100 protein-coding genes, 7 tRNA genes, 1 pseudogene and 1 riboswitch (2 of these 109 running past the window's edge) are annotated in these 115,027 nt (G+C 66.2%); of the genes and pseudogenes, 45 read left to right on the forward strand and 63 right to left on the reverse strand.

Annotated features, from left to right (window positions below):
* Positions 1-23 carry the end of a VOC family protein gene (locus AC5RW2_RS23230; protein WP_493961979.1) on the forward strand. Its footprint begins 811 nt before the window's first position, so only the last 23 of its 834 coding nucleotides appear in the window; the start codon falls outside the window, past its left edge; it ends in the stop codon at positions 21-23.
* Between the two features lie 9 nt (positions 24-32).
* Here AC5RW2_RS23230 and coaE read toward each other — a convergent pair whose 3' ends face one another.
* Positions 33-1,244 (reverse strand): dephospho-CoA kinase, encoded by a 1,212-nt coding sequence (gene coaE, locus AC5RW2_RS23235; RefSeq protein ID WP_493961978.1) that lies wholly within the window; start codon positions 1,242-1,244, stop codon positions 33-35.
* Between the two features lie 91 nt (positions 1,245-1,335).
* Positions 1,336-1,566, reverse strand: coding sequence for a DUF6480 family protein (locus tag AC5RW2_RS23240; RefSeq protein WP_493961977.1), 231 nt, complete (start codon positions 1,564-1,566; stop codon positions 1,336-1,338).
* A gap of 153 nt (positions 1,567-1,719) precedes the next feature.
* Here AC5RW2_RS23240 and AC5RW2_RS23245 point away from each other — a divergent pair, with 153 nt between their 5' ends.
* Positions 1,720-2,400 (forward strand): IMPACT family protein, encoded by a 681-nt coding sequence (locus AC5RW2_RS23245; protein WP_493961976.1) that lies wholly within the window; start codon positions 1,720-1,722, stop codon positions 2,398-2,400.
* Positions 2,393-3,559, forward strand: a complete 1,167-nt coding sequence (locus AC5RW2_RS23250; protein WP_493961975.1) for a class I SAM-dependent methyltransferase — start codon at positions 2,393-2,395, stop codon at positions 3,557-3,559. The genes AC5RW2_RS23245 and AC5RW2_RS23250 overlap by 8 nt, the downstream gene beginning before the upstream one ends.
* Before the next feature lie 7 nt (positions 3,560-3,566).
* On the opposite strand, the gene AC5RW2_RS23255 is transcribed toward AC5RW2_RS23250, so the two are convergent.
* Complete coding sequence (locus AC5RW2_RS23255; RefSeq protein ID WP_493961974.1) at positions 3,567-3,881, reverse strand: PRC-barrel domain-containing protein; 315 nt, start codon at positions 3,879-3,881, stop codon at positions 3,567-3,569.
* 318 nt (positions 3,882-4,199) lie between these two features.
* On the opposite strand from AC5RW2_RS23255, the gene sbnA reads away from it, so the two are divergent.
* The 6 genes from sbnA to AC5RW2_RS23285 are packed head-to-tail and all read left to right on the forward strand — an operon-like array spanning position 4,200 to position 14,266.
* Positions 4,200-5,273 carry a 2,3-diaminopropionate biosynthesis protein SbnA gene (gene sbnA, locus AC5RW2_RS23260; RefSeq protein WP_493961973.1) on the forward strand — a complete coding sequence of 358 codons (1,074 nt, stop codon included), beginning with the start codon at positions 4,200-4,202 and terminating at the stop codon, positions 5,271-5,273.
* Positions 5,270-8,398 (forward strand): Pls/PosA family non-ribosomal peptide synthetase, encoded by a 3,129-nt coding sequence (locus tag AC5RW2_RS23265; protein WP_493961972.1) that lies wholly within the window; start codon positions 5,270-5,272, stop codon positions 8,396-8,398. The genes sbnA and AC5RW2_RS23265 overlap by 4 nt, the downstream gene beginning before the upstream one ends.
* Complete coding sequence (locus AC5RW2_RS23270) at positions 8,395-11,001, forward strand: non-ribosomal peptide synthetase (protein ID WP_493961971.1); 2,607 nt, start codon at positions 8,395-8,397, stop codon at positions 10,999-11,001. The genes AC5RW2_RS23265 and AC5RW2_RS23270 overlap by 4 nt, the downstream gene beginning before the upstream one ends.
* Positions 11,001-12,008: a TauD/TfdA family dioxygenase gene (locus AC5RW2_RS23275; protein WP_493950370.1), complete on the forward strand. Its 1,008-nt coding sequence runs from the start codon at positions 11,001-11,003 to the stop codon at positions 12,006-12,008. The genes AC5RW2_RS23270 and AC5RW2_RS23275 overlap by 1 nt, the downstream gene beginning before the upstream one ends.
* On the forward strand, positions 12,005-13,072 hold the full coding sequence (sbnB, locus tag AC5RW2_RS23280; RefSeq protein WP_493950369.1) for a 2,3-diaminopropionate biosynthesis protein SbnB: 1,068 nt from the start codon (positions 12,005-12,007) through the stop codon (positions 13,070-13,072). The genes AC5RW2_RS23275 and sbnB overlap by 4 nt, the downstream gene beginning before the upstream one ends.
* 51 nt (positions 13,073-13,123) lie before the next feature.
* Positions 13,124-14,266 (forward strand): LuxE/PaaK family acyltransferase, encoded by a 1,143-nt coding sequence (locus tag AC5RW2_RS23285; RefSeq protein WP_493961970.1) that lies wholly within the window; start codon positions 13,124-13,126, stop codon positions 14,264-14,266.
* A gap of 12 nt (positions 14,267-14,278) precedes the next feature.
* Here the strand turns inward: AC5RW2_RS23285 and AC5RW2_RS23290 are convergent, their stop codons facing one another.
* A complete protein-coding gene (locus AC5RW2_RS23290) occupies positions 14,279-15,376 on the reverse strand; it encodes a M20/M25/M40 family metallo-hydrolase (RefSeq protein WP_493961969.1) in 1,098 nt (365 codons plus the stop codon).
* A 467-nt stretch (positions 15,377-15,843) separates the two neighbouring features.
* On the opposite strand from AC5RW2_RS23290, the pseudogene AC5RW2_RS23295 reads away from it, so the two are divergent.
* Positions 15,844-16,407: pseudogene (locus AC5RW2_RS23295) on the forward strand (dihydrofolate reductase family protein).
* Positions 16,408-16,607: 200 nt separating this feature from the next.
* Here the strand turns inward: AC5RW2_RS23295 and AC5RW2_RS23300 are convergent.
* From AC5RW2_RS23300 to AC5RW2_RS23310, 3 genes are all read right to left on the reverse strand, one after another.
* Positions 16,608-17,030, reverse strand: coding sequence for a YncE family protein (locus tag AC5RW2_RS23300; RefSeq protein ID WP_493961968.1), 423 nt, complete (start codon positions 17,028-17,030; stop codon positions 16,608-16,610).
* Between the two features lie 12 nt (positions 17,031-17,042).
* Complete coding sequence (locus AC5RW2_RS23305; protein WP_493961967.1) at positions 17,043-17,561, reverse strand: YncE family protein; 519 nt, start codon at positions 17,559-17,561, stop codon at positions 17,043-17,045.
* 368 nt (positions 17,562-17,929) lie between these two features.
* Positions 17,930-20,686, reverse strand: coding sequence for a Pls/PosA family non-ribosomal peptide synthetase (locus tag AC5RW2_RS23310; RefSeq protein ID WP_494074687.1), 2,757 nt, complete (start codon positions 20,684-20,686; stop codon positions 17,930-17,932).
* Positions 20,687-21,628: 942 nt separating this feature from the next.
* On the opposite strand from AC5RW2_RS23310, the gene AC5RW2_RS23315 reads away from it, so the two are divergent.
* Both AC5RW2_RS23315 and AC5RW2_RS23320 read left to right on the forward strand, forming a co-directional pair.
* Complete coding sequence (locus AC5RW2_RS23315; protein ID WP_493950363.1) at positions 21,629-22,024, forward strand: DUF4386 domain-containing protein; 396 nt, start codon at positions 21,629-21,631, stop codon at positions 22,022-22,024.
* A 627-nt stretch (positions 22,025-22,651) separates the two neighbouring features.
* Positions 22,652-23,257 (forward strand): hypothetical protein, encoded by a 606-nt coding sequence (locus AC5RW2_RS23320; protein WP_493961965.1) that lies wholly within the window; start codon positions 22,652-22,654, stop codon positions 23,255-23,257.
* Between the two features lie 488 nt (positions 23,258-23,745).
* On the opposite strand, the gene AC5RW2_RS23325 is transcribed toward AC5RW2_RS23320, so the two are convergent.
* Positions 23,746-24,723, reverse strand: coding sequence for a LysR family transcriptional regulator (locus AC5RW2_RS23325; RefSeq protein ID WP_493962284.1), 978 nt, complete (start codon positions 24,721-24,723; stop codon positions 23,746-23,748).
* Between the two features lie 74 nt (positions 24,724-24,797).
* Between AC5RW2_RS23325 and AC5RW2_RS23330 the strand changes: the two genes are divergently transcribed.
* Positions 24,798-26,546 (forward strand): FAD-binding protein, encoded by a 1,749-nt coding sequence (locus AC5RW2_RS23330; RefSeq protein ID WP_493961964.1) that lies wholly within the window; start codon positions 24,798-24,800, stop codon positions 26,544-26,546.
* Between the two features lie 351 nt (positions 26,547-26,897).
* Positions 26,898-27,164 (forward strand): hypothetical protein, encoded by a 267-nt coding sequence (locus tag AC5RW2_RS23335; RefSeq protein WP_493950360.1) that lies wholly within the window; start codon positions 26,898-26,900, stop codon positions 27,162-27,164.
* Positions 27,165-27,302: 138 nt separating this feature from the next.
* Here AC5RW2_RS23335 and rpsA read toward each other — a convergent pair whose 3' ends face one another.
* The 3 genes from rpsA to polA all read right to left on the reverse strand — a co-directional run bounded on the left by rpsA (position 27,303) and on the right by polA (position 33,401).
* On the reverse strand, positions 27,303-28,775 hold the full coding sequence (rpsA, locus tag AC5RW2_RS23340) for a 30S ribosomal protein S1 (protein WP_493939644.1): 1,473 nt from the start codon (positions 28,773-28,775) through the stop codon (positions 27,303-27,305).
* Positions 28,776-29,068: 293 nt separating this feature from the next.
* A complete protein-coding gene (locus AC5RW2_RS23345) occupies positions 29,069-30,379 on the reverse strand; it encodes a GNAT family N-acetyltransferase (RefSeq protein WP_493961963.1) in 1,311 nt (436 codons plus the stop codon).
* Between the two features lie 247 nt (positions 30,380-30,626).
* Positions 30,627-33,401, reverse strand: coding sequence for a DNA polymerase I (gene polA, locus AC5RW2_RS23350; RefSeq protein WP_493961962.1), 2,775 nt, complete (start codon positions 33,399-33,401; stop codon positions 30,627-30,629).
* On the opposite strand from polA, the gene AC5RW2_RS23355 reads away from it, so the two are divergent.
* Positions 33,400-33,897, forward strand: a complete 498-nt coding sequence (locus tag AC5RW2_RS23355; protein ID WP_493961961.1) for a hotdog fold thioesterase — start codon at positions 33,400-33,402, stop codon at positions 33,895-33,897. The two genes, polA and AC5RW2_RS23355, sit on opposite strands and share 2 nt — an antisense overlap.
* A 106-nt stretch (positions 33,898-34,003) precedes the next feature.
* Here the strand turns inward: AC5RW2_RS23355 and AC5RW2_RS23360 are convergent, their stop codons facing one another.
* From AC5RW2_RS23360 to AC5RW2_RS23375, 4 genes are all read right to left on the reverse strand, one after another.
* On the reverse strand, positions 34,004-34,993 hold the full coding sequence (locus tag AC5RW2_RS23360; RefSeq protein ID WP_493961960.1) for an alkaline phosphatase family protein: 990 nt from the start codon (positions 34,991-34,993) through the stop codon (positions 34,004-34,006).
* A gap of 98 nt (positions 34,994-35,091) precedes the next feature.
* Entirely contained in the window at positions 35,092-35,643 is a 552-nt protein-coding gene (locus AC5RW2_RS23365) for a dihydrofolate reductase family protein (RefSeq protein ID WP_493961959.1), read from the reverse strand.
* Between the two features lie 27 nt (positions 35,644-35,670).
* Positions 35,671-35,895, reverse strand: a complete 225-nt coding sequence (locus AC5RW2_RS23370; protein WP_493961958.1) for a hypothetical protein — start codon at positions 35,893-35,895, stop codon at positions 35,671-35,673.
* The gene (locus AC5RW2_RS23375; RefSeq protein ID WP_493961957.1) at positions 35,892-37,166 is read right to left on the reverse strand and encodes an inorganic phosphate transporter; all 1,275 of its coding nucleotides are present in this window, start codon (positions 37,164-37,166) and stop codon (positions 35,892-35,894) included. Before AC5RW2_RS23375 ends, AC5RW2_RS23370 begins: the two co-directional genes overlap by 4 nt.
* A 304-nt stretch (positions 37,167-37,470) precedes the next feature.
* Between AC5RW2_RS23375 and AC5RW2_RS23380 the strand changes: the two genes are divergently transcribed.
* Both AC5RW2_RS23380 and AC5RW2_RS23385 read left to right on the forward strand, forming a co-directional pair.
* Complete coding sequence (locus AC5RW2_RS23380; protein WP_493961956.1) at positions 37,471-37,830, forward strand: nuclear transport factor 2 family protein; 360 nt, start codon at positions 37,471-37,473, stop codon at positions 37,828-37,830.
* Between the two features lie 112 nt (positions 37,831-37,942).
* Positions 37,943-38,563 (forward strand): L-threonylcarbamoyladenylate synthase, encoded by a 621-nt coding sequence (locus AC5RW2_RS23385; RefSeq protein WP_493961955.1) that lies wholly within the window; start codon positions 37,943-37,945, stop codon positions 38,561-38,563.
* 17 nt (positions 38,564-38,580) lie between these two features.
* Here the strand turns inward: AC5RW2_RS23385 and ligD (AC5RW2_RS23390) are convergent, their stop codons facing one another.
* Entirely contained in the window at positions 38,581-39,603 is a 1,023-nt protein-coding gene (gene ligD / locus AC5RW2_RS23390; RefSeq protein WP_493961954.1) for a non-homologous end-joining DNA ligase, read from the reverse strand.
* A 51-nt stretch (positions 39,604-39,654) separates the two neighbouring features.
* Here ligD (AC5RW2_RS23390) and AC5RW2_RS23395 point away from each other — a divergent pair, with 51 nt between their 5' ends.
* Positions 39,655-40,320 carry an alpha/beta hydrolase family protein gene (locus AC5RW2_RS23395; protein ID WP_493961953.1) on the forward strand — a complete coding sequence of 222 codons (666 nt, stop codon included), beginning with the start codon at positions 39,655-39,657 and terminating at the stop codon, positions 40,318-40,320.
* A 26-nt stretch (positions 40,321-40,346) separates the two neighbouring features.
* Here AC5RW2_RS23395 and AC5RW2_RS23400 read toward each other — a convergent pair whose 3' ends face one another.
* Positions 40,347-40,787 carry a nuclear transport factor 2 family protein gene (locus AC5RW2_RS23400; RefSeq protein WP_493961952.1) on the reverse strand — a complete coding sequence of 147 codons (441 nt, stop codon included), beginning with the start codon at positions 40,785-40,787 and terminating at the stop codon, positions 40,347-40,349.
* Positions 40,788-40,981: 194 nt separating this feature from the next.
* Between AC5RW2_RS23400 and AC5RW2_RS23405 the strand changes: the two genes are divergently transcribed.
* Positions 40,982-41,434 (forward strand): SRPBCC family protein, encoded by a 453-nt coding sequence (locus AC5RW2_RS23405; RefSeq protein ID WP_493961951.1) that lies wholly within the window; start codon positions 40,982-40,984, stop codon positions 41,432-41,434.
* A 20-nt stretch (positions 41,435-41,454) separates the two neighbouring features.
* Here the strand turns inward: AC5RW2_RS23405 and AC5RW2_RS23410 are convergent, their stop codons facing one another.
* The 3 genes from AC5RW2_RS23410 to AC5RW2_RS23420 form a co-directional block, all read right to left on the reverse strand.
* Entirely contained in the window at positions 41,455-43,623 is a 2,169-nt protein-coding gene (locus tag AC5RW2_RS23410; RefSeq protein WP_493961950.1) for an elongation factor G-like protein EF-G2, read from the reverse strand.
* 170 nt (positions 43,624-43,793) lie between these two features.
* Positions 43,794-45,773: an acetate--CoA ligase gene (acs, locus tag AC5RW2_RS23415; protein WP_493961949.1), complete on the reverse strand. Its 1,980-nt coding sequence runs from the start codon at positions 45,771-45,773 to the stop codon at positions 43,794-43,796.
* A gap of 6 nt (positions 45,774-45,779) precedes the next feature.
* Entirely contained in the window at positions 45,780-46,295 is a 516-nt protein-coding gene (locus tag AC5RW2_RS23420) for an acetate uptake transporter (protein WP_493961948.1), read from the reverse strand.
* A 20-nt stretch (positions 46,296-46,315) separates the two neighbouring features.
* On the opposite strand from AC5RW2_RS23420, the gene AC5RW2_RS23425 reads away from it, so the two are divergent.
* The gene (locus AC5RW2_RS23425) at positions 46,316-46,660 is read left to right on the forward strand and encodes a hypothetical protein (RefSeq protein ID WP_493961947.1); all 345 of its coding nucleotides are present in this window, start codon (positions 46,316-46,318) and stop codon (positions 46,658-46,660) included.
* On the opposite strand, the gene AC5RW2_RS23430 is transcribed toward AC5RW2_RS23425, so the two are convergent.
* The 3 genes from AC5RW2_RS23430 to AC5RW2_RS23440 all read right to left on the reverse strand — a co-directional run bounded on the left by AC5RW2_RS23430 (position 46,661) and on the right by AC5RW2_RS23440 (position 50,716).
* Positions 46,661-47,125 carry a DUF8821 family protein gene (locus tag AC5RW2_RS23430; protein WP_493961946.1) on the reverse strand — a complete coding sequence of 155 codons (465 nt, stop codon included), beginning with the start codon at positions 47,123-47,125 and terminating at the stop codon, positions 46,661-46,663.
* A gap of 88 nt (positions 47,126-47,213) precedes the next feature.
* Positions 47,214-48,593, reverse strand: a complete 1,380-nt coding sequence (gene gad / locus AC5RW2_RS23435; protein ID WP_493961945.1) for a glutamate decarboxylase — start codon at positions 48,591-48,593, stop codon at positions 47,214-47,216.
* A gap of 44 nt (positions 48,594-48,637) precedes the next feature.
* Positions 48,638-50,716, reverse strand: coding sequence for a chloride channel protein (locus tag AC5RW2_RS23440; RefSeq protein WP_493961944.1), 2,079 nt, complete (start codon positions 50,714-50,716; stop codon positions 48,638-48,640).
* A 530-nt stretch (positions 50,717-51,246) separates the two neighbouring features.
* Between AC5RW2_RS23440 and ligD (AC5RW2_RS23445) the strand changes: the two genes are divergently transcribed.
* A complete protein-coding gene (gene ligD / locus AC5RW2_RS23445) occupies positions 51,247-52,491 on the forward strand; it encodes a non-homologous end-joining DNA ligase (protein WP_493950340.1) in 1,245 nt (414 codons plus the stop codon).
* Between the two features lie 269 nt (positions 52,492-52,760).
* On the opposite strand, the gene AC5RW2_RS23450 is transcribed toward ligD (AC5RW2_RS23445), so the two are convergent.
* Positions 52,761-52,841 (reverse strand) — tRNA-Leu (locus tag AC5RW2_RS23450).
* 139 nt (positions 52,842-52,980) lie between these two features.
* Here AC5RW2_RS23450 and AC5RW2_RS23455 point away from each other — a divergent pair.
* Positions 52,981-53,574, forward strand: coding sequence for an ANTAR domain-containing response regulator (locus AC5RW2_RS23455; protein ID WP_493950339.1), 594 nt, complete (start codon positions 52,981-52,983; stop codon positions 53,572-53,574).
* Between the two features lie 137 nt (positions 53,575-53,711).
* Here the strand turns inward: AC5RW2_RS23455 and pyk are convergent, their stop codons facing one another.
* The 11 genes from pyk to hisI form a co-directional block, all read right to left on the reverse strand.
* Complete coding sequence (gene pyk, locus AC5RW2_RS23460; protein WP_493950338.1) at positions 53,712-55,196, reverse strand: pyruvate kinase; 1,485 nt, start codon at positions 55,194-55,196, stop codon at positions 53,712-53,714.
* Positions 55,197-55,242: 46 nt separating this feature from the next.
* The gene (locus AC5RW2_RS23465) at positions 55,243-56,703 is read right to left on the reverse strand and encodes a glutamate synthase subunit beta (RefSeq protein WP_493961943.1); all 1,461 of its coding nucleotides are present in this window, start codon (positions 56,701-56,703) and stop codon (positions 55,243-55,245) included.
* Complete coding sequence (gltB, locus tag AC5RW2_RS23470; RefSeq protein ID WP_493961942.1) at positions 56,696-61,327, reverse strand: glutamate synthase large subunit; 4,632 nt, start codon at positions 61,325-61,327, stop codon at positions 56,696-56,698. Before gltB ends, AC5RW2_RS23465 begins: the two co-directional genes overlap by 8 nt.
* A gap of 509 nt (positions 61,328-61,836) precedes the next feature.
* A complete protein-coding gene (gene lgt, locus AC5RW2_RS23475; protein ID WP_493962283.1) occupies positions 61,837-63,051 on the reverse strand; it encodes a prolipoprotein diacylglyceryl transferase in 1,215 nt (404 codons plus the stop codon).
* A gap of 91 nt (positions 63,052-63,142) precedes the next feature.
* The gene (gene trpA, locus AC5RW2_RS23480) at positions 63,143-63,946 is read right to left on the reverse strand and encodes a tryptophan synthase subunit alpha (protein WP_493950335.1); all 804 of its coding nucleotides are present in this window, start codon (positions 63,944-63,946) and stop codon (positions 63,143-63,145) included.
* Complete coding sequence (gene trpB, locus AC5RW2_RS23485) at positions 63,943-65,271, reverse strand: tryptophan synthase subunit beta (RefSeq protein WP_493950334.1); 1,329 nt, start codon at positions 65,269-65,271, stop codon at positions 63,943-63,945. Before trpB ends, trpA begins: the two co-directional genes overlap by 4 nt.
* A gap of 93 nt (positions 65,272-65,364) precedes the next feature.
* A complete protein-coding gene (gene trpC / locus AC5RW2_RS23490; RefSeq protein ID WP_493961941.1) occupies positions 65,365-66,183 on the reverse strand; it encodes an indole-3-glycerol phosphate synthase TrpC in 819 nt (272 codons plus the stop codon).
* A 2-nt stretch (positions 66,184-66,185) separates the two neighbouring features.
* Positions 66,186-66,467, reverse strand: a complete 282-nt coding sequence (locus AC5RW2_RS23495) for an HGxxPAAW family protein (protein WP_493939620.1) — start codon at positions 66,465-66,467, stop codon at positions 66,186-66,188.
* 119 nt (positions 66,468-66,586) lie between these two features.
* Positions 66,587-67,231, reverse strand: coding sequence for a Trp biosynthesis-associated membrane protein (locus tag AC5RW2_RS23500; RefSeq protein ID WP_493961940.1), 645 nt, complete (start codon positions 67,229-67,231; stop codon positions 66,587-66,589).
* Positions 67,231-68,799, reverse strand: a complete 1,569-nt coding sequence (locus AC5RW2_RS23505) for an anthranilate synthase component I (protein ID WP_493961939.1) — start codon at positions 68,797-68,799, stop codon at positions 67,231-67,233. The genes AC5RW2_RS23500 and AC5RW2_RS23505 overlap by 1 nt, the downstream gene beginning before the upstream one ends.
* 68 nt (positions 68,800-68,867) lie before the next feature.
* Complete coding sequence (gene hisI / locus AC5RW2_RS23510) at positions 68,868-69,305, reverse strand: phosphoribosyl-AMP cyclohydrolase (protein WP_493950330.1); 438 nt, start codon at positions 69,303-69,305, stop codon at positions 68,868-68,870.
* Between the two features lie 110 nt (positions 69,306-69,415).
* Here hisI and AC5RW2_RS23515 point away from each other — a divergent pair, with 110 nt between their 5' ends.
* Positions 69,416-70,060 carry a TIGR03085 family metal-binding protein gene (locus AC5RW2_RS23515; RefSeq protein WP_493950693.1) on the forward strand — a complete coding sequence of 215 codons (645 nt, stop codon included), beginning with the start codon at positions 69,416-69,418 and terminating at the stop codon, positions 70,058-70,060.
* Between the two features lie 45 nt (positions 70,061-70,105).
* Here the strand turns inward: AC5RW2_RS23515 and hisF are convergent, their stop codons facing one another.
* From hisF to AC5RW2_RS23590, 15 genes are all read right to left on the reverse strand, one after another.
* Complete coding sequence (gene hisF / locus AC5RW2_RS23520) at positions 70,106-70,876, reverse strand: imidazole glycerol phosphate synthase subunit HisF (protein WP_493950329.1); 771 nt, start codon at positions 70,874-70,876, stop codon at positions 70,106-70,108.
* 17 nt (positions 70,877-70,893) lie between these two features.
* On the reverse strand, positions 70,894-71,739 hold the full coding sequence (gene hisG, locus AC5RW2_RS23525) for an ATP phosphoribosyltransferase (RefSeq protein WP_493961938.1): 846 nt from the start codon (positions 71,737-71,739) through the stop codon (positions 70,894-70,896).
* A gap of 96 nt (positions 71,740-71,835) precedes the next feature.
* Positions 71,836-72,099: a phosphoribosyl-ATP diphosphatase gene (locus AC5RW2_RS23530; protein WP_127514683.1), complete on the reverse strand. Its 264-nt coding sequence runs from the start codon at positions 72,097-72,099 to the stop codon at positions 71,836-71,838.
* Between the two features lie 88 nt (positions 72,100-72,187).
* The gene (gene ribH / locus AC5RW2_RS23535; RefSeq protein WP_493950327.1) at positions 72,188-72,673 is read right to left on the reverse strand and encodes a 6,7-dimethyl-8-ribityllumazine synthase; all 486 of its coding nucleotides are present in this window, start codon (positions 72,671-72,673) and stop codon (positions 72,188-72,190) included.
* 69 nt (positions 72,674-72,742) lie between these two features.
* The gene (gene ribA, locus AC5RW2_RS23540) at positions 72,743-73,393 is read right to left on the reverse strand and encodes a GTP cyclohydrolase II (protein WP_493961937.1); all 651 of its coding nucleotides are present in this window, start codon (positions 73,391-73,393) and stop codon (positions 72,743-72,745) included.
* Entirely contained in the window at positions 73,383-74,057 is a 675-nt protein-coding gene (gene ribB, locus AC5RW2_RS23545) for a 3,4-dihydroxy-2-butanone-4-phosphate synthase (RefSeq protein WP_493961936.1), read from the reverse strand. The genes ribA and ribB overlap by 11 nt, the downstream gene beginning before the upstream one ends.
* Positions 74,054-74,680 carry a riboflavin synthase gene (locus AC5RW2_RS23550; RefSeq protein ID WP_493950324.1) on the reverse strand — a complete coding sequence of 209 codons (627 nt, stop codon included), beginning with the start codon at positions 74,678-74,680 and terminating at the stop codon, positions 74,054-74,056. Before AC5RW2_RS23550 ends, ribB begins: the two co-directional genes overlap by 4 nt.
* The gene (gene ribD, locus AC5RW2_RS23555; RefSeq protein WP_493961935.1) at positions 74,681-75,769 is read right to left on the reverse strand and encodes a bifunctional diaminohydroxyphosphoribosylaminopyrimidine deaminase/5-amino-6-(5-phosphoribosylamino)uracil reductase RibD; all 1,089 of its coding nucleotides are present in this window, start codon (positions 75,767-75,769) and stop codon (positions 74,681-74,683) included.
* The gene (gene pnuC, locus AC5RW2_RS23560; protein WP_493961934.1) at positions 75,766-76,494 is read right to left on the reverse strand and encodes a nicotinamide riboside transporter PnuC; all 729 of its coding nucleotides are present in this window, start codon (positions 76,492-76,494) and stop codon (positions 75,766-75,768) included. The genes ribD and pnuC overlap by 4 nt, the downstream gene beginning before the upstream one ends.
* Positions 76,495-76,602: 108 nt before the next feature.
* Positions 76,603-76,747, reverse strand: a riboswitch (FMN riboswitch).
* 70 nt (positions 76,748-76,817) lie between these two features.
* Complete coding sequence (rpe, locus tag AC5RW2_RS23565) at positions 76,818-77,477, reverse strand: ribulose-phosphate 3-epimerase (RefSeq protein WP_493961933.1); 660 nt, start codon at positions 77,475-77,477, stop codon at positions 76,818-76,820.
* A 67-nt stretch (positions 77,478-77,544) separates the two neighbouring features.
* A complete protein-coding gene (locus AC5RW2_RS23570) occupies positions 77,545-79,137 on the reverse strand; it encodes an RsmB/NOP family class I SAM-dependent RNA methyltransferase (RefSeq protein ID WP_493961932.1) in 1,593 nt (530 codons plus the stop codon).
* Complete coding sequence (fmt, locus tag AC5RW2_RS23575; protein WP_493962282.1) at positions 79,134-80,063, reverse strand: methionyl-tRNA formyltransferase; 930 nt, start codon at positions 80,061-80,063, stop codon at positions 79,134-79,136. Before fmt ends, AC5RW2_RS23570 begins: the two co-directional genes overlap by 4 nt.
* A 17-nt stretch (positions 80,064-80,080) precedes the next feature.
* Positions 80,081-80,677 (reverse strand): peptide deformylase, encoded by a 597-nt coding sequence (gene def / locus AC5RW2_RS23580; protein ID WP_493961931.1) that lies wholly within the window; start codon positions 80,675-80,677, stop codon positions 80,081-80,083.
* 63 nt (positions 80,678-80,740) lie between these two features.
* Positions 80,741-81,610, reverse strand: a complete 870-nt coding sequence (locus tag AC5RW2_RS23585) for a cytochrome (RefSeq protein WP_493961930.1) — start codon at positions 81,608-81,610, stop codon at positions 80,741-80,743.
* Between the two features lie 144 nt (positions 81,611-81,754).
* A tRNA-Val gene (locus AC5RW2_RS23590) sits at positions 81,755-81,829 on the reverse strand.
* 324 nt (positions 81,830-82,153) lie between these two features.
* Here AC5RW2_RS23590 and AC5RW2_RS23595 point away from each other — a divergent pair.
* The 6 genes from AC5RW2_RS23595 (at position 82,154) to AC5RW2_RS23620 (ending at position 83,067) form a co-directional block, all read left to right on the forward strand.
* Positions 82,154-82,227: transfer RNA gene (locus tag AC5RW2_RS23595), tRNA-Gly, on the forward strand.
* A 61-nt stretch (positions 82,228-82,288) separates the two neighbouring features.
* Positions 82,289-82,359: transfer RNA gene (locus AC5RW2_RS23600), tRNA-Cys, on the forward strand.
* Positions 82,360-82,403: 44 nt separating this feature from the next.
* Positions 82,404-82,475: transfer RNA gene (locus AC5RW2_RS23605), tRNA-Val, on the forward strand.
* A 35-nt stretch (positions 82,476-82,510) separates the two neighbouring features.
* Positions 82,511-82,587 (forward strand) — tRNA-Gly (locus tag AC5RW2_RS23610).
* A gap of 39 nt (positions 82,588-82,626) precedes the next feature.
* Positions 82,627-82,701, forward strand: a tRNA-Val gene (locus tag AC5RW2_RS23615).
* A 117-nt stretch (positions 82,702-82,818) separates the two neighbouring features.
* Positions 82,819-83,067: an antitoxin gene (locus AC5RW2_RS23620; protein WP_493950316.1), complete on the forward strand. Its 249-nt coding sequence runs from the start codon at positions 82,819-82,821 to the stop codon at positions 83,065-83,067.
* 118 nt (positions 83,068-83,185) lie between these two features.
* Here the strand turns inward: AC5RW2_RS23620 and zapE are convergent, their stop codons facing one another.
* Positions 83,186-84,223 carry a cell division protein ZapE gene (gene zapE, locus AC5RW2_RS23625; RefSeq protein ID WP_493961929.1) on the reverse strand — a complete coding sequence of 346 codons (1,038 nt, stop codon included), beginning with the start codon at positions 84,221-84,223 and terminating at the stop codon, positions 83,186-83,188.
* Positions 84,224-84,483: 260 nt separating this feature from the next.
* Between zapE and AC5RW2_RS23630 the strand changes: the two genes are divergently transcribed.
* The 3 genes from AC5RW2_RS23630 (at position 84,484) to ybaK (ending at position 86,417) form a co-directional block, all read left to right on the forward strand.
* Positions 84,484-85,389, forward strand: a complete 906-nt coding sequence (locus AC5RW2_RS23630; RefSeq protein WP_493950314.1) for a sulfurtransferase — start codon at positions 84,484-84,486, stop codon at positions 85,387-85,389.
* 66 nt (positions 85,390-85,455) lie between these two features.
* A complete protein-coding gene (locus tag AC5RW2_RS23635; protein ID WP_493961928.1) occupies positions 85,456-85,923 on the forward strand; it encodes a SufE family protein in 468 nt (155 codons plus the stop codon).
* A gap of 2 nt (positions 85,924-85,925) precedes the next feature.
* Positions 85,926-86,417 (forward strand): Cys-tRNA(Pro) deacylase, encoded by a 492-nt coding sequence (gene ybaK, locus AC5RW2_RS23640; protein ID WP_493961927.1) that lies wholly within the window; start codon positions 85,926-85,928, stop codon positions 86,415-86,417.
* Here the strand turns inward: ybaK and AC5RW2_RS23645 are convergent, their stop codons facing one another.
* Positions 86,418-87,692, reverse strand: coding sequence for an alpha/beta hydrolase family protein (locus AC5RW2_RS23645; protein WP_493961926.1), 1,275 nt, complete (start codon positions 87,690-87,692; stop codon positions 86,418-86,420).
* A gap of 98 nt (positions 87,693-87,790) precedes the next feature.
* Here AC5RW2_RS23645 and AC5RW2_RS23650 point away from each other — a divergent pair, with 98 nt between their 5' ends.
* From AC5RW2_RS23650 to AC5RW2_RS23680, 7 genes are all read left to right on the forward strand, one after another.
* Positions 87,791-88,294: a hypothetical protein gene (locus tag AC5RW2_RS23650; protein WP_493961925.1), complete on the forward strand. Its 504-nt coding sequence runs from the start codon at positions 87,791-87,793 to the stop codon at positions 88,292-88,294.
* A gap of 14 nt (positions 88,295-88,308) precedes the next feature.
* Positions 88,309-88,740, forward strand: a complete 432-nt coding sequence (msrB, locus tag AC5RW2_RS23655; protein ID WP_493950309.1) for a peptide-methionine (R)-S-oxide reductase MsrB — start codon at positions 88,309-88,311, stop codon at positions 88,738-88,740.
* A 227-nt stretch (positions 88,741-88,967) separates the two neighbouring features.
* On the forward strand, positions 88,968-90,347 hold the full coding sequence (locus tag AC5RW2_RS23660; protein ID WP_493961924.1) for a DUF6421 family protein: 1,380 nt from the start codon (positions 88,968-88,970) through the stop codon (positions 90,345-90,347).
* A 1-nt stretch (position 90,348) separates the two neighbouring features.
* A complete protein-coding gene (locus AC5RW2_RS23665) occupies positions 90,349-91,152 on the forward strand; it encodes an SDR family NAD(P)-dependent oxidoreductase (protein ID WP_493961923.1) in 804 nt (267 codons plus the stop codon).
* 48 nt (positions 91,153-91,200) lie between these two features.
* The gene (locus AC5RW2_RS23670) at positions 91,201-92,268 is read left to right on the forward strand and encodes a threonine aldolase family protein (RefSeq protein WP_493961922.1); all 1,068 of its coding nucleotides are present in this window, start codon (positions 91,201-91,203) and stop codon (positions 92,266-92,268) included.
* Between the two features lie 82 nt (positions 92,269-92,350).
* A complete protein-coding gene (locus tag AC5RW2_RS23675; RefSeq protein WP_493961921.1) occupies positions 92,351-92,980 on the forward strand; it encodes a DUF3000 domain-containing protein in 630 nt (209 codons plus the stop codon).
* Between the two features lie 118 nt (positions 92,981-93,098).
* Positions 93,099-94,586 carry an HRDC domain-containing protein gene (locus tag AC5RW2_RS23680; RefSeq protein WP_493961920.1) on the forward strand — a complete coding sequence of 496 codons (1,488 nt, stop codon included), beginning with the start codon at positions 93,099-93,101 and terminating at the stop codon, positions 94,584-94,586.
* Positions 94,587-94,639: 53 nt separating this feature from the next.
* Here AC5RW2_RS23680 and AC5RW2_RS23685 read toward each other — a convergent pair whose 3' ends face one another.
* From AC5RW2_RS23685 to AC5RW2_RS23705, 5 genes are all read right to left on the reverse strand, one after another.
* Positions 94,640-95,851: a mechanosensitive ion channel family protein gene (locus AC5RW2_RS23685; protein WP_493961919.1), complete on the reverse strand. Its 1,212-nt coding sequence runs from the start codon at positions 95,849-95,851 to the stop codon at positions 94,640-94,642.
* 548 nt (positions 95,852-96,399) lie between these two features.
* Positions 96,400-96,918: a DUF2867 domain-containing protein gene (locus AC5RW2_RS23690; protein WP_493961918.1), complete on the reverse strand. Its 519-nt coding sequence runs from the start codon at positions 96,916-96,918 to the stop codon at positions 96,400-96,402.
* Positions 96,919-97,126: 208 nt separating this feature from the next.
* Positions 97,127-97,522: a hypothetical protein gene (locus AC5RW2_RS23695; protein WP_493950302.1), complete on the reverse strand. Its 396-nt coding sequence runs from the start codon at positions 97,520-97,522 to the stop codon at positions 97,127-97,129.
* A 339-nt stretch (positions 97,523-97,861) separates the two neighbouring features.
* Positions 97,862-98,299 (reverse strand): TetR/AcrR family transcriptional regulator C-terminal domain-containing protein, encoded by a 438-nt coding sequence (locus tag AC5RW2_RS23700; protein WP_494074690.1) that lies wholly within the window; start codon positions 98,297-98,299, stop codon positions 97,862-97,864.
* Positions 98,300-98,457: 158 nt separating this feature from the next.
* Entirely contained in the window at positions 98,458-99,450 is a 993-nt protein-coding gene (locus AC5RW2_RS23705) for a DMT family transporter (protein ID WP_493961917.1), read from the reverse strand.
* 136 nt (positions 99,451-99,586) lie between these two features.
* On the opposite strand from AC5RW2_RS23705, the gene AC5RW2_RS23710 reads away from it, so the two are divergent.
* A complete protein-coding gene (locus tag AC5RW2_RS23710) occupies positions 99,587-100,858 on the forward strand; it encodes a thiolase family protein (protein WP_493961916.1) in 1,272 nt (423 codons plus the stop codon).
* The gene (locus tag AC5RW2_RS23715; protein WP_493961915.1) at positions 100,855-102,981 is read left to right on the forward strand and encodes a 3-hydroxyacyl-CoA dehydrogenase NAD-binding domain-containing protein; all 2,127 of its coding nucleotides are present in this window, start codon (positions 100,855-100,857) and stop codon (positions 102,979-102,981) included. Before AC5RW2_RS23710 ends, AC5RW2_RS23715 begins: the two co-directional genes overlap by 4 nt.
* Before the next feature lie 121 nt (positions 102,982-103,102).
* Here the strand turns inward: AC5RW2_RS23715 and AC5RW2_RS23720 are convergent, their stop codons facing one another.
* The 3 genes from AC5RW2_RS23720 to AC5RW2_RS23730 form a co-directional block, all read right to left on the reverse strand.
* Positions 103,103-104,287, reverse strand: coding sequence for an MFS transporter (locus AC5RW2_RS23720; RefSeq protein WP_493961914.1), 1,185 nt, complete (start codon positions 104,285-104,287; stop codon positions 103,103-103,105).
* Between the two features lie 96 nt (positions 104,288-104,383).
* A complete protein-coding gene (locus AC5RW2_RS23725; protein ID WP_493961913.1) occupies positions 104,384-106,075 on the reverse strand; it encodes an amidohydrolase in 1,692 nt (563 codons plus the stop codon).
* 261 nt (positions 106,076-106,336) lie between these two features.
* The gene (locus AC5RW2_RS23730) at positions 106,337-107,440 is read right to left on the reverse strand and encodes an oxidoreductase (protein WP_493961912.1); all 1,104 of its coding nucleotides are present in this window, start codon (positions 107,438-107,440) and stop codon (positions 106,337-106,339) included.
* A gap of 779 nt (positions 107,441-108,219) precedes the next feature.
* Between AC5RW2_RS23730 and AC5RW2_RS23735 the strand changes: the two genes are divergently transcribed.
* Entirely contained in the window at positions 108,220-108,510 is a 291-nt protein-coding gene (locus AC5RW2_RS23735) for a QcrA and Rieske domain-containing protein (RefSeq protein WP_493961911.1), read from the forward strand.
* Positions 108,511-108,739: 229 nt separating this feature from the next.
* Complete coding sequence (locus tag AC5RW2_RS23740; protein WP_494014794.1) at positions 108,740-109,024, forward strand: QcrA and Rieske domain-containing protein; 285 nt, start codon at positions 108,740-108,742, stop codon at positions 109,022-109,024.
* Positions 109,025-109,053: 29 nt separating this feature from the next.
* On the opposite strand, the gene AC5RW2_RS23745 is transcribed toward AC5RW2_RS23740, so the two are convergent.
* From AC5RW2_RS23745 to AC5RW2_RS23755, 3 genes are all read right to left on the reverse strand, one after another.
* Complete coding sequence (locus AC5RW2_RS23745) at positions 109,054-110,733, reverse strand: thiamine pyrophosphate-binding protein (protein WP_493961910.1); 1,680 nt, start codon at positions 110,731-110,733, stop codon at positions 109,054-109,056.
* Positions 110,734-110,807: 74 nt separating this feature from the next.
* A complete protein-coding gene (locus AC5RW2_RS23750; protein WP_493961909.1) occupies positions 110,808-111,581 on the reverse strand; it encodes a cyclase family protein in 774 nt (257 codons plus the stop codon).
* A 76-nt stretch (positions 111,582-111,657) separates the two neighbouring features.
* Complete coding sequence (locus tag AC5RW2_RS23755) at positions 111,658-112,632, reverse strand: aldo/keto reductase (RefSeq protein WP_493961908.1); 975 nt, start codon at positions 112,630-112,632, stop codon at positions 111,658-111,660.
* 144 nt (positions 112,633-112,776) lie between these two features.
* Between AC5RW2_RS23755 and argG the strand changes: the two genes are divergently transcribed.
* Together argG and AC5RW2_RS23765 are read left to right on the forward strand one after the other, a co-directional pair.
* Complete coding sequence (gene argG / locus AC5RW2_RS23760; protein WP_493961907.1) at positions 112,777-114,204, forward strand: argininosuccinate synthase; 1,428 nt, start codon at positions 112,777-112,779, stop codon at positions 114,202-114,204.
* 714 nt (positions 114,205-114,918) lie between these two features.
* Positions 114,919-115,027: the 5' portion of a hypothetical protein gene (locus AC5RW2_RS23765; protein WP_494074688.1), read on the forward strand. It continues 320 nt past the right edge of the window; only the first 109 of its 429 coding nucleotides appear in the window; its start codon is at positions 114,919-114,921; the stop codon falls past the right edge of the window.

Below are 115,027 nucleotides of genomic sequence, written 5' to 3' on the forward strand. Positions count from 1 at the left end.
AGTTCACCCCGCCATCCGGCTGAGAGGCAGCGCTAGCCGCCGAGGGCGGGCGGTTCCCACCCGGTGTCCAGCGCCCACCGGTTCATCTGCGGGTCCGCCGCCTGGCTGAACCAGTCTTCCTTGGCCCGCGCGTAGCGACCCGGAGACGCGTCGGAAGCATGCAGGCCGGCCAGCCGCCGCTTCTCGGCCAAGTACGCTTCGGCCGCGCCGGGATCGGCCCGCAACCAGTCACGGAACAGCAAGGCAAAGCGCCACCCCGGCGAGCCCGCTGCGCGGACGTGCACGTTGACGGCCCGGCCGGGGTCGGCGTTGCCGTGCAGTCGCTTGGCCCAGTCGCCCGGCTCCGGGTGCTGCGGTTTCGCTGTGTCGCGCCAGCTGCCGGGCCACCGCGGGAAGCCGGCCGCTGCCAGGGCCTCGGCGGCGGAATCGGCGTCCGCCATGCTGGCCACCGTAACCTGCAGGTCCAGCACGTCCTTGGCCGGCAGGCCCGGAACGGCCGTTGACCCGATGTGATCGACCGCCAGAATCCGCGGGTCGGTGCGCCTGATGCGCTCGGCGAGCAGGGCTGCCTGAGCGGGCCACTGCGGCTGCGGGTCCAGCAGGACCGGCGGCCCAGGGCGAGGAGCCAGCCTGCCGGCCAGCAGGTTCTGGTTGAAGGGCATTAGCCGCTCCTCCCAGAGGGCGTCCAGGGCATCCAGCAACTGCTCCCGGGTGCCGGTGTTCTCCAGCACGACGTCGGCGGCGGCCCTACGATCTGCCGGGGAGGCCTGGGCAGCCATCCGGGAACGGGCATCCGCTTCGGTCATGCCACGGTCTTCAACCATGCGCCGCAGCCGCTCTGCTTCGGGCGCGTCGATGACCACGACCAAGTGGAAGGAGGGACTCTGCCCGGTTTCCACCAGCAGCGGGATGTCCTGGACAAGGATTCCGCCCTCGCCTGCGGCTGCTGCCAGCTCGGCGGCCCGCGCGCGGACCAGCGGGTGCACAATCGCATTCAGGCGTTCGCGTTGGGCTGGATCGTTGAAAACCAAGGCACCCAGCGCCGGGCGGTTCAGGCGCCCCTCGGCGTCCAGGATTCCCGGGCCGAAGGCTTGGACGACGGCGGACAGGCCGTCGGTGCCCGGCTCTACTACCTCGCGGGCGATGGCGTCGGCGTCGACCAAAGTGGCGCCGAGCTCCGCCAGCCGCCGGGCAGCGAGCGATTTTCCGGCGGCAATTCCACCTGTCAGTCCGATTCTCAACACGGCCTCAGTCTAGCCAGCACGCCGACGTGGACCGTGGCATGCCGGTATCACGTGCCGGGGTGGCGGGCCGATACCGGAATGGCGGGCCGGGTTATTCCTCGTGTCCCTGGTCTGCGCTCATCTGGTCCTCGGCCGGCGGGGTTTCGCCGGGCGGAACGCCGCCGCCGGGTTCCAGCCCGGTGATGTTCTGGTCTTGAGGATCGGGATTGGCCGAGTCCCCCTGATCGGCCGACACCCGTTCCGCGTCCGTCTTGTCCGTACCCGGGCTATGTTCCTGCTCGTCCTGGATGCGCCGATCGAATTCGGGCTGGTTCTTCGCCATGGCTCCACCGTTCGTTACGGGAAGGCCGCACCGGTTTAGGGCGACCATGTACCGACACACTAAGCACGGTCCGGCCGCCGGACAAGGGCGTGGACATCGATCGGCAGGGTTGGAACGTGAGGCTCCGGTGCCTTCGGAAAGGCGATTAGGCTGGTGGATGTGCCCCATCCGTCCAACGCCAGCTGCTACACCACCCTTGCCGGCGAACACCGTCATGAGATCGAGATTAAGCGGTCCCGCTTCATCACTGTGCTGCGCCGTGCAGAGACCGAGGATGAGGCCCGCAGCCTGGTGTCGGAACTGCGCCGCGAGTTCCATGACGCCCGGCACCACTGCAGCGCCTTCGTTCTTGGGCCAGACCGCGCGGTCCAGCGTTCCAATGACGACGGTGAGCCCTCCGGCACGGCCGGCATCCCCATGCTGGAAGCCCTGCTCAAACGCGAGACCGCACCAGGGGTGACGGACCTGAGCGACGTAGCTGCCGTCGTCGTGCGTTACTTCGGCGGGATTCTGCTGGGCGCGGGCGGGCTGGTGCGGGCCTATTCAGAATCGGTGTCACAGGCCGTTGGCACCGCTGAAATGGTCCAGCGGCGCAGGATGCGGCTGTTCGCGGCCCCGTCCATGCACGCGGACGCTGGCCGATTGGAAAATGACCTGCGGGCAGCGGGAACCGTGGTGCTGGGCAGCGACTATGGCGCCGCCGAGGTGCGGATCCGGCTGGCCCTGGAAGACACTCCGGAAGTGATCGAGCGTTTCAAAGATCAACTGGCAGCACTGACATCGGGAGGCCCCGCGCCCATTGAGTTGGGGACGGAGTGGGTGGACCTTGGCTGAACACCGCGACGACGTCAACGGCCCCGGGACCCTCCACCCCGCCTTCGACTTCGGCACGCTCCGGCGATGGCCCGACGTGGAAGCGGACAACCTGTTCGCCTACGACGCGGCTGACAAGCTCCTGCTGGACACAGCCGAGCCGTTGATCGCCGGTCTGGAAGGAAGCCGGATCGCCGTGGTCAACGACCACCACGGCGCGCTCACGCTGGCCCTGATTGCCGCCGGTCAGCAGGGAGTCCGCGTGGTGCAGGACGCTTTGAGCTCGGAGCGCGCCCTGGACAATAACGCCTCCCGGCTGGGGCTGGCTGGGTACAGCCACCGCTCGCTGGATCCCGCCGCATTTAACGGTGTCCGGCTAGTGCTTCTTCAGCTGCCGCGCTCGCTTGATGCGCTGGCGGAGATGGCGGACTGCATTGCCGCTGCCGCTTCCACCGATGTCGTGGTGCTGGCCGGCGGCCGGGTCAAACACATGAGCACCGCGATGAACTCCGTGCTGGCCACATCGTTCTCCTCCGTGACGGCAGGCCTGGCGCGGCAGAAAGCGCGGATCCTGACGGCCACCGGTCCGCTGCCGCCTGTGGGTGCGCGCTTCCCTCGCGCCGAAGAGCACGACGTCGGCCTCCCCGTTCCGCTGCGGTTGGTCGCCTTCGGAGGCACGTTTGGCGGCCCCAAGGTGGACCCGGGCACCCGGTTCCTGCTCCCGCTGCTCGCCGGTGCCCGGGAAGCCGCCCGGGCGGTAGACCTAGGATGCGGCAACGGTACGATCGCCGCGTATCTGGCTCTGACCCGCGGAGCCATCCGGGTGCTGGCCACGGACCAGTCGGCTTCAGCGGTCAGATCAGCCCGCGCCACCGCCGAGGCGAACGCGGTTGCGGACCGGGTGGAGGTGCGGCGGGATGATGCCTTGTCCTCGCTGCCCACCGCTTCCGAGCAGCTGGTAGTGCTCAATCCGCCGTTCCATATCGGGAACACCGTGCACGCCGGCATTGGGCTGAAGCTCTTCGCCGAAGCCGGCCGCGTCCTCGCTCCCGGCGGAGAACTATGGACAGTGTGGAACAGCCATCTGGCCTACAAGCCGGCATTGAACCGATTGGTGGGGCCGACCCGCCAGGTGGCACGGAACCCAAAGTTTACGGTCACGGTCAGCACCCGGAGCTGACGGAACCTCAGAACTCGGTACCGTAGTAGCGGCGCAGCTCGGCTTCTTCCTCCGGGGTCAGGCCCTCGGAGGCCGCCGGCGAGGGCGAGTCCTTAATGGTGTCCTGGCTGTAGGCGACGAACACATCGTGTTTATCTATCCGCGCCCCGGCAATCGGCACGAACTTCTCACGGCTATCCGCCAAGCCCAGGCCCACCGTGATCCAGGTGATGGTTCCGGTGACCGGATCTTGGTGCACCTGGCCCACCACTCCTAGCTTCCGGTCGGCGCTGTCCCACACGGTGGCTTGCTGCAGGGCGTGGACGTCCACTTCTTCCGGCATACTCTCTCCCTTTCGACCCAAGGCCTGCCTAGGTGCGCTTTTCCCACACCCTAGCCTAGTGACCCCGCCCTGTTTGGCGAGCCCACCCCGTGCAAAGTCAGCCCGGGGGCAGAGTTTTCGCACCCGCAGGAGGTGCCGGTTGCCGTGCCGATAACGGCCCAATAACGGCGCGATAACGGGGGCCCGAGTTCACTGTAAGGGCATTGCAACTGAAGCTTTATGGGGTTCTGGGGGAGAAAAAGCAATGCGCACCGATTCCACCCGTCATTCCCTGGCGACCCTTGTGACCAAGCTCATGGCAGGAGAACGAGGGAGACCATGCCTATTATCAGGGAGCCGCACCTGTTCAACGAGCAGAGCTTGTTCGTCGACTTGGAAGGGTTGCTGGGCCGCCGCCTCTACCTGAAAATCGAGGGGTTTAACTTCGCCGGCTCGATCAAGCTCAAGCCCGCGCGGGAGATGGTCGAGCACGCCGAGCGAGAGGGCCTGATCGGCCCCGGCTCGATTCTGGTGGAGTCTTCCTCGGGGAACCTCGGCGTAGCGCTCAGCATGATCGCCGCCAGCAAGGGATACCGCTTCGTGTGCGTCATCGATCCGCGCTGCAACCCGGCTACCCGGCAACTCATGGAGTCGCTCGGGGCACAGGTAGATCTGGTCACCGAACCGGATCCCGTCGACGGTTTCCTCGGGGCCCGTCTCAACCACGTCCGGGATCTGTGCGCGTCCGACGAGCGGTATCTCTGGCTCAACCAGTACACCAATCCCGGCAACTGGGGAGCGCACTACCGCTGGACCGCCCCCGAGATCTCCGATCAGTTCCCCGAACTGGACGTGCTGTTCGTCGGAGCCGGGACAACGGGAACCCTGATGGGTTGCGCGAGGTACTTCCGCGAGCACCGGCCCGATGTCCGGATTGTCGCGGTCGACGCCGCAGGATCGGTCTCGTTCGGCGGCCAGCCGGCCACCCGCCTGATCCCGGGGCTCGGCATGAGTGTGCGGCCGCCGCAGCTCGACGAATCATTCATCGATGACGTGGTGATGGTCGAGGAACTGGACACGGTGCGCGCCTGCCACCGCCTCGCGGCGGGCGGGTTCATGCTCGGTGGCTCCACCGGGACCGTGGTTCACGGCGCCGTGTCTTGGCTCGCCGACCACGACGCCCAGGACGTCACGGCGGTGGCCATCTCGCCGGATCTAGGCCGCCCCTACCTGGACACCGTCTACGACCCCGACTGGGTGCACGACCACCTGGGCGCCGAAGCACTCGCCACCGCCGACTTGGCGGTGGCTCCGGGCCAATGGTCCGACCCGGCGCTGGGGCCATGGAACAGGGCACCCGCATCCGTGGCCGATTCCGTCGCCACCGCCTCGCTAAGGAGTTTCCGGCAGTGAAGATCCGCGTCGACGACCCGCAGGGTGCTCCGCGTTCCACACCTCCGACAAATTCCACGACTCCTGCGGAACCTGCGGCTCCGGCCGGGAACGGCTCTCCAGCCACGCCGGCCACCGGTGCGGCTGCAGCCCTGGAGCGCCGGCTGGCGGATCTTCTCGCAGTGGTGGTGAAAAAGGATGACGTCCCCGTGGGCTCCAACTTTTTCTACGAATTGGGTGCGGACTCGCTGGTGATGGCGCAGTTCTGCGCCCGCGTGCGCAAGCAGCCAGACCTGCCTGCCGTGTCGATCAAGGACATCTACCAGCACCCATCGATCTCGGCGCTGGCCGCGGCCCTGGCACCGGCGGAAGAGTCGTCGGCGACAGCGCTGATGCAGGAACGGTTAGCGGAGGTGCTGTCCGGCGTGATGGGCGTCGAGCACGTGCCGGCGGGCGCCGACTTCTTCCATGACCTGGGCGCGGACTCGCTGGTCATGGCGAAGTTCTGCGCCAGGGTGCGCAAGCAGCCGGAACTGCCAGCGGTGTCAATCAAGGACATCTACCAGCACCCAACGATCTCGGCGCTTGCCGCGGCCCTTGCACCGGCGGAAGAGGCCCCGGCGCAGGTGCAGGTGCAGGACCAACTGGCCGAGGTGCTCGCCGGCGTGCTCGGCGTAGAGCAGGTCGCGATGGGCGATGACTTCTTCCATGACCTGGGCGCTGACTCGCTGGTGATGGCTAAGTTCTGCGCCAGAGTGCGCAAGGAGCCGAACCTGCCCCAGATATCCATGAAGGAGATCTACAGCAACCCGAATATCTCCGCACTGGCAGCGGCCCTGCAGGTCCCCCCGACGCAGCAGGACAAGGAGGCAGAGCCCTCGCCGGCCGTTTCCTCCGTGCCCGAGACGCCGCCGCCCATGGACGCGCGGACCTGGGAGTATGTCGCCTGCGGCGCCCTGCAGGTGCTCGTCTACATCGGCTACTGCCTGTTCGCCGGTTTCATCATGGTCGTGGGGTACCAATGGTTGTTTCCGGCAGCGACGCCGGGCAACCACCACTGGTTGGGGCACGGGACGGACTTCTGGGAGCTTTACCTGCGGTCGATCGCCTACACCGCGGCGACGTTCGTGGTGCTGTGCATTCTGCCGGTGGCCGCGAAATGGATTTTCATTGGGCGCTTCCGGCCCAAGGAGATCCGCATTTGGAGTCTGGCCTACTTCCGGTTCTGGCTGGTCAAGGCGTTGATGCGCACTTCTCCCCTCTCGCTGATGGCCGGTTCGCCGCTGACGACCTTCTACTTGCGAGCGATGGGCGCGAAGGTCGGCCGCAACGTGATGATCATGACCAATCGGCTGCCGATCTGCACCGACCTGCTGACCATCGGGGAGGGGACGGTGATCCGCAAGGACGTCATGCTCAACGGGTACCGTGCCCACGGCGGCGTCATCCAGGTGGGTGGGGTCACGCTGGGCAGGGACGTGACCATCAGCGAGGGCAGTGTGCTGGACATCAACACGTCGATGGGTGACCGCTCCCAGCTGGGCCACCGGTCCACTCTCTACACCGGTCAAGCCGTGCCCGAGGGCGAACGGTGGCACGGATCGCCGGGCAGGCCAGGGGATGCGGACTACGCCACGGTCGAGCCGACGCCCTACCGGCCGTGGCGCCGGGGATGGTTCGCCGTTTCCCAGCTCCTGAGCACGGTTGGGTTGGGCCGCTCTATGTGGGGACTGGCGATCGCGCTGATCATCCTGGCGAACCCGAGCGTCGCGGCCCTTCTGGAGCCACAGGAGTTGGCGTTCACCAACTGGGTCTTCTACGCCGACGCCGCCGTCTACGCCGGCGTGTCCGTCTTGGGTGGAACGGTCCTAGCATTGTTCCTCATCACGACCCTGCCGCCGCTGCTCCAACTCGCGGTGAAGCCGGACAAGGTGTATCCGCTGTTCGGGCTGCGTGATGCGGCGGCACGGGCGGTGGCCAAGATGACCAACAGTCCCATGCTCGGGGCGCTGTTCGGCGACAGCTCCTACGTGGTGAACTACGTGCGGGCCATCGGGTACCGCCAACCGCAGGTCCAACAGACCGGTTCGAATTTCGGCACGGGGTTCAAGCACGACAACCCGTTCCTTTCGACCATCGGCACCGGCACGATGATCGCCGACGGGGTGTCTTTCATGAACGCGGACTACTCGGCGACGTCATTCAAGGTCAGCGGGGTGGCGATCGGTGCCCACAACTATCTGGGCAACGCCGTGCTGTACCCCGCCGAATCCAGGGCCGGGGACAACTGTCTGCTCGCGACCAAGGTCATGGTCCCCGTCGACGGGCCGCTGCGCCAAGACGTGGGCCTGCTCGGATCGCCGGCGTTTGAGATCCCCCGCTCCGTACTGCGGGACACCCTCCCCGGGGAGCAGAGGAGCCCCGCCGACCTCCGCCGGGATCTGGCGGCGAAAAACGGCCACAACCTGCGCACGATGGCCCTCTTGATGCTGGCGCGGTGGTTTAACGCCACGGTGGCTCTGCTGACAATGTTCGCCGGCCTCGAACTGTCCGACCAATTAGGTTTCCTTGCGCTCAGCGCGTCGTTCGTCGTCATGCTCGTGCTCGGCGTGCTGGTCCCGGTAGGCATCCAGCACCTCGCAACAGGGTTCCGCCGGCTCCGGCCCCAGCTGTGCTCCATTTACAACCCCTACTTCTGGTGGCACGAGCGGTACTGGAAGTTGATGGCCCAGAGCCGGTACCTGGCTCTCTTCAACGGAACACCGTTCAAGCCGCTGATCTGGCGCTTGCTGGGCGTGCGGATGGGCTCCCGGGTTTTCGACGACGGCTGCGCGTTCATCGAGCGGACCCTGGTGACGGTCGGCTCCCGGTGCACGCTTAACAACGGCACCACGGTCCAGTCCCATTCCCAAGAGGACGGGATGTTTAAGTCCGATTACAACGTCGTCGGGAACGACGTCACGCTCGGCGTCGCCGCCTTTGTCCACTACGGCGTGAGCATTGAAGACGGTGCCGTTGTCGCCGCCGACTCCTTCGTGATGAAGGGGACGACCCTCCCTCGGGGCACCCTGTGGGGTGGCAACCCGGCCGAAGAGGCCCGAGACACCGCCACCTCCCCCGTCGCACTGGAAAGGCCCGTGTCATGACCACCACCTCTGCGCTGACCTGCCGCACCGCCGCCGACCACTCGTCGGGTCCGGGCAATGACCTGACCGCCCCCACGGGTGCCGCGCCGACGTCGATCCCCCGATGGACACAGGACGGCCAGCCGGGTCAGGGGCGGGTCGAGGTGGCGGTTCCGGAGGACCTGCGCCAGGCCGTGCGGACACTGTCCCTCACGCTGGACGCGACGCCTGCATCGATCTGGCTGGCGGCTCACGCAAGGGTGCTACAAGCGCTGTCCGGCGAAACAGAGGTCACCATCGGATACAGGGACGCGTCAGGGACGTGGACCTGGGAACTCGATCTTGGACAAGGGTCATGGCGGGCGCTGGTCTCCGCGGCGCGCATGCGACAGGTGCAGGCCCACGCCGACCGAGCAGGGGTGCCGCAGGCGCCGGCTTCTGCGGGGTACGAGGTGCTGCTCAGCATCGACCACGACGACGATCCCGAGCTCGTGGAGGGCCTGGTCTTGCGCGTGTCCCTCGGCGATGCCGCAGGTGGCGAAGCGATGCGCCTGCGCTACCGGCGCGACCTCCTCGACGAGTCCGCAGCCCTCCGGATCGCCGGCTATCACCTGAGCGCACTCCGCCATCTGGTCGCAGACCCCGAGGCGGATCATGCTGACGCCGACCTCGTCGCCGCCGATGAGCGGCGCTTCCAGCTCAAGCAACTCGCCGGGCCCGAGCGGCCCCGACCCCAACACCGCTTCCACGAGCTGTTCGAGGAGCGGGTGCGCCAGCATCCCGAACGCATCGCCGCCGTCCAGGACTCGCGCGAGTGGACCTACGCGGAGCTGAACGCCCGCGCCAACCGGCTCGCCCGCGCCCTGCTCGCGCGGGGGCTGCAGGCGGAGGACATCGTGGCCGTCGTCGCCGAGCGGGACCTGGAATGGATGGCCGCCGTTATCGGCATCTTCAAGGCCGGAGGCGCGTACCTGCCGATCGAACCGCACTTCCCCGCCGACAGGATTGCCAGAACGCTCACCCGGTCCGGATGCCGGATGGTGCTGACCGAGAAAGGCAGCACCGCCACGCTCGACGAAGCACTCGACGGAATGACCGCGGTCGCGAAGCTCCTCTTCGAAGACGTCGAGGCCGGCGGGCACGCCGCCGACGACCTCGGCCTGGAGGTTCGTCCCGATCAGCTTGCCTACGTCTACTTCACCTCCGGGTCCACCGGCGAGCCGAAAGGCGCGATGTGCGAACACGACGGGATGGTTAACCACCTGTACGCCAAGATCGAGGACCTGGGGATCGGCCCCGGCGACGTCGTCGCCCAGAGCGCACCCCAGTGCTTCGACATCTCGCTGTGGCAGCTGGTATCGGCCCTGCTTGTCGGCGGCCGCACACTCATCGTTGCGCAGGACCGGATCCTCGACGTCGAGCGGTTCATCGATGCGGTGGAACGCGGCGGCGTCGCAGTCTTCCAGGTCGTCCCGTCCTACCTCGACGCGCTGGTGGCATACCTGGACGGTAAACCACGCGCGCTGCCGCACCTTCGCTGTGTCTCGGCGACCGGGGAGGCCCTGAAACAGGAACTGGTCCGCCACTGGTTCAACGTGATGCCGAATGTCAAGCTGGTCAACGCCTACGGATTGACGGAGACCTCAGACGACACTAACCACGAGGTGATGGCTGCCGTGCCCACCGGCGGCTCTGTGCCACTGGGCTGGCCGATCCCCAACGTCCGGATCCACATCCTCGACGAGCGTCAACGGCTTGTGCCGCTCGGGGCGCCGGGCGAGATCGCCTTCTCCGGAGTGTGTGTGGGCCGCGGCTACATCAACGATCCGGAGCGCACGGCGCAGGCGTACTCCACCGACCCCTATGTGGACGGCGCGCGGCTCTACCGTGCGGGCGACTACGGCCGCTGGTCCCCGGACGGCAAGCTGGAGTATCTGGGCCGGCAGGACAACCAGGTCAAGATCTCCGGATTCCGCATCGAGATTGGCGACATCGAGAACGCGCTGTTGCGGGTTCCCGGAGTCCGCGACGGCGCCGTCGTCGTCGGCGAAGGTGCTGGGCAGTCCAAGTTCCTGGTGGCGTTCTACTCAGGCAACCGGTCGCTCGAGGTCGACGTCATCCGCGGCGAGATGGCCGCGCGGGTACCGGCCTACATGGTTCCGTCTGCGTACAGGTGGCAGGAGAGCCTGCCCCTGACCGACAACGGGAAGATCGACCGGAAGGCCTTGACCCGCATGGCGCGGGAGGTCGTTCCCGAGACCGGCACCGCCACGGACGTGCTTTTGGCCAGCGAGCGGCGGCTCGCCGAGGCCTGGGCGACGGTGCTCGGCCTCCCGGCGGGCCGGATCGGCAAGCAGGACTCGTTCTTCGAGCTGGGCGGGACCTCGCTGTCCGCGGTGAAGCTCGCCGTCCTGCTCAAGCGCGCGGTTTCGATCAAGGACATCATGCAGTCGCCCGTCCTGGCGGACCTAGCGAAGCTGCTCGAGGCCTCGTCCCTGGCGGACGCTGCCGTCCCGCCCGCCCCGCGGTCGGCTGGAGCCGCCGCACCACCCGATTCCATGGCCCCGGCTGGAGGACCGGTTGGCCACTCCCATCCGCTACCCGTAAAGCAAAAGGACCTCTGATGTCGTCTCAATCACCCAGGATCCAGTTCGACGTTGAACGCCAACCCGGTCGGGCGCCGATGCTCACCGTCGAGGACGGCCACGACCCAGTGCGGTGGGCCGAACAGAACGGTGAGGCGCTGCGTGCAGCGGTGGATGAACACGGCGCCGTCCTGGTCCGCGGCCTGGGCCTGCGTGATCCGGCTCAGGTGGCCGATACCTTCAAGCGGCTGGTTCCAGGCGGCCTCATGCCGGACCGGGAAGCCTTCGCGACCAGGCAGCCCTACTTGGACGGCGTGTACTCATCCCTCACGTGGCCCGCGAACCAGCCCATGTGCATGCACCACGAGCTCAGCTACGCGCTCGAGTTCCCCGGCCTGATGCTCTTCGCCTGCCTCCAGGCGCCCCGCGTCGGTGGGGTGACCGGTGTGGCGGATGCCCGCGCCGTGCTCGACGCCATCCCTTCGGACATCGTGCGTAGGTTCGAGAGCGAGGGGTGGCTGCTCGCCCGCAGCTACAACGAGGACATCGGCGCCTCCTACGAGGAGGCGTTCGGGGTCTCCGGCCGCGCCGACGTCGAGAGTTACTGCAAGGCGCACGAGATCGAGTTCGAGTGGCAGCCCGACGGCGAGCTGCGCACCCGGCAACGGCGTCCTGCCGTGGTCCGGCACCCGGCGACCGGCGAACGCAGTTGGTTTAACCAAGTCGCGTTCCTGAGCGAATGGACGATCGCGTCCGAGGTGCGGGAGTACCTGGTGGACGTTTACGGTCCCGACGGGCTGCCGTTCAACACCCGCTTCGGCAATGGCGAGCCGATCGGCGAGGACATCGTCGCCCTCCTGAACGAGGTCTACGAGGCCCACACCCTGCGAACCCCTTGGGAGACAGGTGACCTCATGCTGGTCGACAACATCCGTATGGCCCACAGCCGCGAGGCGTATGAAGGACCTCGGGAGATCCTCGTCGGCATGGCCGAGCCGCGCAACGTGTTCGATCTCGATACCCACACCCAGGACGGTGCACGATGACAGAATTCGCCACTTCCCCAGCCGCAGGGGCTGTAGACCCGAAGACGGTTCCATCGTTCGCGGTCATTGCAGGGGCCCAGGTGCAGCAGGTGCTCCAGGGGCAGGAAAAGCAAGTCGTCGAGCTGGTCGAACAGACCTACCGGGTGCACGCAGCCGGAGACTCGGTGAATCCCCCGTCCTACTTCCTGCGCTTCCCGGACCGGCCCAGCTCGCGCATCATCGCCCTGCCCGCCTCGGTCGGCGGACAGGTGGAGGTTGACGGCATCAAGTGGGTCTCCAGCTTCCCGGACAATGTGTCGTCGGGGATTCCGCGCGCCTCAGCGGTGTTGATCCTCAACGACCGGGCTACGGGCTATCCCTTCGCGTGCATGGAGAGCTCAATTATCAGCGCCTCTCGGACGGCCGCATCGGCCGCCGCGGCTGCGGACTGGCTCAGTCGGGGACGTGGGCGTCCCAGACGCATCGGGTTCTTCGGCGTTGGCCTCATTGCCCGCTACATCCACACCTTCCTGAACGCGACGGACTGGTCCTTCGACGAGATCGGGGTGTTCGACCTCTCGGGCGAGAGCGCGGAGGGATTCAAGGGTTATCTCGAACGCAGCGGCACCCAGGCCCGGGTGACCGTGCACGACGGCCCCGAGCAGCTGATCAGAAGCAGCGACCTCGTCGTGTTCGCCACGGTGGCGGGCGAACCGCACGTGCATGACACGACGTGGTTCGAGCACAACCCGCTGGTACTGCACGTGTCCCTGCGCGACCTGTCCCCGGAGATCCTGTTGGCGTCGACCAACATCCTCGACGACGTCGACCACTGCTTGAAAGCCGGGACGTCGGCCCACCTCGTGGAGCAGATGGTCGGCCACCGGGACTTTGTGGACGGCACCTTGGCCGACGTTATGGAAGGAAGGGTTTCGCCGGCGGACGACCGTCCCGTGGTGTTCTCGCCGTTCGGCCTGGGCGTGCTGGACCTGGCGGTGGGCAAGTACGTCTACGACGAACTTGCCAGCAGCGGGCAACTCCGGGTTGTCGAGGACTTCTTTTCCGAGCTTCGTCGGTACGGCTGACCCGGCGGCCCGACCACGTTAATCGATTCGCACCCACCGAGGAGTGACACAATGCTCTTGTTATCGCAGATGCTGGGGAATGTGTCCAAGGCACACGCGCAGTCCCCTGAGGACTGGGCACGGTCGGTCACTGACGTCCTGCGGGACGCCGCGATCTACCATCAGGCCGGAAACGGCTTCTACCGAGCCCAGTGTGACGCGTTGGGAGTCGATCCCGCCGCGATCAACGACATCAACGACCTGCAAAATCTGCCCCTGTTGTCGGTCGGCATGTTTAAGCGTCCCGACGCCCAAGTGCTGCTTACCTGCTCGCTGGCCGACGTCGAGACCGAGACCCGCTCCAGCGGAACCCGGGGTGTTCCGTCCGTCGCCCGCCGCAACAGCGAGACAGTGACCCGGGCGCTGGTTGGTCTGATCGGGACCTACCGGGAGTTCTTCAACCTGTCCGGGGGCGCGGGCCTTTTCTTGAACCCGTCGGACGCCGAAGCCTCGGAGATGGGCCTGCTCAAGGACTTTAACATCCTGAACAGCGTCTTCGATCACCACGCATACCTCATTGCCGAGCAGGCGTTCGACGCCCGGGAGGCCCTGGAGCACCTGCGTCGGTGGAAGGGTCACATGACCCGGCACATCGTCGGTCCGCCGTTCCTCATCGGCCGGCTCCTCCGGTTCCTCGAGCAGGAGAAGATGAATGTGCGCTTGGACCCGTACAGCATGATCATCACTCTGGGCGGTTGGAAGCGGCACACGGCCGAGGCCATCCCTGACGAAGGCTTCCGGGAGCGGTGCCACGACCTGCTCGCGGTGCGCCCCGGAAACGTGCGCGACATGTACGGGATGATCGAGTCGAACATGCTGGCCGTCGAATGCCACCTGCATCGCAAGCATGTCCCGCCGTGGTGCTACATCTCCATCCGGGACCCCGGCCAGATCAGCAAGGAGCTGGCTCCGGGGGGCACCGGCATCATCGCCGTACTGGACGCCCTCAACACCAGCTACCCCGGTTTCCTCCTCACTGACGACGTGGGCGACGTCGAGACCGGCACCTGCGGGTGCGGGAGAACCGGCCAGGTCGTCAACTTCCGCCGTCGGGGACAGGGCGGCGGGCTTGGCTACTGTCCCGTCAGCATCGAGCGTTACCTCGCCTCTCGCACCATCGCCAACGACGAGGCGCCGGCTCTCATGCAGGTTTGAGTTCGCGGCGCCTCAGCCGGCGCCCTGCCCCGTTGCCGGGTCTGTCGCGCCCTTGGCAAGGCCGCCCTTGACGCCGGCGAGCGAGACCGTCGCGCTCATCAGCGTTTCGGTCATCTGCTCCAGTACGGCCATGTCAACGTTCTCGATCGTGTCGCAGGCCCGGTGGTAACACTCGTCGTACTGCTCCCCGGCCTGCCCGCCGAACGTCCTCGCCTCGGCCTCGTTTTTGGTCCCCGCGTCCCCGGTGAACAGACCCCCGGCCGGGATGCCGGCCTTCACGAACGCGTCGTAGTCCGAATCCTCGATGAACCCAAACGGCAGCGCCTCGACCCCTTCGGTCTGCAGGATGTCCACGAGTACCTGTTCGACGGCGCCCGACCCCTCGGGCCCGGCCTCCTCGCTGTCCGACCCGTCGCCGTCGTAGACGTACGCCACCGCATTCGGCGAGCCCACCACGTCGACGTTCAGGTACGCCACGTGCGCGGTGGCCTCAGCGCCGGAGAGCTCCTCGACATAATGTTCCGAGCCGTGCAGTCCGTCCTCCTCGCCACCCCAGAACGCGAACCGGATCCGATCCCGCGCCACGGCGCCCTGCGCCGCGAGCCGCTGCGCGACCTCGAGCACCGCGGCGACCCCGCTGCCGTTGTCGTTGAGCCCGGGCCCGTCCTCCACCGAATCCAGGTGCGCCCCGAGCACCAGAATGCTCCCGGAATCGCCGCCCGTGTCGGCCAAAATGTTGAACGCTTCCACTGGGTTGCGTCGGCCGTAACTGAACTCCTGCCGCCGCGGTTCGTAGCCCGCCGCACGCAGTTGCTTCTCGACGTACGCCGCGGACGCCTCGTATCCCCCGGTGCCGTCGGCCCGGTTCCCGCCGTTCGCGTCTGCCGCCGCCTGCAGCGCCTCCAGGTGCCGGGTCAGCGCACTGGGCTCCACCACCTCCCGCACCACAGACGGGTCCGGCGGGGCTTCCACCCTCACGGGCGGCCGCGGCTCGTCCGAACAGGCGACAACGCTGCCGACCAGTGCCGCGCACATCACAACGGAGTACAGCCGGGTGCGGCGACGAGGATGCTTCTGGACACGCTGCGGAACGGCTTCTGCACCTGGCACGTAAACTCCCCCCAGTCTGCGTCCTTGGGACGCTGGTAGGCACATGCTACGCCCCGGCGGTCCGCGCGGGAAGAACTAGTTGACCACGGTAACAGACGGATATTTCAGGTGCTGTTTGACGCCTCACTAAAACCCTGGCCGGCGCGGACAAGGCTGGCGCTGACATCGCCAGCCTTGTCCGCCCGGTCTCGTCAGCGGCGAGCGTGCGGCCTTGGCCCAACGTCTCCATCAGGTCAGGTTCATCCAGCTGTCCAGCGCAGTGAAGAACGGCAGGCCGCCGCCCGCCAAGACCGGATAGGTGGCCTGTGCGTACACGTGCACTGGCGGAGCAGCACGGTGATCCCGCGGTCGCTGGCCGAGTTCTGCTCCGTGCTTGTTGAAGCTGACGCGACTTGCCACCCATCCAAACGGCAACAGGCCGTCTGTACCATTTGGACGCCGAATACCGACCCGCGGGAAGCAACACCATGCGGAAACTGACCTATGGCATGAACGTGAGCGTGGACGGCTACATCGCCGGGCCCGGAGACGACCTCGGCTGGAGCGTGCCGTGCGAAGAGCTGTTCCAATAATGGCCCGACCGCGTGGGGGCGACGGGCCTGGCGCTGTACGGGCGCAAACTGTGGGAGACGATGAGCGCCCATTGGCCGACCGCCGACCAACAGCCTGGCGCCACACCGTCGGAAATCAAGTTCGCCCGCCGCTGGCGCGACATGCCGAAGGTGGTGTTCTCCTCGGCGACCAGCGCGGTCGACTGGAACGCCCGCCTCGTCACCGGTGACGCGGTCACCACGATCACCCAGCTCAAGACTGAGGATGGCGGTCCCATGGACGTCGGCGGCGCCACCCTCGCTGCAGCGGCCATGCGGGCCGGGCTGATCGACGAGTACGCGATCGTCACCCACCCGGTCCTTGTGGGCGGCGGTACGCCGTTCTTCACGGCCCTGGACAACTGGGCGAACCTGAACCTGGTGGAGACCCGGACGTTTCCCGACGGCGTACTCCTGACCAGGTACGAGATGAGGCGCTGAATACCCAGCCTCGGATCGGCGCGGGCTCGGGCCACTCCGGGTCTCGTATCCGTTAGGGGAACTTTCCCGTTTCTGGCGCCCATCGAACTCGACGTAGCTTGAAGTCGCAGGACCGACACTAAGCGCGTTCGCGCTCCTGGCCGGCTATGTCCTCATGCTGGCGTGGATCATTTGGCTTGCCACCGGTGCCCCGCGGGGACTCATGGTGGCGGTGCCATGATGCGCAGGACCGGATGCCCGTTGACGTCCTGGAGCGGGAAGTAGACCCGGTGGGTCGCTTGGTCGACGGCCGCGGTGTGGGCATGGTTGGCGAGCCTGCCCGATGCAATGGGCCGCAGGGACCTGTCTTTTTCGTCGAAAATGCTGACCACCCCGCTTTCGGAGGCGACGTAGAGGCGGTGCAGGCCTTGGTCGAAGGCGAGCACGTCCGGGCCGTCCCGGGTGCCGAACCGCTCCGTGGCCCTGCCGGTTCGCAGGTCCGCCACGAGTAGCGTGGCATTGTCCTCGCAGGCGATGAAAGCAAGCCGGGCCGAGCCGTCGACGGCAAGGCCGTGGTTGCCGTGGCAGCCGTCGAGCCGGATGCGGCCCGTGACGGCGTTCGTGGCCGGATTGATCGTCAGCAATTCGTTCCGGGCCTAGGCGTTGACGAGGATGTTTCCGTCGGCCGGGTCGAAGACCGTGTTGCCGGCTTCTCCGCCGATGTCGATCGAACCGACGGCCGTGCCTGCCCCGACGTCGATAACGGTTTCGGCGCTGCCGCCTTGGTTGGAGACGTAGGCCTTGCCGCGGCCCGGGTCGTAGGCGATCCCGTCCGGGCCCTCGCCTGTGCGGACCCGACCGGTGACGGCGAGGGTCCGGGTATCGATGAGGACGGCCTCGTTGCTGCCCGAAGCAGCAGCGGCGGCGACGCCACGCACGGATTCCATGCCGGTGACCGTGCCCGCCACGGTGTTGCTGGCAAGGTCGACGGCGTGCACCGTGCCGTCACCCAGGTGGGCGATATACAGCCGGTGCCCGGAAGAGTCGACAGCCTGGTAATCGAACCGGGTTGCTTCGCCGGGCAACTCCACGTCCCGGACCAGGTTCAGCGGCAGCGACTCGGCCCGAGCAGCAGTAAGGGGGGCAGGCAGACCAGCAGTGACGCTCGGCGGCATCTGGAGTCCATGATCCCGCCTCCTTACCTTCCCTGCGGCCATCAAGGGTCCGGGTAATAGCACAGGAAGGCCGCCATCCCCTGGCGAAAGGCCCTGTGCCGGCCGGGCCGACGCCCGTGCGCCCGCACCTTCTCTCATTATTCGCGCAGGACTGGGTCAGCGAAAACCCTTCCCGCATAGTGCCTGGACCGTGTCCGTCGCACCGTGCCTGTCCCTGTCCCTGGTCATCTTTGGCGTCGTCGCCCGGAATGAGACCCGCATCCGGTTGATGGTGTTGTCCCGGGTCGGCGAGAGTGCCCAGGGGTGCACCTTCAGCCGCCCCGGAGCTTTACTTCGCCGGCGTTTGTGCAGTGAGCTGCTTAAAGAACCTATGAAAGAGGCCTTTCCAGAGCGGCGGTGGTGGTCGCGGTGGCGGAACGGGCCTCTTGAGCCGGGTTGCCACCCCACAGGGATCCCTGGGTGAGCGTTGACCCCTTCATCACGAAGGAGTCGGCGGCGACGATGACGCGGTCTTCGATGGTTACGCCGTAGTGGACCAGTGCGCCGACCCCGAGCGTGACGTCGTCGCCGAGGACGTCATAGTCGGATTTGAACATCCCGTCCTCTTGGGAGTGGGACTGAATCAGGGTGCCGCCATTCAATGTGCAGCGGGAGCCGATCGTCACCAGGGTCCGCTCGGGGATTGCACAGCCGTCGTCGAACACTCGGGAGCCAATCCGCACGCCCAGCAGACGCCATACCAGCGGCTTGAAGGGGGTCCCGTTAAGGATCGACATGTATCGACTATTGGCCTGCAGCTTCCAGTACCGCTCGTGCCACCAGAAGTAGGGGTGATAGATGGAGCAGAGCTGAGGCTTCAGCCGCACGGTCCCGAGCACGAGGTGCTGGATGCCGACGGGGGCCAGCAAGCCAACAACGAGCATGACGACGAACGATCCGCTGATGGCCAGGAAACCAAATTGGTCCGACAGTTCGAGGCCGGCAAATGACACCAATATTGCAAGCGACGCGAGGACCCAGCGGACAAGCATCAAGAGGGCCATCGAACGCAGATTGTGCCTGTTCTTGGCGCCGAGGTCCCGGCGGAATGTGGCGCGGTCCGCATGCTCCTCGGGAACGGCGTCGCGCAGGACCGAGCGTGGGATCTCGAACGGCGGTGAACCGAGCAAGCCCACGTCGTGCCGGACCGGCCCGTCGATGGGAACCATGACCTTGGTCGCCAGCAGGCAGTTGTCCCCGGTCTTGGCTTCGGCCGGGTAGAGCACAAAGTTGCCCAGGAAGTTGCGCGGGCCGATCGACGTCCGGCTGAGCTTGAACGAAGTCGCCGAATAGTCGGAGTTCATGAACGACACCCCATCGGCGATCATGCTTCCGGTGCCGATCTCCGACAGGAACGGATTGTCGTGCTTGAACAGCGTGCCCAGGTTCGAACCGGTCTGCTGAACCTCGCCCTGCTTGTAGCCGAGGGCCCGCACGTAGTTCACAACGTATGAGCTATCGCCGAACAACGATGGAAACATGCGGCTGTTGGTCATCCTCGCCACCGCCCGCTCGGCGGCATGCCTCAGCCCGAACATCGGATACACCGTTTCCGGCTTCAATGCGAGCTGGAACACCCGCGGCACGGTCGTGATCAGGAGCAGCCCCACGATCGTTCCGCCGAAGACGGTCAAGCCGGCGTAGAAAAGAGCGTCGCCGTAGAAGACCCAGCTGGTGAACGCCAGCGCCTGCGTCTCCAGGAGCGCCGCCACATTCGGATCCGCCAGAACGAACAGGATGACCGCCTGCCCTACCAGTATGCGACCCAGACCGAGCGCGGCGATGAGCTGGGCCGTGGCAAACAATCCCCGGCGCAACGGACGGTAGGGTGTCCGTTCGACCCTGCTGAAATCCACGTCCGTGAGCCTGCCCGGGGAACCGTGCCAATGCTCGCCCGCAGACACGGCTTGACCGGTGTACAAGGAGGAGCGGTGACCCAACTGCGAGCCGTCTCCCATTGACGTGTCGATGTCCAGGACACTGCCCTCGCTGATGGTGACATCGCGGCCGAGCGTCACCGCACCGAGCTGGATGACGCCGCCGTGGGCGCGGTAGCCGTTGGCGAGCACGTCCTTGCGGATCACCGTCCCCTCCCCGATAGTGAGCAAGTCGGTGCAGACCGGCAGCCGGTTGGTCAGGATCGTGACGTTGCGGCCTACCTTCGCGCCCATGGCCCGCAGGTAAAAGGTCGTCAGCGGGGTACCGGTTATCAGCGCGAGGGGCGAAATGCGCATCAAGGTCTTCACAAGCCAGAAGCGGAAGTAGGCGAGGCTCCAAATACGGATCTCCTGGGGACGGAAGCGCCCGACGATGATCCACTTCGCCGCAATGGGCAGGATGCACAGGGCCACGAATAGCACCGCTGCGTAAGCCGTCGACCGCAGGTAGATTCCCAGGAAGCTCATGCCTTGCTCCAACCATTGGTGGTTGCCAGGCCCTGCGGCCGGGAACACCCACTGGTACCACACGACCGCCACAAGGCCGGCAGCCAAGCAGTAGCCGAGATAGACGAGCGTCTGCAAAGCGCCACACGTGATGTACTCCCAGGTCCGCGCGTCCATCGGCGGCGTTGTCTCGGGCACGGACGCCACGGCTGGCGAAGGCTCCTCCTGCTTGTCCTGCTGCTGGGGAACCTGCAGGGCCGCGGCGAGTGCCGAGATATTCGGATTGCCGTAGATCTCCTTCATGGACACCTTCGGCAGGTCCGGCTGCTTGCGCACACGGGCGCAGAACTGCGCCATCACCAGCGAGTCCGCACCGAGATCCTGGAAGAAGTGACTATCTACCGGAACCGGCTTGCCGCCGAGCACACCGGACAGCACCTCGGCGAGCCGGACTTGCAGCTGCATCTGCGGCGCCGGCGCCTCTTGCGCCGGCGCCAGGGCAGCGGCCAACGCCGAGATAGTGGCGTGCTGGTAGATGTCCTTGATCGACACCGACGGCAGGTCCGGCTGCTTGCGCACACGGGCGCAGAACTGCGCCATCACCAGCGAGTCCGCACCCAGGTCCTGGAAAAAGTTGGCGGCAACAGGAACGTCGTCCTTATTCACCACCGATGCGAGAATGCCCGACAGCCGGCCCTCCAAGTCAGCGACCACATCCGTGACCGGCATGCCTGGCGAGCCGTTCCCCGCCGGAGCCCCGGGCGCAGCGGGAACCGGATCATTCGTCGCAGTTGTGGAACGGGGAGCTACATGCCGGTCGTCGACGAGCTTTTTCACTGCACAAACTCCTTGATGAGGCCAGATTAGTGAGCAACGCTTTTCTCCTCATGAACACATGAAGCGGTGACTTTGGGTGCGGATCGTGAGGATCGGGGCGGACAGCAGGACGACGAGGATCATCTAGGACCGGCGGTCGGCCCTAGCGTCTGCGGTTCATCCATAGGGGTTGTGGCAAGGAATAAGTTGGGGAAGGCTCGGCCGACCCGGCGCCGCGGATTGCGCGGGCGGGGTCCGGCTGCCAGAGTTGCTGCCTCACGATGATGGGGACGGTGGGCTCTTCTAAGTTTACTCGCCATAGCTTCACGGTCGACTGTGGAGAAACTGTGAATGTGCTGTGGAGGCACGCTCGTTTTTAGCCCAGCTCCCTTCGTCCCAACGTCCACGGTCATCATCGTCGTTGACCTGGCGGGAACCGTCATGGTCCTCGTACCTCTCGTTGTCCTGTTCTTAGCCGAACTAATCTGTCGCTTCACCTCGGACTTTGCGCCATTGCGTTCCTACTCCGCTTCAAACCGGAGCAGGACTCTCCCGGAGCGGGAGACCGGTTCCGAGCGTCGGCGGACCCAGCCCAGCCACAGATTCGCAGGAAGCACGCCAGTACATTCTCATGACTGGCAGGAGCACATGCCCCCGCACTCGCCACCCGTTCTGCTGGAGTGGAACTGGCTAATGGACCTGTCCAGCCCATAGATTTGCCCGCTAAAGGTGCGTTTACCGCTCGTCCAAGGAAACGCGGAGAAGTCTTGCGTCACTCGGCGATCAGAGTGAGTAGCGGTAGACGGTGCGCGGCTGGCCCCAATGATCTTGGGCTTTGTCGATCCCTTCCTGCATGTCGCCGGTGACGCGGACGCCACATCCGCGAAGGTGCTGGCGAACGAGTCGCTCATGCGCGTGGGAGTCGTCGCCCACCTCATGGCTGCCGTGTTCTTCCTGCTCACGGCCGTGACGCTCTACCTGTTGCTCAAGCACGTTGGCAAGCACGCGGCCCGTCTCATGGTGGTGCCAGTATTTATCGCCGCCGGCATCATCTCCATCAGCGCCGTCTTCACGTTCGCGGCGATGCTGGTCGCGAAGGACAGCTCCTATGAGACCGCGTTCCGGCCCGTAGGGTCGAGCGCGCTCGTGTTGCTCTGCTCGAAATCCAGCACTTCACCGTCCTTGCCGCCCAGGTCACCTTCGGCCCGTGGCTTGCCCCGTTGAGGTATATCGCCTATAAGCGCGGCCTGTTCCCAAAGCCTTGGCTACCATGCTGATCCTGGCCACGGTCAGTTACCTGGTTCACGCAGTCTTGGCGTTCCTGCTCCCCGGGCTAGCCACCCAGATCCGGGCTACCTGGGTATTGTGCCTGCTATCGGGGAGATCTGGATGGTCCTGTACCTGCTCATTGTGGGCGTACGCTCCTCACGCCCCGCAGACCGGGCGCCTGCCGTGAAAGTGGTGCCGTCCTAGTCTCGAGTCAAAGCGCCATGACCTGGCCGTCGGCCGGACTTTAGTCCCACCGACGTGCGAGAGAACAATGTTGGGCTGGTGTCTCAACCCGGGAGCAAGTTAGGCGCCGGAACAGAGTCCCCTCCCCTCTTCACCAGCCGCCCCTTCGAGCGATGCGTACGCTCCTTGACTGCTAAGCATGCTGTCTATTAGGTTGGCGTGAGCTACGTCATAAGAGCATTTTTGGTGCGACTAGGAGTTAGGAGACCTCAGTTGGAGGTCAGGGCGGAAGCGACTGTTCCTGCAGCTCCGCCCTTCCCTCGTCCGATCCCGACGCAGCTCGGCCCGGTATTCTCCCGGGCGTGAGCGGTGATCCGCTAATCAGCCAGGAGAAGAACCATGTCAGGAAATCTCATCTCGCGCTCAATACACGATCTGACCGCCGGAGCTTGGTTCGGCGGTTCCCTCATGGGTGCCATCGGCCTGAACGGGGCGGCGGCTGAAGCCAAAAGCCCCGCCGAACGGACCCGCCTGTCCAGCCTTGGATGGAAGAAATGGGCACCTGTGCAGACGGCAGCCTTCGCCGCCCACCTGGCGGCCGGTGTCCCCCTCGCCTTGGGCAACAAGGACCGGCTTGCCGGACAGCACGGTGTCATGCGCCTGACCGTTTACAAGACCATTGTCACCGTTGCCGGGGCCGCAGTGACCTTGTACGCCGGCTTGGTCGGCCGGAAGGTCGACAAACTTTCACATGAAGGGGCTGAGGGCGCCACGGAACCTGGACCGGGATCCTCTGAAGAACTTGCAGCGGCTCAAAAGCAGCTAAAGATGCTGCAGTGGCTTATCCCGGTCTTCGCCGGGTGGGTCATGGTCCTCGGCGCCAAGCAGGGCGAGATGCAGCGTGTGGAGAACGTCGCCAAAGGCCTGAAAAAGCAACGCGCAGCCAGCGGCTTGTTGAACACGGCGGGACTGAAGGAGATGTGGACACGCGCCGCCTGCCGCTAACGCAGGAGCCGATCCCGGACCTACCGGAAGCCGGACGATTGCGGGCAGACACGGCACTCGCCCAGATCATGCCCGCAGCAGCGAGGCCTCCGTCTGGGTTGGCCCGGCGGCAACGTACCGGTATCCCTCGGCGGAAGGATGGAAACCGTCCGTAGCGAAAAAACCGGCGGGCCTCTCGCGGAGGCCGGTCGAGGTCACCCAAGTGCGTCGTTGTGAGTTATGACTCCGCAACCGGCGGCGGTCGACTCACCAAGCACGGCAAGGCGCAGTGGCAGTCCCGCCGCCTCCCTGCAGCACGCATTGCTGCCGGGCCGTTCGCATACAGCAACAGCAGAAGAACGGCGGCGGGCCCCCGAGTTACTTCTGCAGCGCGGCGTCGTAAAACTGGCGGCCGATGGCAGGCCGGTTCCGTGGAGTTGAACATGTTAGTGCTGGTTCCGTTATGCAGCGACGGCGATTACTGACGCCTTATTCCGGCTCGGGGGCCCTTACCGGTTTCGCGGTGCGGCTGTAACCAGGCGTGCGAGGTCCGTGCCGGGGGCGGTGAGCCAGTCCACGGTGTCGAAGACAAACTGTTGCATGGCCGAGGCCGCAGCTGAGGGTTCGACATCGGTGCGCCGGGCAAGATTGACGGTTCGGGTCAGTTGGGGGTTTACCAGGCGCGTGCTATGCAGCCCGGGACGGTTGATGACTACCATCGCCGGGACCACGGCCACTCCCAGTCCCCGTTCAGCAAATCGGAGCACGGCGTCCATCTCGGCGCCCTCGACGGCGATCGTCGGGGTGAGTCCGCTGGCGGAGAACGCGGCGTCTGTGGCCAGGCGCAGGTCGTAGCTGCGGTTGAACGCGACCTGCGGGATCTGCGCCAGCTCCGCCAGTGTAATCTCGGCTGGTGTCAGGCTTTCGCCACGTTGCTGCCGCAGGTGTCCTGGCAGGGGTGAGCCTGCGGCTGAGATCACCACCAGTTCCTCGGAAAGCAGGGGGACCAGTTCGGTGCCCGGTACGGATGGGTCCGTACCACGGGTGACCATCAGGGCCAGGTCCAGTGCGTTTTCGTTCAGCGCGTCGACCAGGGAGCGTGAGCCGGCCTCGGTGATGTGCAGGTCCACTCCGGGGTGTGCGGTCCGGAAGGCTGCGAGTACGTCGGCGACCAGGGAGACGCAGAGGGTCGGTGGTGCACCTAGCCGGACACGGCCGCGGCGCAGTCCGGCCAGTTCGTCCATCTGCTCGCGGGCTGAGCGCGCGTCGCCGAGCATCCGCCGGGCGATGGGCAACAGAGTTTCGCCTGCGTCGGTCAGCGTCACACCGGCCGGTCCACGACGGAACAGTTTTGCACCCAGATCGGCCTCCAGCGCGGCGATTTGCCGGCTCAGCGAGGGTTGGGCGAGGAAGAGCTCCTCCGCCGCCCGGGTGAAGTGACCTATCCGGGCCACGGCCTCGAAGGAAGATAATTGGTCGAGTTTCATCATAGCCTAATCGCATCAACGTGAGCAGAACAATGCATTGGACTCATCATACTCGGGTTCCTAGCATTGTCGTTATGAGCACCCATCACCCCTCTGAACGACTGATGTCCACCTCCGTCCTCGTCATCGGCACCGGTGGTGCCGGCCTGCGGGCTTCGATCGAACTGGCCCAGCGCGGAGTCCAGGTGTTGGCGGTGGGCAAGCGGCGCAAGCACGATGCTCACACCACCCTGGCGGCCGGCGGCATCAACGCCGCCCTGGGCACGATGGATCCCGAGGACAGCTGGCAGCAGCACGCCGCAGACACGCTGCGCGAGTCTTACTTTCTTGCCGACCCGGCGATCGTCGAGACGGTAGCTCGTAACGCCGCCGACGGTATCGGGGACCTGGAAAAATGGGGCATGCCCTTCGCACGGGAAAAGGACGGGCGGATTTCCCAGCGCTTCTTCGGCGCCCACAAGTACCGCCGCACCGCCTACGCCGGAGACTACACCGGATTGGAAATTCAGCGCACACTGATGCGCCGCGCGGCCGAACTGGACGTGCAGATCATCGACAGCATCTACATCACCCGCCTCCTGGTGACCGACGGTACAGTCTTCGGCGCCTATGGATTCGACATTGTGGACGGCACGCCCGTGCAGATCCATGCCGATGCGGTGATCCTGGCCGCCGGCGGGCACACCCGCATATGGCGCCACACCTCCTCCAGGCGCGACGAAAACACCGGAGATTCCTTCCGTCTGGCCGCCCTGGCTGGCGCCCGGATCCGGGACGCCGAGCTGGTCCAGTTCCACCCCTCCGGGCTGCTGGAGCCCGACGACGCCGCCGGCACCCTTGTCTCCGAGGCAGCGCGCGGCGAAGGCGGCATCCTCACCAACGCGCTGGGTGAGCGCTATATGGATCGCTATGACCCCGAGCGCATGGAGCTTTCCACCCGTGACCGGGTGGCCCTGGCCGGGTACACCGAGATCGCCGAGGGTCGGGGGTCCGAGAAGGGCGGCGTTTACCTGGATGTCTCCCACCTGCCCCGGGAGGTCATCCTGCAGAAGCTGCCGCGGGTCTACCGCACCTTGATCGACCTGCAGATGCTGGACATCACCACGACAAAGATGGAGATCGCTCCGACCGCCCACTACTCCATGGGCGGGGTTTGGGTAGCCCCGGAAGACCACGGCACGGGCGTGGACGGGCTCTACGCAATCGGTGAAGCTTCCTCCGGACTTCACGGTGCCAACCGCTTGGGTGGGAACTCGTTGATAGAGCTGCTCGTCTACGGACGCATCACTGGCGAGCACGCCGCCGAGTACGTCACCTCCCGCACCACTGTCCACCGGGACCCCTCCGCCGTCGGGCTGGCCCGCACCGAAATGCAGTCACTGCTCAGTGAACGCGGAACCGAGTCAGCCCGGCGGCTGCAGCGCGAAGTGCGAAACCTCATGACCGACCACGCCGGCGTCGTGCGCACCGAACAGGGACTGCAGGAAGGCCTGCGCAAACTGGCCGACCTAGAAGAGCGCGCCCAGCACGTGACCGCGCACCCTGACATCGCGGGGTTCGACGACCTGGCCCACGCCTACGACCTGCTGGGCTCGCTCCTCGCGGCCCGCGCAACGCTCGAATGCGCGCTGGAGCGCCGTGAGACCCGCGGGTGCCACAACCGTGCGGACTTCCCCCAAATGGATCCGGGCTTGCGAGGCAACTTCGTCTGGTCGCCGGCAGATGGAGTCAGCTTCGAGGCTCTGGCCCCCGCGTCGGACTCCTTCCGCTCACTGGCCGAGGTCGACGCCGACGACTCGGTAGCCGGCAAGCTCGTGGAGTAGGACTAACCGGCCATCAAGCCGCCGACTTGAGATTATTAACAAACGCCCCCAGCCATCCGTCCGCAGAAACAACGAGACTTCGCTCGGCCGGGCGTCTCACCAAAATGCAGGTCGCAGGCCTCGTCATATTCCGGATCAGGAAACAGATAGGGGCTGCAGACCGAACAGGAACAGGGCGCTGGCCACAGCTGTAACCAGACCTTAGTCCTGCGCACGACCCCTCCGAGCAGTAACGCGCCCATAACACGGAGTCTGGTACTAAGGACGGACATTTCGTACCAGGGGGAGGCACGTCATGTCTAAAGGCGCGGGGCTCGGCATCGCCGTCCGGAATAAGCCATGTTAGGGGAAGTGGCGGCCCTGCCCGTCTGGGTCTGGTTCGGCGCGGCCTTCGCCCTGTGCATCTGCTTCGCAATGTGGCGCGCGCGCCGACGCGCGCGGGCAGGAGTGGTGGTCGAATCCGACCCAGCCGACGACGGTTGGTCGACGATTGACAACATGGCCATAGGAGGGGCAGCACTGAGCCTCCTCCTGCTGTTTCTCGGCCTCATCTTCGATCTGGCCGACATCGACCTCGGACAGATCCTCAAGCTCGGCCAGATCGGCAGGGCCAGGTGAGCAGACGGGGCTTCCTAGCTGTCGCCGGGCTAGCGCCGGCGAACCCGGTCCCACAACACGGAACCCCCGCACCTGAAAGGTACGGGGGTTCCAGGAGCTACGCGGCGACGGATGCTTCCGACGCCGTTGGCGCAGTTGTTACTGGCCGGTCAGCTTCTCACGCAGTGCAGCCAGAGCTTCGTCGGAAGCCAGGGTGCCGCCGCTGGAGGCCGGAGCCGCCGGGGCGTCGGAGGAGTAGCTGGTCGGTGCCGCCTCGGATTCGCCCGGAGCCTGGGCTTCCTCGGCCATGGAAGCAGCAACCTGCTTCTTGTGGGCTTCCCAGCGAGCCTGGGCGTCAGCGTACTGCTGCTCCCATGCTGCGCGCTGTGCTTCGTAGCCTTCGAGCCATTCGTTGGTCTCCGGGTCGAAGCCCTCCGGGTACTTGTAGTTGCCCTGCTCGTCGTACTCGGCAGCCATGCCGTACAGCGCCGGATCGAACTCGGTACCCTCGGGGTCGACACCCTCGTTGGCCTGCTTCAGCGACAGCGAGATGCGGCGGCGCTCCAGGTCGATGTCGATGACCTTGACGAAGACCTCATCGTTGACGGAGACAACCTGCTCGGCCAGCTCCACGTGACGCACGGCCAGCTCGGAGATGTGGACCAGGCCCTCGATGCCGTCTTCGACGCGGACGAACGCACCGAACGGTACCAGCTTGGTGACCTTGCCCGGGACGATCTGGCCCAGGGCATGGGTGCGGGCGAAGGTCTGCCACGGATCTTCCTGGGTGGCCTTCAGAGACAGGGACACGCGCTCGCGGTCCAAGTCCACCTCGAGCACCTCGACGGTGACTTCCTGGCCAACCTCGACGACCTCGGAGGGGTGGTCGATGTGCTTCCAGGACAGCTCAGAGACGTGCACCAGGCCGTCGACGCCGCCCAGATCCACGAAGGCACCGAAGTTGACGATCGAGGAGACAACGCCCGGACGGACCTGGCCCTTCTCCAGCTTGTTGAGGAAGGTGGAGCGGACCTCGGACTGAGTCTGCTCGAGCCATGCACGGCGGGACAGCACAACGTTGTTGCGGTTCTTGTCCAGCTCGATGATCTTCGCTTCGATCTGCTGGCCGATGTACGGAGCCAGATCGCGCACGCGGCGCATTTCGACCAGGGAGGCGGGCAGGAAGCCGCGCAGGCCGATGTCGAGGATCAGGCCACCCTTGACAACCTCGATGACGGTGCCGGTAACGACGCCGTCCTCTTCCTTGACCTTCTCGATGTCGCCCCAGGCGCGCTCGTACTGAGCACGCTTCTTGGACAGGATCAGGCGGCCTTCCTTGTCTTCCTTGGTCAGCACCAGGGCTTCGACCTCGTCACCGACGGCGACAACTTCGCCCGGATCGACGTCGTGCTTGATGGAAAGCTCGCGGGAGGGGATGACACCTTCGGTCTTGTAACCGATGTCGAGCAGGACTTCGTCGCGGTCAACCTTGACGACAGTGCCTTCGACCAGATCGCCATCGTTGAAGTACTTGATGGTTGCGTCGACGGCTGCGAGGAAGTCTTCAGCGGTACCAATGTCGTTGATGGCGACCTGCGGGGTACCGGGCTTCTCGGTGGAGGTGATGGTCATGTAGTAGGGGCTCCGATGTGGATAGTTTTCTGAGTTCCGTTGCTGCCCTGCCTCCCGGCACGCAACAGCACTCAACCGCTGCTGCCCATGGGATGCATTGCCGTTTACGGAAACGGACTGATGTATTTTGGTGAAGCTCATGGAGCCTGCCCTCCGTAGGAAGGGGCTCTCCATACGCATTACGCGCCCAATAAGTCTAGCCGGTCAGCTCAATTCGGGCAAAGCGCGCCGCCTCGTGGCGCGGCGGTCCGGCGCCGCGGCTGTGTCGGATCGCCCGTCGGCACGTCGCCGGGTCAGAAATGCGTGATGCAGTAGGGCGCGGTGTCGGTGGCGAACAGGCGGTCCAGCCGGGAAACAGCGTCCTCGGACGCCCCGGAGAAATGCCCGGCCGCGGCCAGCGTCCGGGCCCGGACCCCGCCCAGAAAGAGGGAGCCAAGCGTATCCACCGGCACGACGGCGTCGACGTCGGCGTCCGCAGCCAGCCGGTCGACTGTTCCGCGGCCGTCCCTCACGGTGAGCCGGTAAGCGCCGCCGCAGATGTCCAACGGATCGGTGATCCGCAGCGTGCAGGTGTCGTCGTGAAGGTACGGCCGGGTCTGCAGCACCGTCACCGGGTCCAGCACGCGCAGCCACAACACGTCCTCCACCGACTTCACCTCATAACCGCGGCTGTCCGTCAGTCCCCAGGCCAGCGGATCCTGCTCCGGGCCGAGCGGGAACTGGATCCGCTCCACCAGGTCCAGTGATCCGAGATAGCGCCACAGCTCCAAGTAGGCATCCGCTCCGGCGGCGACCAGATCCATCACCTTCACGGTGTACGGCTTGTTTTCCCAGCCGGCGAAGCGATAGCTGACGTAGCCGTCCGGGTGGCCGTCGCCGTCGTAATGAACTGCCGTGCGCAGAGCCTTGTCCTCCGACACACTGTCCTGGCTCCAGCGGCCGGAGACGCGCAGGGCGTAGCTGGCTTGGCGCCCGATGGAGCCAGCCACGCGGGCGTGGAACCGCCTGAACAGCTCCGGCGCCAGCGCCTGGAGCGAGGCCGGGTCGGCCAGCTCCATCGTTCCGGTCGCCGGGGCGCGCAATCCGAACCGCTCCCGGACATCGATTTCCACTTCGCGGGTGAACGTCGCGGCGCCGAAACCGAACCGGCCGTAGATGGTGGCCTCGGAAGCCGTCAGTGCCGCCATCGCCAGCCCCTGCTCGGCTGCCTTTTTAAGGTCGTCGGTCATCATCCGCCGCAGCAGGCCGCGGCGACGGTGGGTTGGCCGGACGGTCACCGCGGTAATGAGGTGCGTGTCCATCAGCCGCCCGCCGCCCACATTAAGGGTGTTGACCATGGTGGCGTAGGTGGCGACGGGAATCAGGGCGTCCCACGCACCAGGGCGCGGCGCCTCATCGTAGGCGCCCCAGAGGATCCGGCGGTCGGCCTCGTAGGCCTTGGTGTACGCGGCAACGTCGGTGGGATCCGGCTTTTTGTCGTGGAAGCCGAGACCGACCGCTTCGAACCAGCCGAGAGTCCTGGCATCGGGTTTTTCTCCGTCGAGTCCGGCGGCAAACCGGTCGATGCGGAGGTCCTGGCGGGTGTCCTGCGTGTGGGTGGTCACGGTTTGTGAGCCTAGCCGCACCTCCCCCCGGTCCGCCAGAGCAGGTCCCGGCCAGGCAACGCCGCGTGCCCAGGTGCGAGACTGGGCGGGTGCCGGATCATTCAACGCTACTAGTTACGTGAACGAGGCCGATGGATGAGCAGCGGACCCGGCCACTGATCATCGAGTGGAGAAAAGTTGCAGCGCGCCTTGGCGTGTCGCTGCAACTTCCCGCCAGTCGATGGTCAACAAAGACGCCGGCGACCCGCTAGTGGCCGGCTTCCTGCCAGTTGGCGCCCACGCCCACCGAAACATCCAGCGGCACGGACAAGTCTGCTGCACCGCCCATCTGGGCCCGCACCAACTGCTCCACCTGCTCGCGCTCCCCCGGTGCTACTTCCAGTACTAGTTCGTCGTGGACCTGCAGCAGCATCCGGGACTTCAGCCCCTGGCTGAGCAGTTCCTCGGAGACGCCGAGCATCGCCTTCTTGATAATGTCCGCGGCGGACCCCTGGATCGGCGCGTTCAGGGCCATGCGCTCCGCCATTTCCCGCAATTGCCGGTTGTCGCTGGCCAGATCCGGCAGGTACCGGCGCCGGCCTTCGATAGTGGATGTGAACCCGTCAACCCTGGCCTGGTCCACGACGCCGCGGAGGTAGTCGCGGACGGCGCCGAACCGGGCGAAGTAATCCTTCATCAGCGTCCGCGCCTCGTCCACGGAGATGTTCAGCTGCTTGGACAGCCCGAACGAACTCAGCCCGTACACCAGCCCGTAGGACATCGCCTTGACCTTGGCGCGCATCTCGCTGGTCACGTCCTCCGGCGCAACCCCGAAGATGTGCGCACCGACAAACCGGTGCAGGTCCTCGCCGGAGCGGAATGCCTCGATCAGGCCTTCGTCTCCGGACAGGTGCGCCATGATCCGCATTTCGATCTGCGAGTAGTCTGCGGTCAGCAGCGTTTCGTAGCCCTCGCCGACGACGAACGCTTCCCGGATGCGTCGGCCCGCTTCCGAACGGACCGGGATGTTCTGCAGGTTGGGGTTGATCGAGGAGAGCCGCCCGGTGGCGGCCACCGTCTGGGCATAGGTGGTGTGGATGCGCCCATCGTCCGCCACGGTTTTGCGCAGGCCTTCCACCGTCTGCCGGAGCTTGGTGGCATCGCGGTAGGCCAGCAGTTGCACCAGGAACTCGTTGCCGGTCTTGGCGAACAGGTCGTTGAGCGCGTCGGCGTCGGTCGAATAGCCGGTCTTGATCTTCTTGGTCTTCGGCAGGCCCAGGTCCTCGAACAGCACGGCCTGCAGTTGCTTGGGCGAGCCCAGATTGATTTCCTTGCCGATGATATCGAAGGCTGCCGAACTGGCGGCGTCGATGGTGACCGTGAAGTCGTCCATCAGCCGGTCCAGTGCGTCGGTGTCCATGGCAATGCCGGCCAGTTCCATTCGTGCCAGCACCAGCGACAGCGGCAGGTCAAGCCCGCCCATCAGCTGGTTGGCGCCGCGCTCGACCAGCTGCCCGGCGAAATGCTCGCTCAATTGCAGCGCCGCGAACGCCTGGACCACGGCGGGGCCGGCCTTGTCATCCTCACTCAAGCCAAGCTCAAGCTGTCCGCTCGCGGCTGTTTCGGGGGCCGCCACGGACATCTTCAAGTGGTACTGGGCCAGGTCAGCGAGTTCGTAGCTGCGGCGGTCGGGCTGGATCAGATAGGCCGAAATGGCAGTGTCGTCCACCACCCCCAGCAGCTCGAATCCGCGCCGCGAGAGAATCTTGTAGGCGTACTTGAAGTCATGGATGATCTTGGGCGCGTCCAGATCGGACAGCCAATGCGCCAGCAGCTGCTCGGCCTCGGCGTCCAGCGATGCCAGCGGCACATAAGCCGCCCGTGCGTGCGCCACCAAAGCCAGCCCGACGGCGTCGTCCCCGCCTTCCGCAGTTTCCACCACCAACTGCAAGGCGACGTTCAGCTGGTTGCTCTCCGCCAGCCACTCCTTGAGCGCAGCTGCGTCGGAAACCACCTGATGCGCGGGGGCGTTGACCTCCGTCTCGCGCACGGCGTCTTCCTCGCCGAAGAGGTCGAAGAGGCGCTTGCGCAGGGTGTTGAACTGCAGCGCGTCGAAGAGTTCCTCGATGGCGGCGCGATCCGGGTGCTGCAGCACCATGTTCTCCAGCTCCACCGGCAGTTCCAGATCCCGCAGCAAGTGGTTGAGCCGCCGGTTGCGCTTGACCGAGTCGACGTTGGCGCGCAGGGATTCGCCGACCTTGCCGCCGATGGAATCCAAATTCTCCAGGATGCCGTCCACCCCGCCGTACAGATTGATCCACTTGGCCGCGGTTTTGGGGCCCACGCCCGGAACGCCCGGCAGGTTATCAGCCGTTTCACCGACCAGGGCGGCCAGGTCGGAATACCGCTCCGGCCGGACGAAGTACTTGGACTCCACCGCGGCGCTGTCCATCGGCGGAATGTCGCTGATGCCCTTCTTTGGGTACAGCACGGTGACCTTGTCCGTGATCAGCTGGAAGGCGTCGCGGTCGCCGGAAACCACCATCACTTCCCAGCCAGCTTCTTCAGCCTGGGTGCTGAGCGTGGCGATGATGTCATCGGCTTCGTAACCGTCGAGGGTGACGGTGGGAATCTGCATCGCCTCCATCACCTTGACGATCAGGTCCACTTGGCCGTGGAATTCCTCCGGTGTCTTGTTCCGGCCGCCCTTGTACTCGGCGTACTCCTGCGTCCGGAACGTGGGGGTGTCCAGATCGAAGGCCACCGCAACGTGGGTGGGTTCGCGCTGCTCGATCATCTTGATCAGCATGGAAGTGAATCCGTAAACCGCGTTCGTGTGCTGGCCGGTATCCGTGGAGAAGTTTTCCACGGGCAGGGCGTAGAAGGCGCGGAACGCCATGGAATGGCCATCGATCAGCAGCAGGCGGTGAGGGCCGGAAGATTCGCCCTCCACGCCGGTCAGCGGAGCCCCGCCGGCGTCCAAAGTGGCTGTCGCTGCGTCCGGTTTGTTAGTTTCACTCACACCTGCCAGCCTAGTTCCCATGAGCGACAAATTCACACCCGACGGCGGTGTGCCCGAACACGTGCAGCCTTCCGCGGCGGCGACGATCGCAGAACTTGTCGACGCAGGTGTTCCGGAGCACCTGCACCGGTGGCTCGTGCATACCGGCGTTGGCTCGCTGGTGGTCAAGATGGGCATTGTTTTCAGCGAAATGACCCCGCAGCGCATCGTCGCCAGCATGCCGGTGGAGGGAAATACCCAAGTGGCGGGCATCCTGCACGGCGGCGCCCACGTTGTGCTGGCCGAAACGCTGGGATCCTTCGCCGCAGCGCTGCACGCGGGACCGGGCCGCCACGCCGTCGGGATTGAGGTTGGCGCCAGCCATCACCGCTCTGTCTCCTCCGGGCGGGTGACCGGAACAGCGACGGCGATCCAACTGGGCCGATCGCTCACAGTGCACGAAGTGGTGATGATCGACGACGAGGGACGACGCCTCTCCACGGCGCGGATCACCAACTTGATTCGCGACAACCGCTGACGCTGCACCTTTCGCAGCGGCCTGGACCGTGCGGCATTCAACGTACGCGAGTCGAAGGACCACCCAGCACTTCGTAAATGACCTCGTCGAGTCGCGGCGGCACGCCCTACCGCAGCAGTTCGTTCATGACCGGGGCGTTCCTGTCGTTCTCGGTGAGCGGCTGCAGGTTCCACGCGTCTTCGATGGTGTGCAGCAAGGAATAGTGGCTGTACTCAGCATTCGACCGGTAGGACCTCTTGGCTGCGGATCCTGCGAAGATCGCCGCGACGTTGTTGCGGCTGCCGCGGCCTTCGTCCCAGGTAATCACCAGCAGAGAATGCTGTTGCGTGAAGGCCGGGGAGGAAAGGATCTTCGGCACCTGCCGGGACAGCCACGCATCCCCGGTTTCGATGGCGCAGTTGTGCATATCGTGGCAGAGGTTGGGGCTGATGAAGACGTAGTCCGGCAACGTGGAGGCCGTCGTTAGGTCGCGCGCCAACTCGGTGAAGGGGACAATGTGTGCGGCGCAGTCGGCTGCATCAGCGGTGAGGCCGGGGTAGTACATGAAGGGGTTGTGCTTCACGGCGTAGAGCCCCGAATTTTCCGCGCTACAGGGGCCGGGCATGCCTTCGGCATATACTTTCCAGGTACGTCCCGACTGCCCGATCTCCCCGACAATACTGTCACCGCGGGCCAGGCAGCTGCCCTGCGCCGGAAGACAGTCGTTGGTGATGCCAGCGGTAGTGCCGCCCGTCAGCGCCAAGTAATTGGGCAGGCTCGGGTGCGCCACTGCCGCATAGTCGGTCGCCAGCGCGTAGTCCGCCGCCAACTGGTTGATGAAGGGTGCGGAAGCGCTGCCCAGCACATCGGCTGCGGGCTTGTTTTCCTCCACAATGATCACCACATGGTCCAGTCCCCCGCGGCGACTAGGCGCCGGTTCGGTTTGCCGCGCATGCTGGCTGTGGCTGGTCGCCGGTTGCGGCGCCTCCGGGCTCGGGCCCGGTCGCGGCGGCCCCAGGCCACAGGCCCCGATGGCCAGCACAGCCAGCAGCACGGCCACCAGGGCTGGGGAGGGCCTGGTCTTGCTAGGCGGAAACTGCGGCTGGCGAACGGTCATGTTTGGATCCTGCGCTGATGTCCCCCGTGGATGGCGGATCGGCGCGAGAAGACCGTCATGTTCAGCCGGGTTCGGCGATCAAACCTCATTCTGTCGCGTCACTGGAGCGTTATCGGTGTGAGGTCGTAGTGCATCTCCACCAGGTCGCCCAAGGCGCGGGTGGCACGAAGCCGGGCCGGCGCCGTCGTGCTGGAGACGGGTAACAGCGGCTGGCCGCCGCCCAGCGCGACCGGAACCAGGGTAAGAATCAGTTCATCCAAGAGCCCGGCGGACGCGTACTGCGCAGCAAGCTGGCCGCCGCCCATCAGCCACACATCTCTCTCCCCGGCGTCGGCGCAGATGCTCGGATGGAAGATAGTGACGTCGCCGCGCACAAACGTGATGTCCGCCCCCGGGATGCCAGGCAGTTCGTGGTGTGTGAAAACCCAGGTGGGTGTTGAGCCGTAAGCCCACGAACCGGGCCCCTCGGCCAACAGGAACTTGTAGGTCTCGGAGCCCATCACGATGGCGCCGACGCGCTGCATGAACGTCTCGATGCTGTCCTGGACGCCGGTCGCGTCGTTGAACTGCATCAGCCAGTCAAGCTTGTTGCTGCGGTCGGCGATGTACCCGTCCACCGAGCTGCCGACATAGTAGATAGTCCGGGCCATGGGGCCCATGCTAGCCAGCGGGAAGGACTAGTGGAAGGCGGGCACGATCAGGTAGATACCGTAGCCCACAGCCACAGCCGCTACCGCGAAGCTCAGGTAGGCCAGGCCGCGGTAGGCCGGGCGGCGAGACTCAGTCGCATCCGTGGCGACGGCCAGTAGGCGGACGCCGAGGCCGTAGGATCCGACGACGAGGAGAGCCGATACGAGAGTCGCGACGGCGACGATCAGGAATGCCATCCAGTCAATGTTCATCGTGCCTCTCCTTCATCGGTGCCGTCTTGGTAGTTGGTGGCCCCGGTCTTGGCGGCGACCGGTGCAGTGGGCGCCGCCGCTTGCCGGGCGCGTTTCTTGGCTGTGGCTTTGCGTTTCTTCTTGCGTTTGATCCTGACGATTTCACCGGCTTGGTCCACGTCGCTGATGGCGTTGTCATGACCGATCTTGTTGCGCTTGGAGATGAAGTACATCAGGCCGATCACCGCCGCACCGGCCACGGCGTCGATCACCACGCCGACGATGCCCAGATGGGCGATGAACGCGGCCAGGGCGCCAATGCCGCCGGCCGCGGGCAGGGTCAGCAGCCAGCCGATGCCAATGCGCCCGGCAGTGTCCCAGCGCACCCTTGCTCCCTTGCGGCCCAGCCCGGACCCGATGACCGAACCGGAGGCAACCTGGGTGGTTGACAGCGCGAAGCCCAGGTGGGACGAGGCCAGGATGGCCGACGCCGTGGAGGACTCCGCGGCGAAGCCTTGGGCCGGCTTGACCTCGGTCAGGCCGGACCCCATGGTGCGGATGATCCGCCAACCGCCGGAGTAGGTGCCGATGGCGATGGCCAGCGCACAGGACAGGATGACCCAGAACTCCGGACCGGTGCCCGCCGCTTGGAAACCGCCCGCGATCAGCACCAGCGTGATGACGCCCATGGTCTTCTGCGCGTCGTTGGTGCCGTGCGCCAGGGCCACCAGCGAGGAGGAGAAGATTTGGCCGTAGCGGAATCCGCCGCGTTTGGGGCTGGAGGCGCTCTCGTCCCGTTTGGTGATCCAGTAGGCCAGTTTTGTCGCCAAATACGCCACCGTTCCGGCAATCAAGGGGGCCAGGATGGCCGGCAGCAGCACCTTGGACATGACCACGCCGTAGTCCACCGCTTGGAAGCCGGCGCCGACGATGGCGGCACCGATCAGCCCGCCGAAGAGGGCATGCGAGGAACTGGACGGCAGGCCCAGCAGCCACGTGATCATGTTCCACACGATCGCACCGATCAGTCCGGCAAAAATCATCAGCGGTGTGATCTGGATGCCACCCTCGCCCTCGCGGATGAGTCCGCCCGAAACGGTCTTGGCCACTTCGGTGGAGAGGAAGGCACCCACGAGGTTCAACACGGCTGCCAGTGCCACGGCGGTCTTGGGTTTGATGGCCCCGGTGGCAATCGGCGTCGCCATCGCATTCGCTGTGTCGTGGAAGCCGTTGGTGAAATCGAAGAACAGCGCCAGCACGACGACGAGCGCGACTATGAAGGTGAGATCCACCTAGTTACCCAATCTTGTTGGAAGAATTCATCGTGAGTTCGCCGGGCCGGGGTTGTGAAAGCATCCTTTCGGCAAACTGCCTTCCGATTGTAGAGTGCCGCCGGGTCCGCGCAAACCGGGCCGGGTCCGACGCGTGCGCCCCCGCGGGTAAGCTGGCCTGCGCGCCGCGGGAAAGCGGGCCACGCGCCGCGGGAAAGTCGGCCACGTGCCGCGGAAAAGCTGGGCTTGCGCCGCGGAAAGGCTGGGCTTGCGCCGCGGAAAAGCTGGGCTTGCCCGCCTCGGAGCGCCGCTGTACAACGGTGGGATGGATGCGAAAACTGCGGCGTGGATCACAGGCTACCGGCAGGCGTGGGAGACCAATGATCCGGACCAGATCGGTGCCTTGTTCACCAGGGACGCCGAGTACCGGCCCGATCCGTGGACAGCGCCGTGGCGCGGCCGGGACAACATTGTCCGGGAGTGGCTGGCACGCAAGGATGAACCCGCCGCCGCGACGTTCGAGTGGCGCGAAGTCGCGGTGGCTGACGGCGTTTCCGTGGTGGAGGGAACGACGGTGTATAGGGACGGGCCTACGTACAGCAATTTGTGGGTGATCCGCCTCGACGGCGAAGGCCAAGCGACGCATTTCACGGAGTGGTGGATGGACCAGTCGAACGCTTCCTGAGAGCGGGTGCGGCCGAGCCCGCCACGCGTGGGCCACCCGGATCAGCGGCTCGTGGATCGGCTCATGGATCGGCTCGTGGATCAACCAACGCCCATCGTCGTAAGCTCAGGGGATGGCGAGATACTTCGACGTCCACCCCCAGAACCCCCAGCCGCGGTCGATCGGCCAGATTGTGGACCTTGTCCGGTCCGACGCCTTGATCGTGTACCCCACCGATTCCTGTTATGCGTTCGGCGCGCAGTTGGGTAACCGGGACGCCTTGGACCGGATCCGGACCATCCGCCAACTCGATGGCAAGCACCACTTCACCCTGGTCTGCAAGGACTTTGCCCAACTGGGCCAGTTCGTGCTCATCGACAACACGGTTTTCCGCAGCATCAAGGCCGCCACTCCGGGCAGCTACACCTTCATCCTGCCGGCCACCAAGGAAGTTCCGCGCCGGTTGCTGCACCCGAAGAAAAAGACGGTCGGTGTCCGGATTCCTGCCAACAACGTCGTCCAGGCGATCCTGACGGAACTGGGCGAACCGCTGCTTTCCAGCACGCTGCTGCTGCCGGACGAGGACGAACCGATGACCGAAGGCTGGGAGATCAAGGAGCGCCTGGACCACGTGGTGGATGCCGTCGTGGACGCCGGCGACTGCGGTTCCGAACCGTCCACCGTGGTCGACTTTTCCTCCGGCACCGCCGAGGTAGTCCGCCACGGCGCCGGCGACCCGTCCCCGTTCGAGTAGGCCGGCCGGTAGGCCAGTCAGTCCTTCTTGCGCGCCCTGCTGGGCTGGACCCGCGGCGGCTCGCCCGGCATCTTCGGATAGTCCGGCGGGAACGGCATCTCGCCCAGGCCGGAGGCGAGGTCGCGCTCCCACCACTGCAGCAGGACATCGATTTTGCCCGGGTTATCGTGCATTGTCGCCCACGGGTCGCCGGTTGACTTCAACCGGTCCGGAACCGTGGCAATGGTGAAGTTCTTCGGGTCCGCCGTCTCCAGTTCGTCCCAGCCGATCGGGCAGGAGACCGAGGCGTGCGGCAGCGCTCGCGGGCTGTAGGCACCGGCCATGGTCCGGTCGCGGTTGGCCTGGTTGAAGTCCACGAAGATCCGCTCCCCCCGCTCTTCCTTCCACCAGGAGGTCGTTACCTGCTTTGGCATCCGCCGCTCGATTTCCCGCGCCGCGGCAATGACGGCGTGGCGAACGTCCAGGAATTCGTGCGTCGGTTCGATCGGAGCGAACATATGCAGCCCGCGGTTTCCGGACGTTTTGATGAACGCTTCAAGCCCGGCCTCGGCCAGCACGGACCTCAACTCGATGGCCACCGGGATGGCATCGTCGAAGGAGGTCCCGGGCTGTGGATCGAGGTCGATGCGCAGCTGGTCGGGATTGTCGGAGTCCTCCGCCCGGGAAGGCCACGGATGGAACACCACGGTGTTCATCTGGACCGCCCAGACGGCTGCGGCAGGCTCATCAAGCACCAATTGCGGGTGCGAGCGCGCGCTCGGATAGACCACCATCACCGAACGCACAAAGTCGGGGGCGCCCTTGGGCGGATTCTTCGAGAAGAACTGCTCGCCGTCGATTCCGTTTGAGAACCGCTGCAGGGAGACCGGGCGGTCGCCGTTGGCGCGGATGAACGCCTCCCCCACCTCCGCGATGTAGCGCGCCAGATCCAGTTTGGTGATGCCGAGCTCGGGCCACATCACCCGGCTCGGACTGGAGATCCGTACGTCGCGTTCACCGTGCGGTCCATCGACCGTCAGCGTTGTTTGTTCGCTGGCCATGGGAACACCTAAACATACACACCTCGCTTCTGGCGAGGGCATGATAGGAGCATGAAAGTCAGCGAGGCACATGTGTCTATCGACGTGGGCGAGGCCACCGTCTCCGGCGTCTACGCACGGCCGGATGCTCCGGTTGCAACAGTGGTGGTGGCCCACGGCGCCGGTGCCGGCATGGACCATCCGTTCCTGTCGGGCTTCACCCGCGCCTTGAACGACGACGGCGTGGCCACCTTGCGCTTTAACTTCCCCTACCGGGAGGCCGGCAAGAAATTCCCTGACCGCCCGCCGGTTGCCATCGAGGCTTGGCGTGCTGCCATGCAGGAGGCGGCTGCCCGTTCCGAGGGCGAACCGCTGTGGGCTGCCGGGAAGTCCTTCGGCGGGCGCATGGCGTCGATGGCCGTGGCCGAGGGCATGCCGGCAGCCGGCCTGGTCTACCTGGGCTATCCGCTGCACCCGCCGGGGAAGGCGGAAAAGCTCCGCGACGAGCACCTGTATGGCCTCACGCTGCCGATGCTCTTCCTGCAGGGCACCCGGGACACCTTCGCCACCCGCGAGCTGCTCGAATCCGTGGTGGAGCGGATCGGGCCGAACGCAGCTCTCAACTGGCAGGAAGGCGGCGACCACTCCTTCAGCGTGAAGGGCCTCAAGCGTTCTGCGGACGACGTCGGCGCCTCCTTGGCAGCGCCCGTGGCGGAATTCCTACGCTCACACCGCTGAGCTGCAACAACAACCGCACCGTTCGGCTAGGACTCGTCCCGGTCGACGATGGTGTCGATGGTCCGCGGGGAGGTGATGGGATCGGCATGACGGTGGGCTACTTTCCACTGGCCGTCCTCCAGCCGGAAGACCGTCGTGACCCGCAGTGATACCGGCAGTGCCTCCTCGGAGCCGTCGACCTTCGCTCGGGTCCGCTCGATTTCCACCATGTAGGCCAAGTCTGTACCGGCGTACGCGGACACGCGTTCGAACCGGTTAGGCTCGCCCTCCCGCAGCAAGGCAGCCGCCCGGTCCATGGTCTGCTCAACCCGGTCCGTGCCGCGGCCAGGCGGGCCCAGCGGATTCGCGAGCGTCACGTCATCGCGTTTTGAGAACAGCTCCTTCTGGAGATCAGGGTTTCCACGGACAAACTCATCCAGGGCGTGATGGTACCGCTCGACGATGGGATCCAGACCGGACGAAGACATGATTCCTCCTGCTGCCGCCGCGGCCGCAAGCCGTCGGCGCTGGTGGGCCGTCGGTACAGCCATGGTCCCACCGGGCGGCTAGGGGCGTCCATCAAGCCTCCCTAGCCGGGCCCTTGTCCCGGGACTAGGCTGGGCAGGCAGAGGGCGCGATGCCCTCGGTCCCCTCGCGCAGCATTCCCCTGAGGAAGGATCCGATGACGGAGCGAAGCAGCGGACACACGCTGGAGTTGGAAACCCTTCTGGAAGCACCCTGCGAGCGCGTCTTCCGCATGCTGACCGAACCGGCCGAGCTGGCTGAATGGTGGGGCCCCGAAGGCTTCAGCACGCCCGAGGCCACGCTCGACCCGCAACCAGGCGGCAGGTACCGGCTGACCATGCAGCCGCCCGACGGCGAACCGTTCCACCTTGCCGGTGTGTTCCTCGAGATCGACCCTCCCCGCCGCCTCGTCTACTCCTTCCGGTGGGAGGAACCCACACCCGATGACCGTGAAACCATCGTCACGCTTTCGCTCGCGCCCCAGGGCGACCTCACCTGGATGGCGCTTTCCCACGGCGAATTCGCAACCGAAGAACGGCTTGCCCTGCATCGGGCCGGTTGGACGGACGCCCTCGGGAAGCTCGCGCAGGTAATTCGCTCGGGAACCTGACGAACCGCTGCGCCAGCACCCTAGCGTTGCGCCTTCTCGCCTACCCCGCTTGATGGCACCGGATCGTGCCTCAGGTAGGCGCGCCGGAAACGCCCGGTGCCGCCGGTCAGCGCCCGAAGCTCGATGGCGTAGCGGAGCAATTCCTGTTCAGGAACCTCGGCGCTGATTTCGGTGCCCTCCCCGTCCGCTGAGTCCGAGCCGGTGAGCCGGGCCCGGCGGGCGGACAGGTCGCTCATGACCGTCCCCACGTAGTCGTCGGGCACCGTGATCGTCACGGCGGAGACCGGCTCTAGCAACTGGATGCGCGCCGCCGCAGCGGCCTCGCGCAAGGCGAGAGCGCCGGCTGACTGGAAGGCAGCGTCGGACGAATCGACGCTGTGGGTCTTGCCGCCCACCAGCGTCACCCGGATGTCGACGACGGGGAACCCGGCGGCGACGCCCTTTTCCATCTGCGACCGGACACCTTTCTCGACGGCCGCGATATACGGGCCGGGGATCACTCCCCCGACAATCTTGTCCACGAACTCGAACCCTGCGCCCTGCTGGAGCGGTTCGACCTCGATGTCGCAGATGGCGAACTGGCCGTGACCGCCGGATTGCTTGACGTAGCGTCCGTGCCCGGGGGCAGCTGCCGCGAAGGTTTCCCGCAGCGGGGTGACCACGTCTACTGTCTGGACATTCACGCCCTGCCCGCGCAGCCGGTCCAGCACCACCTCGGCGTGGGATTCGCCCATGCACCACAGGATGAGCTGGTGCGTCTCCGCATTGCGTTCCACCCGCAGCGTCGGATCACCCGCAGCCACCTTGGCCAGGCTTTTGGCCAACGCGGCCTCATCATTGCGCGACGTAGGCTCCACTGCCACCGGCAACAGGGGTTCAGGCATCTCCCACGGTTGGATGAGCATCGGGTGCTCGCGCCCGGATACGGTGTCCCCGGTCTCGGCGGCGCCGATCTTCGTCAGCGCGCAGATGTCGCCGGCGATGCAGGAGGACACCGACCGCAACGTCGAGGCGACCGGGGCGTGCAGATGGGTGACTCGTTCATCACTGTCATGGTCCGCGTGGCCTCGGTCGGCGAGCCCATGCCCGGAGACGTGAATCGCCGAATCATCCCGCAAGGTTCCTGAGAATACCCGTACCAGGGATACCCGGCCCAGGAAGGGGTCTGTGCTTGTGCGGACGATTTCGCCGGCGAGCGGGCCGTTGGGATCACAGCGCAGCGGGAGGCTGGGTGAACCGTAAAGGCCCGTCACCTGCGGCGCCGGACGTTCCAGCGGGGACGGAAAGGCCCGCTGGAGCATCTCCAACAACTCTGCGATGCCAAGCCCCGTTTCCGAGGAGGTGGCCAGCACCGGGTAGAACGAACCGCGTGCGACGGCGGTCTCCAGGTCGGACAGGAGAACGTCAAGCCCAATGTCTTCGCCGCCGAGATAGCGGTCCATCAGCGACTCGTCCTCGCTCTCCGCGATGATGCCCTCGATCAGCGCGCTGCGGGCGCCCTCGGCAGCCGCCAGTTCCCCGGCCTCCGCGGGGCGAAAGGCGGGTTGACGTTCCCCGGCTGGGTACTCCGACACGGTCCCGGAGAGCAGCCCGTGCAATCCGGTCACGTCCGCGCCGCTCCGCACCGGCAGGTACAGCGGTTGCACCGACTCGCCGAATGCACGGCGGCAGTTGGCCAGCGCGGCTTCGAAGTTGGCCCGCGGGTGGTCCAGCCGGCTGACGGTCACCGCCCTCGGCATCCCCACCTTGGCGCATTCATCCCACAGCGCGGTGGTTGCCGCATCGATGCCTTCGACGGCGGACACCACAAACAGGGCCGCATCAGCAGCGCGGAGACCGGCACGCAGTTCGCCCGTGAAGTCGGAGAAGCCCGGCGTGTCGAGGAGGTTGACCTTGACGTCGTCGTACATGAACGGGAGAACGGACAGCACCACGGAACGCTGCTGGCGGATCTCCGAAGGATCCGAATCGCTGACGGTGGTCCCCTCCAGGATGGAGCCCATGCGGTTGGTGGCGCCGGTCGCCAGGAGCATGGCCTCTGCGAGCATCGTCTTGCCGGCCCCGGAGTGCCCTACCAGCACCACGTTGCGGATTTGCTCGGGCCGGGAGACCGTTGCAGAAGCCTCCTCCCGCCGCTGATCAGCGCTCCGTCCCGATCCCTTGGCCCCGTTGGCGGATTTCCCCGACATGAGCGCCTCCTGGCGTCGTAGGCAGCCTCGTCCCTGCACTCTTGTGCTGTTAACAGATTCGACACCAAGAAGGGGCACAGCGGCAAGGGTTGGAGCGCATCGCTGTGCAAACAGGTGGCCCCGGGCGCCGCTTTCGAGGCTTCCGTGACCGCCGGCTAGTGCATCCCGTGCTAGTGCATCCCGCCGGCACCGCCCGGCATGCCGGCTTTGATCAACTCCATCACGGAGGAGTCCGCCAAGGTGGTGACATCCCCGATCGGCCTGTCCTGCGCCACGTCTTTGAGGAGCCGGCGCATGATCTTGCCGGAACGGGTCTTCGGCAGCTCGGCTACCACCATGACCTGCCGGGGCCGGGCAATCTTGCCGATTTCCTTGGCCACATGGTCCCGCAGCTCCTGCACAACCTCAGGTCCGCCGTCGCCCGCCTCGCTGCGCAGGATGACGAAGGCAACGATGGCTTGCCCGGTGGTCTCGTCAAGGGCGCCGACGACGGCGGCTTCGGCGACTTTAGGGTGGGCGACCAGCGCCGATTCGATTTCGGTGGTTGAAAGCCGGTGTCCTGCCACGTTCATCACGTCGTCGACGCGGCCAAGGAGCCAGATGTCGCCGTCCTCGTCCTTCTTTGCACCGTCCCCGGCAAAGTAGAGCCCCGGGAACCGTGTCCAGTATGTCTCCACGTACCGGTCGTTGTCGCCCCAGATAGTGCGCAACATGGAGGGCCAAGGTTCCTTCAGGACCAGATAGCCGCCGGAGCCGTTGCCAACCGGTGTGCCCACGTCATTGACCACGTCGGCCACCACCCCGGGCAGTGGCTTCATGGCGGCGCCGGGCTTGCCTGCTGTTACCCCCGGGAGCGGGCTGATCATGATGGCCCCGGTCTCGGTCTGCCACCACGTGTCCACCACCGGCGTCTGGTTGTGCCCGATGTTCTCCCGGTACCAGATATAGGCAGCCGGGTTGATCGGTTCGCCCACGGTGCCGATCACCCGCAGGCTGTTGAGGCTGTACTTGGCCGGTATGTCGGCACCCCACTTCATGAACGTACGGATGGCGGTCGGAGCGCAGTAAAGAATCGAGACCTTGTACTTGTCGATGATTTCCCACCAGCGGCCCTGGTGCGGCGTGTCCGGTGTGCCCTCGTAGAGCACCGACGTTGCACCGTTAGCCAGCGGCCCATACACGATGTAGCTGTGGCCGGTAACCCAGCCAATGTCCGCGGCTGTCCAGAAGATGTCGGACTCGGCCTTGAGGTCGAACACCGCCCAGTGCGTGTAGGCGCACGCCGTGAGGTAGCCGCCGGTGGTGTGCAGGATGCCCTTGGGCTTGCCGGTGGTGCCCGAGGTGTACATCACGTACAGCGGATGCTCGGCGTCGAACGCCTCGGCGCGGTGCTCGGCGGAAGCCAGCTCCACCGATTCGTGCCACCACATGTCGCGGCCCGGTGTCCAGTCGACCTCCTGGCCGGTGCGCCGGACCACCAGGACATTGCGCACGTCCGGGCAGTCCAACAGAGCCTCGTCGACGGCTGACTTCAACCCGTTGGCCTTGCCGCGGCGGTAGGCGCCGTCGGAGGTGATGACAATCCGCGCATCGCAGTCGTGGATCCGCGTCCGGAGGGCGTCCGCGGAGAACCCGCCGAACACCACGGTGTGCGGTGCACCAATCCGCGCGCAGGCCAACATCGCCACGACGGTCTCCGGGATCATGGGCATGTAGATGGCCACCCGGTCCCCGGATTGGACGCCCAAATCGGTCAGCGTGTTCGCTGCCTGGCACACCATGCCGGTGAGCTGGGCATACGTGATCGTGCGGCTGTCCCCCGCTTCGCCTTCAAAATAGTAGGCCACCTTGTCCCCGCGGCCTGCTGTTACATGCCGGTCCAGGCAGTTGTAGGCGGCGTTGAGTTTGCCGCCGACGAACCATTTGGCGAACGGCGGATTTGTCCAGTCCAGAACCTCGTGCCAGGTTTGGGCCCAGTCGAGCCGTCCCGCCTGCCGCGCCCAAAAGGCCAACCTGTCGTCGTCGGCTTCTTCATAATCCGACGACGTGGCGTTGGCTTGGGCGGAAAAGCCCGCTTCTGGAGGAAAGCGCCGCTGTTCGTGCAAGAGGTTTGCGAGGGTCTCATCCGATTCTGTTGGGTCTGCGGCCATGGCCTCTCACCGTCGTCCCACCGGAAGCACAGCCCGCTTGAAGGTGGAGTTCGCGACCACCGCGCAGGAGCAGTACCAGGCGATGAGCGCCGTCACGATGCCCAGCCAGCCGCCCAACGCCGTTAGCCCGTCTGCCCCGGAGAAAGCGCCCAGGAACAGCGCGATGAAGGTCAGCGTCAGGAAGACGAAGACGGCAAAGACGCCCATGCTGACCCGCCACGCGGAGATGGTCATGTAGGCGGTAAAGATTGCCCATGCCAGAAGGTACAGGCCGACGGCTTTGCCGGCCTCTGCCGGCGGAAGGCTGCCAGCGCTGAACTGGCTCAGGAACCAGAAGGACATCCAGAAGGCTCCGAATGAGCAAAAGGCTGTGGCGCCGAAGACGTTGCGGTTGGCAAATTCCCAGATTCCCGCGGCAAACTGTGCCAGACCGCCGTAGAACAATGCCAGTCCCAGGACCACCGGCTCGTCCGCTCTGGGGATCATGCCGGCATTGATAACGCTCAAGACAAACGTGGTCATTGCGAAAGCGCCCAGACCCAATGCTGCCGGGTCTGCAAAAAGTGGGCCTGCGTTCGCTTGAGGTGACGCAACATTGCCTTGCGCTGGTAGGGGATTTTCAGCCCTGCGACCACTTCCAGTCGGGGCGGTTCCCGCCGCGGAGCTTGATTCGATACTCATGGTTCGACTCCTTGGTCAGCACTACCTTGGTGCTTATATCAGGCTACACCCAAACATGCAAGCTCAATATCGAGCAAGTTGTGGTTCACCTCACAGGAGATAGTGATGAAAGCCACAATCAAGGGCTCCATGCCGGTTCGTGGGATCCTCGCGCCCGCCGTCGCATCGCCGTCGCCATCGTCGTCGAGAACGCGAACGTCAGCTAATCAGTATTCGCCCTTGATCACAAAGTAGGAGCCGCGGATGACGCCTGCCAGCTTGGATTTCTGCCGGGCGAACTTGAAACGTGCTGCCAGTTCCTCTGGAATCTCCATGCCTTCCGCCAGCTTGAATCCGACGGCGCGCTTTCCGCCTTCCTCGATGCTGTACATGACGTTGATCGACAGCCCCGACTCGTAGAACACGTAATCCATCCGCAAACCGTCGACTTCGAAGGCTGTTGCTTCGAGGGCGCGGGAGGCGATGGCGATGTCGCGCTCCTCCTTGAGGATGCGGCTGACCCGGTCAATCACCTCCGGGGCTTCGTCTGCAGGGCTGACGGTGAAGACGTGGTCGTACTTGTTGCGGTAGTAGCGGGCCTCGTTGGCACGTAATCCTGCAAGCGCCTCGGCGACTGGAGACGATTCCAGGCCGACAGTAGAAACGTCCTTGAAGTCGACAATGTACGGCACGGCTCCCCCTGAGAGATGTGTCGGACCAACGAACGTCCGGCGGTTGATCCACACTACTCCAAGGGCCGGGTGCCACGCCTGCGCTGGGTCAATGGCCAGGTCCGATGACGATCTTGTTGCGTTCGGCTTCGTGCGCGCCGCCCTTCTCCGCCAGGGTGGAGCACGCCTCTTCAATGTCGCGGGCTAGCGTGTCGACATGCTCGCGGCTCAGCGTTTCCTTGACCAGTGCCCGCATGATCGTCACGTCTTGGGCGTTTGGCGGCATGGTGTACGCCGGCACCATCCAGCCGCGCTCGGCCGCGAGCTGCCAGGCAATATCGAACTCGTCGTACCCGGTGTCTTCGGCTAGCCGAAACGCGACCAGCGGCAGTTGCTCCGCGTCGCGCCCGATGATTTCGAACCGGCCCATGGCGTCCAACTTCTCGGCCAGGACCCGGGCGTTGGCCTGCATGTTCCGCATGATGTAGGTGTAACCGGCGCGACCGTAGCGTACGAAGTTGTAGTACTGGGCAAGAACCATCGACGAGCCGGTGGAGAAGTTCAGGGTGAAGGTCGAGTCCGTCTTGCCGAGGTAGTTCTCCTCGAAGACGAGGTCTTTCGCCAGATCGGCCTTCTCCCGGAAGATCAGCCAGCCGATGCCAGGATAAACCAGTCCGAACTTGTGCCCGGAGACATTGATCGAGCGGACCTGCTCAAGCCGGAAGTCCCACTCGGAATCCGGATAGAGGAAGGGCCAGACGAATCCCCCGCTGGCACCGTCCACGTGCAGCGGCACATCAAGGCCCCGCTCCTGCTTGATCCGTAACAGCAGGTCGTTGATGCCGACGATATCGTCCTTGTGCCCCGTGAACGTCGTACCCAGCACGGCTGCGACACCGATGGTGTTCTCATCGACGTGGGCCTCCACGTCGTCCGGACCAATCGTGTACTTCCCCCGCTGCAGCGGCACGATCCGCGGCTCAACGTCGAAGTAGCGGCAGAACTTCTCCCACACGACGTGCACGTCTCCGCCGAACACCAAATTCGGGCTCGACGTCGACGCGCTTGCGGCCTCCCGTCGCTTGCGCCAGTTCCACTTCAGGGACAAACCGCCGAGCATAATCGCCTCCGACGATCCCTGGGTGCGGGCTCCCGTCGTCTCCCCCGGCGCGTGGAAGAGGTCGGCGAGCATCCGGATGCAGCGCTGCTCAATCTCTGCAGTGCGAGGATATTCGGCGTGGTCGATGAAATTGCGGTGCAGGTTCTCGGCGATGATCTGCTGGGCCTGCGGTTCCATCCATGTCGTAACGAAGGTCGCCAGGTTCCGGGCCGGATCACCCTCCAGCGCCAGGTCCTCCGCAACAAGCCGCAAGGCGTCCTGTGCAGGAATGCCGGTTTCCGGGAACTCTCGGCTCGGAACCTCCTGAGTAACGAATCGATTGCCGAACAGCGACGCGTCGGCATCCGTGGGCTCGTAGTTGTTTGACATCACTTCTCCTTTAGAGATGTTGAATAGAGATGTTGAAAATGGAGTTACGGACGAGTCCCCCGGTCTGCGGGAACCGAAGCGTCGCTGGATTCCGGATTTAGCATCAGAATCGCGCCGCTGAGGAAGCATAGGGCTCCCACGAGTGTGCCGAGGTTAGACAGCTCGGCGTTCCAGAGATCGCCGCTCGACGGTATGACGTACGCCGCGGCCGCCGAGATGCCGAACGCAACGGAGCCGGCCAGGTTGATCACGCCGATTTTCCAGGCCCGGGGTCTGGGCCCTCCTGCGAGCGCGCCGCGACTGGCATCCCGCAAGGCCACGCCGCTTGCCACGAGGAAGGCGGCTGAACCCAGTGCGTCGGGTCGCCACACCCGTTGGTCGGTCAGCTCCGCACTGAGGTTGACCCACAGGGCGTTTCCCGTACTCCAGTTGAACCACAGCGTGCCTGCGAGTTGAACCACGGCGGCGAGCCAGCCGAGATTCCGCGGCGCCCATACCCACAATGAACGGCGCCGTTTGGCGCCCACAGCCGGGAGCCCTGCAACGGCTGAGCGGTACTGCAGGAACGCGGCGCAGGTGAAGAACACCGAACCGACGAAGAACGTGGCTGCGCCCACGTGCAATCCCACGGCCGAAGCGTATGCCGGCACCGCTCCCAAGGTGAACAGGCTCGAGCCAATGATGAACAACCAGGCAATCCACCGGTCCGGGACGGTCGAACGGCCCGCGTTTAAGGTCCCGGACGCGTGGTTGGCCGTCGAAGAAGCTCGGTCGTGGACGCTAGCGACAGCGTCAGGGGCAAGCGGCACCACCTCAACCGGACCCGGAGCCGGGAGCACATTGGTGATCACGAAGGCCACCGCCACAGCCACCACCACCTGGGGTGTTACGGCCACACCGTCCACTCCCAGCAGCAGCGTGGCCAGCAGCGTCGATGTCAACGGCAGTCGTAGCATGGCAGCGCAGGTGGCTCCGATGCCCATGCCGATTCCTGCCGCCAGATTCATTCCGGGCAACCCGCTGGCGGCAATGCCAAGCGCCGCACCGATGAACATCGAGGGGAACACCGGCCCGCCGCGAAACGCGCTCAGCGAGAGCGCGTAGACCAAAGTCTTACTAACGATCAACAGGATCAGCACAGCAAGGGAGTAGTCCGCGGCGTGCTCAACCAGCCCTGGAAGTGCGCTCTGCCCCGAGAACAACACCTGTGTGAAGCTTTGCCCGGAGATCAACTGGTAAGCCATCGCGGTCAGGCCGATCAGCAAGCCGAGCGCAGACGTCACCAACACCCGGTTCAGATGCACGACCGGACGAAGCGACAGCGCGACCCAGCGGATCAACCATCCCAACAGCGCGCCGAATCCGCCCATGACCACCGCCCAGCCCAACGTCGCCAAGGTAGGCGGCACCGCGGGCGGCACCACGGGCAGCGCCAGCGAGAAGCTGCCCAACCCGGTCCAGCCGTTTAAGCCGACGAACACCAGTGCCCCGACACCAGAGGCGAGAAGTCCGGGCAGTGCCACCAGACTCAGCGTCATTCCCCCGATCCCGGCGATCTCCATGATCAGAAAGGCACCGAGCACCGGAGACCCGAGCAGGGTACTGATCGCTGCGAAGCTGCCAGCCGAGGCCATAATCGTCGGGGCCATCGGCGGAGCGTCCTTCTTCACCAGATGCACCGCCAACGCCCCGAGGCCGCCACCGATCGCAATCAACGGCGCCTCGGGCCCGAGAACCGCACCCAGGCTGAGCGTGGTCAGCGCTGCTAGAACGATGCCCACGAGCTCCCGACCGCTGGCTGGGCCGCCGCCCGTTGTGAATCCGAAGGCCGGCGAGTGGCCTCCGGTTCCCGGCAGATGCCGGATGGTCAAGGCCGTCAACAGCCCACACGACACCAGCCACGGAACCGGCCACCATGCAGGAGCCGGCCCCCCGAAGACCTGATTCGGCAGCCCGGCAAAGAGGAACCGCTGGATTGCCGCGACCACAGCGAGAAAACCGTACGCAATGATCGAGATGGGAACGCCCAGCACCGCTGCCAGCACGAGCGCAGCAATATACGGCCTGGAACGAATCACGACCATCGGGTCCAGACCGGGCGGCGACGCGGCAGGCTCGCTCATGCCCGACATCCCGGCGCGTCAGGGACGATCCGGATCACCCTGAGCGTCCTCCCTCGGGATCGGGGCGAATCGCAAACAGGAGCGCGCAAGACTGAGGGATCGGTTTCAATGTTCCGGCAGGAACAGTTGGGCATCACTTCTCCTTCCGCTGGCCGTCAGCCAAACCACAGGAGCCGTTCGTCAGATCTCACGCACGACAGAGGCCGGTCGGTCGCATATTCGCCAAGCTAGCGCTTCCGGTTGGGGCTGCCTTCACCCAATGTGGGTGAAATCGACTGGAAAAGCATCGAGGGCCTGCGCGGACGTCGAACTGAATTAACTCAAGCATTGCCGCACGGGCGTCAATGACGAAGCTGGAGGACGGACCTTACAGGCCTGCGGTACTTAGGCTGTGGCTTGCGGGCTCATCGCGGAGCATTCGGCCGCGGCCACCACAGCTGGTCAAGCTAGGCTTGAACACTTACCGGATCAATTTCAGCTGCCGCGCAGCTGGTCTGGTTGGGACATCCGATCGTTGCTAGCGTGGCGGAATGAACCCGTCGAAGGCCCCAGCCGAGATCCTCAACATTGCCGGCAGCGAGGTTCGCATCTCGAGTCCGGACAAGGTGGTGTTCCCCCAACCCGGGCTGACAAAGCTCGACCTGGTTCGCTACTACCTTGCCGTCGCGGATGGTGCGCTGCGCGGCGCCGGCGGCCGCCCAATGGTGCTCAAGCGCTTTCCGAAGGGCATCGACGCTGAGCCGTTCTTTCAGAAGCGCGTGCCTGAAAACCACCCTGACTTCATCTACACGACAACGCTGCACTACGCGTCGGGGACATCAGCCGAAGAGGCCGTCATCCGGGATGCTGCGGGCCTGGCGTGGGTCGTGAATCTTGGATGCCTGGACCTCAACCCGCACCCCGTGCGCGCCGAGGACCTCGAGCACCCCGACGAGCTCCGGGTCGACCTTGATCCGATGCCGGGAGTCGACTGGTCGCAGATCGTCGACGTCGCCTTCGTCGCGCGGGAAGTGCTCAACGACGTGGGACTGGTGGGGTGGCCGAAGACGAGTGGGTCGCGGGGACTCCACATCCTTGTGCGCATCGCGCCTCAATGGTCGTACCGCGACGTGCGACTCGCCGCCGAGAGCCTCGCTCGCGAGGTCGAGAACCGCGCTCCTGGCCTCGCCACCGCGCGGTGGTGGAAGGAGGAGCGCGGCGAGAGTGTGTTCGTCGACTTCAACCAGAACGCCAAAGACCGCACCGTGGCTTCCGCGTACTCGATCCGGCCCCTGCCCGACGCCCGGGTCTCGACGCCGCTCACATGGGACGAGGTCACCTCCGCCCGGCCGGAACAGTTCACTGTGCGCTCAGTGCTTGAGCGCTTCGCCGACGTGGGCGACCCTCACGCCGCCATCGATGACGCGGTCGGCACCCTCGACGGGCTCCTCGCCTTGGCGGCCGAGCTCGGCCCCGCCGAGAAGCCGCCGGGCGGCGGCGACGGCTCCGGCCGCCGAAAGTCGATGATGCCGCTCATCGAGGTGGCCCGAACCAAGACCAAGCCCGAGGCTTACGCGGCGCTCGATGAGTGGAAGACTCGGCATGCGGACGTCGTCCCGGCCCTGCACCCGGCCGATGTGCTCGTCGACGGAATGCGCGGATCAAGCTCGCTCTGGTACAGGGTGCGAGTCAACCTGCAGCACGTCCCCGTAACGAAGCGGCCGCCGCAGGAGGAGCTCATCGGCGACTACGACCCATGGGCCGGCAAGGACTGGCCGGGGCGCCCTGGGTCCTAACCCACTGACCAAAAACCGGAAGCGTGCAAAGCCAACGGAACAACCCGGGTCTGCAAGGTGCAGCTTCTCCCCCCAGCCACTGTCACGTCTTGCGGTCCGGACGCGGAACAGCTCCCCGCCATGAACAATCTGCAGCGCCACTGCTGCCAAAACCAAGCGAGGAGCCGGCTGCCGCGGCAACGGCCGCCAAAAAAGACCCCCGAAGGGGCCCACGAGTCAACATTTGTCCACAACCGGAGGCCTACAAGCCTCCGCATAGAGAAAATACGTGCCCGAGGTGGGATTCGAACCCACACGAGTTTCCCCGCCGCATTTTGAGTGCGGTGCGTCTGCCGTTCCGCCACTCGGGCCGGCACCGATTGCAAAGCCGTCTTCCAAACTGTGAAAACCGTCATGCTGCTTGGTGCGCGAATCTACTCTACATGCCGATAGGCTGTTTCACGGAACCGACGCCATGGTGAATGGCAACGAAACAGTCTAGGAGCACCAGTGCCTGAACAAACCGAGTCTGCCCCCGCTCGCCGCGTCGTCGTTGCGGAAGACGAGACACTGATCCGCTTGGATATCGTCGAGATCCTCCGAGGCGAGGGATACGACGTCGTTGCCGAGGCCGACAACGGCGAAAGGGCAGTCGAACTGGCCCAGGAACTGAAGCCGGACTTGGTCCTGATGGATGTGAAGATGCCGGTGATGGACGGGATCACGGCCGCAGAGCAGATCGTCAAGGCGCGTATTGCTCCGGTGGTGTTGCTGACCGCGTTCAGCCAGAAGGAACTGGTGGAGCGGGCCCGCGACGCCGGCGCCATGGCGTACGTGGTCAAGCCCTTCACACCGGCGGATCTGATACCGGCCATCGAGATCGCGCTGTCCCGCCACGACGAAATTATGGCGTTGGAATCCGAGGTGTCCGACCTGCAGGAGCAGTTCGAAACGCGGAAGCTGGTCGAGCGTGCCAAGAGCCTGCTGATCACCAAGATGGGCCTGACCGAGCCGGAGGCGTTCCGGTGGATCCAGAAGACGTCGATGGACCGCCGGCTGAGCATGCGCGAAGTGGCCGAGACGATTATCAATCAGGTGAACTAGCCGGGTCTCCACGCGGCCGCGAGCGGCCTTGGTCGACCACCGGAGGCGGGTCTCCATGCGCCCGCGGGCGGCGTTGGTCGACCACCGGTACAAAGGACGGGCTCCGGATTTTTTGGAGCCCGTCCTTTCATTTGCTGCTACGTCAACGGCCAGGGGCCGACCTTTTCGGGGCGCGGGTGCGAGTGCCCGTTGAGCACTTCGCCGGCATCGGCCAAGTCTCCCACCCGGTGGACCTTGAGCGAGTTCGTGGAACCGGCCTTGCCCGGAGGCGAACCGGCGGCGATGACCACCAGGTCATCGATCTCCACCAAGCCACGCTCATAGAGGATCCGGTCCACCTGGGCGGTCATTTGATCGGTGTGCTCCACGAACTCGACGACGAGCGGCTGGATCCCCCACGTCAGCGAGAGCACGTTCAGGGTGGACTGCAGCGGTGTGAAGGCGTAGACCGGCCGGCCCGGACGCAGCCGGCTTAGCCGTCGGGCCGAGTCGCCGGACTGGGTGAAGGTACAGATGTACTTGGCATCAAGCTGGTCGGCAATCTGCACGGCCGCCCGGGTGATGGCGCCGCCGCGGGTCTTCGGCTGGCTACCCAGCGGCGGAACCCGGTCCAGGCCATGCTGCTCGGTGGACTCGATGATCCGCGCCATGGTCTGGACCGTTTCCAGCGGGTACTTGCCCACGCTGGTTTCGCCGGAGAGCATGACGGCGTCGGCCCCGTCGAGTACCGCGTTGGCGCAGTCCGAGGCTTCCGCCCGCGTGGGCCTGGGGTTGTCGATCATCGATTCGAGCACCTGGGTGGCAACAATCACCGGCTTGGCCCAGCGGCGGGCAAGTTCAATCGCGCGTTTCTGCACCAACGGCACGTCCTCGAGCGGCAGCTCCACGCCCAGGTCACCTCGGGCCACCATGATGGCGTCGAACGCGTCGATGATCTCCTCGATCGCAGCCACCGCCTGCGGCTTCTCGATCTTGGCGATCACCGGCACCCGCCGGCCCTCTTCGTCCATGATCTCGTGGACGCGCTGGACGTCGGCGGCGTTGCGCACAAAGGACAGCGCCACCATGTCGACGCCGGTCTTGAGGGACCAGCGCAGATCGTCCTCGTCCTTCTCGCTCAAGGCCGGGACGTTGACGGCCACGCCGGGCAGGTTGATGCCCTTGTTGTTGGACACCACCCCGGCCACCGTCACTTCAGTGACCACTTTCACGTCGTCCACTTCCAGCGCCTTGAGCGCCACCTTGCCGTCGTCGATCAGCAAGGAGTCCCCCACCTTGACGTCGCCGGGCAAGCCCTTGTGCGTCGTCGAGCAGATGTCAGCGGTGCCTTCCACGTCCTCGGTGGTGATGGTGAACCGGTCCCCCACCGCCAAGTGGTGGGGGCCGTCAGCGAACCTGCCCAACCGGATCTTGGGGCCCTGCAGGTCCGCGAAGATCCCCACCGGCCGGCCCAGCTCGGCGGAGGCCCTGCGGACGTTGTCGTAGGTCTGCTGATGCACGCCGTAGTCGCCGTGGCTCATGTTCATCCGGGCCACGTCCACCCCGGCCCTCAGGACGGCCAGTGTGCTCTCATAGCTGGCGATGGCAGGGCCGAAGGTTGCAACGATTTTTGCGCGTCTCATATCCCTACCCTAATCAGAATGCGACGGGCGTGCAGGCCATGCCCTGCTAAGGCAGCACCGCGATCGGCCGGTCTTGCGGAGCAACCGGGGCATGCAACCGGGTGGTGCCGGTCAGCCACTCGTCGACGGCAGCGGCACAGGCACGGCCTTCGGCGATGGCCCACACGATCAGGGACTGTCCGCGCCCAGCATCGCCGGCCACAAAGATGCCCTCGCAACTGGTCATGTACCTGCCGTCCCGGCCCACGTTTCCACGCTGGTCGAAGGCCGTGTCCACCTGCTCGCCCAGCGCGGCTTGCTCCGGCCCGGTGAAGCCCAGCGACAACAGCACCAGGTCTGCCGGTATTTCGCGTTCGGTGCCGGGCTTGGGCACCCGCCCGCCGTCCACGTACTCGGTTTCGGCGACCTTCAGCGCGGTGACCACGCCGTTTTCGCCGACGTATTCGACGGTGGAAGCAAGGTAGGTCCGTTCGCCGCCCTCCTCGTGCGCGCTCTCCACGAGAAACAGCGTGGGGAAGGTCGGCCACGGCTGGTGCGCAGCACGCTCGGCCGGCGGCTGCTTGCCAATGGCCAGCATGGTCACCGAGGCGGCCTGCTGCCGGTGCGCCGTACCCAGGCAGTCGGCGCCGGTGTCGCCGCCACCGAGGATCACCACATGCTTCCCGCGGGCGTCGATCTGATCGGGAACCGACTCGCCGGCCACCACCCGGTTGGCCTGCACCAGGTAGTCCATGGCGAAGTGCACGCCCGACAACTCACGCCCCGGCAACGGCAGGTCCCGCGGCACGGTGGCGCCGGTAGCGATCACCACGGCGTCGTACCGACGGCGCAGCTGATCCCAGCTGATGTCCTTGCCCGCTTCGATCCCGGTACGGAAGCGTGTGCCCTCGGCGCGCATCTGGTCCAGCCGGCGGTCCAGATATTGCTTCTCCATCTTGAAGTCCGGGATACCGTAACGCAGCAAGCCGCCGACCTTGTCGTCGCGTTCATAGACCGCCACGGTGTGGCCGGCCCGCGTCAATTGCTGCGCCACAGCGAGCCCCGCGGGACCCGATCCGACGACGGCGATGGTGTGGCCGGTCAACCGCTCCGGAGCATGCGGCGTCACCCAGCCTTGCTCGAAGGCTTCCTCGATCACCGAGACTTCCACCTGCTTGATCGTCACGGCAGGCTGGTTGATGGCCAGCACGCAGGAAGCCTCGCAGGGGGCCGGGCACAGCCGGCCGGTGAATTCCGGAAAGTTGTTCGTGGCGTGCAGCCGTTCAATCGCTTCCTGGCCCATGTCGCGCCAGGTCAGATCGTTCCACTCCGGAATCAGGTTGCCCAGCGGGCAGCCTTGATGGCAGAACGGAATGCCACAATCCATGCAGCGGCCCGCCTGACTACGGAGCACGCCCTTCTCCTGCGCCTCATAAACTTCCTTCCAGTCCATGATGCGCACGGGGACGGGACGGCGCGGCTGGGTCTGCCGTTCACGTACTTTCAAAAATCCGCGTGGATCAGCCACCGGTCACCTCCAAAATTCGGGTCCAGACAACGTCGCCGTCGGGATCCAGCCCCTCGGTTTCGGCGTTCGCCCGGGCTTGCAGCACCGCCGCGTAATCGCGCGGCAGCACCTTGGTGATGCGGGTCAGGGTGTCTTCGAGGTCCTCATGCAGCTGGGCAGCCAGCTCGGAACCGGTTTCCTCTGCCTGCTTCTTGAGCAGGGCCGCGATGGATTGCTCGTCCACCGCGTCCGGCCGCAGCAGTTGCAGCTCCCCGCTGTCCACGCCCTGGGTGTTCAACCGGGCGGGATCCAGATCCAGCACGTAGGCCACGCCGCCGGACATGCCCGCGCCGAAGTTGCGGCCGGTCGGGCCCAGGACCAGGGCCACGCCGCCGGTCATGTACTCGCAGCCGTGGTCGCCGATTCCCTCGACGACGGCGGTGGCGCCCGAGTTCCGCACAAGGAACCGCTCACCCACCTGGCCGCGCAGGAACATTTCCCCGCTGGTGGCGCCGTATCCGATGACGTTGCCCGCGATCACGTTCTGCTCGGACGCGAACACGTTGGCCCGGTCCGGCCGCACGATGATCCGGCCGCCGGAGAGCCCCTTGCCCACATAGTCGTTCGAGTCGCCGAGCAGCCGCAAGGTAATCCCGGCCGGCAAGAAGGCGCCCAGCGACTGGCCGGCCTGGCCGGTCAGCGTCACGTCGATGGTGTCGTCCGCCAGCGCCTGAACGCCGAAGCGCTTGGTCACTTCGTGGCCCAGCATGGTGCCCACGGACCGGTCGGTGTTGATGATTTCCAGGCTGATCCGGACCGGCTCGCGCCGGGTCAGCGCGTCGGCGCTCATCGCGATCAGCTGGTTATCGAAATGCTTGTCCAGTTCATGGTTCTGCGTCGTCAGGTTGCGCAGTGGCACATCGGCGTCCGAGCCGTAGCCGCGCAGGATCGGCGCGAGGTCAAGGCCGTCGACCTTCCAGTGGTCGACCGCTTCGCGGGTGTCCAGCAGCTCGGCATGGCCGATGGCTTCTTCCAGGCTGCGGAAGCCCAGTTCCGCCAGCAGTTCGCGCACTTCCTCCGCGATGAACTCGAAGAAGTTCACCACGAATTCGGGCTTGCCGGTGAAACGCCGGCGCAGTTCGGGGTTCTGCGTGGCAACACCCACCGGGCAGGTATCCAGGTGGCAGACGCGCATCATGATGCAGCCGGAAACCACCAGCGGCGCGGTGGCGAAGCCGAACTCCTCGCCGCCCAGCAAGGCTGCGATCATCACGTCGCGGCCGGTCTTCAACTGGCCGTCCACCTGCACCACCACGCGGTCGCGCAGTCCATTCAGGATCAGCGTCTGCTGGGTCTCGGCCAGCCCCACTTCCCAGGGGGCTCCAGCATGCTTTAGCGAGTTCAGCGGGCTGGCGCCGGTTCCGCCGTCGTGCCCCGAAACAAGGACGACGTCGGCCTTCGCCTTGGTCACGCCGGCTGCCACGGTGCCGATTCCGACTTCGGAGACCAGCTTCACGTGCACGCGTGCCGAAGGATTTGAGCGCTTCAGGTCATAGATCAGCTGCGCCAGGTCCTCAATCGAGTAAATATCGTGGTGCGGCGGCGGCGAGATGAGGCCCACGCCGGGCGTCGAGTGCCGGGTCCGTGCCACCCAGGGGTAGACCTTCTGGCTCATCAGCTGGCCGCCCTCGCCGGGCTTGGCTCCCTGGGCCATCTTGATCTGGATGTCAGTTGCGTTGGTCAGATACAGGCTGGTGACGCCGAACCGGCCGGAGGCCACCTGCTTAATCGCCGACCGGCGCTCCGGGTCGAGCAACCGGTCCGCGTCTTCGCCGCCTTCACCGGTGTTCGACTTCGCGCCAAGCCGGTTCATGGCAATGGCCAGTGTTTCGTGCGCCTCCTGCGAGATGGAGCCGTAGCTCATCGCACCGGTGGAGAAGCGTTTGACGATGCTGGAAACCGGCTCGACCTCCTCCAGCGGAACCGCCGGGCGGTCGCCGGACTTGAACTTCAGCAGCCCGCGCAGCGTCATCAGTTCCTTGGACTGGTCGTCCACGCCGCGGGTGTAGGCCTTGAAGACGTCGTAGCGGCGTTCCCGGGTTGAATGCTGGAGCCGGAACACAGTCTCCGGGTTGAACAGGTGCGGCGGGCCTTCCCGGCGCCACTGGTACTCGCCGCCGGTCTCCAGCGCCCGGTGCGGGTCCTCGATCCCGTCGGACGGGTACGCCCGGGCGTGACGGGCCGCGGCTTCTGCGGCGATCACCTCGAGACCGACGCCACCCAGCAGGGACTGCGTTCCGGCGAAGTACTGGTCCACCAGCGACTGGGACAAGCCGATCGCTTCGAAGGTCTGGGCGCCGCAGTAGGAGGAGACTGTCGAGATGCCCATCTTGGACATGATCTTCAGCACGCCCTTGCCCAGGCCCTTAATCAGGTTCTGCACGGCCTGGGCTTCGGTCACGCCGGGGAGGTGGCCGTTGCGCACCAGTTCCTCGCAGCTTTCCATCGCCAAATACGGGTTCACCGCGGAGGCGCCGAACCCGATGAGCACTGCAACGTGGTGGACTTCGCGAACATCGCCGGCTTCCACCAGCAGCGAGATCTTGGTCCGGTTGGCGCTCTTGAGCAAGTGGTGGTGCACCGCGCTGGTCAGCAGCAGCGTCGGGATCGGTGCCCACTGGGCGTTCGAGTCCCGATCGGAGAGAACAATGAACTTCACGCCACGGTTGACCGCGCCGGAAACCTTTTCGCAGATTTCCTGCAACCTGGCGGCAAGCTCGGAAGCGCCGCCGTCGGGTCGGTAGAGGCCGCGCACCTTCAGCGAGACGCGGTTGCCCTCGTCGTCTTCCATCGCGGTGATCTTGGCCAGTTCATCGTTGTTGACCACCGGGAACTTCAAAGCAACCCGGGTGGTACTTACTCGCCCTGTGGCCAGCAAGTTGCCGTCCGGGCCGATCGACGAACGCAGCGACGTCACCAATTCCTCGCGGATAGAGTCCAGCGGAGGGTTGGTCACCTGGGCGAAAGACTGCACGAAGTAGTCGAACAGCAGCCGGGGCCGCTTGGACAGCACCGCGATCGGAGTGTCCGTGCCCATGGCACCGAGCGGCTCGGCTCCGGTGCGGGCCATCGGGCCCAGCAGGATCCGCAGCTCTTCGTGCGTGTAACCGAACGTCTGCTGGCGCAGGTTCACCGATGCGGTGGTGTGCACCACATGCTCGCGCTCCGGTAGGTCCTCCAGCCGGATCATGTTCTCCTTGAGCCATTCACTCCACGGGTTGGCCGCCGCGACCTCGGCCTTAACTTCCTGGTCTTCGACCAGCCGTCCTGCCTCGGTGTCCACCAGGAACATTTTGCCGGGCGAGACCCGTCCCTTTTGGACTACCTTGGCCGGATCGATGTTGACTACGCCGACCTCGGAGGCCAGCACGACCAGCCCGTCCTCGGTCACCCAGTAACGGGCCGGGCGCAGGCCGTTACGGTCCAGCACCGCCCCGACGAGCTTGCCGTCCGTAAAGGACACGGCCGCGGGGCCGTCCCACGGCTCCATCAGCGTGGAGTGGTACTGGTAGAAAGCGCGCCGCTCCGGATCCATTGTGGCGTGGTTTTCCCACGCCTCGGGGATCATCATCATGATGGCGTGCGTGATCGGCCGGCCGGAGAGCATCAGCAATTCAGCGACTTCATCGAAAGAGGCGGAGTCGGAAGCACCCGGAGTACAGATCGGGAAAAGCTCTTCCGGCGTATCGCCCAGCAACGGGCTCTTCAGCTGCGACTGCCGGGCGCGCATCCAGTTGCGGTTGCCCTTGACGGTGTTGATCTCGCCGTTATGCGCGATAGTGCGGAACGGCTGGGCCAGCGGCCAGGAGGGGAACGTGTTGGTGGAGAAGCGGGAGTGGACAATGCCGAGCCTGGTCTTAAACCGGGGGTCGGAGAGGTCCGGGTAGAAGGGTTCCAGCTGCGCGGTGGTCAGCATGCCCTTGTAGACGATGGTCTTCGAGGACAGCGACGGGAAGTACACGCCGTACTTGTTTTGGGCGCGCTTGCGCACGCGGAAAACGCGGGCGTCCAGATCGTTTTCGCCGTCCTTGCCGGCGTCGAGGGCCAGGAACACCTGAACAAAGTGGGGCATGCAGGACCGAGCCATGGCACCGACCAATTCGGCGGCCACCGGCACTTCGCGCCAGCCGAGTACGGAGAGGCCTTCAGAGGCGGCCAGTGATTCCACGCCGTCCCGCGCTACCGCGGCTTCGGCTCCGTCGCTGGGCAGGAAGGCGGTTCCGGCCGCGTAGTGGCCCGGTGCAGGCAGTTCGAAGCCCACCACTGCCCGGAAGAATTCATCGGGGATTTGGGTGAGCAGACCAGCGCCGTCACCGGTTCCTTCGTCGGCGCCGACCGCGCCGCGGTGTTCCAGATTGCGCAACGCCGTCAGCGCCGCGTCGACTATGTCGTGCCCGGGTTCGCCCCTGAGGGTGGCGATCACGGCGAGGCCACAGGCATCTTTTTCGTTAGCGGGATCGTACAGCCCGGTCTGCTCCGGGTAGGCGGCGAAACGACTGAACGGCGATTGCACTGTGCTGTGCTGGTGCCCGTGTCCGCCGCCGAGGCTGCGCGGGGTACTCGACCCCTTGAATGGAGGAGTCATTTGAACTTCCTTCTCCTAGATGTTCGTGAGAAGGGGACGGCACTGGCCCCGCCCGGGCCGGCTTGAGGACAACCCGGCCCGTGATGCACTGGAGATTCCGTGGCGCACTCCCCGGGAACAGCGCACTCGATGTTCCGGGTTCGGATGGGGCCGCAAGGATGAACGGTGCGGTTGATCAGCCACGGCCGCCGGGGACCGCACTAGTGGTGCGCCTGAGCCGGCGGATTATCCACGTCAGTGTGGTCGGCACGCTGCATTTCTGCCTCCGGGCGGTAGTCCGGGATGGTGCGTACCTGTTCGTTCCGGTCTGCCGGTGGGGCCGACCGATCCGCAGAACCTCTCAGTTCTACGGTAGAGCGACGATAGCACGGCGGGCACCCTGTTACCCAGATTTTTCTAAATCTTTAACGAGGGTTGTCCAGATTGTTAACAGCGGAATGTGAGCCGCGGGGACAGCACGAAGCCGCCGGGACGAACGCGTGCGTTCTTCCCGGCGGCTTCGCGGGTTATTAGTCCTTGGTCCGGTTGCTCTCTGCCCCGTCGGCCGTCAGCGGATCGCTGGTCTCCCGGTCGTCAGGAGCGGCGTCGCCGTCCGGCTCGGTCTTAGCCACAGGCGGCTCGGTGCTCTTTTCCCCCGCTGCCGGGGAAACCTCGGCGGCCTTCGGGGAAGGCTCCGCGGCCGCCGGGGACGGCTCTGCTGCTGCCGGGGAAACCTCGGCGGCTGTCGGGGACGACTCAACAGCCACCGGGGAAGATCCGGGTTTGCTGCGCGAGGCGGCGGCACCGTCGTCGTCCGCCGTAGCCTCCTGGCCCACAACGTCCGTTTCCGCAGCCGATTCCGCACTGTCCAGCCCGGCGGTCGGCGCCCGGCCCGGCAGGTACAGCGAATCGGTCTCCGCGGTGCGCGGTTGCCGCGCGAGCACAATGAAGATCACCACCGCAACGACCAGCAGCAGCAGCGATGTCCACACGTTCAAGCGCTGGGTCAGGCCGAGGATGGTGATCATCTCTGCATCGTCGATGCGCAGCATCTCAATCCAGACCCGGCCGAGTGTGTAGAACGCGACGTACAACCAGAACAGCATGCCGCGGCGGAACTTGAAGCGCCGATCCAGCAGCAGCAGCAGTGCCACGCCGGCCAGGTTCCACAGCGACTCGTAGAGGAAGGTGGGGTGGAACAACGTCCCCGGGGCCGCATTGACCGGGAAGTTGGGGCTGTCCGCGTCGATCTGCAGGCCCCAGGGCAGCGTGGTGGGAGCGCCGAACAGTTCCTGGTTGAACCAGTTGCCCCAACGCCCGATGGCCTGGGCCAGCAACACTCCGGGAGCGGCCGCATCCATGAAGGCGGGCAGCTTGATGCCGGCCCGGCGGCAGGCGATCCAGGCGCCCAGCAGGCCGAAGGCCACCGCACCCCAAATGCCCAGCCCGCCGCGCCAGATTTGCGGGATGAGGGCCAGGTCCCCGTTCGGCCCAAAGTAGGCATCGGGCGAGGAGACGACGTGGTAGAAGCGGCCGCCGATAATGCCGAACGGAATGGCCCAGATGGCCGCGTCCCAGATGAATTCGTCGGGCCCGCCGCGGGCCTTCCAGCGGCGGCTGGTGAGCCAGAGCGCCGCGACAATGCCCAGCAGGATGCACAGCGCGTACGCGTGGATCGTGAGCGGGCCGATGCTGAAGCCGGACCAGCCCGGGCTGGGGATGGAAGCCGGAACGGCCATTGCCATAGTCGTGCTGTACACCAGATTCGTCCTCTAGGCCGAAGTTTGCAGGTCGGGGCGCGGCCGCAGGCGAACCGCTGACCCACCGGTCATTCTGTCAGGCCCGGGCTGTGCCTTCGCTCAGCCGCGCCGCCAGTGCGCCCAGTGCTTCCACACCGGAGTGGCCGAGTTCGGCAACCAGTGCAGTGCCCACGATGGCGCCTTCAGCATAGGCGCCGATCTCCCGCACATGCCCCGCGTGGGAGACACCGAGGCCCACGCAGACCCGTTCGGCGCCGGCCTCGTGGGCTGCTTGGACCACTCGCTCGGCGGCGTCCGACACGTTCTCCCGCGCGCCGGTGACGCCCATGATCGATACCGCATAGACAAAGCCCCGGCTGGCCTTAACCGTCATGGCCATCCGTTCCGGCGAGGACGAGGGAGCGACCAGGAACACCCGGTCCAGGCCGTACTTGTCCGAGGCCTCGAACCATTCTGCGGCCTCGTCCGGAATCAGGTCCGGTGTGATGAGCCCGGCGCCGCCGGCCTCTGCCAGCCGGCGGGAGAATTCATCGACGCCCATCCGCATCACCGGGTTCCAGTACGTCATGACCAGCACCGCGGCGTCGCAGCGGGCGGTGATACCGGCGACGATCTCGAAGACCTGGCTGACCCGGAATCCGTCCTTCAGCGCCTGCACCGTGGCGGCTTGGATCACCGAACCGTCCATCACAGGGTCGGAGTACGGAATGCCGATCTCGATGACATCGGTACCGTTCTCGGCCAGCGCGACGGCGGCATCGATGGTGGTCTGGACGTCCGGGTATCCGGCGGGCAGGTAGCCCACCAGTGCGGTCCGGCCCGCGGCCAGGGCCCGGTCGATGGCGGCCGCCGACTTGCTGGCGGTAGCGGTATTGTTCACAGCTGCTCTCCTTCGGAGCCGATTCCTGCCTCGGGTGACTCCTGCGGGAGCAGGCCGAACCACTCGGCGGCGGTGGCAACGTCCTTGTCGCCCCGGCCCGACAGGTTCACCACGATGATGACGTCCTGCGCATTGTCTTTGCCCTCGGTCAGGCGCTTGCCCACCCGCAAGGCACCGGCCAGGGCGTGCGACGATTCGATGGCGGGGATAATCCCCTCGGTCCGGCAGAGCAGTCGGAAGGCATCCATTGCTTCGCTGTCGGTGACCGGTTCGTAGCTGGCCCTGCCGATGTCGGCCAGGTAGGAGTGCTCGGGTCCCACGCCGGGGTAGTCGAGACCGGCGGAGATCGAATGCGACTCGATGGTCTGGCCGTCCTCGTCCTGCATCAGGTAGGAGCGTGCGCCGTGCAGCACACCGGGCCGGCCCAACGTGATGGTTGCGGCATGGCGGCCGGTGTCCACGCCGTCGCCGCCGGCTTCGAATCCGTACAGCGCCACCTTGCGGTCATCCAGGAAGCCATGGAAGATGCCGATGGCGTTGGATCCGCCGCCGATGCAGGCACAGACGGCGTCCGGCAGGCGACCGGTCTGGTCCAGTATCTGGGCGCGGGCCTCTTCGCCGATGACCTCGTGGAAGTAGCGCACCAGCGCGGGGAACGGATGCGCCCCGGCCGCGGTGCCCAGCAGGTAGTGGGTGTTCTGCACGTTGGCGACCCAGTCGCGCAGGGCTTCATTGATCGCGTCCTTAAGGGTCTGCGACCCGGCGGTGACAGGCACAACGGTAGCTCCGAGCAGTTCCATCCGGGCGACGTTCAGCGCCTGCCGGCGGGTGTCTTCGGCGCCCATGTAGACCACGCATTCCATGCCGAGCAGGGCGGCCGCGGTGGCGCTGGCCACGCCGTGCTGGCCGGCGCCGGTCTCCGCTATGATACGGGTCTTGCCCATGCGCTGGGCCAGCAGGGCCTGGCCGAGCACGTTGTTGATCTTGTGCGAGCCGGTATGGTTCAGGTCCTCGCGCTTGAGGAAGATCCGGGCGCCGCCGGCATGCTGCGAGAAGCGCTTGGCTTCGGTCAGCAGCGAGGGCCGTCCGGAGTAGTTCTTGTTCAGCTCGTTGACCTGGGCGATGAACTCGGGGTCCGCTTTCGCCTTTTCGAACGTGTCTTCCAGCTCGTCCAGTGCCGCGATCAGGGATTCGGGCATCCAGCGCCCGCCGAAGGCACCGAAGTACGGACCGGGGGCATGGCGAAGGCTGCTTCCGGCCAGGAAAGCGTCGGCTGCTTCCTGCGGGGTTCCGGACTCGGCCGGGGTGTCGGGGCTCTGCGTCATGGCGGTCCTCATCTAGTGCTGGGGGCAGGCCGCGGAGCCACGGATGGCCGTTGCCTGCCCCTGAAGGATTCTTACGTCGTACGGGCCGTTGCCTCAGCGGCGGGCGGCAACGGCTTCGGAGCCGGCCGCGCCGAATTCGGCAACGGCCGCTTCCGGATCACCCATCGTGACCAGCGCTTCGCCCACCAAGACGGCGTTGGCGCCCTGGCCTGCGTAATCGCGAACATCGGCGACCGAGCGGACGCCCGATTCCGCCACGACCACGGCACCGGCCGGAATCCTGCCCGCGAGCTCCGAGAATACCGAACGGTCCACGTCCAGGGTCTTGAGGTTGCGGACGTTCACTCCGATGATGCGTGCGCCAACGGCCACGGCCCGGTCGATTTCCTCGGCGGTGTGCGTCTCCACCAAGGCGTTCATGCCCAGTTCGTGCGTGAGGTCCAGCAAGGCCTTCAGCTCGGCGTCGTCCAAGGCAGCGACGATCAGCAGCACCAGGTCCGCACCGTGGGCGCGGGCCTCAAAGACCTGGTATTCCTCGACGGTGAAGTCCTTGCGCAGCAGCGGCAGGTCCACCGCGGCGCGCACGGCGTCGAAGTCGGCCAGCGAACCGTTGAACCTGCGTTCCTCGGTCAAGACGCTGATCACGGCGGCGCCGCCGCGTTCGTAGGCAACGCCAAGTTCTGCGGGATCGGCGATCGCGGCGAGTTCGCCCTTGGACGGACTCTTGCGCTTGATCTCGGCGATCACCTTCAGCGCCGCACGGGGGGAATCATTGCCGCCCAAGGCAGCGTAGGCGTCACGCGGTGCGGGCGCTTCGGCGGCCAACCGCTTGATCTCCGCCAGCGGTACCTGGGCCCGTCGGGATTCGAGGTCTTCGCGGACCCCAACGATGATCTCGTCGAGAACGGTCACGCTTAGTGTCCGCTCCCTTGGATCTTGCTGCCGTCCACGCCGTAGCCGGCCTTCTTCATGATCCAGCCGACGATCAGGCCAATGAAGATCACGACCACGCCGGCCCAGAAAATCAGGTTCGATGCCATGGCGAAACCAATGCCGGACACGATGGAGCCCGCGATCATGATGAACACGCAGGTCCAGGCAGCGGGGCTGTTGCCGTGGCCGATAACTTCGTCGTGGATGCTGCCTGCCGGATCCGTCTTCATTGCGGTTTCGGTGGCGGTGGCGTGGTTGGCCATGATGTTTCTCCCTCTAAACGGTTCTGCTACTTCATTCTGCCATTGTTTAGCGGCGTGGCGGGCCAGTGTGACACGCTGGCGGCCGGCCCGGATTCCCGTCCGGGGCCGGTGCCGGCGGCTCAGTCGGTCGGATCCTCGCCGCGGCTGAGCTGGTCCCAGGTGTCAATTTCGTCGACGCTGCCGGCCCGGTCGGAGGGCATGCCGTCGGCTTGTCGCTCGGCGGCCGGCACGTACTTCTTCGACGCGGCCCAGGTCCGGCCGGCCAGTACCAGCCAGACGGCCGTTGCCACCAGCAGGATCCCGGCCGCGGCCGCGAGGTAAGGAAAGGCAGTGACGACGACGGCGGCCTCTCCCCCGATCTGGCCGGTCGCCTCGCCGATGGCGGCCGAGGCAGCGGCTGCGGGATTGGCGATCACGGCCACGCTTGCTGCGGCAATGCCGATGCCGGCCGCTGCCAGCAGCACGGCGATCACGATGCGCGCAATCCGTCCGGCAATGGATGCTGCCAAGGCCGCGGCCAGCGCCACCAGGGCCAGCGCCGTTACTGCGGTGGCGGCATCGCTGCCGGCCACACTGACGTCCGGTGTCTGGACCCTGGTTCCCGGAAGGTGGGCGGTGAGCCAAGTCTGGGTCGTCGTCCCGAAGGCGGCCAGGGCGACCGCCGCCGCGGCGAGCACCACCATGCCCTTGCGCTGCCACCGCGCCACGCTCGTCCTTCGTTCCGGCTGCTGGCCCTTGGCCGGTGTTGCCTTGTCCTCGGTCATTACTGCCCCTTCACCGGCACGTGCGCCGGGTTGGCGGGGTGCAGCCGGGCCGCCAACGTCACCGCCCGCAGCGGAGCGGCCGCCTTGTTCACCGTCTCAAGCGCCTCGGCCTCCGGCTGGGAGTCGGCCACGATCCCGCCGCCGGACTGCACGTAGGCGGTCCCGCCGCGTAGCAGAGCGGACCGGATGGCGATGGCCATGTCCATGTCCCCGGCAAAGTCCAGATAGCCCACCACACCGCCGTAGATGCCGCGGCGGTGCGGTTCCAGTTCGTCCAACAGCCGCAGCGCCCGTGGTTTGGGGGCGCCGGAGAGCGTCCCGGCCGGGAACGTCGCGGCCAGCACGTCATAGGCGGTCTTGTCCGGGGACAGCCGGCCCACCACGGTGGAGACCAGATGCATGATGTGGCTGAACTTTTCCACTTCCATGAACTGCGTGACGTCAACGCTGCCGGGTTTGCAGACCTTGGAGATGTCGTTGCGGGCCAGGTCCACCAGCATCAGGTGTTCGGCGCGTTCCTTCTGATCCGCCAGCAGTTCCTCGGCCAGTTCCTTGTCTTGTTCCACGCTGTGTCCGCGCGGCCGCGATCCGGCGATCGGGTGCGTGATGACTTCATCACCGGTCACAGTGACCAGCGCTTCCGGGGAAGATCCCACGATCGAGTAGCCCACGCCGTCGGAGTCTTCCAGGCTGAACAGGTACATGTAGGGGCTCGGGTTGAGGTTTCGCAGCACCCGGTAAACATCGAGCGCCGGCGCCGAGCATTCGGCCTCGAACCGGCGGGAGATCACCACTTGGAACACCTCGCCGTCGACAATGGCCTCCTTGCCCCGGTCCACGGCTGCCAGGTACTTGTCGCGGGCCCAGCGGTGGGTCACGCTGTTCATCAGGTCGTCGGTTGCCAGCGCTGTGTCCTCCAGCACGGACACCTGCTGCGCCAGCGGTTCGGCCAGCTGGGCCAGCATGTGTTTGGCCCTTTTCACCGCATCCAGCCAGGCCTCGTCGACCCGCTCGTCGCGGTTGTCGAAGTTGATCGCGTTGGCGATCAGCGTGACCGTGCCCTCGGCGTTGTCGTGCACCGCCAAATCGGTGACCAGGTTCATGGCCAGTTCGGGCAAATTCAGATCGTCCTCCGGCGGGGAGGTGAGCTTCTCCCAGTGCCGCACGGCTTCCCAGCCGACAAAACCGACCAGCCCGGAGGTCAGCGGCGGCAGCGATTCAAAGCGCTCGGTCCGCAGCGCCTCCACGGTCGCGCGCAGCGCCTCCACCGGGTTGCCATCGCGCGGGACGCCCACCGGCGGCTCGCCCAGCCAGTGCGCCTGCCCGTCCTTGGTGGTCAGCGTTGCCCGCGAATGGGCGCCGATAAAGGAATAGCGCGACCAGACGCCTCCCACGGCAGCGGACTCCAGCAGGAAGGTGCCCGGCCTCGCGTCAGCAAGTTTGCGGTAGATCGAGATCGGGGTTTGGTCATCGGCGAGCACCTTGATGGACACCGGGATCACCCGTCGGTCCTTCGCCAAGGTGCGGAATTCTTCCAGGCTGGGGCTGATGACTCCGAGGTCCTGCATGCGTTATCCGTCTTTCGCTTCAGTCGCTGATCAAGCTGGGATTAATGGGGAAGGGGCCGGGAGCTTCTTCAGCTGTCCAGCACTGGTGCGTCGTCAGACGCCGGACGGCGGCCGGCAACAGCGCCGAGGTCCCGGCCGTCAAAGCAGGTCCGGGTGCCCGTGTGGCAGGCTGCCCCCACTTGGTCCACCTGGACCAACAGGGCATCGCCGTCGCAGTCCAGGGCCACCGACTTGACGAACTGCACGTGCCCGGAGGTGTCGCCCTTGCGCCAGTATTCCTGCCGTGAGCGTGAATAGAAGGTCACCCGGCCGCTGGTCAACGTGCGGTGCAGCGCTTCATCGTCCATCCAGCCGAGCATCAGCACCTCGCCGGAATCGAACTGTTGGACCACGGCGGCCACCAGGCCGGCGGAGTCGCGCTTGAGCCGCTGGGCGACGGCAGGATCAAGGGCGGCCGGGCCGGCGGCGGGAGGCGGAGTATTCGGGGAATCAGGCTGGGACGACATCCCTACAAGTCTAGTGCCAAGTCCCGGTGGCCCCCTGCCCGCGCCAGGGCTGCTGGAAGGGACATGATTCGCGGCCCGAAACCAGCGGCTTCGTGCTAGGTTCAGAAGTGATGCATTACGTTAATCCGTCCCGTGAAGTCCTGGCCGAGACCTTGCTGGCTGCCGGGCCGGATTCGCCGACCCTGTGCGAGGGATGGAAGACTGCGGAGCTCGCGGCGCACCTGTATATCCGTGAACATCGGGTGGGGGCCGCACTCGGACTGGCCTTTAAACCGCTCGCCAAAGTCTCCGACAACGCCACGCGGAAGACGGCTGACAAGGCCCGGACGACGGCCAGCTACGCCAAACTGGTGGAAGCCTTCCGAGCCGGGCCGCCGGCCATATCGCCGCTCAAAGTCCCAGCCGTGGACAACGTGGCCAACCTGGTGGAATTCTTCGTCCATACCGAAGACGTGCGCCGCGCCACCGACCGCTGGGCACCGCGCGCGCTCGACGAGGACTATTCAACCGCCCTGTGGGAGGACCTGGTCAAGCGTGCCGCGCTGTTGTACCGGGGCGTGGATCTGGGCATCGTGCTGGTGCGCCCGGATGGGCCGCGTCACGTGGCCAAGCGCGCGCCGGTATCGGTGGCCATCGTCGGGGAACCCAGCGAACTGCTGATGCATGCCCACGGCCGCACCAAGCACGCCCTGGTCACCTTTGAGGGCCAGCCCGATGCACTGGCCCTGCTGGAGAGCGCCGACATCGGCCTCTGACACCGGACGCCGATCTGGCCTTGCCCAGCCGGGCACCGGAGCGGATCACCGGACCGGATAGCCCGCTTCCCGGATAGCCTGCTTGACCTGCGCAATCGCGTCGTCGGGACCAAAGTGGAATACCGATGCGGCCAACACGGCGTCGGCTCCGGCGGCGACGGCTGGCGGGAAGTGTTCCGGCTTCCCGGCGCCTCCCGACGCGATCAGCGGAACTTTCACGGCGGCCCGGACGGCGCGGATCATTTCCAGATCGAAGCCGTCCTTGGTGCCGTCCGCGTCGATCGAGTTGAGCAGCAGCTCCCCTACGCCGCGGTCCGCCGCTTCCGTCGCCCACTGCACCGCGTCGATGCCGGTGCCTTTGCGGCCGCCGTGCGTGGTGACTTCGAATCCGGAGGCCACCGAGGGGTTGTCAGTGCGGCGGGCATCCAGCGAGAGCACCAGTACCTGGGAACCAAAATGGCGGGTGATTTCGTCGATCACGTCGGGCCGGGCCACCGCGGCGGTATTGATCGCGGCCTTGTCGGCTCCGAACCGCAGCAGTTTGTCGACGTCGGCCACTTCCCGCACGCCGCCGCCCACGGTCAGCGGGATGAAGACTTCCTCGGCGGTGCGGGCCACCACGTCGAAGGTCGTTTCCCGGTTGCCGGACGAAGCGGTGACGTCCAGGAACGTAAGCTCGTCGGCGCCGGCACGGTCGTACCGGTGCGCCAGCTCCACCGGATCACCGGCGTCGCGCAGGCCTTCGAAATTGACCCCCTTGACCACACGTCCGGCGTCGACGTCGAGGCAGGGGATAACGCGGATGGCAACAGTCATGGCTTACTCCGGAGCAATCAGATGCGGCAGGCGTGGATGGTGCTGACCAGAATGGCCCGGGCACCGAGATCGTAAAGCTCGTCCATGATCCGGTTGGTCTGGGTCCGCCGGACCATTGAACGCACCGCCACCCAGTCGGTGTCGCGCAGCGGAGAGACCGTGGGTGATTCAAGGCCGGGGGTCAACGTCGCGGCGGCATCCACCAGATCCTTGCGGATGTCGTAGTCCATCATCACGTATTCGCGGGCCACAATCACGCCGCGGAGCCGGCGCATCAGCACAGCCAGTCCTGGCGGAGGGGTCTCGCCGGCGCGGCCGATCAGCACGGCCTCGGATTTCAGGATGGGGTCGCCGAAAATCTCCATGCCTGCGGCGCGCAGGGTGTTGCCGGTTTCCACCACATCGGCGATGGCATCGGCCACACCCAAACGAACGGAGGATTCAACCGCTCCGTCCAACCGGACCACGGAGGCCTCGATGCCGCGCTCGGACAGGTAGCTGCGCAGCAGCCCGTCGTAGCTGGTGGCCAGGCGCTTGCCGTTTAATTGCTCGGCGCGGGAAAACTCCCCCACCGGGCCGGCGAACCGAAACGTGGATGCTCCGAACCCGAGGTTCATCAGCTCCACCGCCTCCACCTGCGCATCCAGGAACAGGTCGCGGCCGGTGATGCCGACGTCCAGGGTGCCGGAGCCCACATAGACGGCGATGTCGCGGGGGCGCAGGAAGAAGAACTCAATATCGTTGTCCGGGTCGGTCATGACCAGTTCGCGGCTGTCGCGGCGCTGGCGGTAACCGGCTTCCCCCAGCATGGCGGAGGCGGCCTCGGACAGGGATCCCTTGTTGGGGACAGCTACACGGAGCATCTGGAAGTCTTTCTGGAATCGGCTCGGCCGCAGCGCGGCCTGCAAGGATGGATTCGGCCTGGGTCCGGGCGGGGCGCCGACGACGGCGGCGTCCCGCTACAGATGCTTGTAGACGTCCTCCAGCTGCAATCCCTTGGCGATCATCAGGACCTGCAGGTGGTACAACAGCTGGGAGATTTCCTCAGCGGCGGCCTCGTCGGATTCGTATTCGGCTGCCATCCAGACTTCGGCGGCCTCTTCGACGACCTTCTTCCCGATCCCGTGGATGCCGGAATCCAGCTCGGCTACCGTACGGGAGCCCTCCGGGCGCTGCTGCGCCTTGTCGCTCAGTTCCGCAAACAGGGATTCGAAGGATTTCACGCCCTTTAGCCTACGTCAGGAGCGCGGGGCCGCCACAAACGGCCGTACGCATTGTGACGAACCCCTCCGGCGCCAGCCGGGCGCCCGCTCACACGCCGAGGCCCCGGAGCGTAGCCGCAGTTGCCAGCGCTGCGGTAACCGCCTCGTGCCCTTTGTCCTCGTTGGAGTCCTCCAGACCTGCACGGTCCAGTCCTTGCTGCTCCGTATCGCAGGTGAGCACGCCGAAGCCCACCGGCTTGCCGGTCCGGACGCTGACATTGGTCAGCCCCTCGGTGGCGGCCTGGCACACGTACTCAAAGTGCGGCGTGCCCCCGCGGATCACCACGCCGAGCGCCACCACTGCGTCATAGTGCGGGGCCAGGCGGGCGGCTGCCACGGGCAGCTCGAAGGCGCCGGGTACGCGGACCAAGGCAGGGTCGTCGATTCCCGCCTCGGAGGCCGCGCGCAGCGCGCCGTTGACCAGACCGTCCATGATCTGGGTGTGCCAACTGGCGGCGACAATCGCGAGCTTCAGCCCGCCGGTCGCCTCCTGCAGGCCGGTGATGTCGATAACTGGGGCTCCGTGTCCGCTCATGTTCTTCCTTCGTGAATGTGTTGGTGGGTAGTGATCAGCAGTGGATGGGTGTGGCCGAAGGCGCGGGCATCAGCTCTGCTGTACGGGCGTGGTCTGTAGGACAGCCAGCCGATGGTCCATCCGGTCCCGCTTCGTCTCCAGGTAGCGGCGGTTCTGCTCGCGGAAGGGAACTTCGGCGGTCACCATCTCCGCTACCTGGATGCCGAGCGCTGCCAACATCAAGCTTTTGGCCGGGTTGTTGCTCAGCAGCCGGATGGAGCCGATGCCCATGGCACGCAGGATGGCGGCCGCAGCCGAATAGTCGCGCGCATCCACTGGCAGCCCCAACTGCTCGTTGGCTTCCACCGTGTCGGCGCCGGCTTCCTGCAGTGCGTAAGCCCGCATTTTGTTGGCCAGGCCGATGCCGCGCCCCTCCTGCCCGCGCAGGTAAAGGACGGTTCCGCCCTGCTCCCCGATCAGTCCCAGCGCCTGTTCCAATTGCTCGCCGCAGTCGCATCGGTAGGACGCGAACACATCCCCGGTCAGGCATTCGGAGTGCAGCCGGACCAACGGCTCGGCCGCCGGCCGGACCGGGGAGGTGATGCTCAAGTGCTCCACGCCGGTGGCGGCATCCGTCCAGGCTTGCGCCATGAAGTTGCCGAAGGCAGTGGGCAGCTGAACCGACGGCCCGGCCTCGACCGTTGCAGCCGGCGGCTTTTCGCGGATGTCGTCAGTGGCCACTGCCAACCGCCTTCGGAAGGGATGCCGGGACCGCTCCCCCGGACAGGTGGTTCGCCAGGTCCTCGATCGAGACCAGCGGGCAGTTGTGCTCGTCGGCGAAAGCCCGCAGGGCCGGCAGCCGCATCATATCCCCCTCGTCATGCACCAGCTCGGCGATGACGCCGACCGGCGCACGCCCGCCCAGCCGGCACAGGTCCACGGCCGCCTCGGTGTGCCCGCGGCGCGCCAGCACGCCGCCGTCGACCGCGCGCAGCGGAAAGACATGGCCGGGCCGGGTCAAATCTGCGGCGGTACTGTCCGCAGCGGCGAGTACCAGTGCGGTGCGCGCACGGTCCGCGGAACTAATCCCGGTGGTTACGCCGACGGCGGCGTCGCAGGACACCGTGTAGGCCGTGCCCTTGGCATCTTGGTTGACTTCAACCATCGGCGGCAGCCCCAGTTCGTCGGCACGGGCCGCCGCGAGCGGCACGCAAATCACGCCCGAGGTATAGCGGATGGTCCAGCCCATCAGCTCAGGGGTGGCGGCGTCGGCGGCGAAGATGATGTCGCCTTCGTTTTCCCGGTCCTCGTCATCGACGACGACGACGGGGCGGCCGGCGGCGATCGCCGCGACCGCGGCTTCGATGGTATCGAGCGCGATCCGCGGCTCCACGGCGGCGCTCATGACCGGGCTCCGGAGGTGAAGGCCAGCAGCCGCTCGGCGTACTTGGCCAGGACGTCCACTTCCAGGTTCACGGTGTCTCCGGGCTGTTTCGCGCCCAGTCCGGTGTCGGCCAGCGTGGTGGGGATCAGGCCGACCTCGAAGAACTGAGTCGCCGCTGATGCATCGCTGACCGCCGTGACCGTCAGCGAGACGCCGTCGACGGCGATGGATCCCTTCTCCGCTATGTAGCGGGCCAGCTCCAGCGGAACGGTGAAACGCAGGCGTTCCCAGTCGCCCAAGTCCTCCCGTTCAACCAGCGTGCCCACGCCGTCCACATGGCCTTGGACCACGTGACCGTCCAGCCGCCCGCCGGCCGGCACGCAGCGCTCCAGGTTGACGGCCTGCCCCGGCTGGAGCGACCCGGTGGTGGTGCGCGTCAGCGTCTCGCCCATCACGTCAACGCTGACCCGGCTGCCGTCCAGCGCGACGGCGGTGAGGCACACACCGTTGACGGCGATCGAGCCACCGAGCCCGAGGCCGGAGGCCGTTCGGGGCGCGGTGAAGGTCAGCACGGCGCTGTCGGTGGATGGACTCAGGTCCAGGGATTCAACCCGCCCTTGTTCGGCGATGATTCCGGTAAACATTCACTTGCCTTTCTGGGTGCCGTTTAACGGCAGAGGTTCAAGGTGCAGGCGCAGGTCCGCGCCCAGGGTGCGGGCACTGCCGCCGGCGCTGTCCCAGCGCCACCGGCCCGCGTCGGCCAGTGTGCCGATGCCAAGGTCGGCCACCGCGCGGGTGCCGGCCCCGAGCATCAGCGGCGCCAGGTAGAGGACCAGCTCATCGACCAGGTCAGCGCGCAAGAAGGCCGAGGCGATGGTGGCTCCGCCTTCGATCATGGCGTGGCCGACGCCACGCCCGGCCAGTTCGGCCAACACTTCAGCGGGATCATGGGTAGCCAGTTGCAGGAACCGTCCATCGGTGCCGCGGACGGCCGCGTCTGCAGGCACTTTCCGGCGCCCCATCACCACTCGCAGCGGCTGGCCCGGCGTCTCGGCTCCGGCCGGGTCCCGGGCGGTGAGCCGGGGGTTGTCGGCGGCGATGGTTCCGTTGCCGGCGATGATCGCATCCGCACGGGAGCGGATGCCGTGGCTGTCGGCCCGGGCTTCCTCCCCGGTGATCCACTGGCTGGTGCCGTCCGCCGCAGCGATCAGTCCGTCCACTGTTTGGGCGATGTGCAGCGTGGTGAACGGCCGGTTTTCCCGCCGGGCCCGGAACCAGCGGTGGTTCAGCTCCTGGGCCGGCTGCGGCATGAGTCCGGTGCGTACGGCGACGCCGGCGGCCGCCAGCCGCTGGGCTCCGCCGGCCGCCTCATGGGTGGGGTCGGCCGCAGCGTAGACGAGCGAACCGATGCCTGCTTCCACAATGGCGCCGGAGCAGGGGCCTGTCCGGCCGCGGTGATTGCACGGCTCCAGGGTCACCAGCATGGTGCAGTCAGCCAGCTCCGCTTCACGTCCCGATGGCACGTTGGCCAGCGCATCCACTTCAGCGTGCGGCGTGCCGGCACCCCGGTGGTAGCCGGTGCTGACCACGTCGCCGCGCGGATCGATGATCGCCGCTCCCACCAGGGGATTCGCTCCGCGCACACCCAGTCCGGCGGCCTGCAGCGCCAGCTCCATGCCGCGCTGCTCCGCCGTCGAAAATTTCTGGCTGGTGCCGGGGGCTGGTTGACTCATCGCGCATGCACCGGCTCGTCGTCGCCGCCGGCCCCCGCCGGCTGCCCGATCCGCGGATCCGGGTGCAGCGTCTCGACTTCGGGCTTGGCCTGGGCGTTGGCCCGCCACCAGACGAAGAACCCGACCAGGGTGAAGCCGCCGTAGAAGAGATACATGAAGGCGCTGGCGTAGTAGCCGGCACTGAACAGCAGCGGCACGCCCACAATGTCCACCGCGACCCAGATCAGCCAGAACTCAACCCAGCCGCGGGCCATGCCGTAGGTGGCCAGCAGCGACCCGACGAAGGTCCAGGCGTCGGCCCACACCGGCTCGTAGGAGCCCAGGGCGGCAAAGACCGGGGTGAGGGCGACGGTACCCAAGAGCAGGGCAGCCACCAGGCCCACTCGCGCCCTGCCGCCGGCCCACTGCGGGGTAATGGCGCGGCCGGTGCCGTTGCGTGCGGAGCGCCAGCGGTTCCAACCGTAAACGGCCACCGCAATGAACATGATCTGCCGGCCGGCCTGTCCCAGCAGGTTGGCGGTGTTGGCCGAGCCGAACAGCGAGCCAAGGAAGACCGTCAGCAGCAGGAGGTTGCCGATAATGCCCACCGGCCAGGCCCACACTTTTCGGCGCATGCCGCCGAAGGCGCTGAGGAGTCCAAAAACATTTCCCAGAACTTCGCGCAGCAGCAGTGAGCTGCCGGCAACGGGAATCTGAGCTTCAAAGAGCCACCGCAGAAATTCCATGCCGTTCCTTTCGAGCCGCGGCGGCTCCGGGGGAACGACAGTGCGGTAGGTCCGGGCATCCGGGATAACGGCCAGTGGCCGTACCCGGTGGCCCATTGCTGCCACCTGTACGTGCTTCTCCCATCCAGACTTTAACTGTCGGTACCGGAATTTCACCGGTTCAACCGTGGCCTCGGGTTCCGGGTGGAACCTTGGGCAACGGGTCGCGGACTATAACCGCCGGTTCGGACTTACACCGACCCCGGAGCACGTTGTGTTTGCGTAACTATGCTCTCACAACTGCTGCAGGGGTCCGGCATTCCCGTCACATCGTGTAACAGCCGTCACAGAACCTTGGCCGCGGCCCGCAGCGAGGCGATGGCTTGCTCAGGGTCCGGCTGGCCATAAACGGCGGAGCCGGCGACGAAAACCGTGGCACCGGCCTCCGCGGCCCGCACAATCGTCTCCTGGGTGACGCCGCCGTCCACTTGGATCGCCACCGGCAGCCCGGAGCCGGCCACCGCGTTCGCCGCCTTGCGGATCTTGGGCAGCGTCACCTCCAAAAATGCCTGGCCGCCGAAGCCCGGTTCAACGGTCATGATCAGCAGCAGGTCCATCTCGGGGAGCAGATCGAGATACGGTTCGACGGCGGTGGCCGGCTTGAGCGCCATGCCCGCCTTGGCTCCGTGGAACCTCAGCTCCCTGGCCAGCCGCACCGGCGCCTTCGCCGCTTCCACATGGAAGGTCACCGATTCGATGCCGGCTTCGGCATAGGCCGGCGCCCACCGGTCGGGATCGGCAATCATCAGGTGCGCGTCCAACGGCAGGCTGCTGACCTCCTGAATCCGCTGCACCACCGGCAGCCCGATGGTCAGGTTCGGCACAAAGTGGTTGTCCATCACATCCACATGCACCGCGTCGGCGGTGCTGATCCGCTGCAGTTCGGCTTCGAGGTTGACGAAATCAGCCGAGAGGATGCTGGGGTTGATGCAGCAGTGGGCCATCGGTTGCTTGCCTGCCTGTCTAGGTGTTGTCGGATGTGGGGCTCTGCGCGGGTTGCGCGGGTACGGGTCAGTTGCTGCGGCGCAGCAGCGCCATGAACATGGCATCGGTGCCGTGGCGGTGCGGCCAGAGCTGCGTGGTGGTCCCGCCGGCCCGGCCGACCGTGTCCCCGCCCGGCTGTCCTGCTTCCAGGTGGCCAGGGAGGCTGACACCGTCGAGGACGGCGGATGTGTCCAGCAGTTCCAGCGCGGGGTGCCGGCGCAGCAGGTCGGCGACCACCGCCGTCGTCTCCGCCGGGTGCGGGGAGCAGGTCACATAGGCGATCAGGCCGCCCGGCTTGGCGGCCGCGACGGCTGCTTCGAGCAGGTCGCGCTGCAGGGGACCCAGTTGGGCAACGTCGGAGGGTTTCCGGCGCCAGCGGGATTCCGGGCGGCGCCGGAGGGCTCCCAATCCGGTGCAGGGCGCATCCACCATGATCCGGTCGAACTGGCCGGCATACAGGTCGCCGACCTCGCGGCCGTCTCCGGTACGGATCTCCCAGACGTCAGGCGGAACCGGAGCCAGCGCCTTGCGGACCAACTCGGCACGGTGCACGGCCACTTCGTTAGCCAACAACGTGGCGCCCTGTTCGGCGGCCAAGGCAGCCAACAGAGCCGCCTTTCCGCCTGGGCCGGCGCAGAGGTCGAGCCAGCGCTCGTCCGGCGTTGCCGGGGCCGCTGCGGCCAGGGCACGGGCCACCAGTTGGGACCCGGCATCTTGGACGCGGGTGGTTCCGGATCGGACGCTGGCCAGCCGGCCGACGTCGCCGCCGGCGTAGAGGGCGGAGCCTTCGACAAGTTCGCCGGGCTCGGCCCCTGCCTCGACCGCCTCGTCCAACGTGCCCAGGCCGGGCAGCGCCACCAGGTTCACCACCGGTGCGGCGTTGTCGGCAACCAGCAAGTCTTCCAGTTCGTCCACACTGCGGCCATGGCCAGCCAGCGACTGCCGCAACGCCCGCACGATCCACTCCGGGTGGCTGTGTTCCAAGGCGGCGGCCTTGACCGGGTCGGTCTCCCCCGCCGTCAGCTCGGCGGTCCAGCCGCTGAGGTCGTGCGCGGTCACCTTGCGCAGCACGGCATTGATCAGCGAACCGGGCCCGGCGCCGATCACCGCGCGGGCCAGGCTGACGGTCTGGTCCAAGGCGGCATGCGCCGGCACCCGCATGGCCAGCAGTTGGTGGGCGCCCAGGCGCAGCGCGTCAAGGATCGCCGGGTCCAGCTGGTCCAGTGGCCGGTCGACGCAGCGGGCGAGAATGGCATCGTAGGTGCCCAGGCCGCGCAAGGCGCCGTAAGCCAGTTCCGTGGCGAAACCGGCGTCGCGTTTGTCCAGCCGGTGTTTGCGGATGCTGGCCGGCAGCACCAAGTTGGCATACGCGTCGTCCCGTTCCACCGCGCGCAGCACCTCGAATGCGGCCAGCCGCGCCGGATCTGCCGTCCTGGACCGCTGCGACGGGGCCGCCTGCGAGTAGTGCCGGGTGCCGCCGCGGTTTCGCTCCCGCCCGGCAGCATCACGTCGTCCGCCGCTTGGACCGCTGCCGCGGTTGTTCCCACGGGGGTTATCGCGGCCGCGTCCTTCGTTGTTGCCACGGCCGTTGTTCCGGCCGCCTTCGTTCCGGCCGTTCATTCGAAGTGCACATCCTCACGCTGCCCAAGCCCGCGGGCCCAGTCTGCAGCATCCATCATCTTTTTGCCTGCCGGCTGAACCTTGTCCAGCTCAACCGCGTGGGAGCCGGTGCCCACCAGGGCGGACGCCGACGAGCCGCCGGACAGCCTGACCGCCCCGGGCAGCAAATCCCGGGTCTCCGGGCGCGGTCGTACCGGTCCCAGCTTGAACCGCTGCCCATCGAGCATGGTCCAGGCGCCGGGCTCCGGAGTCACCCCATTGATGCGGCGGCGGATGGCCAGCGCCGGCTGCCGCCAATCAATGTGTCCGTCCTCCAGCGCCAGCTTGGGCGCCAGGCTGACCTCGCCGGTCTGCGCCACCGCCGCGGCTTTGCCTGCGCCGACGGCCGCGAGTGTTTGGGACAGCAGCACGGCGCCGCTGCGGGACAGTCTCTCCAGCAGGTCGCCGCTGGTGTCCTCCGGGCGCAGCGCCTCGGTCAAGGTGCCGTAGACCGGGCCGGTATCCAGCCCCTTTTCCAGCAAGAAGGTGGAGGCACCGGTGACATCGTCGCCGTGGATAACGGCGTGTTGCACCGGCGCGGCACCGCGCCACGCAGGCAACAGGGAGAAGTGTAGGTTGATCCAGCCATGTTCCGGAATGCCAAGGGCTGTTTCCGGGACGAGACCGCCATAGGCCACGATGGCCGCCACATCCGGGGCGGCTGAACGGATGGCATCCATGACGCCCTGGTCGATCCGGTTGGCCCGGATCACCGGCACGCCCAGTTCAACGGCGCGGGCAGCCACGGGCGAGGGAGTCAGGATGCGTTTCCGGCCCACCGGCGCATCCTCCCGGGTGAGCACAGCCACGATCTCGAAGCCGTCCTGCACTAGCCGGTCGAGGGACGGTACCGCCACGCCTGGCGTGCCGGCGAAAAGAACGCGCAAGCCGTTGCCGCTTTCCGTCATGCCAGCGGCTGCCCGAAGGAACCGGTACGTGCCGGTGCCGCTTCGCGGCTGAAGCCGGAACGGACGTGCGCGGCCCGCTGGGCCTGGGTTTCACCGGCCACTTCGTTATAGCCCGCATTGCGGATGGACCGCAGCGCGTGCTTACGGTCCTCGCCGGTGAGGTGGTCGATGTAGAGGATGCCGTCCAGGTGGTCGGTCTCATGTTGGAAGCAGCGGGCCAGCATGCCTTCGCCTTCGTATTCCACCGGGTTGCCGTGCAGATCCTGGCCCGTCACCCGCGTCCAGCGGCGCCGGCGCACCGGGTAGCCCAGTCCGGGGATGGACAGGCAGCCTTCGCTCACGTCCTGTTGAAAGTCGTCGCTGAGCTCAAGCACTGGGTTGATCACGTGGCCCCGCTGCCCGGCCACCCGGAAAGTAAAGACGCGCAGGCTGACGCCAATCTGCGGGGCGGCCAGCCCTGCTCCGTCGACGTCCTCCATGGTTTCGTCCATGTCCGCTACCAGCTTGGCCAGTTCCGGCCCGAACTCGGTCACCGGTTCCGCCTTGGTCCGCAGGACGGGGTCGCCGATAATCCGGATGCTCAGGATCGCCATGTAGTTCTCGTCCTCACTGCTGCCGCGTTGGCGGAGCTGAAAGTTGTTGGGTTCCGGTCCAGTTTAGTGGGCCTGCTGGGCCGTCTGCAGGGCCGGGGACGGAGGCGCTATCGGCAGCAGCGCGCGGCCGGCTTCAGACACCTGGAGGTGCGTCTCCCAGGCACGCCGCAGCGAGCAGAACCGGTACCAGTGCCAGCGGAGCACCTCGGGGTTGGCGCGCATGGGGCGGACTTCCGTCTCGCCGATGGCGACACCCAACAACAACGGGTCGTCGCCGTGCGCCCACGGCTCCCAGATTCCCGTCACGCCGTCCACCAAGGACTCCTGCGCCTTCATGCCCGCGACCAGCTGCATGACCACCTTGTCATTGAGCGCTTTGACCTGGCCGTTGCGGTCCGTCCCCTTGGTCTTGAAGTCAATCAGGCAGGTTCGACCGCCGATCCGGGCCACCAGGTCCAAGGTGCCGGCGTACCCCACTTCCTGGTTCCAGACGGTGATCTCCGGAGCTATCGGCTCCACCGCGTAAAGCTGCCACCATTCGTCGAACCTGTCGGCGAAAGCTTCTTCGCCGTTTGCCTTCAGCGCCTCCCGCGCCCCGGCGACGTCATGGTCTTTGTCCAGTGCCCGCAGTGCCACCTGTTCGCAGTACCCGTGGACCCGGTCGCCGCGCAGTGCAGCCGCGTCCCGGTAGCGGTCCGCCGCCAGCGTGGCTTCTTTGGCCAGCGTCCGCAGCCGGCCCGGATTACCGGCGGCCTCGGCCAACCGGGCGTCCGACGCCAAGGAGGTGGCCGCCATGTGCGCGAACCAGCCGTCCAGCGTGGTCGGCTCCTGTGCAATCACCGTGGTGATGGAAGGGACCGACGGCGGCTCGGAGGTGGAGCGCGCGTACATCCGGCCGTTGGCGGTGGCATGCGCAAGGAGTGGTGCAGTCATATAGAGATCTTCTCAGGTTCCACTGACGGTTCCGGTCCGCAGTCCGCGCTTGCGGGTCACCTGCGGCCTAGGGCAGCCTGCAGCGTCCCGGTACCCAAAACAGACATCCCGGCCGGGCTGTTGCCTGGCCGGGATGTTGTGAAGTGGTGGGCGATACTGGGTTCGAACCAGTGACCTCTTCGGTGTGAACGAAGCGCGCTACCACTGCGCCAATCGCCCCTAACGTGCTGCGGATGCGCCGAACGCTTCCTGCAACGTGTAGAAATGCTAGCCCACAGGTCCGGAGAATCAAAAATCGCCGGGAACTGCCGCCTGCATTCGGCTGAGCCAGCCGGCAGCGAGGTCACAACCGAGGCGCGCTGGCTCCCTCCGCGGGCACCGCCGTCGGGCATGTGACCCCTGGATTTACGGGCGCTTTATTCGCCGGTGTCGCCGATTGGACGAAGCGGGAAACGTCCTATAGAGTTTTTACTCGTTGGAAATCACAACAACGCCGCGAGCAGAGCAACCAACGGTTCGCGGCCAAAGTGATGGATAACTTCTGCGGACGTAGCTCAGCTGGCTAGAGCACCACCTTGCCAAGGTGGATGTCGCGGGTTCGAATCCCGTCGTCCGCTCGCAAGTCACTGTTTAGCGCCAGCTTCGCTGGCCGGTCCTAGAGCGTCAGCTCATAGGCGCGGTGGGGTGGCCGAGAGGCGAGGCAGCGGCCTGCAAAGCCGTATACGCGGGTTCGAATCCCGTCCCCACCTCGTTCGGTGGCATGGCAAGCAGGCAACATCTCGTGAGAGATCACGGGCGATTGGCGCAGCGGTAGCGCGCTTCCCTGACACGGAAGAGGTCACTGGTTCGATCCCAGTATCGCCCACTGAAACAGGCCGGAGTGATCCGGAACAGTTTCGCGCGGACGTAGCTCAGCTGGCTAGAGCACCACCTTGCCAAGGTGGATGTCGCGGGTTCGAATCCCGTCGTCCGCTCCAGTTTTTTTCATTCCTCCAGCGCCCGCCTCGGGCAGACCGGGGCGATTGGCGCAGCGGTAGCGCGCTTCCCTGACACGGAAGAGGTCACTGGTTCGATCCCAGTATCGCCCACCATATAGACGGCTCCCCCTAGTGGGAGCCTTAGTTGTTTAAACTATTGAGCACCCGCTGCGAAGTGCCTACGATGGAAATAGCAGGGGCGAAGGGCCCCCCGTCAGGAAGGAGGTGCTGGTGACTTTATTTGACGAGCTCAAGGGCAGGGCAGGAGCGCTCAAGGACAAGGCAGCCGGTCTCGTGGGAGAAAACTCTGACACGATCAAGGGTGCCGTCGGCAACGTCGGTGGTTACATCGACACCAAGACCGGCGGTAAGTATTCCAAGCAGGTAGACGGCCTGCAGGCCAAGGCCTCCGATTTCGTCGACTCGTTCGGCGGTGCGGGTGGCCAGGCGCCGTCCGACGGGAACGCTTCGTCCAACTAGCCCTTAGCACGCCATGGAGGGTGCCGGACCGCCGGGAGGCGGCACCGGCACCCTTCTTCGTTAAGGAGTCCTCCTCGTTGCGGCGCACCGCGAAGCTGCGCCTGAGTCGAGGGAGAGCCTATGCGGCGGCTTCGCCGGCCTGGCCTTCCCGGGCCAGCGCGGTCAGGCGGGACACTGCCCGGAAGTACTTCTTCATGTAGCCGCCGGACATCATTTCCGGTGTGAACAGCTGATCGAACGGCACGCCGCTGGCGATGATCGGCACGTCCTTGTCGTACAGGCGGTCGGCGAGCACCACGAAGCGCAAGGCCAGGGCCTGTTCGGAGATGGTGCGCACGTTGTGCCAGGCAACCGCATCCACGCCGTCGAGGAACTGGCGGTAGCGGCTGGGATGCACCCCCTCCAAATGGTTGACGAGGTCGGAGAATTCGTCGGCGGCCACCACCTTGCCGTCGAATTCACGCAGCCGGCGCTTGAGCTCGTGGTCGCTGAGCGGTGCCGGTGCGGCCGGCAGCCCGCGGTGCCGGTAGTCTTCGCCGTCCACGCGGATGACGTCGAACTGGTCGGACAACACCTGGATTTCGCGTTGGAAATCGACGGCAGCAAAGCGCCCCTCCCCCAGCGAACCGGGCAAGGTATTGGACGTGGCGGCCAGCTTGACCCCGGCGTCGGCCAGCTCGCGCATCAACCGCGACATCAGCACTGTGTCGCCGGGATCATCCAGTTCGAATTCGTCGATGCAAACCAGCCGGTAGCTGCTGAGCGCTTCCACGGTCTTGCGGAAGGACAAGGCGCCCACCAGGTTGGTGTACTCCACGAAGGTGCCGAAGGCCTTCGGTCCGTCCACCGCGTGCCAGAGCGAGGCGAGCAGGTGCGTCTTACCGACGCCGAAGCCGCCGTCCAGATAGATGCCGGAGCGGGTTTCCGGTTTGGCGCCGCCAAACAGCTTCTTCAAGCCCTTCGGCTTGGGCCGGTCGACGGCAGCGGCAAAGTGCTGCAGCGCCTTGACCGCCGCGGATTGGGACGGCTGCGCCGGGTCCGGACGGTAGCTGGCAAAGGACACTTCGCCGAAGCGAGGCGACGGGTGCAGGCCCGCCAGCAGTTCGTCCACGGACACTTTGGGGGTCCGGCGTGAAAGCTGTTCAATCTTGGGCACGTGACGCTTACCGCTGCTTTCCTGACATGAGTTTGGAGACATGGCGGACGGAATGCCGCCAGCAAAACGATACGCTACCTGCGCCAATTGGCGGCAGTTGACGCCGGATTCGCCACGCCGGCGGCGGATTCCGCATTGTCCTGCCGGCGAATGTGGCGCGGAGTGAACGCCCGGAAGCTTTTGCCCGCCGTGGTGGTTAGGCTAAACAGAAGTCCCGCGCCGTTTTGCACGGCCCCTGCACGCTACGGAAAGGTCCTGCCATGCCCATTGCCGCTGAGCAGAACGAGAAGTTCGCCGCCTATGCCAACCCCGACCGTTTGGTCTCCACGCAGTGGTTGGCGGACCACCTGGGCACCGACGGGCTGGTGGTCGTGGAGTCCGACGAAGACATCCTGCTGTATGAAACCGGGCACATCCCATCAGCGGTCAAAATCGACTGGCACACCGACCTGAATGATCCCGACACCCGCGACTATGTTGATGGGGAAGGTTTCGCCGCGCTCCTCGGCTCCAAGGGCATCAGCCGCGATACCACCGTGGTGCTGTACGGAGACAAGAGCAACTGGTGGGCAGCCTATGCCCTCTGGGTCTTTACCCTGTTCGGCCACGAGGACGTGCGCTTGCTGGATGGCGGCCGCGACAAGTGGATAGCTGAAGGCCGCGAACTCACCACCGAGGTGCCGCAGCCCGCACCGGTGGAATACCCTGTCGTCGAACGTAACGACGCACCGATTCGGGCCTTTTTGAACGATGTGCTGGACCACTTCGGCAAGCCGCTGGTGGACGTCCGCTCCCCCGAGGAATACTCCGGCCTGCGCACCACCATGCCGGCCTACCCGGAGGAGGGCGCGCTGCGCGGCGGGCATATCCCGACCGCGGCGTCCGTCCCGTGGGGGCGCGCCGCGGCCGAGGACGGCACCTTCCGTTCGCGCGACGAGCTCGAAGCCATCTACCTGGGCGATGCCGGCCTGAAGCCGGGCGACGATGTGGTGGCGTACTGCCGGATCGGCGAACGCTCCAGCCACACCTGGTTCGTGCTCAAGCACCTGCTCGGCTTCGACACGGTCCGGAACTACGACGGCTCCTGGACCGAATGGGGCAACGCGGTGCGGGTGCCGATCGCCAAGGGCGACCAGCCCGGCCAGCTTCCCGCCGCCGTCCGCTAAGGAATAGCCGTCCGGCGCTGAACGTTAACGCTGACAGACCCGATCCTCCCCTAGAGAGCGCAAAGTATGACTGTGTCGCCCCAGACCATCCCCGCACCGCTGGCCGAGATTATTGACGATTTCCAGGCGATCACCGAGGCCGAACGGCTGCAGCTGCTGCTGGAATTCTCCCGCGAACTGCCGGAGCTTCCGGAACGCTTCGCCGGGCATCCGGAACTGCTGGAGCAGGTGGTGGAGTGCCAGTCACCGCTCTTCCTCACGCTGGAACTGGGCGACGACCCGGACCAGGACGTGCAGATCTATTTCTCTGCCCCGCCGGAAGCTCCGACCACCCGCGGCTTCGCCTCCGTGCTGCACGAGGGGCTGAATGGGCTTCCGGCGCAGCAGATCCTGGCTGTACCGGACGACATCGCCGAGCACCTTGGCCTGACCCGCGCGATCACGCCGCTGCGGATCCGTGGCATGTCCGCCATGCTGTTCCGGATCAAGCGCCTGATCTCCGAGGCCCGGCAGTTGCGCGCCGCCTCGGCCTAAGCATGGCCAAGCACAAACCATCCGCCGGAACCCCCGCCACCACGCTGTTGCAGCGGGTGGGGGTTCCGCATCTGCTGCATAGTTATGCCCACGACCCGTCGGCGTCCAGTTTCGGTTTGGAAGCTGCCGAGGCGCTGGGCATGGATCCGGCCCGGGTGTTTAAGACACTGATGGCCACGCTGGACGGATCGCTGGCGGTCGCCATCGTGCCGGTCAGTGCCAGCCTGGACCTGAAGAAATTCGCTGCCGCCTTGGGCGGCAAGCGGGCTGCCATGGCCGATCCGCAGCTGGCGCAGCGGCGCACCGGGTATGTGCTGGGCGGCATCTCACCGCTCGGGCAGAAGCAGGCCAGCCCCACGGTGTTGGATTCCACCGCGCCGGACTTCGCCACCATCCTGGTCTCCGGCGGACGCCGCGGCTTGGACATCGAAATCGCGCCGGGCGACCTGGTCGCGCTGACGCAGGCCGCCGTCGCGCCGATCAAGTCCAGCTAGTCACATCCGTCTGTGTTGGCCCGCCGAATTGAGCACGCGGCGCAGGAAGGACGTGACCACGCGCTCCCAGCGTTCCGGGTCTACGTTCCATTCCCGGGTGTGTCCGGCCCCGCTGAATCGCTCGAAGGTGACCAGCGGGTTCTTCTCCGCCAGTGCGGCGGACGGCCCGTACGGCACGAAGTCGTCGTTCTCGCTATGCACAATCAGCGTCGGCACCTGTAGTTCGTCGGCCCGGGCCACCCAGTTCATCATCTTCAAATCCAGCGGGGCGGCCAGGCCGGTCAGCAGCCGCCCTGCCTTGTTCGAGATCAGCCACTGCGAGAACTGCCCCACGGCGTCCGGAATCCGGTTCAGCCTTGCCTGGTGCGCCAGCACATCGGTCCAGTCAATCACCGGAGCGTCCAGCACCAGCGCCCGGATCCGGCTTCGGTAAAGCGACTGGTCGGCGGCCTGCAGGCTGATCGCCCCGCCCATTGACCAGCCCACCAGGACAACATCCTGCGCGCCGTTCGCGAGCGCAAACCGGATTGCCGCCTCGACGTCGCGCCATTCCGTCATGCCCAGCCCATAGCGGCGGTCCGGCGCGGAGGGGGCTTCGCCGTCGTTCCGGTAGGAAATCAGCAGCGACGTCAGCCCTAGTTCACGGATTGCCCGCACGGCGCGCACGCCTTCCGCCCGGGATGCTCCGCGGCCGTGCACCATGATGGCCCAGGTGGCGGCCTCCGACTCGGCGCGGACCAGCCACGCGGGAGCGGTGCCGCCATCCACCTCAATCTGCACTTCCTCATTGGCCAACCCGACGGCGGCCGGGTCGGGGTAGGCGGCACCGCCCCACCAGCCGCGCGTGGCGGCGGCGAGGTCGCCGGAGTACACCTGCTCGACCGTGCGCTGGACGGTGCCTTCCCGCGGCGAGTACGACGTCACTTCCCCCACCCGCGCCACGCCGCGTCCGCCGTCGAAATAGACGCTGTAGACGCCCGGCGCGGTGGTGTCCAAGGTGGCTGGCAGGATGATCTCCTGCTCCGGCCAGGTCCCGACGACGGCCAGGATCTCCAGATCCTGGACATGCTCGCGGACCGGAGTCAGCACTTGGCGGGCAAAGTAGGAGGCCAGGCCGGACGTCGCGCCGGCCAGGACGGATCCCGCCGTGGCTCCCGCCACTGCCCCCAGCAACAGCCAGCGCGCCCTGGGCAGGGTGCCGGTGCCGTTGCCGCTGCCGTTGCCGTTGCCGGCGGAAAAGTTCCCGGACCGGGGAGAACGTTCGAACACTGCCATGGCTCCATTCTCGCCGGTGCTGCCGTGGACCGCTAACCGGCAGGCCGTCGGCGTGCCGCATTGTTGTGAGCGATTGAGCTGCTGATTAGGCTGGCCCCATGACGGAAACCATCGTGGTGCTGACCGAGGAACCGCTGAACGAATCCGACCTGCAGAATCTGGCTTGGCTGGCCGGTGAGCAGACCGTCGCCGAACAAACAATCTTCCGGGTGCTGATTCCGGAGGACACCAAGCGGAATTTGCTGCTGGATTTCCTCGAACGTTTGAGCATGCTGGAGGTCGGCACAGCATTCCGCGAACTGGCCCAGGGCCAGCCGGATCCGGACGAGGCGCGGCTGGAGGCCGCCGAGGCCAAGCGGCTGTCGGTGAAACTGCTGGAAGAAGGCGGCTTCAAGGCCACGGTGGACATTGTGGAGGACGACGGCGTGTCCGCCTTGGTGGCGTACGTCGGCGCACACGCGGCGGACCGGGCGGTGGTCATCACCCGGCCGCATGCCATTTCGGATACCTTCCACACCGACTGGGCCAACCGTGCGCAGGAGAAGCTGGGCATCCCCGTGCTGCACCTGTACTCGGGCTCGGGATACATTGGCGACTCGTGAGCGTTGGAGAGAATATGAGCAACACAGAAACCGGACAATTCCCGGTGACCAAGAGCGACGACGAATGGCGGCGCGAGCTGAGCCCGGAGGAATACCATGTGCTCCGCGAGGCCGGCACCGAGCGTCCGTACACCGGCAAGTACTGGGACAGCCATGTAGAAGGTGTCTACAGCTGCCGCGCCTGCGGAGCCGAGCTGTTCACCAGCAAGGAGAAGTTCGATTCGCATTGCGGCTGGCCGTCCTTCTGGGCGCCGCTGGCCGAGGGAACGGTCCGCTACCTGCGGGACTCGACCATGGGCATGGTGCGCATTGAGGTGCGCTGCGCCAACTGCAATTCGCATCTGGGCCATGTGTTCGAGGGCGAAGGCTACGGGACCCCCACGGACCAGCGCTACTGCATCAACTCGGTGTCCCTGACTTTGAAGGGCGCAGAAGAGCCCACGTAGTTCCTTCTCCTCACTGCTGCGCCGGTGACGCTTCGCCGTTCCCGGCCGTGATCAAGCCCGGCCAGCACGAGCCGGGCTTTGTCATGTCCGCCCGTCCGGAGAGCTGAGCATTACAATTGCTTACCTGTCGCCTGTTTTGAAATAAGTGTGGCTGTTGCGTTGCTACGCTCACTGAATACTTCAGACATCGCCGGGACCTGCCCGGCCGACGGAAAGGCGAGGCAACGATGACCATCACCACCATGCGCTCCACTTCCCCCAGCCCATTGCAGGAAAACCCGGCCCAGCACCCCGCCTGGCTGCGCTTGAAAGCGGCGGCCACCGAACTGCGCGGGCTTCAGGTCCACGACGGCTCGGTGCCGGAAGACGGCAATAAGCCGGCGGCAGCCCGGCACACGGACGCCATCATCGAAGCCATCGGGAAGCTGGCGCCGCTGTTCGAACACGACGCCGAGTACTTGGACAAGCTGGCCGCGGACTTCCGCCGCTGGCGCGACGGCGGCTTCGGCGTTCCGGACTTCCTCGACTCGTTGCTGGCGTTCCAGCCGCAGCAGCACCGGATCAACGGGCTGCAGCACCTGGTGGTCTTTCCGATGTACACGCAGAACGGCAGCAGCGACCGACTGGTCGAAGCCGTGCTGATCGAAGTCATCTGGCCGGACTTCATCGGCGAGCTGGAGGCCGGCGCCTACTCCAACAAACTGTTCGTGCCCATCCGCTTCCTGGACTTCACCGCCGGCTATGACACCAACTCCGCCGTGCTCTTCCCGGAGACCGTGGCCGTGCGCGAAACACCGGCCTTCACCTGGGGCGCCATTTTCGCCGACCGCGAGGCAGCACGCTTCCGCACCGTGGTCCGCGCCGCCGCCGAGATCACCTCGCTCCAGCTGCCGGAGGAAGCCGCCGCGCTGCTGGATGACCAGCAGCTGACGCAGGAAACCTTTGTGATGTGGGACCTGATCCACGACCGCACGCACATGCGCGGCGACCTGCCGTTCGATCCGTTCATGATCAAGCAGCGGATGCCGTACTTCCTTTACTCGCTCGAGGAACTGCGCTGCGACCTGACGGCCTTCCGCGAATCCGTGCGCCTGTCCCACGACAGCAAGACCTCCGACGAGGTCCGCAGGCACGCCCGACTGGTGCAGTACGCGGTGATCTTCGACCGGATCTTCCGCTTCGCCATCACCGGCAACCGGGTGCGCAACTACGACGGCCTGGGCGGCCAGCTGCTGTTCGCCTGGCTCCATCAGCACCGGGTGCTGCACTGGACCGATGGCAAGCTCTCCATCGACTGGGACAACGTGGCGGATGCCGTGGTGGCCCTTGGCCACGAGATCGAGGAGCTTTACTGGCGTTCCATCGACCGGCCCAAGGTGGCGCACTGGCTGGCCGCTTACGAGATGCTGACCAAGACGCTGACCCCGCATCCGGCCTCGGTCTGGGCCAAGGGCCCCGACGCCCTCCCGCTGACCGGCCTGCCGCGCGAGGTGACCGACCAGGTGATGGACGACGAGTTCCCGCTGTCCATGTTCTACGAGGCGTTGTCCCGGAAGATGAAGCCGGTGATCGAGTCCACCTCCGGGATCACGTCAGAGGCGGCCTGAGATGGCCGGCGGCCCGCAGTCCAACACCGGCGCGGCGCCCGTCGGCGCCGACCAACTGCTCGGCGCCGCGCCGGGACCCGGCGGGCTGGCCGGCCTGAAGGTCATGGTGGCGGGAGCCTCCGGCGCGTCGGGCCAGGCCGTCACCGCCGCCCTGACCGGCGCCGGCGCCACGGTGCTGGCGGTGGGCAGCAACAGGGACCGGCTCACCGCCGCCTACGGGAAGAACGACGCCGTTGCCTCCTTCGAGTGCAACCTCGCCGACCGCGCGGCGGTCGAAGGGCTGGCCGACTCGATCGCCGCGCAGCACGGCGGCACCGACGGCCTGATCCATCTGGTCGGCGGCTGGCGCGGCGGCAAAGGACTGACCGGCCAGTCGGACGAAGACTGGGACTTCCTGCACGCGCAGCTGATCACCACGCTGCGGAACACCACACGCGCCTTTTACCCCCAGCTCGAGGGGTCCCGATCCGGTCGGGTGGCCATTGTCTCGGCCACCGCAACCGAATCCCCTACCGCCTCCGGCGCCAACTACGCCGCCGCCAAGGCGGCCGCGGAGAGCTGGATGCTCTCCGCGGCCGACGGCTTCCGCCGAGCCCAGTCCGGGCGTAAGGAGGGGCCCGTCCCCCAGCGCTCCGCCGCCGTCGTCCTGGCGGTCAAAGCGCTGGTGGATGATTCCATGCGCCGGGCCGATCCGGCGAAGTCGTTCCCCGGCTTCACCGACGTAGCAGACCTGGGCCGTGCCGCAGCCGGACTGTTCGTCCTGGACGCCGGCCTGCTCAACGGAGCCCACATCCGGCTGGCCTGACGCGCACCCGCTGTGACGGCACCCACTGATTAAGGAATACTGAAACACGTGACTGATTCCCCCCTGCTCTCCGGTTCCCTGCACGACACCGACCTGCGCGGCTTTGCCTCCGACAACTACTCCGGCGTCCACCCGGAAATCCTGACGGCGCTGGCCCATGCCAACACCGGGCACCAGGTCGCGTACGGCGAGGATGCGTACACCGCCCGGCTGCAGCAGGTCATCGCCGGGCACTTCGGCGAGTCCGCCCAGGCGTTCCCGGTGTTCAACGGCACCGGCGCGAACGTCCTGTCGCTGCAGTCGCTGCTGCCGCGCTGGGGCGCCGTCATTTGTGCTTCCACCGCCCATATCAATGTGGATGAGAACGGCGCGCCCGAACGCGTCGGCGGGATCAAACTCTTGTCCGTGCCGACCGAGGACGGCAAGCTCACCACCGAGCTAATCGACCGGGAGGCCTGGGGCTGGGGCGACGAACACCGCGCCCAGCCGCTGGCAGTGTCCATCACGCAGAGCACCGAACTGGGCACGCTGTACAGCATCGAGGAAATCCGCGCGATTGCCGACCATGTGCACGAGCGCGGCATGAAGCTGCACATGGACGGGGCGCGGCTCTCCAATGCGGCCGCCGCGCTGGGCACGGACCTGCGCAGCTTTACCACCGACGCCGGCGTGGACATCCTCTCGCTCGGCGGCACCAAGAACGGCCTGCTCTACGGCGAATGCGTGGTGGTGCTGAATCCTGACGCGGCCCACGGCCTGCCCTACCTGCGCAAGATGAACATGCAGTTGGCCTCAAAGATGCGGTTCATCTCGGCCCAGTTCATCGCCCTGTTCGACGGCGACCTGTGGCTGCGTTCGGCGTCCCACGCCAACGTCATGGCCGCCCGGCTGCGCGCCGCCGTCGACGGCACCACCGGGCTGTCGCTGACCCAGCCCACCCAGTCCAACGCAGTGTTTGCCACGCTGCCGCCCGGCGTGGCCGACCGGCTGCGGCAGAAGTTCCGCTTCTACGACTGGGATGAATCGCGCGGCGAGGTCCGCTGGATGTGCTCCTTCGACACCACCGAAGAGGACATCGATGCGTTCGCGGCGGCCATCCGGAGCGAGCTTTCCTAGCCAGGTTCCGGTTGTTCCCGTTCCCCCGAACTTTCCGGCGCGCCTGCCTGACGTCCTGCGGCGGCAGGCCTAATCTGGCATTGTGAGTGCGATAGATCTCTCAGCAGTGCCGCCAGAGTTCCTGCGGGCACTGTCGGCCTTGCGCCAAGCGCAGTGCCGGAACGAACTGAAGCTGGAGGAAATCCCGGCTCCCTCGCGGTTGGCCCCGTTCGCCGTGGCCCTCGGCGCCGAGGTGATCGGCCAGCCCGGCCCCAGGCCACTGCACGAAACCGTGGTTACCCCACTGCAGACCGCCGACGCGCAGGAACTGGCCACCGGGCGGTTCATCCTGCTGCACGACCCGGAAGGCTCACCGGTCTGGGACGGCACCTTCCGGATTGTCACCTATATTCGGGCCGAACTGGACGCGGAGATGGGGAACGACACCATGCTCGGCTCGGTCGCGTGGGACTGGCTGGTGGAAGCCTTGGAAAACCACGGCGCCCCGTATCGCAACGCCGGAGGAACCGCCACCCGCATCCTGTCCGAAAGCTACGGCACGCTCAGCGGCCGGCAGGACTCAATCGACATCGAACTGCGAGCTTCCTGGACGCCGGCCTCCGCCGACATCCGCTCCCATCTGGAGGCTTGGAGCGACATGGTCTGCACCTACGCCGGCCTGCCGCCGCTGCCTGACGGTGTGACGGCGCTGCCGAACCGCCGCCGGAACTAGCGAAGCGCGTGAGCGAACCGCTGAGCCGGTCCAAAAACGCGGCCCGGTCGGCAACACGAACGTTCCCGGCAACATATATTCGGCCCTCCGCTTACTGCTGGCCTAAACTGAACGGATCATGAGCTCCTTGACTTCGGACGCGTCCGGGCACGACGGCCCAGACCTGAGCACTTCCAACGACGCCGCAGAACCACAGGAGCAGGCTTCCCAGCTGATCCACCTCGATGCGCCGCGCGAAGGCGTACCTTTGGTCATCGCCACCGAATCCGGACTGCAGCGGGCCGCCGACGCCCTGGCAGCGGGCACCGGGCCGGTCGCCATCGATGCTGAGCGGGCCTCCGGCTTCCGCTATGGTCAGCGCGCGTTCCTGGTTCAGCTGCGGCGCGAAGGCGCCGGCACCTGGCTGATCGACCCCGAGCCGTTCGACGACCTGAGGCTGCTCAACGACTCACTGCGCGGCGTCGAATGGATCCTGCACGCCGCGACCCAGGACCTGCCCTGCCTGTCCGAACTCGGCATGTGGCCGGACAAACTTTTCGACACCGAACTTGCCGCCCGGCTCGCCGGGATGCCCCGCGTGGGCTTGGCTGCGGTGATCGAATCCCTGCTCGGCTTCACCCTGGCCAAGGAGCATTCCGCCGCCGACTGGTCCACGCGCCCCTTGCCCGAGCCCTGGCTTCGGTATGCAGCCCTCGACGTCGAGGTGCTCATCGAACTCCGCGAGGCATTGATCGCCAAGCTGAAGGACGCCGGCAAGCTCGAGTACGCGCTGGAAGAGTTCGAGGCCGTCCGTACCGCCCCGCCGTCGTCCCCGCGCGTGGACCCCTGGCGGCGCACCTCCGGGCTGCACCAGATCCGCGACCGCCGGCAACTGGCCGCCGTGCGCGAACTCTGGAACGAACGCGAGGCTTTGGCCGCCAAGCGCGACGTGGCACCGGGCAGGCTGATTCCCGACTCCGCCGTGGTCGCCGCCGCCAAAGCCATGCCCGCCACCGTTCCCCAGCTGCTGGAAACCCACGGCTTCCACGGGCGGGCCGCCCAGCGCGAAGCCCCGCGCTGGCTGCGGTGCATTGCCGCCGCGCGGAACCAGACCGACCTGCCTCCGCTGCACCTGCCCACCAACGCTCCCCCGCCGCCGCGCTCCTGGGCGGACAAGGACCCGGCCGCCGCGGCCCGGCTGCAAACCGTCCGGCCCCGGTTGGCAACCCTGGCCGAGCAGCTGGACATGCCGGTGGAGAACCTGCTCACTCCCGACTACCTGCGCCGCACCGCTTGGCGTCCGCCGGAGCCGATCACGGAACAGACCGTGGACGCGGCCCTGGAAGAGCTGGGCGCCCGGCCCTGGCAACGCAAACTCACCGCCGGCTTACTGGCCGATGCCTACGCCAACCCGGAGCCCCTGGCATTGAAGGAACGCGAAGAGAAACCGCAAGACACTGACGACGGCGTTGCCCGCAGCGCCGTGCGGAGGCGGGCTTCCACCGGTAGCGCGGCCGGTGCCGCCGGGGCTTCAGCCTCGGCCGGTGCCGCAGGGGCTTCCACCTCTGCCGGTGCCGCTGTCGGCTCCATCCGACGACGCCGGCGTGAACGGCGCTCCCCCGCCTGACCCCGCGCACTGGCCGACGCGGCCGCCAAAAGCTGCCCCGAACGTGCGCGCGCCTACCCTTCCTGGTTCGCTTTTCGCTCGCGTTCCTCGTAGGCTTCCTCCCCGGGACCGGTGAACGCCTGGTTGCGCTCGATGGCGTCGATCGAGCCGGTGAACAGCTGAGAGTCGCCCGCATCGGTCTTCGCCGCCGCCGCGGGACGACGGCGAGCGTCGGGGCTCTCCCCGGTGTTCACCGGACCGACGGCTTCCCACCGCTGCCGGGGCAGTGCCTGCGGGTATTCACGCTGCAGGAAGGTAACCATTGATTCCCGCACGAGGCAGCGAAGGTCGAACAGTGTGCCGCTGTCCTCGGCACTGACCAGAATGCGCACGCGGACCAGCGCGTTGACGGCGTCGGTGACCTGCAGGATGGCGGTGCGTCCGTCCCAGATCTCGGTCCCCTCCACCACGGTCTTGAGGTGCTCGCGCAGCTCGTCCAGGGGAACCCGCCAGTCCACGTCCAGCTCAACTGTTCCCAGCAGGGCGGCTGTCCGGCGGGTCCAGTTCTCGAAGGGCGTGCTGGTGAAGTAGGTGGAGGGCAGGATCAGCCGCCGGTCATCCCAGATGTGGACCACCACGTAGGTCATGGTGATCTCCTCCACCGTGCCCCATTGGTTCTCGACCACCACGACGTCGTCCACCCGGATGGCATCCGTGAAGGCCAGCTGCATGCCGGCAAAGACATTGGTCAGGGAGCTCTGCGCCGCGAGGCCGGCAACCACGGAGAGAACGCCGGCGGAGGCCAGGATACCGGCACCGAGGGCCCGGACCTGGGGAATGGTCAGCAGCACGCACGCGACCGCGATCGTCACGATCAGCGCCACTGCCACACGGCGCCCCAGGATCACCTGCGTCTTAAGCCGGCGCAGCCGGCGGTTGTCCTTGGTGTCCGTGCGGTACTTGGCCAGGATGGCCGCCTCAATGACCAGGAGTACGACGACGGCGAACCAGGCCAGCGCAGCTATGAGCACCACGATCAGGACGAATTCCACGGCGGTGAACCACGGCTCATTGGCAGAGGTGATACGCAGGCCCGCCCGGATTCCGATGGCGGCCAGTGCCACCCGGAAGGGGTTGCGCCCGCGGGCCGAGACGTTCCGGATGTTCGGCACGCGCCGGAACAGCTGGTTCACTGCCAGCCGCAGCAGCGACGTGATCACCAGTGCTGCGGCGACGGCGATCAGCACTACTGTCGCCGGTTGGATCAGGTCAAGAAAATCATCCATATTTCCGATGGTGTCAGATCCGGCGCGCAGCCTGTCCAATCGGGCTGCGCGACAATCCCGGGCAGATACCGGTGCTGGAGTGCTTGGAGTTGCTGCCGCGCCTGCCCAGGGCCCCGAACGCTGTACAGATGCTGTGTGAAGTATTAAATGCATGTTTGATCGGCGAAATGTTCTACGTTCGCAGCACCTCCCCGGGCTGCCGGCGGGTGAGAGGCCATCAGGCAAAGGACGCCGGGTCCGACGCTCTCTGACAGATGGCAGCGACGGTGGGTACAGCCACAGCGAGCACTCGGTTAAGCACGGAATCGACGACGATGATACCGACATTGTCCATACCGAACCGGAAGGGCACTTACCGATCCATGGAGGCAGGAGGCACCCGGCGGCGGTGACCCCCGTCGAGCGACGACAGCTCCCACGGCTGGACACAGTCGAGCTGTGCAAGGAGTTGAATGATCTGCGACTCCCCTAGCTGGATCGGTGGCAGTACTTGAAATCGGCCCATCTGGTGATGCTGCGGCGAGACACCTGTCCGGACGTACTCACTGTTATCGGCTCGGGAAGATCTCGGGAAAACCGGGGGAATGCACCAGTGCTGCAGTGATCATGCGGCGCATGATGATGTTGTGAAAAGGCCGAATTAAGTTGAAGTAGAGCGGTCCCGTCCAACGGCGGTAATGGACGACGGTAGTGATTTGGAACTTGTTCTTGGGCTCGGTTCCGGTCGGCTCGACCTCGACGATGAGGTGGGCGATTAGATGAGTGTCCTCGGCGGTGAGCACCAGGTAGGTGTCTTCTTTGCTTGCGGAAACCGTGAAGAAGGCTAGTCTGCCTCCGGGGCGGAGGCTGATCTCTGCAGGGCGAGGTGCGCGGTTCGTACGGCCGGATGGGTGTGCGAGGCGCATTAGGCGGGCCAGCCCGCCACGAGCCACGAACAGCGCCTTTAGCCAGATCGGTTGCCACGACAGGATGTTGCTGATGCCCTCACGTAGAGACAGTGATGTTTTGGCGCTCACCCTGTCCACGTGGTCTGCTGACTTCAAGTATCGCTGAAGTTCGGGGTACATGAGTTCACCTTTCATGGGGGGCGCCGCTGTGGGTACTGCCAGGCAAAGTAGCAGATCTGAACCGGGGAAGGCGGCAGGTAGAACGCAAACAGGATGTTGTCCCTACGGCTAGCGAGCCAGTGTTTACTTTCCTCCGGCCAGCGCCCGTGTGTAGGTCGGCGGTCAGCGCGGGCACGCAGAACCACCCAGCACTCGCGGCGCGTCCCTGTCACGTTTGAAACAGGCTGGCGAGACTGGGCACCGGAAGGAACGGCATGTACTCGTCCCAACCCAGGAAGAACGAAAACAACGCGTGGATGAGCGGGGCCGACAATGCGGCCAAGACGACGTACAGAACGGTGCGTCTGCGCGTCATTCTGAACACCAGTGGCGGTAACACGATCGTCACTAGCGCGGGTACAGGATAGTAAACCCACCATGGCAGGCCGAACAGCAGTCCGTACTTTCCGATCAGCATGCCGGCAACGACGACGATCAGCGACACGACGATGACAGCCCGCAGCCGGCGCCGAAAGGCAGCCCGTCCCAGGACCAGGCGCAGGAGCAGAACAAACTCTGCAAGGGCGGCCGCGACCATGACCGTGAAATGCCATTCAGTATCCACTGCTGCTCCCCCTGTATCCCCCCGAACCCGGCTCTGGCACGCATTTGCCCCTAAAGATGCCGGTGCGGCCGGGAACACCCTCCCATGTTTTCTCATCCGTTTCCCGCATCGGCGCAGTGTCTTGGCTCCATTTCCCAGATTCCTCGGTTTCTGACGATTTCTGACGACGTCGCGGCCTTACTCCGTGATGTAAGCGGCCGTCACTGGCAGTCCTAGAGGACGGATGGGGTCCGGTGCGTTAGGGCCGGACGGTGAGCTGATGGCCGCACCGCTGAGTATGGTCTGCTCGATGGCTTCGCTGGTTCGGGGAAGGGTCTCGGCGGGCCGGGCGCCGAGTGGTCACTGTCCGGCGAGGGCCTGTACCACTCCGTTCAGGATCAGGTCGAGCCCGTATTCGAATTCCTCCCGGTAGTCGTAGCCGGGCTGCATGACATGGTGCGAGACGAACTCTGCCAGGTTGAGGTAGTCGTTCGCCGGCAACGGCTCGAACATGTCCTGGGCCATCGCCGCCACCCCGTCCGTGGTCTCGAACGGGTTGCTCATCCTCGTCAGGGCAAAGCCGTAAATGCACCCGTCCAGCACGGAGTAGGCGTGGGCCACCATCCCGACGTCGAAACCGGCCGAGCCCAGCTTGCCAATGACGGCGCCATGATGGCGCAGGTTGGCCGGTCCTGGACGCCTGCGGGACTCGATCAGGCCGATGGCCCAGCGGTGGCGCGCGAGGAGATTGCGAAGCGACAGTGCACGGTCCCAGCAAACGGAGTATTTTCCGAGCAGCCACCGGGGGTCGCGCCGGCCTCACCCAAGCGGCTGGCACGGATCGCGGGCATCTTCTACCTCGTCGTCGGCATCACGGGAGGCTTCTCCGAGGGTTTTGTCGATCCCTTCCTGTATGTCGCCGGCGACGCGGCCGCCACATCCGCCAAAGTAGCCGCCTACGAGGTGCTCATGCGGGTCGGCGTCCCATCATCCGCTGTCACCCGCAGCCGCCGTCCGGGCATAGTGAGCACCACCAGGCTGGCGATGACCAGAAGGATCCCGCCCCAGCCCTGCAGCGGCAGCCGTTCGCCCACCACCAACACCGCCAGCACCGCAGCCACCACCGGCTCCGCCAGGGACAGCGTTGTGGCTGTGCTCGCGCGCACCCGCGCCAGTCCGAGCCCAAACAACACGTAGCCGGCGAACATCGGCACCAAAGCCATGTACGCACCGACGGCGGCGTTGCTCCAGGATGCCAGCAGCGGCGCCCCCGTGGCCAACAGCACCGGCATCAGCATCAGTCCGCCGGCGCCGAACATCGCTCCCATGGCGGCACGGGCCTGCACGCCGCCGCCGATGATCCGGTGGGCCGCCCAGGAATAGAGCGCATACGTCAGTCCCGCCAGCAGGCCCAAGCCGATCCCGGCCAACGTGCCGCCGCCTGCCGCGTCCCCGGCACCGCCTGCGGAATGGCCACCGCCTCGCGCGGCAGCGAAACAGAGCAGTACGGTCCCGGAGAGCCCCAGCAAGGCGGCACCGCCCCAGCGCACACTCAACCTATGCCGGTCGAAGGCGCGCTCAATCAGGGCAGAAGCCAACGGTGCCGAGCCGATGCTCACCACCGTGCCCACAGCAACCCCGGCCAGATGCATCGAGCTGTAAAAGGCCAACGGATACACCGCTACAGCCAGGGCACCAAGCAGCACCAGTTTCCACTGACCCAGCAGCTGCAGACGGGCGCGCTCCATCGGCCGCACCGCGGTCAACGCCTGGAGCAGCCCGCCCACCCCCATGGCCACCGCGCCGATGGTGAGCGGGCCGACGTCGGGCGCAAACGTGGCGGCCGTCCCGGTGGTTCCCCACAGCACGGAAGCCGCCAGCACCAGCAGCGCGCCGGAGACCGCACCGGGATGCGCCGGTGCCCGCCGGGGCGGCTGTTGTAGATTCATTGCTCCTCGTCGGGTTGCCAACAGGGCCAGCCTATACACGGCACTTCTCACCGGCGCGACGGCCACCGCTTGCTGCGCATGTTACCCGCGGGTAACATATGGCTGGTACTGTGTCCCGCATCTCATGGAGGTTCCAGTGAGCCCTACGTCCGTGCCCCGCGCCCTGCGTGATGTCGTCTTCGTGGACGGCGTGCGCACTCCGTTCGGTAAAGCGGGTGAGAAGGGCATTCACGCCGGCACTCGCGCCGACGATCTGGTGGTCAAATGCGTCCGTGAACTGCTGCGCCGCAATCCCTCGCTGCCGCCGGAGCGCATCGACGATGTGGCCATCGCGGCCACCACTCAGACCGGCGACCAGGGGCTGACCATTGGGCGTACCGCGGCGTTGCTTGCCGGATTGCCCCGCTCGGTGCCCGGCTTCGCCATCGACCGCATGTGCGCCGGCGCCATGACCGCGGTGACGACGACGGCCGGCGGCATCGCCTTCGGCGCGTACGACGTGGTGGTGGCCGGCGGCGTCGAACACATGGGGAACCACCCTATGGGCCAAGGCGTGGACCCGAACCCCCGGTTTGCCAGCGAGCGCTTGGTGGACCCTGCTGCACTGAACATGGGCAACACTGCGGAGAACCTGCACGACCGCTTTCCCGTCATCACCAAGGAACGCGCCGATGCCTACGCCGTGGCCAGCCAGGCCAAGCTCGCGGCGGCGTACCAAGACGGCAAGATCCAGCTCGATCTGGTGCCGGTGGCCGGCCGGAAGCCGGGCGAAGGGTGGTCGCTGCACAGCGCTGACGAGCCGCCACGACCGGACACCACCCTGGAGGACCTGGCCGGGCTGCGCACGCCGTTCCGCCCGCACGGTCGTGTCACCGCTGGCAATGCAGCCGGCCTGAACGACGGCGCCACCGCCTCGCTGCTGGCATCCGCGGAAGCCGCCGAGGAGTTGGGCTTGCCCGTGAAGATGCGGCTGGTCTCCTACGCCTTCGCCGGGGTGGAGCCCGAGGTGATGGGCATTGGCCCGGTCCCTGCCACCGAGAAGGCGCTGAAGATGGCCGGGCTGGACGTCGCAGACATCGGACTGTTCGAGATCAATGAAGCCTTTGCCGTGCAGGTCCTCTCCTTCTTGGACCACTACGGCATTGCCGACGACGATCCACGCGTCAACCGCTATGGCGGGGCCATCGCCGTCGGGCATCCGCTGGCCGCCTCCGGGGTGCGGCTGATGACCCAGCTGGCCCGGCAGTTCGAAGACGACCCGTCGGTTCGTTACGGGCTGACCACCATGTGCATCGGGTTGGGCATGGGCGGAACCGTGATCTGGGAAAACCCGCACCACGCCGAGTACTCGGGCCGCCAAACAGTTCCCGCCACCGCCGCAGTATCCGCAGGAGAGGACCACGCATGACCGCCGCCGATTTCACCGCCTTGGCCGCCAAGTTCCCGGACGAGACCGTCACCCACTCCTATATTCGGGACGTGGAGCTGCCCGGGGCCGGGACACTTGCCCTGCTGACCCTGGACAACGACCTGGACCACCGCAAGCCCACCACCCTCGGGCCGAACACCCTGGTGGAGCTGGGCACGGCGCTCGAAGGGCTCAAGGCCCGGGCCGCGGCAGGCGCGATCTCCGCCGTCGCCGTCACCGGCAAGCCCTACTACTTAGTGGCCGGCGCAGACCTGGGCTCCGTGGGAAAGCTCACCGACCCCGAGGACGGGCGGGCCATGGCCCGGCTGGGCCACGACGTCTACGCCACGCTGGCGACCATGGGCGTGCCGACCTTCGCCTTCATCAACGGTGCGGCGATGGGCGGCGGACTGGAGATCGCGCTGGCCGCCGACTACCGCACGGTCTCCGCCGGCGCCACCGGCATCTCGCTGCCGGAAGCCTTCCTGGGCCTAATCCCCGGCTGGGGCGGCGTCTACCGGCTGCCGCGGCTGATCGGCCCGGCCAACGCGGTCAAGGTCATGATTGAGAACCCGCTGAGCAACAACAAGATGCTCAACGGCCCGGCTGCCTACCGGCTGGGCATCACGGACGCGCTGTTCGAGCCGGCCGATTTCCTGGAGCAGTCGCTGGCCTGGGCCGCGAGGATCCTGAGCGACGACGACGCCCGCCGCCAGGTGGCCGGACGCCGCGCCGAGACCTCCGCCGCCACCGAGACTGACTGGGACCAGGCCATCGCCGCCGGGCGGGCATTCGTCGAAGCCAAGACCTCCAACGCTGCGCCGGCGCCGGCCAAGGTGCTGGACGTGATGGAAGCCGGCCGCGGCAGGAGCCAGCAAGAATCCGCCGACCTGGAAGTCGAAGCGCTGGCCGAGCTGATGCAGACCCCGCACTTCCGCGACACCGTATACGCCTTCCTGGGGCTGGTGCAAAAGCGGTCCAAGCGCCCGGCCGGTGCGCCTGACCCGCAGCTGGCCCGGCCGGTCACCAAGGTGGGCGTGGTCGGCGCCGGCCTGATGGCCAGCCAATTGGCTCTGCTGTTCGCCCGGCAACTGAAGGTGCCGGTGGTCATGACGGACATCGACCAGGCCCGGGTGGACAAGGGCGTGGGCTACGTCCATGCCGAAGTGGACAAGCTGCTGGCCAAAAAACGCATCTCTCCCGATGCGGCCAACCGCACCAAGGCCTTGGTCACCGGTTCGGTCTCCAAGCAAGCCTTCGCAGACGCCGACTTCGTGATCGAGGCGGTGTTCGAGGAACTGTCCGTCAAGAAACAGGTCTTCGCCGAAGTGGAAGCAGTGGTCTCCGAGAACTGCATCCTGGCCACCAACACCTCCTCGCTCTCCGTCACCGAGATGGCAGCGGACCTGCTGCATCCCGAACGGGTGATCGGCTTCCACTTCTTCAACCCCGTCGCCGTGATGCCGCTGCTGGAAATCGTGCGCGCGCCAAAGACCAGCGACGAAGTCCTCTCCACCGCCTTCGTCCTGGGCAAGGCGCTCAAGAAGACCACCGTGCTGGTCCAGGATGCCGCAGCCTTTGTGGTGAACCGCGTCCTGCTGCGACTGATGGGCGAAGTGGCGACGGCGTTCGACGAAGGCACCCCCGCGGATGTGGCCGACAACGCGCTGAAGCCCATGGGCCTGCCGATGACCCCGTTCACCCTGCTGGCCATGGTCGGCATCCCGGTGGCCCAGCACGTCACCGAGTCGCTGCACGCCGCGTTCGGCGACCGGTTCCGCGTCTCCGCCAACCAGCAGCGGCTCATCGACAACGGCATCAAGTCCTTGTGGGTGACCGACGAGAGCGGCCGGCAGGTCATCCCCGAGGCCACCCTCGCGCTGCTGGAATTCGGTGACTCCCCCAGCACCTCCGAACAACTGCTCCGCCGCACCCAGGACGCCCTGGCCGAGGAAATCGGGCTCATGCTCGACGAAGGCGTGGTCGCCGCACCCGAGGACATCGACCTGTGCATGATCATGGGCGCCGGCTGGCCGCTGCATCTGGGCGGCATCACCCCCTACCTGGACCGCGTCGGCGCCTCCGAACGAATCAACGGCCGGAAGTTCCACCCCAACCGGTAGGACCGCCGCGACGCGCCGCCGTCGTCCTTCTGAAGTGAGGACGACGACGGCGCGCGCCGCTGGGCGCACGCGGCCGTCGGCAGGGAGACTTCCTACGGCGACGTGCGTCCGACGGTGGATGTCAGGAGCGGGCCGGGCGCTGGATGGCCATGGCGCATCCCATGGAGACCAGCACCGCGATGACGGCCAGGAGCAGCATGCCGCCGAAGCCGCCGCCGGAGGACTCAATCAGCATGCCGCTGACCACCGGCCCGATGGCGAAGCCTGAACCGATCATCAAGTTGGTCGAGTTCATCACATGGCTGCCGCCAATGTCCGACAGGGACGCGAGCAGGTAAGGAAGAATGAACGTCCACGCGAACTTGAAGACCAGGGCGGCGATCGCGAACCGGATGAGTCCCGGTGCTCCGAACAGCAGCGCGACGCTGCTGCCTAGCGCCAAGTACCCTGCGAGCAGGAACCATTTGCGCTTGGGGCTGTCCCCTAGGAAGGTCGCCACCAGCGGCGCCGCGATGCCCGGGATCGTGGCAATGGCCAGCACCAGGCTGGACGTCGAGAGATCGATGCCTGCACCACCCGAGATCTGTGCCATGAAGGACCAGACACCGCTAAGACCGATGTAGAACAGCAGCACGGCGGCGAGCCCGATCACGAATTTGACCTTCGAGCCCGCACGAGCTGGATGCTTTTCCGCAGCCGGGATATTCGCTTCCGCTAGTGGTCGGCGCAGCATGTCGCCGTCGACCATCCGCACCACGGGCAGGCAGCAGGCCGTGAGGGCAGCCATCGTCCAGTAGATGGCGGATACGTCGGCGTCTGCGTACAAAGCCGGGAACGCGAACAAGATCACGGCACCCATCAGCAGTTGGAACACCACAAAGACGCCGAACCCGCGGCTGGGGTTGGCCGTCTTTCCGCTGAGGGTCAGGATGATGACGGTGATGGATCCGGCCGCCAGCGACGTGATCACGCGAAGGACTACCAGCAGCGCGAAGCTGTCCACGAACCCGGAGGCCAGGTTGCCGGTAATTGCGATGGCGGTGCAGACGTACGTGACGGTCCTCAGGTTCAGCCGGTTAAGCCACAGGTAGGCCGGGACTGTGGCAAGGCTGAACGCCCCCAGTTCAAGGGAGAACAACATACCCAGTTCAGTCGGCGTCAGACCGAATTGCTCGATCAGCTTGCCAGCGATCACCGGCGCGATCAGAAGCACCATGTACAGCACGGCGCTGAAAACGGCGATGTAGGTGTAGATCCCCCGGTCGGTGCCAGCGGCAGGGCGCGCGGAAGTCAGGGTAACGGACATCAGTGTCCTTTCGGATTGGATGAAAGAGCTGGTGCTCCGGTAGGCAGGCCCAGCCGAAGCCACCGGGGTGATTCGTGCGGTTTAGCGGAACAGGGGTCAGGCGTTGGCCGTTTCCGCTTCCGTCGGAGCGGATTCAGGTGCAGCGGCGTCGTAGACCTTGCGTCCGGCAAACCAGGTCTGCCGGGCGCTGATGTTGCGCACTTCATCCACGGGTACGTCATGGGGGTTATTCGTCAGCACGATGAAATCGGCGGACTTCCCCGGCACCAGCGAGCCGGTGACGTCATCAAGGCCCATCGCCTCGGCGCTGGCCGTGGTGTAGATGCGGACGGCCTCATCCAAAGTGATGGCCTGCTCTTTCCACAGCGTCCCCGGAAATTGGCCGGTAGGGTCCTGCCGGGTCACCAGACCGTAAATGCCTTCCCAGGCGTTCGGCGAGACGCTGACCGGCCAGTCCGACCCGCCGGCGATCCGGGCACCCGCGTCAAGCAGGCTTCTGTTTGGCTGCATCTTCGACGCGCGCTCCGCGGGCAGCACCGCAGCGATCGCTTCCGAGATCACCCCGGGGAACCACAGCGAGGGCGAGATATCGGCGGTAACGTCCAGCTGCGCAAAGCGGCTGATGTCGTCGGGATGCACGAACTGTCCGTGCGCGATGTGGTATTTCGGCCCGGTGTAGCCCGCGGCCCGCACCTTTTCAACGGTGTCCAGGACCAGCCGAACCGAGGCGTCGCCGGTGCAGTGGATCTTGGCGGAGATCCCCCGTGCGGCCGTGCTCATCAGCCATTCCTCCAACTCCGCCGGATCCATCGTGGTCCCGCCGCAGTGGCACTCCGGGAAGCCGGACACCGGCAGGTAAGGCTCGATGAAGGCCGCGGTGCCGGCCGGCGGAACGCCGTCGAGGAAAATTTTGATGAAGTCCGGCCGGTGATGGCGCGAACGCGTTTCTTCACGGTGGGCAATGATCCCCTCACCCAATGGCTGGGTGCCGAAAATGAAATCGTTGGCCTGCATGGAGGACACCACCCAGGCATGCAGCTCGCCGTCGTCATCAAGTTGTTTGAGGGCACGCATGAGTGGGAGCGATGCAGCTGCGTCCTGGAACCCCGTGACCCCGTAGGAATGCAGGATCTCAATGCCGCGCGCGGCCGCCTGTGCCAATTGCTCTGTGCTCACCGGCTGCAGGCTGGCGAGTGTCTGCTCCACGATCACGCCACCGGCCTCGATCAGCACCCCGGTGGCAGCCCCGGACTCATCGCGCAAAATCTGCCCGCCAGCGGGATCGGGCGTGGCCGCCTCGATGCCGGCCAGCTCCAGGGCTCGCGAATTTGCCCAACGGTTGTGCTTCGAGTCGTCTTTGAGCAGGGCAGGACGGCCGCCCGTTGCCGCATCCAGTCGTGCCAGCGCGTCCGCCGAGTTCATTTCGTTCATCAAGCCGGAGCCCCAGCTACCACCGACTACCCACTCGTCCGGTTCGAGTCCGACCGCGTAGGAGGCAATCGCTGCCAGGAAGCCGTCCAGGTCCAGCGTGGGCGGCGCGTCCAACTCAAACAGATCCATCTGACCGGCGATCATGTGGTGGTTGTGGACGTCCATCAGGCCCGGCATCACAAAGGCGCCGTCCAGATCGACGGTGAGGGTCTCCGGCCCGCGCAGTTGCTCGGCCCGCTCCCCTATCGCCTGGATGAGGCCGCCCCGGATCGCCATCGCCGTGGCGCGGGGTGTACCCGCATCGAGGGTCTCGATCACGCCGTTGACCAGCACCACATCCGCAAAATCTTCGGCCACGTATTGCTCCTCTTGTTGAACCGTTTAGTTATTCGAGCATCAGCGTATGTGTGACCGGCGCCATTCGACTTGACTCTCAGAGCATGACGCTTGATTTCTACGGCAGGAGAATCACAGGCCTTCAACTTCTCTATTTCGACTGGGCAGCATTTTGAACGCTCTCTCCTGCGCCGGACAAATCTAGGGTCGGCGCCTCCGAATGAATTAACGGCCGGAAGTTCCACCCCAACCGGTAGGATCGCGGCGTGGAAAGCCTCCCGCTTAGGAAAGCAGCTCGAGCTCCCAGTCCTTAAGGTCGGCCACCGGCGCGAACAGGCGCGCGTCGATCTCGTCGAGGGGCAGGCCGTTGCGGACGCGGTTGGGCCAGTCCCTGTTGCCCAGAGCCGCCTTCCCCAGGGCGACGACGTCGGCCGCGCCGTCGGCCAGCATGGACACGGCCGTCTCCGGGTCGTCCAAGTGGCCGTTAGTGATCACCGGTAGCCCGGAGTGCTGTTTGGCCAGGGCGGCAAGCGAGGGGCCCTTGTCGCCGAAGGCCGGGGCGTAGGCCTTGTACTCGGTCGTGTGGATGAAGTCGATGCCCGTGGCGGCCAGAGTGGAGAAGATGACGGCTGCCTCCTCGGCGCCGCCGGCCCACCGGTGGTCGTGGTCGCTGACCTTCGACTGGGAGATGCGGATGCCCAAGGTCGTCTCCGGACCCACGGCCTCGCGCACGGCGCGGGCTATCTCCGCGGCGAAACGCACCCGGTTCTGCGGTGAGCCGCCGTACTCGTCGGTGCGCAGGTTGAGATAGTCGGTAAGGAACTGGTCTAGCAGGTAGCCGTTGGCACCGTGGATTTCAACGCCGTCGAACCCGGCCTCCTCTGCGTGCAGCGCGGCGGCCACGAAGCCCTGGCGGACCTCCTCCATCTGCTCCCGCGTGACTTCGGAGGGCACCCGGTACGGGCCTTCGCCGCGGTAGAAGCCCAACTGCTCCCCCTTGGGGGCGACCGCCGAGGGGCCGATCGTGGAGTCCATGAAGCGGCTGCCCTGGGCTTGGGACCCGGCGTGCATGAGCTGGGCGAAGATCGTGGACCCGGCCGCGTGGACAGCGTCGACGACCGTCGTCCACGACCGCGCCTGCTCGGCGGTCGCCAGACCGGGCTGATACAGGTAGCCCTGGCTGTAGGCGGTGTCTGGGTAGACGCCCTCGGTTATCAGCAGCCCGAATCCGCCGCGCGCGAAGGCCTCATAGTAGGAGACCATCTTCTCCGTCACCATGCCCTCCTCGGTGGCGCTGATGCGGGTCATGGGGGCCAGAGCCACACGGTTTGGCAGCTGCGTGGAACCGATCTGCAGGGGTGACCAGAGCGGGGTGAGGTCAGTCACGAGGATCTCCTTGCCTTTTTCCCAGGGTCGGGGTCCACCTGTAGTGACAGGTTTACACCGACCCGGATGAGCCGGCAAAAGTCAGTAGGTCTGCGCCCTTTGCTTGTAGCACGGGAGTCCCGTAAGTTTGCGGGAGGTTGCCACCGCTCAACGAGAGCCGTCACGAGGGGCGGAGCAGCCTGCCTCTCTCCTATGCCGGGGGGAGGTACACTCCTCCGGGCCCGCGCCAGCGGGACCGGTAGTCAAAGCGGCATCTCCCGCGAACGGTTTGGAAGGTTTTGCTCAATCTGTACCGGCAATCTTTCTATGTCCCATCGGAGTCACCATTGGCATAAGTGAGATCAGGCGATTGCCGTATGTGTACCGGCAGGAAGACTCCGAGGAAGAACAGTAGTACTCCTTTTGGCAATGGATGCCGGCAGAGCATGGCAGGGGCAGTGAACCTCTTAGCCCACAAAGGCGTCTCTAAAGATGACGGCGGGGTACGCCGGGGCCGAGGCGCCTCCACACTGCCCTGTACAGGGGCACAGCCCGCACTCCACGGAACATCCCGCCGTCACATACTTCAGGATTCGGCAAGCTTCGTCTGGGAAGGTCAGCCTATGACTCTTGATGCGAGCCCCAGCAGGCGCACACTGCTGGGTGTGTCCGCGGCGGCCTGTTCTGCCTGTGTCCTGGCTGCCTGCGCACCTCCGGGAAGCGGCAGCGGCCAAACCGCGTCAGACGCCAACGGCCTAGCCGGAGGCTCTCCGGCTACTGCGGCTTCCGGCGGCACACCGGTGCAGGTCCTGAAGCTCGCCGACGTTGCCGTCGGGGACAGCGCGAGCGGCGAGGCCAGCGGTCAGAAGGTTCTGGTTTACCGCCCGGATGAGAAAACCGTGGACGCCTATAGCGCCATTTGCACGCACCAGGGCTGCACGGTGGCGCCGGCGGGCGCCGAATTCCACTGCCTCTGCCATGGCTCTGTTTACAGTGCCCAGGATGGCTCCGTGCTGGGCGGACCAGCGCCGAAACCGCTACCACGCTTTGCCGCGGCCATCGAGGGAGACTGGATCACCGTCACCGTGTGAAGTGTGCTTCGTTCCCGTCGATTCCTGCGGTTCGGTTAGAAAGATCCAAGGAACGTCCGGAACAATAACGGACATGACTTCCTCCCTGCCTTCACGCCGAGCCATACTGACCGCCACTACCGCCGCTGGTTCCGTGGGCGCGCTAACAGCCTGCTCTCCTTTTCAGGACTTCACCGGCGCGCAAGGCGCTTCCGCGTCGCCTATCGCAACCGACGGGACGCCGGTCCGCGTGGGTAAGCTGAGCGACGTGCCGGTCGGCGGGAGCGCCAGCGGTGAAGCCGAGGGGCAGAAGGTCCTTGTCTACCGTCCCGATGAGACGACGGTACTTGCCTACAGTGCGGTGTGCACCCACCAAGGCTGCGCCGTGCACGCCACGGACAGCGAATTCGCCTGTCCGTGCCACAACTCGACCTTCGCGCTCGACGACGGGACGGTGACGGGTGGGCCGGCACCGGCGCCGCTCCCCCGTTATGCCGCTGCCATCGACGGCGAGTGGATCACCGTCACGCTCTAACTCAGGTCTCCGCCTACCCTCTTTCTTCCTCAGTGTCCTTGGAACGCCTCGGCCAGCCACCAGGAGCCGCCGTCGGAGGCGATCTTGGCGTCAATGATTAAGGGACGGGCGGGCGAGGACGCCAGCCATGCGGACACGCCGGCGAGGTCATCCAGTGTCCTGACGGTGATTCCGTCGGCGCCGAAGCCGCGGGCAATCGCCGCAATGTCCGTATCGGGGAAGGTGACCGTCGACAGGTCGACGGGAGGACCGCCGCCGTCGTTGTTGCCGAAGTGGTGCACTTCGGCGCTGTAGGCGGCGTCGTTGTAGACAATCACGACCAGCGGCAGGCCGAGCCGCACGGCGGTCTCCAGCTCTGCAATCGACATGAGGAACCCACCGTCGCCGGTGCCGAGGACCGGCAGCCTGTCCGGCTGCGCCATGGCAGCGCCGATCGAGGTGGCCAGTCCCAGGCCGATGGACTGGAAAGCCTGGGTGAAGCAGAACCCGAACTCGTCGGGCACATCAAGGTACTGGCTGGGGTAGCCCATGAAGTTGCCGGAATCGATGGAAACGATGCGGTCGGCCGGCAGCAGTTGGTCCAGTCGGGCGGTCAGCAGCCGCGGGTCAATCCGGTCCTCGGTGGACAGGTCCTCGACCGGGACATCCTGCCAGCGGACGCCGGCGCGGATGCGGTCCCGAACCGGCCCGGTTCGGTACTTGGCGGCCAGTAGGCCACGTCGGCGAAGGATTTCCAGCACGGCGTCGGCGGTCTGCCCGCTGTCCCCCAGGACGCCGAGGTCCACCGGCCGGTTGGCGCCGAGTGCGGAGTCCTCCACGTCCACCTGCGCGACTTTGGCGCCGCGGCCGATCAAGGCTCCCTGCCGCATGGTCCACATGTTCAGCGTGCAGCCGAAACCAACAATCAGGTCCGCGTCCGCGATGAGCTCCGCGGACACCGGGGAGGAGAAGCCGCCGGAGATGCCCAGCGAGAATGGCTCGCCGTTGAACAGTCCCTTGGCGACCGCCGACGTGGCAAGCAGCGCGCCGGCCTGGGCAGCCAAGGCCCGCAGTTGGTCACCGGCGCCGCGCGCACCGCGACCGGCTACGAAAACGGGACGTTCGGAGGCGGCAATCAGCTCGGCTAGGGCTTCGGCGGCGGCCGGCGCCGGCCGGACCGGCAGCGCCGCGGAGACCGTGGCGGCCGGGCCGGTCTCCGCGGCTGCGGGTGCCGGCTGGGCCTGCACATCCAGCGGCAGGTTCAGCACCACGGTGCGGCGCTCATTCACCGCCGTGCGGTAGGCCCGGACGGTGTCTGCGACGGCGCTGGCTGCTGAATGCACCCGCTCGGACTCGGCCCCCACGCTGCGGGCGAAGCCGGGCTGGTCCATGGCGAAATTGGACCGGACAGCCGAACCGGCGGTTTCGGCGGCCAACACCAACATCGGCGTCCGGGACTTGGCCGCCTCGCCGATGCCGGTGGCGGCGTTGGTCAGTCCGCATCCCTGGTGCACGGTAACGATGCCCAGCCTGCCGGACATCCTTGAGTACGCGTCCGCCATGGTGGCGGCCCCGCCCTCATGACGGCTGGCCGTGAACGGCACGCCGGCGGCCTTCAGCGCATTCGTGACCGCGAAATTGCCGCTGCCTACCACCCCGAAGGCGTGCCCGGCGCCGAGCCCGGCCAAGGTCTGTCCGATTAATTCGGCAATGGTGCGGGGCGGGTGCATGCGGGCACTCTCTTTCAGAATGTGTGAAGCGGCAGGCGGAACGTGGGCTGGCCGCAAAGGGAAACTGCCTGCCTTTAGCGCTCGACCATGGCAAAGATCCGGGCCGGGCTGCCGGTGCCGCCGACAATCGGCAGCGGCGCCACCACGATCACAGCGCCGGTGGTGGGCAGTTGCGCCAGGTTCTGCAGCGAGGTGATGCCGTACTTGTTGTTGCCCATCAGGTAGTGGTGCATCGGGAAGATCGGATCCAGCGCCCCGGCGTTGCCGGCATCGATGCCGACCGTTTCCACGCCGACGCCGGAGATCTTCGTCTCCTCGGCCAGCCACCGCGCGCACTCAACGGTGAATCCGGGGGTGTGGGAACCGGCGTCGTCCGCGTTGAGGAACTTCTCTTGGTCCTGGGCATAGGCATCCCAACCGGTGCGGAAGAGCACCCATCCGTTCTCCGGGATTGGCCCGTGCTGCTCTTCCCACGCTTGGACGTGGTGGACGTCCAGCAGAAAGTCCGGGTCCGCGGCTGCTTCGGCGGAGAAATCAAGCACGACGGCGGAGCCCACCAAACGGGGCAACGGCAGCTGGGCGACGTCGTCGCCTTCGCGCCCGGTGGCCCAGTGGATGGGCGCATCGATGTGCGTGCCGATGTGCTCGCCGGTGTGAATGTTCTGGTGCTTCCACATCGGGCCGCGGTGGTCATACGCCGCGATCTCTTCGAGGCTGAAGTCGATCAGGTTGGCAAACGGGTCCGGCAACCGCAGCGTGGGTGTCTGGGCGGAAAGCTTGTTGGTCAGGTCAATCAGCTCGATCCGTCCGCTGGACAGCGAGGTAAGCAGGTCGGTCAGTTGGCTCATGGACTTCACTTTCGTCACGGCAGGCTGCCTCGGATAGCGCACCAGCGCTGCAGCGGTTCCTGCCAACAGGGGGGGGTTAGAACAGGGCGGCTTTGGGAACTGTGGGGAAGATCGAATCGAGCTCTGCGAGGTCATCACCGGTGGGCCGCCAGCCTGCCGATTCGGCGTTCTGCCGGACCTGCTCAGGCTTGGTGGCACCGGCGATTACCGACGCAACGGAGGGGCGGGAGGCCAGCCAGGAGAATGCCACCTCAATCTCCTGCAGCCCGCGATCGGCGGCGAAGCGGGAGAAAGCACCCAGCTGCTCCCAGTCGGCGTCCTTGAGCAGGTTGCTGCGCGAGTGGGTCAAGCGGCTGCCCTCCGGCGCCTGGCCGTCCTTGTATTTGCCCGTCAGCAGGCCGTTGGCCAGCGGGAAGTACGGCAGCACGCCCAGCCCATAGGCTTCGGCAGCGGGCGTGACTTCGAGTTCCGCCCTGCGGTCCAGCAGGTTGTAGTGGTTCTGGCTGGAAATGAACGGCGTGTAGCCGCCCATGCGGGCAGTGAATTCAGCCTCGGCGATCTGCCAGCCGGCCCGGTTGGAGTGGCCGATGTAGCGCACCTTGCCGGCGCGGACCAAGTCATCCAAGGCGGACAAGGTCTCCTCGATCGGCGTCAGCGGGTCAGGAGTGTGGAACTGGTAAAGGTCGATCCAGTCCGTGCCCAGCCGGCGCAGGGACGCTTCGGCAGCCTTGACGATGTACCGCCGTGAGCCGCGTGCGCCGAAGTCCTCGCCGTTGGCACCGCGCATATCCATGCCGAACTTGGTGGCCACCACTACGTCGTCGCGGCGGGCGCCGAGCGCCTTGCCCAAGAACTCCTCGCTCAGTCCAGGAGCCTTCCCATAGGTGTCGGCCACATCGAAAAGGGTCACACCAGCGTCGAGCGCGGCCGTGACGACGGCGTTCGTGCCCTCTTGGGTCTCGGTGGGAGTGCTTGAGCGGCCCAAGTTATTGCAGCCGAGCCCGACGGCGGAGACGGTCAATCCGGACTTGCCCAGACGGCGGTATTCCATCGATGCATCCTTCTCGCTTGAAGTTGGTGGCCCGCCTCAAATCCTACCTGCGGAGACTGCGCCGGTGATCTACGGCACGTCACGCGGGGGCCGTCGGCGTTGCCGCTTCTGCCTTTAGGTGCCGCTGCACATATGATCGAAACCATGGCCAAAGTTCTGACTTCCCTTCCCGTCGGCGAACGCGTCGGCATCGCCTTCTCCGGAGGACTCGATACGTCCGTTGCCGTTGCGTGGATGCGCGACGGCGGAGCCGTGCCCTGCACCTACACGGCCGACCTCGGCCAGTACGACGAGCCGGACATTGACGCGGTGCCCGGCCGCGCCGCCGAATACGGCGCCGATATTTCCCGCCTGGTGGACTGCAAGCCGGCTTTGGTGGAGGAAGGCTTGGCCGCGCTGGCCTGCGGCGCCTTCCACATCCGCAGCGGCGGACGCTCCTACTTCAACACCACCCCGCTGGGCCGTGCCGTGACCGGCACGCTGCTGGTGCGCGCGATGCGCGAAGATGGCGTGGACATCTGGGGCGACGGCTCCACCTACAAGGGCAACGACATCGAGCGCTTCTACCGCTATGGGTTGCTGGCCCACCCGCGGCTGCGCATTTACAAGCCGTGGCTGGACCCGCACTTCGTCTCCGAACTGGGTGGCCGCCAGGAGATGTCCGAGTGGCTGACCGCGCACAACTTCCCCTACCGCGACTCCGCCGAAAAGGCATACAGCACCGACGCCAACATCTGGGGTGCCACGCACGAGGCCAAGACCTTGGAGCACCTGGGCACCAGCCTGGAAGCGGTCGAGCCGATCATGGGCGTGGCCTTCTGGCGCGAGGAGGTCGAGATCGCCACTGAAGACGTTTCCATTCGCTTCGAGGCCGGCCGCCCGGTGGCCATCAACGGCACCGAGTTCGCCGACGCCGTCGCCCTGGTCAACGAGGCCAACGCCATCGGCGGCCGCCACGGCCTGGGCATGTCCGACCAGATCGAGAACCGGATCATCGAGGCCAAGTCGCGCGGCATCTACGAAGCTCCGGGCATGGCGCTGCTGCACATTGCCTACGAGCGGCTGCTCAATGCCATCCACAACGAAGACACCGTGGCCAGCTACCACGCGGAAGGCCGCCGCCTGGGCCGCCTGATGTACGAAGGCCGCTGGCTGGATCCGCAGTCGCTGATGCTGCGTGAATCGCTGCAGAAGTGGGTCGGCTCCGCTGTCACCGGCGAGGTGACCCTGCGCCTGCGCCGCGGCGAGGACTACACCATCCTGGACACCACCGGGCCGGCGCTGAGCTACCACCCGGACAAGCTATCCATGGAGCGCGTAGGCGACGCCGCCTTTGGCCCGCTGGACCGCATCGGCCAGCTGACCATGCGCAACCTGGACATCGCTGACTCCCGCTCGCGGCTGGAGCAGTACGCCGCACTGGGACTGGTGGGCGGCCCGACCGCCGAACTGGTCGGCGCACTGGAAGCCGGCGGCGCCACCGAGATTGCAGATACGGCCACGCTGGATGCTGCCGGCCGCGCAGCCGACGAGGCACTGGACCGCGCCGCTTTCGACGCCGGTACCGACTGATCGACCCGGCTCCGACCGCAGGGCCGTAGCAGAGGCCCGGTGCCCCTCGTCCAGGGGTGCCGGGCCTTTGGCTTACCTACTTCAGCGGGGGTCGATGCGCACGGTGGCTGCACGGACCCGGTCAGTGAGCATGGACGGCAGCTAGGGACCGGTTCCCTTTCAACCGTGGACCACACCGACTGAGGTCGGCGGCAACCCAAGAAGGCTGGCACCCTTTCCAAGTGCCGGCCGGGATCAACCGCCCTGGTGCGGGACGGGGGGCCTCCGGAACCGGCGTTGAGGGGTGCGTGGACAAACAGAAAAGGGCCGGCCTGTGGGCCGCCCGTTTCCGCTCCTCGGACAAAGAAAAACGTGAACCGCGCATAGCGGAATGTTGTCTCGAACCCGGACGCCCGACGCGGCAGGCATGGCACCCGAAGGTACCACCGGGTGCCTCTTAGCCCGCCGGGAGCCGCGGCACTTTGTTGCTTGACTGGTGGCCGCGTCGAACAGCGGTCCGACGCCTGATGAGTAGCTGCCGTGGTTCGCACTCCGGCGGCAGACCGCCCGCCCCTTGGTTTACCAAGTAGCTCCGGCCGGGCGGCCATGGCTAGGCACGGCTATCAGTCTCCCCACAGGTAGGAAGTTATTGCTTCGCAACCTCAGGTTCCTCCCCGCCATACACTGCCGCGGTTAGCGTGAGAGGAACGTTGTTACATCACAGACAGGGACATCATGCGCACCTTGGCCACACTGACAGCCGGTGCTGTCGTACTGCTGGCGTTGGCCGGCTGCAGCAATGATCCGAAGTCTGGGATATCTGCTCTGGAAGCTCCGGCCGGTC

This window comes from Arthrobacter sp. B0316-1-20 (assembly GCF_059091865.1).

Bases quoted from the DNA above. Each gene is read 5' to 3' on its own strand.
- AC5RW2_RS23240 (WP_493961977.1), bottom strand. From the start codon at position 1,566: ATGGCGAAGAACCAGCCCGAATTCGATCGGCGCATCCAGGACGAGCAG.
- AC5RW2_RS23255 (WP_493961974.1), bottom strand. From the start codon at position 3,881: ATGCCGGAAGAAGTGGACGTCCACGCCCTGCAGCAAGCCACCGTGTGG.
- sbnA (WP_493961973.1), top strand. From the start codon at position 4,200: ATGCCTATTATCAGGGAGCCGCACCTGTTCAACGAGCAGAGCTTGTTC.
- AC5RW2_RS23270 (WP_493961971.1), top strand. From the start codon at position 8,395: ATGACCACCACCTCTGCGCTGACCTGCCGCACCGCCGCCGACCACTCG.
- AC5RW2_RS23275 (WP_493950370.1), top strand. From the start codon at position 11,001: ATGTCGTCTCAATCACCCAGGATCCAGTTCGACGTTGAACGCCAACCC.
- sbnB (WP_493950369.1), top strand. From the start codon at position 12,005: ATGACAGAATTCGCCACTTCCCCAGCCGCAGGGGCTGTAGACCCGAAG.
- AC5RW2_RS23285 (WP_493961970.1), top strand. From the start codon at position 13,124: ATGCTCTTGTTATCGCAGATGCTGGGGAATGTGTCCAAGGCACACGCG.
- AC5RW2_RS23305 (WP_493961967.1), bottom strand. From the start codon at position 17,561: ATGCCGCCGAGCGTCACTGCTGGTCTGCCTGCCCCCCTTACTGCTGCT.
- AC5RW2_RS23320 (WP_493961965.1), top strand. From the start codon at position 22,652: ATGTCAGGAAATCTCATCTCGCGCTCAATACACGATCTGACCGCCGGA.
- AC5RW2_RS23325 (WP_493962284.1), bottom strand. From the start codon at position 24,723: ATGAAACTCGACCAATTATCTTCCTTCGAGGCCGTGGCCCGGATAGGT.
- AC5RW2_RS23330 (WP_493961964.1), top strand. From the start codon at position 24,798: ATGAGCACCCATCACCCCTCTGAACGACTGATGTCCACCTCCGTCCTC.
- rpsA (WP_493939644.1), bottom strand. From the start codon at position 28,775: ATGACCATCACCTCCACCGAGAAGCCCGGTACCCCGCAGGTCGCCATC.
- AC5RW2_RS23355 (WP_493961961.1), top strand. From the start codon at position 33,400: ATGAGCGACAAATTCACACCCGACGGCGGTGTGCCCGAACACGTGCAG.
- polA (WP_493961962.1), bottom strand. From the start codon at position 33,401: ATGGGAACTAGGCTGGCAGGTGTGAGTGAAACTAACAAACCGGACGCA.
- AC5RW2_RS23360 (WP_493961960.1), bottom strand. From the start codon at position 34,993: ATGACCGTTCGCCAGCCGCAGTTTCCGCCTAGCAAGACCAGGCCCTCC.
- AC5RW2_RS23365 (WP_493961959.1), bottom strand. From the start codon at position 35,643: ATGGCCCGGACTATCTACTATGTCGGCAGCTCGGTGGACGGGTACATC.
- AC5RW2_RS23370 (WP_493961958.1), bottom strand. From the start codon at position 35,895: ATGAACATTGACTGGATGGCATTCCTGATCGTCGCCGTCGCGACTCTC.
- AC5RW2_RS23380 (WP_493961956.1), top strand. From the start codon at position 37,471: ATGGATGCGAAAACTGCGGCGTGGATCACAGGCTACCGGCAGGCGTGG.
- AC5RW2_RS23385 (WP_493961955.1), top strand. From the start codon at position 37,943: ATGGCGAGATACTTCGACGTCCACCCCCAGAACCCCCAGCCGCGGTCG.
- ligD (WP_493961954.1), bottom strand. From the start codon at position 39,603: ATGGCCAGCGAACAAACAACGCTGACGGTCGATGGACCGCACGGTGAA.
- AC5RW2_RS23395 (WP_493961953.1), top strand. From the start codon at position 39,655: ATGAAAGTCAGCGAGGCACATGTGTCTATCGACGTGGGCGAGGCCACC.
- AC5RW2_RS23400 (WP_493961952.1), bottom strand. From the start codon at position 40,787: ATGTCTTCGTCCGGTCTGGATCCCATCGTCGAGCGGTACCATCACGCC.
- AC5RW2_RS23405 (WP_493961951.1), top strand. From the start codon at position 40,982: ATGACGGAGCGAAGCAGCGGACACACGCTGGAGTTGGAAACCCTTCTG.
- AC5RW2_RS23410 (WP_493961950.1), bottom strand. From the start codon at position 43,623: ATGTCGGGGAAATCCGCCAACGGGGCCAAGGGATCGGGACGGAGCGCT.
- acs (WP_493961949.1), bottom strand. From the start codon at position 45,773: ATGGCCGCAGACCCAACAGAATCGGATGAGACCCTCGCAAACCTCTTG.
- AC5RW2_RS23420 (WP_493961948.1), bottom strand. From the start codon at position 46,295: ATGACCACGTTTGTCTTGAGCGTTATCAATGCCGGCATGATCCCCAGA.
- AC5RW2_RS23425 (WP_493961947.1), top strand. From the start codon at position 46,316: ATGCTGCCGGGTCTGCAAAAAGTGGGCCTGCGTTCGCTTGAGGTGACG.
- gad (WP_493961945.1), bottom strand. From the start codon at position 48,593: ATGTCAAACAACTACGAGCCCACGGATGCCGACGCGTCGCTGTTCGGC.
- AC5RW2_RS23440 (WP_493961944.1), bottom strand. From the start codon at position 50,716: ATGAGCGAGCCTGCCGCGTCGCCGCCCGGTCTGGACCCGATGGTCGTG.
- ligD (WP_493950340.1), top strand. From the start codon at position 51,247: ATGAACCCGTCGAAGGCCCCAGCCGAGATCCTCAACATTGCCGGCAGC.
- pyk (WP_493950338.1), bottom strand. From the start codon at position 55,196: ATGAGACGCGCAAAAATCGTTGCAACCTTCGGCCCTGCCATCGCCAGC.
- gltB (WP_493961942.1), bottom strand. From the start codon at position 61,327: ATGACTCCTCCATTCAAGGGGTCGAGTACCCCGCGCAGCCTCGGCGGC.
- lgt (WP_493962283.1), bottom strand. From the start codon at position 63,051: ATGGCAATGGCCGTTCCGGCTTCCATCCCCAGCCCGGGCTGGTCCGGC.
- trpB (WP_493950334.1), bottom strand. From the start codon at position 65,271: ATGACGCAGAGCCCCGACACCCCGGCCGAGTCCGGAACCCCGCAGGAA.
- AC5RW2_RS23495 (WP_493939620.1), bottom strand. From the start codon at position 66,467: ATGGCCAACCACGCCACCGCCACCGAAACCGCAATGAAGACGGATCCG.
- AC5RW2_RS23500 (WP_493961940.1), bottom strand. From the start codon at position 67,231: ATGACCGAGGACAAGGCAACACCGGCCAAGGGCCAGCAGCCGGAACGA.
- AC5RW2_RS23505 (WP_493961939.1), bottom strand. From the start codon at position 68,799: ATGCAGGACCTCGGAGTCATCAGCCCCAGCCTGGAAGAATTCCGCACC.
- hisI (WP_493950330.1), bottom strand. From the start codon at position 69,305: ATGTCGTCCCAGCCTGATTCCCCGAATACTCCGCCTCCCGCCGCCGGC.
- AC5RW2_RS23515 (WP_493950693.1), top strand. From the start codon at position 69,416: ATGCATTACGTTAATCCGTCCCGTGAAGTCCTGGCCGAGACCTTGCTG.
- hisF (WP_493950329.1), bottom strand. From the start codon at position 70,876: ATGACTGTTGCCATCCGCGTTATCCCCTGCCTCGACGTCGACGCCGGA.
- hisG (WP_493961938.1), bottom strand. From the start codon at position 71,739: ATGCTCCGTGTAGCTGTCCCCAACAAGGGATCCCTGTCCGAGGCCGCC.
- ribH (WP_493950327.1), bottom strand. From the start codon at position 72,673: ATGAGCGGACACGGAGCCCCAGTTATCGACATCACCGGCCTGCAGGAG.
- ribB (WP_493961936.1), bottom strand. From the start codon at position 74,057: ATGAGCGCCGCCGTGGAGCCGCGGATCGCGCTCGATACCATCGAAGCC.
- AC5RW2_RS23550 (WP_493950324.1), bottom strand. From the start codon at position 74,680: ATGTTTACCGGAATCATCGCCGAACAAGGGCGGGTTGAATCCCTGGAC.
- ribD (WP_493961935.1), bottom strand. From the start codon at position 75,769: ATGAGTCAACCAGCCCCCGGCACCAGCCAGAAATTTTCGACGGCGGAG.
- pnuC (WP_493961934.1), bottom strand. From the start codon at position 76,494: ATGGAATTTCTGCGGTGGCTCTTTGAAGCTCAGATTCCCGTTGCCGGC.
- rpe (WP_493961933.1), bottom strand. From the start codon at position 77,477: ATGGCCCACTGCTGCATCAACCCCAGCATCCTCTCGGCTGATTTCGTC.
- AC5RW2_RS23570 (WP_493961932.1), bottom strand. From the start codon at position 79,137: ATGAACGGCCGGAACGAAGGCGGCCGGAACAACGGCCGTGGCAACAAC.
- def (WP_493961931.1), bottom strand. From the start codon at position 80,677: ATGGCGATCCTGAGCATCCGGATTATCGGCGACCCCGTCCTGCGGACC.
- AC5RW2_RS23585 (WP_493961930.1), bottom strand. From the start codon at position 81,610: ATGACTGCACCACTCCTTGCGCATGCCACCGCCAACGGCCGGATGTAC.
- AC5RW2_RS23630 (WP_493950314.1), top strand. From the start codon at position 84,484: ATGCCCATTGCCGCTGAGCAGAACGAGAAGTTCGCCGCCTATGCCAAC.
- AC5RW2_RS23635 (WP_493961928.1), top strand. From the start codon at position 85,456: ATGACTGTGTCGCCCCAGACCATCCCCGCACCGCTGGCCGAGATTATT.
- ybaK (WP_493961927.1), top strand. From the start codon at position 85,926: ATGGCCAAGCACAAACCATCCGCCGGAACCCCCGCCACCACGCTGTTG.
- AC5RW2_RS23645 (WP_493961926.1), bottom strand. From the start codon at position 87,692: ATGGCAGTGTTCGAACGTTCTCCCCGGTCCGGGAACTTTTCCGCCGGC.
- AC5RW2_RS23650 (WP_493961925.1), top strand. From the start codon at position 87,791: ATGACGGAAACCATCGTGGTGCTGACCGAGGAACCGCTGAACGAATCC.
- msrB (WP_493950309.1), top strand. From the start codon at position 88,309: ATGAGCAACACAGAAACCGGACAATTCCCGGTGACCAAGAGCGACGAC.
- AC5RW2_RS23660 (WP_493961924.1), top strand. From the start codon at position 88,968: ATGACCATCACCACCATGCGCTCCACTTCCCCCAGCCCATTGCAGGAA.
- AC5RW2_RS23665 (WP_493961923.1), top strand. From the start codon at position 90,349: ATGGCCGGCGGCCCGCAGTCCAACACCGGCGCGGCGCCCGTCGGCGCC.
- AC5RW2_RS23680 (WP_493961920.1), top strand. From the start codon at position 93,099: ATGAGCTCCTTGACTTCGGACGCGTCCGGGCACGACGGCCCAGACCTG.
- AC5RW2_RS23685 (WP_493961919.1), bottom strand. From the start codon at position 95,851: ATGGATGATTTTCTTGACCTGATCCAACCGGCGACAGTAGTGCTGATC.
- AC5RW2_RS23690 (WP_493961918.1), bottom strand. From the start codon at position 96,918: ATGTACCCCGAACTTCAGCGATACTTGAAGTCAGCAGACCACGTGGAC.
- AC5RW2_RS23705 (WP_493961917.1), bottom strand. From the start codon at position 99,450: ATGAATCTACAACAGCCGCCCCGGCGGGCACCGGCGCATCCCGGTGCG.
- AC5RW2_RS23715 (WP_493961915.1), top strand. From the start codon at position 100,855: ATGACCGCCGCCGATTTCACCGCCTTGGCCGCCAAGTTCCCGGACGAG.
- AC5RW2_RS23720 (WP_493961914.1), bottom strand. From the start codon at position 104,287: ATGTCCGTTACCCTGACTTCCGCGCGCCCTGCCGCTGGCACCGACCGG.
- AC5RW2_RS23745 (WP_493961910.1), bottom strand. From the start codon at position 110,733: ATGCACCCGCCCCGCACCATTGCCGAATTAATCGGACAGACCTTGGCC.
- AC5RW2_RS23750 (WP_493961909.1), bottom strand. From the start codon at position 111,581: ATGAGCCAACTGACCGACCTGCTTACCTCGCTGTCCAGCGGACGGATC.
- AC5RW2_RS23755 (WP_493961908.1), bottom strand. From the start codon at position 112,632: ATGGAATACCGCCGTCTGGGCAAGTCCGGATTGACCGTCTCCGCCGTC.
- argG (WP_493961907.1), top strand. From the start codon at position 112,777: ATGGCCAAAGTTCTGACTTCCCTTCCCGTCGGCGAACGCGTCGGCATC.